Genomic DNA, 115,343 nt, shown 5'->3' on the forward strand with positions numbered 1-115,343 from the left:
AAAAATTGTAGCCACATTAGGCCCTGCATGCAGCACAAGGGAAGTGATCAAAGACATGATCGACGCCGGCGTGAACGTATTCAGGATCAATTTTTCGCATGCCGACTATACCGATGTACAGGAACGAATAGATATCATACGCGCCCTAAACAATGAGTTTGGGTACAATACTTCGATACTTGCCGACCTTCAGGGGCCCAAGCTTCGCGTAGGGGTAATGAAAGAAGATGTTATCGTGAAAAAAGGCGATACCGTAATATTCCAGACATCGGACGACGTGCCCGGCACTGCTGATAACGTTTATATGAACTACAAGGCTTTCCCAAGCGATGTGAATCCGGGGGAAATGGTTTTGCTGGACGACGGTAAACTGATGTTTGAGGTTGTTGAAACCAATAAAAAAGACCGTGTGAGGGCGGTTGTAGTACAGGGCGGCCCGTTAAAATCAAAGAAAGGCGTAAACCTGCCGCATACCAAAGTTTCATTGCCTGCATTGACTGAAAAGGACATCCGCGATGCCCTGTTTGCCATAAAGGCAAGTGTGGACTGGATAGCGCTTTCGTTCGTAAGGACACCAAAAGACCTTGAAGAGCTGCAAGACCTTATTGCAGAGCACTCCGACCATAAAATTCCGATCATTGCCAAAATAGAAAAGCCGGAAGGCGTAGAGAATATCGACAAGATCGTAGCATTTTGCGACGGCCTTATGGTAGCCCGCGGCGACCTTGGTGTGGAAATGCCTGCGCATGAAGTACCGCTTATCCAGAAAAAACTTATCAACCGTGCCAAAACGGCACGTATACCGGTAATTGTGGCCACACAGATGATGGAGACCATGATCACGAGCCTTACACCTACACGCGCCGAGGTGAACGACGTAGCCAACTCGGTTATGGACGGCGCTGACGCGGTTATGCTTTCGGGCGAAACATCGGTGGGTAACTACCCGGTACAGGTTATCGAGAAGATGACCCAGATCATCGAGGCTGTTGAAGATTCGCCGCTTATCCACGTGCCGCAAAACGTACCGCAGGTAAGGACGAAGCGTTTCATTACAAAATCGATATGCTACCACGCTGCCCAGATGGCCAACACCATCAAGGCGAAAGCGATCAGCACGCTTACCAACTCAGGGTACACTGCATTCCAGATCTCTGCATGGAGGCCGGGTGCGCACATACTGGTATTCACATCGAACAAAAGGATACTTACCCAGCTTGGACTACTGTGGGGTGTTAAGGCATTTTATTATGATGCCTTCCTGAGCACGGATGAAACGGTTGAAGATGTGAACAATATTGCCAAAGAAAAAGGCTTTGTTGAGAAAGGCGATATCCTTATCAACCTCGCTGCCATGCCGGTAGCGGATAAAGGGATGGTAAATACACTAAGAGTGTCAGAAATAGACTAAACGGCATATATTTTGCTGTAAGAAAAGCTGCTGTCCTACGTGTCATTTCGACCAACGGGAGAAATCCTTTCAATTTGAGATTCTTCCTTCGTCAGAATGACAGGGATAACAGCTTTTTGTTTTTTATAGCGAAAAAAGTATATTTGGATAAATTTAATTGACGATGAAATCAAGCAACCCGTTCTTAAAGAACAAATCATTTTCCCCTACTACGAATGTCTATGGTGCAAACACCTACCAGGAAGTTATAGATTATAATAACACTATGACCGTTAACGGTGCTATCAACAAAAGCTTCTTATTGCTGGTATTGCTGCTTGGCGGAGCTGCAAGTACATGGGTTATGGCCTATAACGGCATGAACCCGTTCGGACTGATGATCACAGGGGCAATTGCCGGCTTTATAGTGGTGCTGATCGCTGCTTTCAAACCTAAATATTCACCTTATCTGGCTCCTGCCTATGCTGTATTGGAAGGGCTTTTCATTGGCGGACTGTCAGCGTTCATTGAGGTAATGTACCCCGGTGTTGCCATACAGGCTGTAGGTGCGACCTTTGTTACGTTTATCGTATGTTTTGCACTGTACCGCTTTAAAGTGGTTAAAGTTACCGAGCAATTTAAATCTATTGCTATTGCTGCAACAGCTGCGATAGCCACTTTTTATTTGATTTCGTGGATTGTATGGATGTTTACCGGATCGTATCTGATAGGGCATTCATTCAGGGACAATTCCCTAATGAGCATAGGCATCAGCGTATTTGTAATCGTTATCGCTGCAATTAACCTGTTCCTTGATTTTGACATGATCGAACAGGGGGCACAGCGAAAGCTGCCAAAATATATGGAATGGTTCGGCGCTATGGGGCTTATGGTAACCCTGGTATGGCTGTATATCGAATTCCTTAAGCTGTTTGCTAAAATAGCCGGAAGGGATTAATGTCCGATGTCGGGATGTCGGAAGTCCGATGTTTCCAATCAATATAAGTAAGGCTGTCCGGAAGGATGGCCTTTTTTATTTGAAGTTGGAGTTTCTTGTAATGTTGATAAAGTTCAAGGGAATTAAAGAGTCTTAAATCGAAACTAATAGATTCTTCCTTCGTCAAAATGACACACTGTTGAGCAACATCGGACTTCGGACATTGGTCCTAAAAATCAAACTTCAGCTGCACGGCGATAGGCTTATTAGGTTTTCCGGTATCGGTATCGGTGTTCAGGTTGGATAATGAAATGCCCAACAGGCGCACCGAATCTTTCGGCTTTTCCTGATAAAGCAGTTCTTTTACGGTTTCAAGTATCAGGCTTTTGTCGGAAATGAAATAGGGCAACGTCTTGCTGCGGGTCTGTACTGTAAAGTCGCTGTATTTTATTTTGAGGGTTACGGTCTTGCCTGCGATCTTCTTTTTCCCCAGGCGGCGGTCGAGCTCATTGGCAATGTCGTCCAGCTTTTCCATCATGAACACTTCGGAGACAAGGTTTTCAAAAAAAGTATGCTCTGTCCCCACCGATTTTGCAATACGGTCACTCTTAACTTCGCTGTTATGGATGCCGCGTACAACATGGTAATAATACCCGCCCGACTTCCCGAAATGTTCTATAAGGTATTCTTCCGATTTCTCTTTTAAATCCTTTCCGGTAAAGATGCCCAGTTGATACATCTTTTCCTCGGTCACTTTACCTACGCCATAAAATTTACCTATTGGAAGGTTTTCCAAAAAATCGGATATCTCATCGGGGTTGACCGTTTTCTGTCCGTTGGGCTTGTTGTAGTCGCTGGCTACCTTAGCAATGAATTTATTGATGGATATGCCGGCCGAGGCGGTAAGCCCGGTCACATCCAGTATCCGCTTGCGTATTTCGGCGGCAATGAGTGTAGCGCTTGGGTTGCCTTTCTTGTTTACGGTTACATCAAGGTAGGCTTCGTCGAGAGAAAGGGGTTCTACTTTATCAGTATACTCATAGAATATCTCACGAATTTTGCGGGAAATTTCGGTGTAGCGTTCAAAACGCGGCTTCACGAAAATAAGGTGCGGGCATTTCTTTTTCGCTAAAAAGCCGCTCATGGCACTGCGCACTCCAAACTTCCTCGCTTCGTAGCTGGCAGCTGCCACAACGCCCCTGCTCGATCCTCCGCCTACGGCAATGGCTTTGCCGCGTAGCTCCGGATTGTCCAGCATTTCTACCGACGCGTAAAAGGCATCCATATCCACATGGATTATCTTTCGCTGGCGTATTTCGGGCAGTTCGTCTTCCATACTGTAAATTTACGCATTTCGTACAACTGAAACTGTGATCAATCTGAATAGTGTCAAAGCTTTAATTAACCACATAGATACATAGGTTCCATAGCAATCTGTCGTTTAAGGAGACATATTCGCACATAGTGAAGCGAAGCTTCATGCTTTGTGTCCCTTGATCGGGCTTTATAATTTCCTAAAGCTATGTGCCTATGTGGTTAAATATTAATTTCTTTAAAATTAGCTGTGACTGCGGCCTGCCTGTGTCGGCAGGCAGGCAGGAAACTATTTTCCAAAGGCCGGAAAAAAGAACGATCCCGGCTTCTTTTTAAAATGCCTCCATATCGCTGCGGAAATAGGCCGCAATTCGGAAAGCGGGATATTCCTCGAGCGGAAAGCCAATCCCATCGAAAGGCTGAAACTTACCATAAAGTTAATTAGCCCTATAATCCCAATTCCGAAGATGCCCCAGAACAGCAGTTCGTTTGACACATTCCAATTCGCGCCATACAATGCCAGGGCCAGATTGCCACTCGCAAAGGTGATGTGACGCACATCAATATCTAAGCCGAGGAAAATCCCTATGGATGCTGTAGTCCCCATGAATACCCCAAACCAGAAGTTGGAGATAATGCCTGCCCATCTTTTTTCATAGATTTTTGCTAGTTTCTGGGTACGGATACGGCCAAAAGTCTTCTTGAGCAGCGGGTGTTCCTGTATACGGTAATACAGGTGTCGGTGCTTGTCGCGGTTGGCAACGCTGCCCGCAATGATACCCGATAGGAAAAGGAATACGCCCGCTATTGCCGCATGCAGTATCGCCAGCGAATGAATGGGGCTCAGGTCGGTCATCAGGTGGTACCACTTGGTCAGCGCAAGATTGTAGTGGAAGGCATAATCTATTAGCCAGATGCCTCCAAGCGCCACCGGGAATGCCACCAGCACGTTGCCCACAAAAGCGATAAACTGCGACCGGAATACACGGGCAAAAAATTCAGCGAAATCACTATGCCTCTCCTTTTCGTTTACAATACCGGTTTTCTTACGGCCGCTCTCCAAAGCCCTTACCAATGCCGAGGCTGTCATTGCAGGCTGTTTGGTAGCCAGCGTAAAGCCCAGCACATAGATGGCGATAAAACCGAAGGAGTAATTGAGGCTGTAAAAAAAGGCGTGGCCAAAAGCGCTGGTATCCATTTTTGAGAGGAACACCTTGATGATGCACAGCACCCCTACAATGATCCCGCCGCCCGAAGCCGCCCAAAACATTTTCAGATAGTCGCGCCTGTCTTTGGTAATGTAGTGTTCCCCCGTGTTGGCCGTATGCTGCGTAACCTCATAGGAGAGCAGCTGTGTGCTTTCGCCAATGAGTTTGCGTACATTGTTTTTATCGCAGTTGTAGGTAATCAGCTTAAGGCCCAGGGAAATAGTATCCTTAGTGGTTTCTTTCTCTTCCTCTATGGCAAGCAGCGGCAGCAACACGCCGAGCCTTTCCAGCTGTTGGCGGATACGCAGCAGGCTTTGGTTAACCCGTATCGATATGCCGTATTTCTCGCTGTTGCGAAATGCCGTGCGCACATAATCGGCGCACTGGTGGTGCAATACCAAAAGCTGCCGGAAGCCTTCGTCATCAGGGCTGATATAGTTCCGGTTCTCCAGGAACATTTTTTCCGTAACAACCGAAAATTCTTTTTGTATCGCAATAAAAGGGCTTTCGAGGCTTTCATACTCAGGCACCATCAGTATCACTTCGCTCTCAAGGGCGCGGCCGGTAATGCGGTGTATCAGCACTTCCATGGCATACAATAGTTCGGCAAGCGGGCTTTGGGATTCGCCCGATACGTACAGCGACCTGAATTTTATGAGATTGTAGAATTTCTCCAACTGCCCAAACGGTATCCGGTTGATCCAGAGCGGATCGGTTTTCTGGTAAAACACCTGGTTGAGCACATATTCCAGCGTGTCCTTTTGGGGTTGGTCAGGTATCAGTTTTGCAAACAGCCGTTTCCTTACTTCCGAGAAAAAAACAGCTTCGCCCAGTATGCCGGCATCGGTAAGGATCCTGCTGAATTTTTTATGCTTTAAAATGCCTTTCAGGTAGAGCGACAGGCCGTTGCAGTAATTTTCGTTTTCCTCAAGCAATTGCAAAAGGCTGCTGAGGTCGACTACACCCGCTGTCTCCGGTTTTTTCGGACGGAAAATATCCACAAGCTCGGCGAGCAGGTCGGTTTCATCCGCTTTGTATTCCCAAAGGTTATTGCTGTCAAAATTTAATTTGAAGAATTCTTCGATGGTAATGTGCGGCCTGGTTTTCCTGAATTTCATTGGGCAGTAAGGGATATCCGGTAAATTTAATAATCATTCACTACAAATTGCAATCGGCACCTGCTTTTTAAGAAATGTTAACGCTTGGTACAAGCTATCATTAGCCCTATTTTCTTACCTTGCAGTAAGATTTTACAACACCATGATCGAAATAGAACGCAAGTTCCTTGTGCTTTCGGATGCTTTTAAAAAAGAAGCATATACCCACAAACGCATTACACAGGGCTACCTCAGCTCCCATCCTGAACGCACGGTGCGCATACGCATTAAAGGCGACGAAGGCTACCTTACCATAAAGGGGAAGGGAAATGCATCGGGCACCAGCCGGATGGAATGGGAAAAAGAGATTTCTTTGGCGGATGCCGAACAGCTACTGAAAATCTGCGAAAGCGGGGCGATCGACAAGATACGCTACGAAGTGGATTACGGCAGCCATACCTTTGAGGTGGATGAATTTTTTGGCGAAAATGAAGGACTTGTCATTGCCGAAATTGAGCTTGATGATGAAAACGAAGCTTTCGAAAAACCGCATTGGCTGGGCAAAGAAGTGACCGGCGATGAACGTTATTATAACGCTTACCTGAGCAACCATCCGTACACATTATGGCCAAAATAGAATCATACGACCTGATTATCGTTGGCGGCGGCCCTATCGGGATGGCCTGCGGCATTGCGGCACAGCAAAAAGGCCTGAACTACCTGATCCTTGAAAAAGGCGCATTGGTCAACAGCCTGTTCAATTACCCACTGTACATGACGTTCTTTTCCACTGCCGAACGGTTGGAAATAGGCGGTGTACCCTTCAGCTGCATCGCACCCAAACCGGGCAGGCAGGAAGCGCTGGAATACTACCGCAACGTGCACAGGCATTTTAATCTCAACATAAAGCTGTTTGAAGGCGTACAATCGGTCAACAAGCAACGCTCGGGACAGTTTGTCGTCCATTCTTCAAAAGGCTGGTATAATGCCAAAAATGTGGTTATTGCTACAGGGTTCTACGATATCCCTATTACCATTGACGTTCCCGGAGAAAACCTGCCGAACGTAAGCCATTACTACAAAGAGGCACACGAATATGCTTTCCGGAAAGTGGTGGTGATAGGTGCGAATAACTCTTCTGTTGATGCGGCCCTGGAATGCTGGCGCAAAGGTGCCGATGTTACCATGGTTATCCGTAAAGGTGAGATAAACGAACGGGTGAAATACTGGGTAAAGCCTGATGTAGAGAACCGTATTGCCGAAGGCAGCATCAAGGCGTATTTTTATTCCTGGGTAACAGAGATACGTGAAAATGAAGTGGATATTTTTACCCCCAACGGGCTCGTAACCCTTGAAACCGACTTTATACTGGCACTTACCGGCTACCGGCCGGATATTGAGTTCCTGAAAAAGGCCGGTGTCAATATGACCGACAACTTGTATTGCACCCCGCAATACAACCCTGAGACCATGGAGACCAATATCGAAGGCCTTTATCTTGCCGGCGTTGTTTGTGGCGGGATGGAAACGCACAAGTGGTTTATTGAGAATTCAAGGGTGCATGCGGAGTTGATAGTAGGAAATATTATTATGGGTTTATAATTCCTTTCTGAGAAACACACCCCTAACCCCTCTCAAGAGGGGAACACTCAGACGTGCTTACTCAAACCCTATTTACGAATTTTTTGTCGGCATGAGTGAAGCTGTTCCCCTCTTGAGAGGGGTTAGGGGTGTGTAATACGCTGGAATTTGTAATAACACTTGACGTATTGTTATATAAACCCTAAAACAAACGCATCTGCTCCCCTTTTGTACCATCGAAAAGATCGGTCGCCAAGCGGAATACCTCATCTTTATCTTTCGAAAAGTATTTCTGCCTGCCAATACGGAAAGTAGTGTGGATCATCTCAGCGATATTCCCCTCGCCGGTACGCCTTTTGAATACCTGCTTTTCGCCCAGCTTACCGCCATGCATGGAAGCAATCTGGTGCAGCACCTTTTCTTTCCGGTCCGGATAATGCTCTTCCAGCCATTCAATGAATATCGGCTCTACGGTATCGTTCAGCCGAACCAGCGTGTAGCCAAAGCTATCGGCCCCTTTTTCTGAAATGGTTTTCAAAGTTGGCAGTATCTCCATGCTGTTGAGCCCGGGTATTATTGGCGCTACCATGATATTCACCGGGATACCGTTTTTGGAAAGCGTTTCTATGGCCTGCAGCTTCGTATTGACAGATGATGTACGTGGTTCCAACGCCCTTCGCAATTCTTCATTAATGGTGGGGATGCTCAGGGAAACCGTTACCAGGTTCTTCTCGGCCAACTGGGTAAGGATATCCAGATCGCGCGTAACCAATGCATTCTTGGTAAGTATGTTCACCGGATGGCGGTAGTCAAGGAACGTTTGCAATATTCGCCGTGTTATCTGCAGCTTTCGCTCAACGGGCTGATAGCAGTCGGTATTGCCGGAAAGCAGTATCGATTCCGGCTTGTAACCCCTTTTCTTAAAGAACTGCTCCAGGAGTTCCGGTGCATTTTTCTTGACTAGTATCTTACGCTCAAAATCCACACCGGCACTGTAGCCCCAGTATTCATGGGTAGGACGTGCAAAGCAATACGCACAGCCGTGCTCGCATCCCTGATACGGATTCATGGAGTAAGCCATCGACAGGTCTGGGCTTTTTACCGGATTGACAATGGTTTTGGGGAAGACTTCAATGATCTCCGTCTTTGCTATTTCCTCCTCATAATCATCCTGGTATATGCTGGTCTCGTACCTGTTCTTTATAAAATGGTTGTGTACATTGCTTACGGCTCCCTGCCCTTTGATCTTTTCCGGTTTCATAATTGCCTCCCTTTCGGTAAAGATAAAAAGAACTGTTAGATTATTTTCTTATATTATATTAATATTATCAACACCCCGTTTGTAACTATCCTTAAAGACAAACCGCCCACTACAGTTTCCTGTAACGGGCGGTCCTACATAAAACAAACAATTAATCTAAATAATCCGGATACTCCTGATTATGCTGTTAGCGCCAGCCTCCGCCAAGCGCCTTATAAAGGTTGACGATGGCAAGGTATTGCCTGTAGCGATTATCTATCAGCTGAAGCTGGCTGTTAAGCGCATTGTCCTTAGCCGTGAGCACTTCAAGATAGTTGGCAAGGCCGTACGTGAGCAATTCATCCGAATAATCGGCGGCGGTGCTCAGTGCATCTACCTGCTTTTCCCTTATTGTTATTTTTCTCGTTTCATTGTCATAATTTGCCAGGGCATCGCTCACTTCTTTGCTTGACGTTACAAGCGCCTGCTCGAAGCGGACATAAGCCTGCTCCTGCTGCGCTTTGGCAATTTCGTAGCGGGTGCGTATCTGGCGCCCGTTGAATACCGGCTGTACAAGCCCGGTAACAATATTCGCGAAAAGCGAGTTGGCGCTGAACCATTCCTTAAGCTCTATACTCTGCAGGCCACCGGTCCCGGTAATCCTGAGCTGTGGGTAGAAGTTGCTGCGTGCCACGTTGGTAAGCTCAAAAGCATTTACAAAACCGAATTCTGCGGCAACCACGTCCGGGCGGTTCCTTAGCAATTGCGATGACAAGCCCAGCTTAATGTCCGTGTTCAGCTGTTGTGCCTCCAGCGTTGTACGCTCGATCTTATGTGCAGGCTCGCCCAACTGGATGCTCAGGGCATTCTCCAGGAGCACGATGTTATTTTTCAGGTCTTCAATAATAAGCTCGGTAGCATATTTTTGCGCTTCCGTCTGCTTTACGCCCACTTCGGTCACATTGCCCGCATCCTTTAGGGAAATAATGGTTTCAATGCTTTCGTTGCGGTTGGTCAGTGTCGATTGTGCTACTTTTAGCTGTGCGTCCAGCGAAAGCAACTGGTAATACAGTGATGCGATATTGGTTATAACCTGCGTCTTTACTGCCTGGTTGGCAGCAATGGTTTGCAGGTAGGCTGCATTGAACGCGCGCTTGTTGCTGCGTATCTTGCCCCAGATATCGGCCTCCCAGGCAAAAGTGCCGGTAAGCTGGTACTGGTCCACATCGGTCTTACCCCCGCTATTGCTGATCACCCGGCCAAATTGGCTGTTTTTCGACAGTTCCTGGTGCGTCCAGTCGGCGCCAAGGCTCAATGTCGGAAGATAGCCTGCCTTACCCTGCTTCAGGCTGGCTTCGGCTGCAGCAATGTTCTGCATCGCGATCCGGATATCAAAATTATTTTGCAGGCCTCTCTTTATGTGCTGCTGCAATACCGGGTCTGTGAACATATTCTCCCACGACACGTCTGCCATCGAAACGGTATCTGCTGCTATCACTTCGGTGCGGTACAGGTTCTCGGCCCTGATGTCCGGCTTTTTGTATTCTTTCGCCGCAAAGCACGACTGCAAAAGCACTCCAGCGACGGCTATTACTAAAACTCTATATATTGTGTGTTTCATCTTATCAGTTTTATTCTTCAATGGTTTCATGTTCCGCTTCCCTTGCTATTCGCCTTGCTGTCATTTTTTCCTGCAGCCCCTGGAATATCACGAACAATACCGGAATTACAAATACCCCGAATAATGTTCCTATAAGCATGCCCCCTACGGCACCCATACCTATCGAACGGTTACCCACGGCACCTACACCGCTGGCCAGCGCTAACGGAAGGAGTCCGAATATAAAGGCGAAGGATGTCATCAGGATCGGCCTCAAACGTGCCCTGGCCCCTGCAATCGCAGCTTCGGTAAGCCCCATGCCGTGCCGCCTTCGCTGTATGGCGAATTCCACGATAAGGATGGCGTTCTTGGCGAGGAGCCCGATAAGCATGATAAGCGCTACCTGAAAGTAGATGTTGTTCTCCAGACCGGCTAGCTTTACAAAGCCAATAGCACCGGCAATACCCACAGGCAGCGAAAGGAGTACCGCCAACGGCACCACATAACTTTCATACTGCGCGCTCAGCAGGAAGTACACAAATATCAAACTCAAAAGGAATACACCTATTGCCTGGTTGCCCGCTATGATCTCCTCGCGTGTCATACCCGAGAATTCGTAGGTATAGGTTTTCGGCAAATGCTGCGCGGCTACTTCCTGAATGGCTTTGATCGCGTCTCCGGAACTAAAGCCCGGCTTCGCTTTACCATTCACGTTTACCGCTTTCAGCATGTTGAAGCGTGATACTACTTCCGGCCCGTATATCTTCTTGAAGTCGATAAACTGGCTTATGGCAACCATCTGGCCTTTATCATTACGAACATAAATGCCGTTAATGGATTTCTCATCTGCCCTTGCTTCCGGTTTTGCCTGTATCATCACGCGGAACTGCTTACCGAAACGGTTGAAGTCGGTCGTATAAAGCCCGCCATAATAACCCTGCATAGTGTTGAAGATATCGCTTACTGCTACACCGGCATCCTTCGCCCTCTCCACATTGATATCCATTTGGTATTGCGGGAAGCCAGGGTTGAAGTTGGTCATCGCATACTGTATCTCAGGACGCTTCATCAGCTCACCAAGGAACTCGTTGCTCACCTTACTTACGGTTGCCCAGTCATCATCGCCAGTATCTTCTATCTTAAATTCAAAACCATCGGCAGAACCAAAGCCCTGTACACTCGGCGGCGTAAAGAACAGCATCCTGGCATCCTTGAATGATGCCGTTTTGGCAAACAATTCGCCCACAATTGCATCTACCGACTGGCTTGCGTCTTTACGCTCTTTCCAGTCTTTCAGCCTGATAACGCTGAACGCATACGAACCACCGTTCACCCTGTTAAGTAAGCTGAAGCCTACAATGTTCATCCTCGCTTCTACCATTGGCATGGTTTGCAGCAATGAGTCGTATTGTTTTACCGCCTTCTCTGTTTTTTCCAATGTAGTTCCAGGAGGCATGGTAAGGTCGGCCATAATGATACCACGGTCCTCGTTAGGGATAAACCCTGACGGTGTAGTACTGAAAAGCAGCCATGTTATCCCTGCAAATACCAATAACGCAATGGCAGTTATCCATTTTTTACGTGCCAGGAAGCCTAGTGAGCGGGTATATTTATTGTTCATCGAATCGAAACCGGCGTTGAACGCGGTAAAGAAACGGTCTTTAAGGTTCTTTTTATGATGCTCACCTTCTTCGTGCGGTTTCAGGAACAGCGCACAAAGGGCAGGGCTCAGCGTTAATGCATTCACTGCCGATATAAGGATCGCTACTGCCAATGTAATTGCAAACTGCTGGTAGAATACCCCCGACGGCCCTTTAAGGAAAGATACCGGGATGAATACCGCCGCCATAACAAGCGTGATCGATACGATAGCGCCGGTGATCTCGCTCATGGCAGAAAGTGTTGCTTTGCGTGGGGAGCGTTCGCCCTCATCAAGCTTGGCGTGCACCGCCTCGACGACGACAATCGCGTCATCGACCACAATACCGATGGCCAGTACCAAAGCGAATAATGTTAGGAGGTTGATCGAGAAGCCGAATATGTTCAGGAAGAAGAATGTACCCACAATCGCTACCGGAACCGCGATGGCCGGGATAAGCGTGGAACGAAGGTCCTGAAGGAAAAGGAACACCACGATGAATACCAGTATAAAAGCTTCTACAAGAGTCGATATTACTTTTTCGATAGAAGCATCAAGGAACGTTTTGGTGTTGAACGGTATTACATATTCAATGCCTTCAGGGAAGTTCTTTTTGCTTGTCTCCATGATATGCATTACCTCTTCGATAATATCGTTGGCATTGGAACCCGAAGTCTGGAAGATACCTATGGCAACACCATCTTTACCCATACCGTAGTTCTTCTGCCCGTAGTTGAAGGCGCCCAACTCTATTTTGGCTACGTCTTTCAGGTGTATGAAGTTACCACCGCCCGTTGCCTTTACCACGACGTTCTCGTAATCCTCCACTTTAGAGAGGCGGCCTTTGTACTTGATCACATATTCATATACACCTTCTGCATTTTCACCAAATTTACCCGGGGCAGCCTCCACGTTTTGTTCCTGCAGGGCAGCCTGTATGTCTTTTGGCGTAAGGTTAAGCGACGCCATTTTTTCAGGGTCGATCCAAACACGCATGGAGTAATCCTTACCACCGAACACGTTTACCTGCCCAACGCCTTTTACACGCTGCAGCTTAGGTACGATATTAATTTTCGCAAAGTTCTGTACGAAGGTACCGTCATACTCTTTATTGTTGCTGTATAATGACAGGAACATCAGCGCACTTGTCTGGCTTTTCAGCGTAGTAACACCGGTCTGCACTACGGCGGCAGGCAGCTTGCTCGTGGCGCGCGATACCCTGTTCTGCACGTTTACTGCGGCGATATCAGGGTTTACGCCCAATTCAAAAAATACGCTTATTGTAGCCGCACCGTCGTTCGATGCCGTTGAAGTCATGTAGGTCATTCCCTCAACACCGTTGATCTCTTCCTCAAGCGGAACTATAACGCTGTTCAGTACGGTTTCGGCATTCGCACCGGTATAGGTGGCGGTTACCTGTACGGTAGGCGGGGCAATCTCCGGGTACTGCTCTACCGGCAGCGCGAGGAGGCCCAATACGCCCAATATGGTTATCAATATCGAAATTACGGTACTCAGTACCGGCCTTTCTATAAAAGTTTTTAGCATCTGTGTTTAATTACTTTGTAACAGTTGTTGTTTTGGTTTGTGTTTTTGTCACTGCCGTGGTATCGGCAGGTGTAGCGGGTGCTTGCTCTTTCGCCTTCGGCTGTGGTACAATGGCCATGCCGTCTTTCAGCTTGGACGCGCCTTCTACTACTATTACCTCGCCTTCTTCAAGGCCTTCACTCACGATGTAGTTGAGCCCTGAGGTTGTAGCAATAGTCAGGATTTTCGATTTTACGGTGTTGTCTTTAGCAACCACATAAATCATCTGCTTGCCCTGCATATCGAACACAGCATTTTGCGGCACGAGTATAACGCCTTTTTTCGCGATCGGGATACGGATTGTACCTTTGCTGCCACTCCTCAATATTGCCTGCGGGTTCGGGAAATCGGCCCTGAACTGCGTGTTGCCGGTCGCGGCATCGGCCAGCCCGCTTACTGCCTCAAGCTTTCCTTTTTCCTCATATTCGCTGCCATCGGCCAATAAGAGGCTTACCATTGGCGTGTTCTTTAATTTTTCCTGCAATGTGCCGCCTTTAAATTCCCTGCTGAAATCGATAAGCTGCTTTTCATTCATCGAGAAATAAGCCCTCATTCCTTTAGTGTCCGACACCGTGGTGAGCGGCATCTCGCTGGTAGCACTCACAAGGCTGCCTTCCTTATACGGAAGCGTACCGATAACGCCATTTGCCGGCGATGTAATGGTTCCGTAACCGATGTTGGCGGCTATGCTGCTGTATGCCGCTTTCGCCTGGGCCAGTTTTGCCTTGGCTGTTTCCAGCTGAACGTTGGATATGATCTTGCGGTCAACCAATGGTTTCAGCCTGTCTACCTCTACCTGCGCGGCGCTCACATTGGCTTTTGCGGCAGCGGCATCCTGGTTCAGCGTTTGGGTTTCCAGCTTAAAAAGGAGCTGGCCTTTTTTGACCGCCTGCCCTTCGTCCACATAAATTTTCTGGATAAACCCGTTTACTTTCGGGCGTATCTCTACATTTTGCCGGCCTTCAAGGTTGGCTGTATATTCTTCAAATATTACGGCATCCTGCTTAGCAACAGTCTCTACCGGGAATGGCATTGGCGGCGGGGCGGCCATGGCTGCCTGCTCTTCTTTTTTGCCGCAGGAAGTTGCTATAAATAAGGCGGCTAATGCGCCTGCTAAAACTTGCTTTTTCATTTTGTATCTGTTTGTTTTCCGATTGATGATTATTGATTACTGGCTTTACTTTTCTCTATTTCCTTAAATTTATTGATGGTGCTCGTCAGGAGTTCTTCCATTTGCAGTACATGTTCTTTATAGGCCCTTGTTTTTTCGAGGTCGCCTTTTTCGGCAATGCAAACAGCGGTCTTTTCGCGGTAGGCCAGCATCCTGTCGAGAATGATCTTTTCAAACTCAATCATCTTCATGTAGTTGCTGAACCTTTCGCTGAACGGCGATGGCTTAAAATATTTTTTCCGGTCGCCCGGCAGGGTGTAGTAGGTAATTTTTCCAAGCTTTAGCAGCAGGTTCAGGTTTGTAGAAACGGAGCTTTTACTGGCTCCCATGCGCTCTACAAGGTCTTCAAAGGTCATCCCGGTACTGCAACAATCCAATATTACAGTTGCGAAAATCCTCGCGCCAAGCGGCGGCATGTTGTGGAAATTTTCAAAATGAATCCCAAACATCTCTATCAACTCTTCCTTCTCCTTCTTTATGTCTGACATGTTCTTTAAATTTTTGCCAAAGATAAAACTTAGTTCGTTACAAACCGAACTAAACGAACTAAAGTTTGCGTTAAAGATTTGTTAAGGAAAATGGAGGGGTTTCGATGACTAAATATTTAAATCAATAATAGCTAAACTAGATTTCTCCTTCGTCGAAATGGAACAACATACTATTCCATTTCGACGAAGGAGAAATCTCTATATTAATATCCGGAATAAACTACTTCGCTACCTCAATAGACACCTTAATCTCGCCGTGGTTCTTATTGTCGGTGATTTCCATGAAGGCTTTTTTGGTAAGGTCAATGTCTTTTCCGGCTGAGAAGGGGCCGCGATCGTTAACCGTTACTATAACTGATTTGCCATTGGCTAAATTAGTCACCTTTACTTTGGTGCCAAAAGCAAGTTTTTTGTGGGCTGCGGTATATTTGCTGTTGCTAAAGGTATCGCCATTTGCGGTTTTCTTTCCATTAAACTTATCGGCATAGTAACAGGCAATAGCTTTTTTATCATACGATGTAAAAGCACCTTTCGATGAAGAACAGCCTAATGCAATGATTGCGAATAAAAGAAGTGCAACGGCTTTTTTAACCATAGAAGATTATTTTTTGCCGATGATCTCCATTTTTACCTTAAAGCTGCCACTTCCTTTATTGGAAGCAATTTCCATAAAGGCGGCCTTGGTAAGGTCAATCTCAAGTTTTTTGCTGTAAGGGCCACGGTCGTTTACCTTTACATCAACAGATTTGCCGTTGGATTCGTTGGTTACGCGCACCATAGTTCCGAAAGGAAGCTTCATATGGGCCGCAGTATAATTTTTGTTGTGGAAACGCTCGCCGCTGCTTGTTTTTTTACCGTTGAATTTATCGGCATAGTAGGTAGCCAGGGCGCTTTTTTTGTAGAGGGTTAGCTTTGGGGCTTCAGGTTTTTCAGCAATTGGTAGTGCAACCTCTGTAGTATCTGCCTTAGTGATGGCAGCAATTGTTTTTACATTCTCTTTTTTGGCAACGGGGGTAAATGTTGCAAAGCCAGTTATTATTACAAATAATAAAGCGGCACTAAAAATAAGACTACTATTCTTCATAATAATTTATTTAGGTCCTTTCATTAAACAAATAACATGCCATGGATTAAAAAAGCCCCTGAGGGCCTGGAAGTTAGCTTAACCTAACCATTGATCGTACGGTATCCTGCTTAAAAGCAAAATCAATCCTATAGCATATAAATATCCGATATTCTTAAATTTTTTGCCGGCATCACCGGTCCTTTTGTGTTTTGACCATCCTATTGTGATAAGGGTGATGGCTATCAAATTTACAAGCGGGTGCTCTACAAGCAGCAAACGCAGGTGACTGTCTTTCATTACTGCTCCCATGCCTGCGGCCTTAGCGGCTTCCATTGCAGGGGAAACAAAAATCAATACCAATCCCAAAACAAACTGTACGTGCGTAAAGATCAGGGCGATCATAGATATCTGCCTGTCTTTCGGCAGGAAAGCCCTCTTAGAAGCAAGGCCCATAAAGGCATTTAAAACTGCTATGAAAAGCAACCCTAACACTGCAAAAGCCCAATAGGAATGAAGCTCTAAAACACCCTGGTACATAGTTTTTCTGATTTTTAGGAAAGGCAAATATAACACATTACGTACGAAATCCAAGCCAAAAAAACCTGTTAATTAGTTGTTAACGGTAGTTTAGAGGCTGTATAAGAACGAATTATACTTAAAAATTTAATGACCGGGTTCAAACAAAAACCCCACGGTTTACAGTGAACCGCGGGGTTTTTTAAATGGTATGTGGGTGGTAAATTACTTGCCCAAAAAAGTTTTCAACAACAGGGTTGTAGAACCGTCATGCTGCTTTACTTCGCCTGTATTTATTTCGTCAAGAATAGAATTTGCCAGCTGCTTGCCCAGCTCTACACCCCACTGGTCGTAGCTGAAAATATTCCAGATCACGCCCTGCACGAATATCTTGTGCTCGTATAGCGCCACGAGGGAGCCAAGCGTTTCCGGTGTAAGCTTTTTGATCAATAAAGTATTGGTTGGCTTGTTGCCTGCGAATACTTTAAACGGCAGTAAATAATCGGCTTTTTCGCCGGTTACACCCTGCTTGTCGAATTCTGCTTTTACCTGCGCTTCGGTCTTGCCGTTGAGCAAGGCTTCGGTTTGTGCAAAGAAGTTGGACATCAGTTTATCGTGATGGTCTTTATTGCCATGAAGCGGCTCGATAAAGCCAATGAAATCGGTCGGGATAAGCTTCGTTCCCTGGTGGATCAGCTGGAAGAATGCGTGCTGCGAGTTAGTTCCCGGCTCGCCCCAGATGATGGTGCCTGTCTGGTAATTTACCGGGTTGCCATCACGGCCAACGCTTTTGCCGTTGCTTTCCATGATACCCTGCTGCAGGTATGGCGCCAGCTTTTGCAAATATTGCGTATACGGTATCAGCGCCTCGCTTTCGGCACCAAATAAGTTGTTGTACCAGATACTCAGCAAGGCCAGTACAACCGGAATGTTTTTATCGAATTCAGCGGTGCGGAAATGCTCATCCATATCATGCGCGCCTTTCAGGAGGCCGTCGAAATTATCATAGCCTACTGCCAATGCGATGGTAAGACCAACGGCACTCCACAACGAGAAACGTCCGCCAACCCAGTCCCACATTGGGAAAATGTTATTTTCGTCGATGCCAAATTGCGTCACTTTTTGGATATTGGTCGATACGGCCACAAAATGCTTTGCTACATCTTCCTGCTTTGCCGTAGTAAGGAACCATTCCCTTGCAGTTTCGGCATTGGTTAGGGTTTCCTGTGTAGTGAAAGTTTTAGATGCAATGACAAACAGCGTTGTTTCCGGATTAAGACCTTTAAGGCTTTCCATCACGTGGTCGCCGTCTACATTCGATATAAAACGAACATTAAGGTGGTTCTTGTAGAATTTCAATGATTCCACTACCATAGCCGGGCCAAGGTCGGACCCGCCGATACCTATATTAACCACATCGGTAAATGCTTTGCCCGTATAGCCTTTTTTGCTTCCGCTAATGATGGCATCGCAAAACTGCTTTATTTTATTTTTTACCGAATAGATCTCGGGCATTACATTAACGCCATCAACCTTTACGGATGCATTTTCAGGCGCCCTGAGGGCCGTATGCAGTACTGCCCTGCCTTCGGTACGGTTTATGGCATCGCCGCCAAAATAGCTTTCTATAGCGCCTGTCAGGCCAACTTCCTTTGCCAGGGACTGAAGCAGGCTTAAGGTTTTATCGTTTACGATGTTCTTTGAGTAATCTACAAGGAAGTCGTTCCATTTAATGTGGAATTTTTCTGCCCTGCTGTTGTCGGTGGCAAACATTTCCTTCATCGATGCATATTGCATTTCAGAAAAGTGTTCACGCAATCCCTGCCATGCGGCGGTACCGGACGGATTGATATTTTGTAGTGCCATGTGAATTTATTGTTTGAATTTGATGTTCGAAATACTGTCAAGCTCTTTTTTAAGCGGTGTCATGTAGGCGATAAACCGTGGTTTATGCTTTGCCGACATCGGTTCGGAACTTGGAAGCTTTTGCCTTAGCGCGTCTACCTGTACGCCATTTTTCCAGAAACGGTAGCATACGTGCGGGCCGGTTGCCAGGCCGGTACTGCCTACCAGGCCAATAATATCGCCCTGACTTACGCGCTGCCCCTGGCGCACCTTTATTTTAGACATGTGCAGGTATTGGGTAGAATAGGTTCCGTTGTGCCTCACTTTAACAAAATTGCCGTTACCCGATGTATACCCAGTGCGCTCTACAACGCCATTAGCTGTTGTCATGATGGGCGTACCCTGCGGGGCGGCATAGTCGGTACCGTTGTGGGCTTTCCATTGCTGCTGTACGGGGTGGAAACGCCTTGGGGAAAAACGGGAAGTTATATGGCTGAATTTCAATGGCGCTTTCAGGAACATGCTTTTCAGCACTTTGCCTTCTTCGTCATAATAATCGGACCGCTTTGAATTTTCATCCTGCTTAAAAGGGAAGGCGTATATTTTTTTGCCTTTATATTCAAAATAAGAGGCTTCTATGCTTTCGATGCCGGCATATTCGGTTCCGTCGATATATTTTTCGTTTACAGCAACGGCAAACTTATCGCCTTTCTGTATCTTAAAGAAGTCGATGCTCCAGGCATATATCTCAGAGAGTTCGTGTGCCAGCGCGGGGCTTGCGCCTGCTTCAGCGAGCGTTTCGGCCAGTGAGCCCTCAATTTCTGCCGCAATTACCCTTCGTTTTATGGTTACCGGCTTTACCGTTTTGTAGGCTTTGGCAATAGAATCGCGGAGGTCGACCACATAATAGCTCAGGTTATCAGGCTGGTATATAAAAACCTGCAGCTTATTGGGCGCATGTTTTTGCTTAAGCATGGTAAAAGGCTTGCCTACGCGGATATTGCGGAGGTCGAAAGAGTCCTTGATTGCTTCGGTAACCTTGTGCACCTGCGCCGCGTCATACCCCTCATCGCCCAAAAGCTTCCCAAAAGTATCGCCATTCTCAATAGTATCGTGCACTACTTTAAAATCGTTAAGGGTAAAGCCAAATTCTTTCGTAATGACTTCTTTCTTAACAATGGCCGGCTTTGTTTTTTCGGTTTTATCCTCTTCTTTTTTACAGGCAATCAGCGTTAACAGTACCAGTATGGCGCTTAAATACTTCAATGGTCTTCTCCTTTATTCAGTTATACATTTTCCCCCCATGACTTCAGCTCTTCTTCACTCCAAAGCTCAGGGAAAAATATCCTTCTTTGGTATTTGGGATGCATGTACTTCTTCCAGTCGCTCCCGCCCGTAGCCTCCTGCGGCCCGGAAACGCTCTCTATATATTTTTTTGCTGTATTCAGGTGGCCCATTACCCAGGTAACATTTACCGTGTAGTCGTAATGGCGCATCGCTTTTATCAGCATCGAATCTTTTTGTGCATCTTCCGGCAGCTGCCTGAATTTTTTCCAGATGTTGATGGTATTGTATTCTTCCATAAAGCGGAGGAACTCGCCTTTATATTTCCGTTCGAATTCGGCCAGGAGGAAGCTTTTCTCACCGGTCTTATAGTCTTTCCCGGCTGCCTGCCAATACAGGTGCTCGAAAGCATGCTCATAGGGCGTATTACGGTCTATAGTAGCGCGGAAACGGTAATCTATAAGATTAATAAGGTCGGTACTGGCAAATTCGATAAGGCGGTATTGTGCGCTCTGGAATCCGCTGGCCGGTGTGAGGGTATTGCGGAACTTCATGTACTGCTCTACCTGCATGCCATCGCCCATGATATCGAATGAGGTGGTAAGCATATCGAAATAGCGGCTGATGCGCATCAGCTTTTCTGTAAAAAAAGAAGTGGAAGGAGCTTCGTTGTGGCAAAGCTGCTCCACTTCCCATAATATCATTTTAAACAACAGCTCATTGATCTGGTGGTACATGATAAACACCATCTCATCAGGCAGTGTTGTGCGCTGTATCTGCAAATTGAGCAGCGCGTCGGTATTTATATAATCCCAATACGTAATAGGCTTAGACCACAGCAGCCCTTCAAGGTGCGTTTCGGTCTTTTGGTTTATCGCCTGAAATTTTTTATCAATTTCATTCAGTGTGTCCAGTATTGGGGTTGTTAGCTCCATTGCTTATTTTACTTTTTTGCTGTGAACGGGTGGGCAAGCCCTCTGTATGAGTCAAGGTCTGCTTTTAATGACCCCACCGCCAGGCTCGCCTTAATCCTTAACGGCACTTTATTTTCGTCGTCTGAAACCCAGACAGTTAAACTCTCTTCTTCCTTAAATACACGGCCTGCCTGTACAAGTGGCCTGAATATCATTGTGGAAACGGTTCCAAATTTAGTTTTTAAATTTTCCCTGCCAATGAATTTCAGCTTAAATTTTATCACCTCATCGTCAAAAAACATATCAAGCGATATTGATTCGCCTACTTTCAGCTTATCGATATTCGGGTGGTTCCTTAGGTAGTAAAACGCCGATACCACATCCTGCACATTTTCTGTAACCGAATAGGTCTTCTCGTTCTTGGCTTTATAATCCTTTACCGTCACCGTGTTATTTGACTGCTGGAAAAAAGATTCCTGGTGCTTTGTATATCCGCCCTCGTCAATTTTCCTAAGCGCCTGGTAGGGCTTACCGGTAGCTTTATCAAAGTAGCTTTCGTAATTATCCTGTACCTTGAAGAAAAACTTTGTCATCCCGGTGGTGTACCCGTTCCCTACAACGTGGTGGATCTTCTTATTGTTCCTTACTGCCTCCTTAACCTCAAGGGTGGCATACCCGGCATTTACGACACCATAATGTATTCGGAACTTAAAATATTCCCCCGTCGTAAAGGCTCCTTGTGAAAAAGCATTGCAGGCAGAAAGAAGCAAGATCATTGCTATCAATTTTCTCATAGTAATTTTTTTTGTTTTTTGTGGATACACCCATAAATGCAATTTCTGTTCCAAAAATACTAAACAAAAAAACCCAGTCAAAATAATGACCGGGTTTTTATGCTATTAACCAACCAAAAAACTATAAATTATGAAAAATTTACTTTACAAATCCGAAGGCCTATGAACTCCTCCTTTTTGCGAGTGCAAAGGTATGTGTTTTTTGAAGAATTATTTCTTAAAATTCAACTTTAACACGTTTTGTTTAAAAAACAACCTTTTGATTGGTCTAAAATTATATATCTTTCAAAAAAAAGAGATTTTTATAACGTTCCTCTTAATGCCTGTTCGCGTTCTATGCTCTCAAACAGCGCTTTAAAGTTTCCGGCGCCAAATCCGCGGGCACCCATACGCTGAATTATTTCATAAAAAAGCGTTGGCCTGTCCTCTACCGGTTTTGTGAATATCTGCAACAGGTAGCCTTCCTCATCGGCATCGATCATGATACCCAGTTGCTCCAGTACTGCCATGTCTTCCTTCATCATGCCCATGTGCTTTCCAAGGCGTTCCGGTATGGCTTCATAATAAGCATGCGGCGGACGTGAAAGGAACTCTACCCCCCTCGACTTCAGGTCGGATACCGTTGTGATGATATCATCGGTAGCGATAGCTATGTGCTGAACGCCCGGGCCGCCGTAAAAATCAAGGTATTCCTCGATCTGCGACCTTTTCTTTCCTTCAGCCGGCTCGTTGATCGGGAACTTGATCCTTCCGTTGCCATTGGACATCACCTTACTCATCAGCGCAGAATATTCAGTATTGATCTGCTTGTCGTCAAAAGAAAGGAAGTTCACAAAGCCCATAACATCCTCATACCATTTTACCCAGGTATTCATCTCGTTCCAGCCTACGTTGCCCACCATGTGGTCTACATACTTAAGGCCGGTCGGTGCAGGGTTATAGTCGCTCTTCCATTCGCGGTAACCCGGAAGGAAAACGCCATTGTAGTTTTTGCGCTCTACAAACATGTGTACTGTTTCACCATAGGTATAGATACCGGCACGCACCACTTCGCCAAATTCGTCTTTCTCAACAGTCGGCTCCATGAATACCTTTGCTCCGCGTTTCGTGGTCTCTTCAAACGACTGGCGGGCATCTTCCACCCAAAGAGCTACTACCTTCACACCATCACCATGCTTTACAATATGGTCATTTAGCGGAGAATCGGCAGTAAGGGGCGTAGTAAGCACGATGCGGATTTTGTCCTGCACCAGCACATACGAAGCGCGGTCCTTCAGGCCTGTTTCCAAACCGGCATACGCCAGGGACTGGTAGCCAAAGGCTGTTTTATAATAATGCGCTGCCTGTTTTGCATTACCCACAATGAATTCTACATAATCCGTACCCATCAGCGGAAGGAAATCCTGCGCGCCTTCAAATATCTTCTCGAGTCCGTACTCGACACTTTTAACTTCTTTTTCCATTTAGTTTATGTTTTTATTAACTGACAAGGAGTCAGTTATAGCCTCAACCCTACCCTTCTCGGGAATTGGGATGTGAAAATTGTTGTTGTTTATTTTGTTTATTTTCCTCTCCCCTGCCCTCTCCAAAGGAGAGGGAGCTGGGATGGATATTGAGAACGCTATTATAATAACCTATTTATACTGACTGTATGACCAGGTAATTAAGCTTCCGGCAAGAGTGTTACGCTCCGTCACCCTCTCCTTTGGAGAGGGCCGGGGAGAGGACTACTCCACCCAGGATTTATAGTACTGTCCGTCATCAAGGCCCATGGCTTCTTCTGTCACCATCAGCGGTCGGAAGGTATCTACCATTACGGCCAGCTCTTCCGTCACAGTCTTACCGATGCTTCGCTCCATAGCGCCCGGTGCAGGCCCGTGCGGGATGCCTTTAGGGTGCAGCGTGATGTGGCCCTGCTCTATGTTATTGCGGCTCATGAAGTCGCCGTCCACATAGTACAGTACCTCATCGCTGTCGATGTTGCTGTGGTTGTAAGGCGCCGGTATGGCTTTCGGGTGGTAATCGTACAGCCTTGGGCAGAAGGAGCACACTACAAAAGTAGAAGTCTCAAATGTCTGGTGTACCGGAGGCGGCTGGTGTACGCGGCCTGTTATCGGCTCAAAATTATGGATGCTGAAACCATAAGGGAAGTTATAGCCGTCCCATCCTACAACGTCAAACGGGTGCGTAGCATATACTACCTCATGCATCATACCTTCTTTCTTTATCTTAATAAGGAATTCGCCCTTTTCATCGTGCGTTTCCAACTCGGTAGGCAATTTAAAATCCCTTTCGCAGAAAGGTGAATGCTCAAGGTGCTGGCCGCTGCTGTTTTTATAGCGCTTTGGCGTATAAAAAGGTGCAATAGATTCTACATAGAACAGGCGGTTATCCTCGGTTTCGAACTCGATCTGGTAGATCATGCCCCGCGGAATGATCAGGTAGTCACCGTATTCAAAAGGAATGTTGCCCATAAAGGTGCGGAGCGTGCCTTTCCCTTTGTGGATGAAGAGCATTTCGTCGGCATCGGCATTTTTATAAAAGTACTCCCTTAATGATTTGCGTGGCGCCGCCAGCCCGATGATGCAGTCGCGGTTTACCAGCATGGCCTTGCGGCTGTCAAGAAAATCGTCCTGTGGCTTCAGCTCAAAGCCTTTGAAGAGGAGTGACTTAATATTCTTGTCTATGGCAATTTTTGGCTCAACAGAGTATGATTTGAGTATTTCCTTTACCTGTGTCGGCCGGTGCACATGGTACAGCAGCGATGAATGGCCGTGAAAGCCCTCTGTACCGAACAGCTGCTCGTAATAGAGGCCCCCATCCGGCTTCTCAAACTGTACATGGCGTTTTTGGGGAAAGTCCCCCAGTTTATGATATATAGGCATATTTGAAATGTATTAATATTAAACAATAGTCCGATACATAACACTATTGCCTCATTCCGGATTTCTCTTAATGAGGTATTTTAAATATCCTAATAAACCGGCCCATTGCGTGTTCATATTACAAATATCGGAAAAATTTGGTTTTTTGGCTGTTAATTATGAAAAAATGTCGGAGGTCCGAAGTCGGAGGTCGGATGCCTGTGTGTTCAGCACCTTCCGGCAGGACATCTACTATAAAAACGATTTTTTTCGACATCCAACCCATAACTTCGGACATCGGGCTTCGGACATCTTATACAGGACAAAAAAAATCCCGATGAATCTGAATCATCGGGACTTAAGGTGTGTTTGTTTGTTATAAACTTATTCGTTCGGGTTAAACGGGGTTTTTCCCAGCTTACTGTTGCGCTTACCGTAAGAGAAATATACCAGTATCCCGACTACCAGCCATGAAAGAGATAGCAGCTGTGCGTCGATGCTCAGGTTGATCATCAGGTAAGTATTGATTGCGATGCCGCAAATAGCAATTACCGGTAGTGCAGGGACTTTAAAAGTACGTTCCAGCTGTGGCTGTTTTACCCTTAATATCCATACCGCGATACAAACCATGGTAAAGGCGAACAGCGTGCCGAAGCTTGTCATATCGGCCAGCTTGCTTATCGGGGTAAAGGCCGCCACGATAGATATGAAAGTACCTAATATGATAAGGTTCCTCTTAGGTGTACCCGAAATAGGGTGGATCTTAGAGAACACCGGCGGGATCAGCCCGTCTTTAGACATCCCGAGGAAAATCCTCGACTGGCCCATAATCATTACCATCAGTACGGATATAAGGCCGACAGTTGCAGCGATAGTGATAATATAACCTGCCCAGGCCTGCCCTGCGATATCGAATGCGTAAGCTACAGGAGCTTTGATAGCTTCAGGATAAGCGCCTTTAGGATCGAAGTCCTGGTAATTCATCATACCGGTAAGCACCAGCGAAACCATGATGTACAATGCTGTACAAGCAAGGAGTGATACAATGATGGCAAAAGGGATATCTTTCTTAGGGTTGATCGCTTCACCTGCCTGGGTAGAAACTGCATCAAAGCCTACGTATGCAAAAAATATTGCCGCCGCCCCTGAAATCACACCGCCTATACCGTAAGCTTCATGCGGTTTATTATCCACCATAATCGTTTTAGCATCAGGAATAAACGGAGTCCAGTTTTCGGCATTGATAAAGAAAAGACCGGCTACAATTACAAATATTACCGCCGAAACTTTAAGTATTACTATAAAGTTATTGGCTTTTGCAGCGCCTGATGTACCTCTTGTTAGGATACCTATTACAAACAATACTATAAGGAATGCAGGTAGATTCATCGAAAAACCTTCGCCTGTATAGCTTGATGGGTCGGTGGTGAGGTAATCGGGAAGCGTTATGCCAAACATGTGGAGCATCTTATTGAAATAACCGGACCAGGAAACGGCAACGGTCATAGAACCCATGGCGTATTCCAGGATAAGCCCCCAGCCTATGATCCAGGCAAATACTTCGCCGATGGTTCCGTAGGCATACGCATACGCTGACCCTTCAACCGGTAGTATTGAGGAAAATTCGGAATAGCAAAGCGCCGCAAATATACAGGCAATACCCGCAATTACGAATGACAATGCTAATGCCGGGCCTGCATGATTAAAGGCCCCGGTACCGGTGAGCACGAAAATACCGCCCCCGATGATCGCCCCAATACCTATAGCGGTTAAGCTCCATTTACCAAGAACTCGTTTTAACTCACTCTTTTTCATATCTGCCTCAAAGGCAGAAACGGGTTTAACTCTCCACTTAGACATATAGTTTTATTTTATTTAAGTTCCCAAATATAGGGCTTTTAATAAAATTATGAAGTTTTTAACAGAAAAGGTTTCTTTTTAGGGTGGATTTGGTTATTTGGAGATTTGGTTATTTGTTCCTGTGAACTAATCAAAAAATGTCATTCTACAGTGTGTTTTTATTTATTTCACGCAAAGGCGCAAAGCCGCTAAGACTCATGCCAAATTGAGGTGATTAAAAGCCGCAAAACATTGCAATGCAATGTTAGGGATCTCAACTTTGCGTGAAATAAAATTAATCTGCGTGCAAATAAAATTGATTCAACTATAACTCCAGATAACCAAACCTGCCTGCGGTAGGCAGGTCCACAAATAACCAAATAAACAGAAATTAAAACCAAAAGCCAACGCTTACCCACGTAAAGTGCTTGTGGGTATCAGGCGACCAGCTGTGCTTGATCTCGAGCGGGCCGATGATGGTTTCCATGCCATAGCCAGCGGCATAACCACTATATTGCGGCCAGGAGAACAGGTTACCGCCCTCATAAAGGTCTTCGCCTACATTGGCATAATTGGCAGAAATATTGAGGTGGTTTTTCTTTAAAAACTCATAATCGAGCGTTGCGCAGCCTTTTATGTAGCTGTTGCCGGAAATACTGAGAAAGTCATAGCCATAAAACTGGCGGAAGCTGTTGGTCATATAATACCCATAGCCCCCGAGCATGAAATCGAATGTAGGCACGTGGTTTTCGCCCAGCTGAAAACCTGTTTCAGACTGTAATTCCAGTGTCAGCTTGTTGGCAAGTGTTTTAGCCGTACCAATTTCTCCCTTGATAAGGGTAAAGCGGTTAAAATCGCCAGTGTAGTTGGATGAGTATACAAAACCTTTGGCTTCTCCCGAAAAGAACCATCCTTCGTTGGGAAAAAAGCGGTTATCATAAGAATCGAACTTCAGGTAGCCGTACAGCGAAAGATAGTCGCTGTTGTCGAAAACCGGCTCAATGCCCTGTATCGTCTCCGATTTTATCTTGACATGCTTATATTCAGCGCCCCCGCCCAGCATGAACCGCTGCGCGAATATTGTTTGCAGGTACACCTGGTTGGTCCAGTCGGAATAATCCACATTGACCGAGTGCGCCCCGAGTAGGTCAAAAAGGTTACCCACAGCATAATCCGGCGTTATATTGCGGTTGAAACCGTAAAAATGCGAATGCAGGCCGTAACTTATATAAAAGCCGTTGTCGATATAGTAGTCGAGGTTGTAGCGGAAATTGTCCCCCAGGATGACATCGAGCGAAGCCACATCGTTGCGCCGTATCAGGTTCTTTTGTGTAATGTTTACGAGGATGGCGCTCTTGTACAGCCCGTCATAATGTAGCCCGAACTTCAGGTATCGGTCAACAGGGTTTTCGGTCAGTTTCAGGTTAAGTACTTCGCCTTTGCTGCCCTTGTCAAAACAATAGGATATCCCGGTAAAGTTCTGCGTAGCGTTAAGGTTGCTGATGCCGTTGTTGAAAATGTCGTATGTTATTTTGTTCCCCGGCTTAAAGCTCAGCTTGCCTATCACATAGGAACGGGTGTAGTTATTAAGCCCGGCTATCCGTATCTGCTCTACGTATAAGGAATCCTGTATCGGTACCCTGGGCTTTTCAATGTGATGGCCCACGCCCAGCGCCTGTAGTGTGGTGAGTATTTTTTCGCCTGCTTCTTCCCCTTTTTTAATAATATCAATACCATCTTCGAACGATACTACTGAGAAACCCGAAATGTCCGGTTTTATATAAATATCGGTCAGCTTTCGCTTGCCCTCCATCTTCTGGATCATCTGGTAGTTGTTTATCTGTACCAGCACACCCGTCGCGCCCTTGATCTGGTCGCGGGTTTTCAGCGGGTCCTGCACATCGACGCCAATAATAATATCGGCGCCCATCCGCCTGACTTCTTCAACAGGATAATTATTGCTAACACCGCCATCAATAAGCAGCCTTCCCTTTATCTCTACCGGGGCATATAAGGACGGGAACGCACCGCTGGCCAGCATGGCATCGGGCAGCACGCCATGACGCAGCACGACCTCTTCACCCGTTTCTATATCAGTTGCTATGCAAACGAAAGGTATCGGGAGGCTGTCGAAATCGCGGATGTGGCGCACATGGTCCGTGAGCCTGTTGACTGTGGTATAGTTATAAAGCCCTTTGGACAATGCTGTGGGGAAACCAATATGAAATTTCTGGAAAGGTAAGCTCAGGGCATAAAGCTCGTCGTTGCGCTTTTCGAAAAAGTTCTTGGATCCCCGGGGGGTATAGTCGCGCAACAGTGCATCGGGATCCAGGTTCCTGAAGATTGAATCGAGCTCATTAGCCGAATAGCCTGCTGCATACAGCCCGCCTACTATAGCGCCCATGCTCGTGCCGCCAATATAGGATACCTCCACGCCTGCTTCTTCGAGCACCTTTAGCACACCAATGTGGGCAAGCCCTTTCGCACCGCCGCCGCTAAGCACCACGCCTATTTTGGGTTTGTCCTTCTTCTTCTCCTGCCCCATAACGGAGCCGAAAACAAGCGTGCATAACAGCAGGAGAAAAAATTTATTCATTAGTAAAAAATTGTTTAACCACATAGGCACATAGCATTACTACATCTGTAAAGGCAACATAATTCCGCATAGCTGAAGCGTAGCTTCAGTCTTTGTGGACTACATTAAAAATCTTTCCATCCTAAAAATCTATGTATCTATGTTGTTAAAATAATTGTTATTTTGTATTTGCCTTATAAAACTCCGTAATCTTTTTGGCCTTACTCGGGCCTACCACTTTGGCGATCTCTTCTTCGGGTGCTGCCGTAAGCCGCTTTACCGACTTGAAATGCTGTATCAGCGTTACCATGGTCTTCTCGCCTATCCCGGGAATAGTTTCCATTGAGGTTTTCAGCGCGCCTTTGCTGCGCTTATCGCGGTGGAAGGTGATCCCGAAACGGTGCGCCTCGTTGCGCAGGTGCTGTATGATCTTGAGCGTCTCGCTTTTTTTGTCCAGATAGAGCGGTACCGAGTCGCCGGGATAGAAAATCTCTTCCAGCCTTTTTGCAATGCCTAATATAGTAATTTTCCCACGCAGCCCCAACTCATCCAGGCTTTTTAACGCGGATGACAGCTGCCCTTTGCCTCCATCAATGATGATGAGCTGCGGCAACGGCTCATTCTCGTCTAAAAGCCTCCTGTAACGACGGAATACCACCTCTTCCATCGAGGCAAAGTCGTTAGGCCCCTCCACCGTTTTTATATTGAAATGGCGATAGTCTTTTTTGCTTGGCTTGCCGTCTTTAAAAACAACGCATGCCGCAACCGGATTAGTGCCCTGTATGTTGGAGTTATCGAAACACTCGATATGGCGCGGCTCTTCGGGCAGGCGCAGGTCTTTCTTCATCTGGGCCATGATGCGGGTGGTATGCCTGTCAGGGTCGACTATCTTTATCTGCTTCAGCTGGTCAAGGCGGAAATAGCGTGCATTACGCTCGCTCATGTCGAGTATCATTTTTTTGTCGCCCAATTTTGGAACTGTTACATTTACACCTTCGCCCAGTTCAAGCGGGAACGGCGCCAGTATTTCTTTCGAGCGAAGGTGGAAACGCTCGCGGAGTTCCACAACGGCCAGTTCGAGCAGCTCTTCATCCGGCTCGTCCAGCTTTTTCTTTATTTCCATGGTATGCGAACGAATGATCGCGCCATGTGATACCTGTATAAAGTTCACATAGGCCATGCTTTCATCGGAAATAATGGAAAACACATCGAGGTTCGATATTTTCGGGTTGAAAACCGTACTCCGTGCCTGGTAATTTTCCAGAATATCCATTTTGTCCTTTATGCGCTGTGCCTCTTCAAAACGCATTTCAATTGCAAATTCCTGCATCCGCTTTTTGAAGTCCTTCAGGCTTTCCTTGAAGTTTCCTTTCAATATTTCGCGGATGGCATCTACGTGGTGCTGGTATACATTAAACGGCTCATGCCCTTCGCACGGGCCTTTGCAGTTGCCCAAATGGTATTCAAGGCAGACTTTATATTTGCCTGATTTTATGTTGTGTTCGCTAAGGTCGTAGTTGCAGGTGCGAAGTGGATATAGCTCCTTGATAAGATCGAGCAATGTATGTACCACCTTAAACGTAGTGTAGGGCCCAAAATATTCCGAACCGTCCTTGATTATCTTACGTGTTGAGAATATCCTTGGGAACGGCTCTTTTTTGATACAGATCCATGGGTAGGTCTTGTCGTCCTTCAGCAATACATTATAGCGTGGCTGCAGTTTTTTTATAAAGTTATTTTCCAGCAGCAGGGCCTCGCTCTCGGTAAGGACCACAATGTGCTTAATGTTGACGATCTTGCGCACCATCACATTGATCCTGCCGGTGTCGTGGGTCTTATTGAAGTAGGACATCACCCTTTTTTTCAGGTTCTTTGCCTTGCCCACATACAGCAGCTTATCGTCTTTATCAAAATACTGGTACACCCCGGGGCTGTCGGGTAACGTTTGTATTTGTAATTCTAAAGGGGTATGCATACTACAAAGGTAAAAACAAATTCATCATCCTGACGACAAAAACGAATTGTTGTTACCTGAATATTAATCGAAATACTTATTTTTATCCTTTCCGACAACCTATGCCACAACATCGTACTATCACCATACTGGACGAAGAGATAAAGCCGGGCGAAAGCAAGACCATCAATATGGAAATTGCCCGCCTCTATACCATGACCAAGCTAAAGATTCCCATAATTGTGGAACGCTCTAAAATTGACGGCCCGGTAGTGCTTTTTTCGGCGGGGATGCATGGCGATGAGATCAATGGGATGGAGATCGTGCGGCAGCTTATCGTGCGGCACATCAACAAACCAAAGATCGGCACCATCATCTGTATACCGGTCATCAATGTGTTCGGGTTCGTGAACAAAAGCCGCGAATTTCCCGATGGGCGCGACCTCAACCGCGTATTCCCCGGAAGCAGGAACGGGTCGCTGGCCAGCCGCTTTGCCTACTACATTTTAAAAGAAGTTATACCCAATGTAGATTACTGCATCGATTTCCACGCCGGGGGAGCAAGCCGCTTCAATGCCCCGCAGATACGCATTGTACCAGGCAATGAGGAACTTAAAAAATTATCAGATGTGTTCAATGCGCCATTTACACTGTATTCCAAAAACATAAATGGCTCCTTCCGGAATTCCTGCGACAGGCTTGGCGTAAAAATGCTACTGTTCGAAGGCGGGAAATCGCTGGATATTAATGACGATATTACCCAGCATGGCGTGCGTGGCGCCAAGCGTTTCCTGGCCCACTTCGGGATGCTTGATGATTCTAAGAAAGTACCTGTGGCAGAGAGGCCTTCCATCTATATTAACGATTCAACATGGATACGCGCGCGGCATTCCGGCCTGTTCCAAAATAAGACCATGGCTGGGGAATTTGTAAAAAAAGGTGAAGTCATTGCCTGTATTACCGATCCCTTCGGGAAATTCGAAAAGAAAGTAAAAGCACCCAATACGGGATACATTATCAATTCCAATGACTCTCCGATAGTGTACCAGGGCGATGCAATATTTCATATCTCGCAGCGGATGGTTTAATCGGTTTCGGGTTTGGAGTTCAGGGTTTCGGGTTGCCAAGTGGGACGTGTTATCTGTGTTGAGACGTTGCGGTGCAACGCCTCTACAGCGTAAGATTTCGTGCTTTCTATTTCGACGGAAGAAGAAATCTCTTTTGTTCTAAAGCCTTAACCTTCGCGCCTCCTTTGCGTATCTTTGTGAAATAGTTCAATCTCATGACAAAAAAAGACCTCCGCCTCAAATACAAAAACCTTCGCCAAGCGATGCTTTCGGAAGAAGCCGAGGACAAAAGCCTTGCTATTGCCAACCAGCTGCTGCAGCTTGACATTTGGGATAAAACTTATTTCCACCTCTTCCTTACCATGGAAAACCAAAAGGAGGTGCATACCGACTATATCCTGAATATTCTTGCCGGAAAAGATAAGGAAGTAATCGTGTCACGGTCGGATTTTGAACGTTATACGATGGTGCATTACCTGCTGACAGATAACACCAAACTTGTAGTAAACCAGTACGGCATCCCTGAACCCTTAGACGGTATCGAGGTGCCCTCCAATAAAATGGACGTGGTATTTGTGCCGCTATTGGCTTTTGATAACCACGGTCACCGTGTAGGCTATGGCAAAGGCTTTTACGACCGCTTCCTTAACGAATGCAAACCTGATGTTATAAAGATAGGATTGTCCTTTTTTGAAGCGGAAGAAGAAGCTATTGAAGCGAATGATACAGATGTGCGACTGGATTATTGTGTAACGCCCTCGAAAATCTATCGATTTTAGTTTTTCAGTCACATTCGCAGTCACAGTTTTCAGTGCCAGGGTTGCTTTTTACCTTTGGTGTTCTTATGAATTACAGTAGAGACGTTGCAATGCAACGTCTCTACATCGTATATAAGGATCATCGGACACAATGACTGAAAACTGCGACTGCGACCTGCCTATGCCGGCAGGCAGGCTGAAAACTACTGTTTCGCGAATGCCTTTTTATTAAACACAATAAGTATGCCCACACCTACGGATATAGCCGCATCGGCAATATTAAAAATAGCGTTGAAGAAAGAAAACTCCTGACCCCCTATAACAGGAAACCACGACGGCCAGTGCGCATTTGTTATTATTGGGAAGTAAAGCATATCTACTACCTTTCCGTGGAAAAGCGTGCCATACGGCTTATCTGAAAAAAGAGTGGCTACCTGCCCCTGGCTGTGGTCGAACATAACGCCGTAAAAAACCGAGTCGATAATATTGCCAAAAGCGCCTGCCAGTATCAGGGCGATGGATACGATAAGGTATTTTGAGTGGTGCTTTCTAACCGAGTCCCAAAGCCACCAGCCTATACCGCCTACCGCAAGTATCCTGAAAAGGGTTAGCGTAAGCTTGCCGCCCAGCCAGGTTGGGATCTTTGCGCCCCATGCCATACCTTCGTTTTCTATGAAATTGATCCTGAACCAGCTGAAAACATCTACACTTTCCCGCTCCATAAAGTGGGTCTTGATGTATATTTTCGATATTTGGTCGATCAGCAATACAAGAATAACAATAAGGTAAGCTTTCTTTAAGGACATTTTTTTGATTTTACGCGCAAAAGTAACGGAAAATATTGTAATAATTAAGTTTTTTGTCGGAAGTCCGAAGTCGGAGGCTGCTTAGGTACGCGTTGATAGCTTCGGACTTCGGACTTCCGACAAAAAAACGCCCTAAAGGCGTTTTGATTATCGTTGCATATTCTTGGCTTCGATGCTCATGGTAGCATGCGGAACCAGTTTAAGGCGTTCTTTACTTATAAGCTTGCCGGTAACTTTGCAGATGCCGTAGGTTTTGTTCTCGATACGGATAAGGGCATTCTTCAGGTCGCGGATAAACTTCTCCTGGCGGATAGCCAGCTGTGAGTTCGCTTCCTTCGACATGGTTTCGCTTCCTTCCTCAAATGCTTTGAACGTTGGTGAAGTATCGTCGGTGCCGTTATTAAGGTCGTTCATATAAGCGCTTCGTATCAGCTCCAGGTCTGCTTTGGCTTTCTCTATTTTTTTTGTAATTAATTCCCTAAACTCTGCAAGGTCTGCGTCAGAGTATCTTATTTGCTCATCTACCATTTCTCTATCTATTTTGAAATTAATAATAAGGTTGTTATTTCGTCAAATTCAATTTGGGTTCCATTTTCAATAGTTGCCATAAATATTAGCTCATCTGTAAGCGTTTCGCTCATGATATAAGCCTCATTGGCTTTTACTGCGCCTTCAAGTTCCGCATTATCCTGAAGGTACACTTTTATCCTGTCGGTTACTTCAAATCCGCTGTCTTTCCTGATGTTCTGTATCCTGTTCACCAGCTCGCGGGCAATGCCTTCCTTCTTTAATTCATCGGTAATCGTGATATCCAGTGCAACTGTTATGCCATTTGCGTTAGCCACCAGCCAGCCCGGGATATCCTGCGATGAGATCTCGACGTCAGCAGAGGTTAAAGTAATACTTTTTCCTGATACCACAATATCAAGGCTGCCCTCTTTATCAATAGTGTTGATCTGCTCCTGTGAGAAACTTTGTATCTCTTTGGCTATCAAACCCATATCCTTGCCAAACTGCGGGCCCAATGCCTTGAAATTAGGCTTAACCTGCTTCACCAACACACCCGATGCATCATCCATCAGCACTATTTCCTTCACGTTCACTTCGGCTTTTATCAGCTCTGCAACGGCTTCAATTTCAGCCTTCTGTTTTGCGTCAAGCACCGGAATCATTACCTTTTGCAGCGGCTGGCGTACCTTTATCATCTCCTTCTTCCTTAGTGAAAGGACAAGCGACGAAATGGTCTGCGCCTTCTGCATCCTGCTTTCCAGCGATTTATCAACAAAGTTATCAGCATAAGCAGGAAAATCGGCTAAATGTACGCTTTCGAACTTCTCTTGTTGTGAAGCCTTTGTTAAATCTTTATAAAGCCTGTCCATAAAGAACGGCGCTATCGGCGCGCTTAGCTTTGCCACGGCCACAAGACAGGTGTACAAGGTCTGGTAGGCCGCTATCTTGTCCTGCGCATATTCGCCTTTCCAGAAGCGCCTCCTGCACAGGCGAACGTACCAGTTGCTCAGGTTTTCCTGAACGAAATCAGATATTGCACGTGCGGCTTTGGTAGGCTCATAATCGGCATAGAAGCCGTCCACGTCTTTTATCAGTGTATTCAGCTCGCTCAAAATCCAGCGGTCGATCTCCGGCCTTTCGTTGAGCGGCACTTCCGGCTCTTCGTAAGAAAAACCGTCGATATTAGCATATAACGCAAAGAATGAGTACGTATTATATAAGGTACCGAAGAACTTACGGCGGACTTCAGCCACACCTTCAATGTCGAATTTCAGGTTGTCCCACGGGTTGGCATTGCTTATCATGTACCAGCGCGTAGCATCGGGGCCGTATTCGGCAAGTGTGGTAAACGGGTCTACCGCATTGCCAAGGCGCTTACTCATCTTCTGGCCGTTCTTGTCGAGCACCAATCCGTTGGATACTACATTCTTATAAGCCACCTCATCGAATACCAAAGTAGCTATCGCATGCAGCGTATAGAACCAGCCACGGGTCTGGTCTACCCCTTCGGCAATAAAGTCGGCCGGGAACGCCTTGTGGTTGTCTATCAGCTCTTTATTTTCGAACGGATAATGCCATTGTGCATACGGCATGGCGCCGCTGTCGAACCAAACGTCTATAAGGTCGGCTTCGCGGTGCATTGGCTTGCCCGACGGCGAAACCAGCACTATCTTATCTACCACATTCTTGTGGAGGTCAACTAAATCGTAATTCTCCTCGCTCATGTTGCCCGGCTCAAACCCTTTGAACGGGTTCTCTGCCATCAGTCCGGCTTCAACTGCTTTTTCGATGCCGTTGAATAATTCTTCAACCGAACCGATTATCATTTCTTCAGTCTTGTCTTCTGTCCTCCATATCGGGAGTGGGATACCCCAGTAGCGGGAGCGCGACAGGTTCCAGTCGTTGGCGCTTTTCAGCCAGTTGCCAAAACGCCCTTCGCCGGTAGCCTTGGGCTTCCAGTTGATGGTATCGTTCAGGTCGAACATGCGCTCCTTAACATCGGTCATTTTTATGAACCAGCTATCGAGCGGGTAGTACAGCAGCGGCTCGTCCGTCCTCCAGGAGTGCGGGTAGCTGTGCACGTATTTTTCTACCTTAAAGGCTTTGTTATTTTCCTTCAGGTAGATAGATATCTCTACGTCGGCCGACCTTTCCGGTGCGGTTCCGGCGTCGTAGTATTCGTTCTTTACATATTTGCCTGCCAGTTCCAGCGGCTTGCCATTCGGGTTAGCCAGGCTGCCGGAATGCGAGGTGAACCTGCCCTGCATATCTACGAGCGGAACCGGGTTACCATTATCATCCAATACAAGCATTGGCGGCACCTCCGGTTTGGCTTCTTTGGCTACCTTGGCATCATCGGCACCAAAAGTAGGCGCGGTATGCACGATACCTGTACCGTCTTCGGTGGTAACAAAGTCGCCCGATATTACGCGGAAAGCATTTTCAGGATTTTGGTATGGCAGCACGAAAGGAAGCAATTGCTCGTAACGGATGCCAACCAGGTCTTTGCCTTTGGCTTCTGCCAATATTTTATATGGTATATTTTTATCTCCTTCTTTAAAATCGTTGAAGGCAGCATCATCGGCACTTTCAAAATAATTTTTGCCGAACTGCTTGCCTACAAGGTTCTTTGCCAATACAACATTTATCGGCTGGAAAGTATATTGGTTGAATGTCTGTACCAAAACATAATCGATGTTCGGGCCGACAGTCAAAGCCGTATTTGATGGAAGTGTCCATGGTGTTGTCGTCCAGGCCATGATATCCACATCCCCAAATCCTTTCAGGAAATCAGGAAGTGTGTCGGCAATCGTTTTAAACTGTGCCACGATAGTCGTATCGGTTACATCCCTGTACGCACCCGGCTGGTTTACCTCGTGTGAAGATAATCCGGTACCCGCTTTTGGCGAATACGGTTGTATGGTGTAGCCTTTGTATAGCAGGCCTTTGTCGTATATCTGCTTCAGGAGCCACCAAACGGTCTCCATGTATTTCGGCTTGTAGGTTACATACGGGTCTTCCATATCTACCCAGTAGCCCATTTTTTCGGTAAGGTCGTTCCACACGTCGGTGTAGCGCATTACCGTACGCTTACAGGCTTCGTTGTATTCTTCTATAGATATGGTTTTGCCGATGTCTTCTTTGGTGATACCAAGCTCTTTTTCCGTGCCAAGCTCTACCGGAAGGCCGTGGGTATCCCAGCCTGCCTTACGCTTTACCTGGTGGCCCTTCTGCGTTTGGTAACGGCAGAAAATATCCTTGATGGCACGCGCCATAACATGGTGAATTCCCGGAAGGCCGTTCGCGCTTGGCGGGCCTTCGTAAAATACATATTGCGGCTTCCCTTCGCGGGTTGTTACGCTTTTTTCAAATATTTGCTCCTTCTTCCAGAAATCAAGCACTTCGCCTGCTAGTCCGGCAAGGTCAAGTCCTTTATATTCAGTAAACTTCTTACTCATTGGTAGTACCTTCTAAAAATCAATTTGCGAAAGTAACGATTTTTTTTATGCAAAGGGGAAATTGGGAAAATATGTGGGAATGATAACGTTTGAGTTGCACGAATGACCAAATTATTTATATTTGTCCCATAACTTTAAATATTTATAAGCCATGAAAAAAATTTATTTATCTGCCGTTATGCTTCTTGTAATGATCATCGGCAATGCACAAGACAGAGTAGATGTTGCTTTGCCAAAAATCAACAAAACGACTATTGGCAAATTAATTGCCGCAAAAGGATGGACCCAGGGTTCTACAGGGCAGTGGGACTACAGAACCAACAAGTTAGATGGGGATAACTTTTTGTATTATGAATTGCACGATGTAATGATTGGTGATTCAAGCTATTCGATATTTATACAAAAATACACCTCCGGATACTATGACTATCCTAACATACAAGAAGGATGGCATCAGACCATGGCGATTAAATATTTTGTGTTTGATACGAAAGAACTGGAAAAACTGAAAAATCCTGAAGCTGACAAAACGACATCCACATCTATACCAGTACTATACAGAGGCGATATGCCTATAAGTGCAACAGAATTTTCTGTGGCCAAAAGGATTGAGGAAGATCTGGCGAAAGAGATCTTGAAAAATGAAAAGCCAATTTATGATCATTTAATTATAAAAATAAGGCCATATAAAGACACTATCCGCTTTGTCTTTAAGGAGGCTTCAGCATATGAAGTTGATAAGGTGCAGGCAACTGATATTACGAATGCCTACTACGAGGTTCCAAGAGAAAAATTTTCAAAATTATTCAAAATATAAGTTTAACAAACTCCCCTGCGGGAGTTTTTTTATGCCCCATACACAACCTTTACCCCCTCTTTTACATCTATATGTAAAAGACCATTGCTATGGAAACCCATTTCTCCCTTACCGATGCCGAATTTGAGCGCCTGTTCGGGACAGGCTCGCTCGACCCTGACCTCTTCACCCACGAGGCTCACATCCGCCTGGCATGGATACATATACGCCGTTACGGATTGGATAAAGCATGTTATAATATCGTGAACCAACTACAGGACTATGTAAAGATTCTTGGCGTGACAGATAAATTCAACCTCACACTGACCATCGCTTCCCTTAAGCTCATTGATTATTTTGTGGAGAACAGCAAGCAGGGTTCGTTCGCGGAATTTATCACCGAGTTCCCACAGCTGAACACTAATTTCAGCGAACTGCTGACGCAATATTATACGAGTGGCACTCTTCATGAAACAAGGCAAAGCCATATGGAACCGGACATTATGAATTTTTAACAACTGTTTAACGCAGACAATTGCTGCCAGCATAAGTAAAGTCGTAATTTTATCGATTAATCCTTACTTATGAGCAACAAGCGTACCTGTTTCCTGATAGATGATGATGAAGATGACCGCGAGATTTTTTCGCTGGCACTGGGATCTGCCGATAATTGCTGTTCCTGTATTACGGTCAAAAACGGGCTTGAGGCATTGAACTTCATTAACGAAAATCCGGATTTTCTGCCGGACTTTATTTTCATTGACCTTAATATGCCTTATATGACCGGCAAGGAATGCCTCGAGGCCATAAAGCAAATACCCCGCTTCGCGAATGTCCCTGCCATTATATACACCACCTCATCCTATACACGGGATGCAGAGGATGCCCGCGAACTCGGCGCTGCCCATTTTTTGGTAAAGCCATCAAGCATTGGTGCCCTCACCTCGGCCCTTACCCTGATACTGGCCGGTACGCCTGCCGTTTATTATCTCAATACCGCCACGGTGTAGGCATGTTTATGGCAATTAGCTAATTGATTATATTTACCCTTATCAATATCGTTTTATGGAAAATGCAGATAATAGCCCCGTTTCTTCGTTTCCCGGACTGACACCGCATTCACACCCTGCGAACTATATTTCTTTGCTGGAAGCCATGCCTACGCCCATATACATTTGCGATATGGACGGAAGGATTACTTTTTTTAATCCTGCTGCCACAAAATTTTGGGGAATAGCTCCCGAAAAAGGCGTGCTATGGCATATGTTCATGAAAATATTTAATCCCGATGGCTCGCTGCTCACGGCAAACGACTGCCCAGTGAACGAAGTACTACGCGAAAACCATCCTGTAAGGCATAAAGAGCTTATAATCGAAAGGCATAACGGGGTACGGCATGATATAAAACTGGATGTACAACCGTTGCTGGACACAGCCGGATCCCTGACAGGAATCCTATGCATCATCACTGACATTACCCATAAAAAGCTGGAGGATGCCCTGCAAATCGAAGATGAGGGCCGCTATAGGTCGCTTTCGCAGGTGCTGGAAAAAATGGTGGCCGAGAGGACGCTCAACCTTAAAAAAAGCGAGGAACGTTACCATAAGATGATTGAGGAAGTACAGGATTATGCGATTATCCTCCTTGACCATGACGGATACATCCTTAACTGGAACCTTGGCGCCCAAAAGATAAAGGGCTACACCGAAGAAGAGATCATCGGGAAGAATTTCAGGATATTCTATCAAAAGCATGACCAGGAAGGAAAACTGCCCGAAAAGCTTATTACCCGTGCCCTGTATACCGGCAGGGCCACACATGAGGGCTGGCGCGTACGGAAAGACGGCAGCACCTTTTGGGGATCTGTCGTAATAACAGCGCTGCATGACGATGAGAACAATATCATCGGTTTCACTAAAGTAACGCGCGACCTTACTGAAAGGAAACTGGCCGATGACAGGATGCAGAACTATGCGCTGGAAATAGAGTTCCGCAACAAGCAACTGGAAGAATATGCCTATATCGCCTCGCACGACCTGCAGGAGCCATTGAGGAAGATACAGATCTTTGCCGAAATGCTGGAAACCAATATCAGCGATCCGGAAAAAGCGAAGAAGCAGCTTGAAAAAATAAATTTGGCCGCAAAGCGTATGTCGAGCCTTATAAAGGACGTACTGAAATACTCGCAGCTTTCCCGTGCCGACGAACTTTTTGAAGATGTATCGCTCAATACCGTCATTGCGTCCATCAAAGACGATTTTGAGCTGCTGATCGAACAAAAGCAGGTAGTTATCGTACAGAATGACCTCCCGGTACTGAAGGGCATTCCAATACAGCTCAATCAATTATTTGCCAACCTGATAAACAATTCAATAAAATTCAGCTCTGATAATCCGGTAATCGAAATTTACAGCGAAAATGCAGGTATTGATGAGATTAGTAATTATCCCGGGCTGAACCACTCGCAAGGCCATGTAAAAATAAGCGTGAAGGATAACGGCGTGGGCTTTGAGCAGCAGTATGGCGAACAGGTGTTCAGGATGTTCAAACGCCTTACCGATAACAGCGGGACCGGTATCGGCCTGGCACTCTGCAAGAAGATAGTAGAAAACCATAATGGCCATATCAGCGTCAGCAGCGAGCCGGGCAAAGGCACGGAGTTTACAATATTGCTGCCTGTAGGATAGCTGATGTAAATCTTATATATTGCATCAATCTGCTTTCTGATATGGCACCTCGCCAATAACACACAACCGCAGGCTTTTCTAATGAGAATCTCTAAAAATACTCAGGAAAACCTATCTGTTACGGTTCTGCAAAAACGTGCAGAAAACGAATTAAGGAAAATTTTACATTTTTAGCTTTTAAACAAAAATAGAATTTCTATATTTGCACCTCGAAAATAACGGCCTCGTAGTTCAACGGATAGAATGGGAGTTTCCTAAACTTTTGATCCAAGTTCGATTCTTGGCGAGGCTACTAAAAAGCAGTACAGCAATGTGCTGCTTTTTTTTGTTTTATGCTATATTTGAAATTCCCAATAATTAAAGGAAAAACAATCCTGGATAAACATAAAATATAAACCAATGAGTGACTTTAAATCTGAACTTGAAAACTACCTTAAAATATTAGCCGATTATGGTTCTGCTGGGCCAATGGTAATAAAAGGAGCTGACAGCATTGAATCGGTATTAAAATTAAACGAGTTGAAAAATGTGGAGTTGCCCGCCGACCTCATTACCTATTTCATGATGATCGATGGCTATGATTACAGTAAAGAGCGCCAGTTTGAGGATATGCCAACAGAAATTGCGGCAGGCATGGCCGCAATGAACCTGAAAGAATCTTATGATGCGGTTAAAGACTTTGCCGGATTTAATGGGGATGACGACACTATGTGGCCTCATGGCTTTGTGCCTATATTATTTAATTACGGCGCCAACTATATCGTGGTAAATTGTATCAGGGAATCGCCCACCTATGGGGCAGTATATGATTTAACCGAAGGCGTGGGAATAAACATGATGGCCCGCGACCTGAGCCATTTTATAGCATGCTCAGCACAGGAGCTTACTAACGGATTCAGGGTATTTAAACACGATGATGAAGATTATGAATTCCAGTCCATCACGGTAAAAAGCTTTGCCGAACAAGCGGAAATTTATGGTAACACACCCTACTTCAGCAAAGACAGAAAACGTAATGAACAAATTATTGACTGGATGTAAGGTTATTAATCTAATACATCCCAGAATTTAGGGAATACCTTAATTTGATGCGATAGAATCACTGCACTATAAAATTACATTACCTTGAACATTATATAAAAACTGAAATATCTATTTGAAAATAACCATCAAAAGCATTAAATTATTATAACTTTATGAAATGATACCAGAACAATGCTGTCTCCGAAATAATGAAGAAGATTTTACAAACTTTATTTTGTACTTTGAGCAATCCAATGTAAATGAAAATATTAAGCGAGAAGTTCTTGATATTCTGCCATTACTTAAAAACTTAAATTACGATCTAATAAATGTATTATATGAAGATTTAGAAATAGAATTTGAACTGATTTTTTTTGAGCCCACTGCTGATGATTCAGGCAAAGTCATTATTACATTTAGAGATTTATCCTTTAAAATTTACATAAACGGTTGTAAATTCAGGTCAGAAGACTTTTTAGACAAAACTGTTAATGATATTTTATATTTAATTTTATCAGGGGAATATTTTGTTACCGAAACATTTTATAATGATGAGTTATTATCATTTGAAGTTCAGTTTATGGATATGAAAAAGAAATCTGAATACGGATTATTTAATTTTTATAAAAAGAATATCAAAACAAGTTTAAAGGAAAAAATTATTTGAATAAGCTTTAGCCATTATGTTTACTAATCATTTAAATATAGCATACTTAATAGAGCTATGGAGTTCGAAGAATATGCGATCCTGGAATTCAAAGTGGCTAACTCAAAGTTTATTGATATGTTGGTAATGGGCTGGTAGTGGGTGGCAAATGATATGATAGCGTAGTGATTTATACCGTGGGTATCGCTATAACTGGTAATCTTAAGCAGCTACAGTTTTAGCAAAAACGCCTAAGAAGAGCTTTACAATAGTAAAGGGCCGCAATTATGCAGCCCTTTTACAGAAAGTTTAGAAAATCTATTATATAAAAGCGTTTACCACCGCGATAAGGCTGTTGCCAATTACGCTTAGTAATAGCAGGTCGAAAACCAATTTTGGCTTTTGCTGTGACAGTACCGCGCCATTGAAGCCGCTGGCAAGTATCACCACAAAAAATAATTGTATCATTTGGGCGGGGCTGGCTCCGTTTTCAAGCACCATCATTGCAGCGATGCCACCAATACAGCTTTGCACCATTACGGCAAGTGCGTTAAACCCCATAAACCCTTTTAAGTATCCCTCTAAATTTTTTTGATAATAGCTCATGACCTAAAGTATTTGAATTATAGTACAAAGATCAGGCGCTATAGCGGGGTGTAACATGACGTTAGTCACCTGTTAAAAAATTTACACTGCTGAAAGTCAATAAAAAAGCCTCAAAAATATGAGGCTTATCACTTTTTACCTTTCCCAGAAGGCCGGTGGCTCGATACCCAAAGCACGCAGGTACACATAGCCCTGCCCACGGTGGTGTATCTCGTTATCCACAAAATAGAGCAGTGTGCCGTATACCGGGCCGGGCCATTGGCCGAATGCCACCGTTTGCTCCTGGAAGCGCTGCGGGTCCAGCTGGCCCCAAAGCCTGTCTATCTTGGCAGTAGTTTCGTCCCAAAGGGCCAGCAGCTCTTCTTTGGTTTCCGGCATGCCTTCGCCTGTCTGGTGGGACATGTTGTACTTTTCCCTCCATTCCCCGGTCACGATGCCGTCTATGCCGGGATTGGCAAGGTCGGTCATTTCCATAGCCAGTACGGCAAAGGTGCGCATCCCCCCGATGGAGAATGTGAAGAGTTCTTTTTCGGGGAATGCCTCGATAATCCTGCGGGTGAGACCCCTGTGGCCCTGCCAGTGTGCCAAAAATGCTTCGGGTGTAATTACGGTAGCTGTTGCAATGTTCGTTTCCATGATCTTTACTTTTATTTGGTTTATGAAGCAAAGATATTTGTGTCTTGTGACAGCCCTATGTCAGCAGGTTTTTGGGAAATGAAATTTTTTTATTCTGAGTCCGGAACAACCTAATTATGAAAATGTGAATTATGCGTAGTACAAAGTATTACCATAATCATGCTTCCCGACTGCGCTCGAAGTGACAACGTCAATCAAGCCAAATTCACATTAACAAAGAAGCTTTAACCGGACACAGTAGCCTCTATTTCTACAAGAAGCTGCGGGAACGCCAATGCCTTTATTTCTATAAGCGTGCTTGCGGGCTGTATGCCGTGCTGCAGCACCCAGCTGGTTATGATATCGTAAGCGGCAAAGAATTCGGGGATAGATGTCGTGTAATAATTAAGCCGCACAATACCTTTTGGGGTATATCCCGCTTTTTCAATTACCTGTTCCAGGTTTTGCAGCGCTAATTTTATCTGCGCCCGCATCCCTTCGCCGGAAGGCTGCCCGTTGGCATCCACAGCGGCCTGCCCTGCACAGTAAAGTGTCCTGGTATTATTTTTTACTTCTACGGCCTGTGAATAGCCAAGGGAGTCCTGCCACTGCCAGGGGTTTGTCAATGTAATGTCCATTTATTTGATTTATGATGATTGATGATGTATTGTTTTTTTGAAGGAACACACCCCGACCCCTCTCAAGCGGGGAACACTCGGGGTATGCTTACTCAAACCCTTAATACGGGCTTATTTTCGGCATGAGTGAAGCTCTTCCCCTCTTGAGAGGGGCCAGGGTGTGTTTAAGAAAACAAGTAGGATTAAATTGCAATTCCCGTTTTGCGGAAAACCATGCCTTCGTCGTGCAGCATCAGGTTGGGGATGACGCCGGAGAATTCCTTGAATTCCCTGATGAAATGCGCCTGGTCCGAGTAGCCCAAGAGATAGGATAACCCTGCCCAGCCGCCGGCTTCTTCCAGGTTTTGCATTTCCTTAAAGGCATTGCTGAAGCGGATGATGCGGCCAAATGTTTTCGGGCTTGTACCCACCTGGTCCCTGAACACGCGCTGCAGCTGCCTCGGGCTGACTGCAAGCCTGCTGCTCACTTCTTCCACGCTGATGCCGCCTTTTGCCTTGCGCATCAGGTTGGCCGCCTCTATAAAATAATTGCTTTCCCGTTGGTTTTTCAGCAGCTGCTCCTTAAGGTAGGCCTCTACCCTTGCGACGATCTGGTCAGGGGTTGCGAGCCCTATGAGGGTGTCGGTAAAGGATACTGCCTGGCGCAAACCGATATTGTCTATAGAAGTATAGTCATTATACAACGCGGATGCAGGCATTTTAAAAAGCGAGTATAGCGCTTCGGGCTTCAGGCGTATGCCGAATTTCCTGCTGTCGCCCGGCGAGCGCCACAATACCGTGTCGCGGTACAGGCCTGCCAGGAACACTTGTGGCAGTTTGTGCCAGATACCGTCAAAAAGCACCTCGCAACGGTTATCATCCAGATGGGCTATAAGCTCTACGGTGCCGAAAGGAAGGCAGCGCTGTATGGGCGACAGCTCTCCTGCCGTTTCGGTAAAGGTTTGCATCCAGTAGCAATCCACATAGGACTGCAATTCGGGTGACGGCTGTATTTCGCGATAGGAAATATTCATAGTGCAAATGTATGAAAACTAATAATTTAACGCGAATTTTTCTTCAACCTGCGCCATACGTTCGGCCGATAGCTCTTCCCTTGCCATCCCTAGGTACATTTGGTACACCGCTTCCGGCGCACCCATGCGGATGCCTTCCAGCCAACCCGATATTTCGGGTACGCTCAGGCTACGCATCATCCAGCGGCTTTCGGCCATAAGCACTTCCGGATCTATCGCGGCGATTATCTGCTGCTCCATGCTGTGTATTTCTTCATCGGTAAAGTGTTTCCAAAGCAGCAACAGCAACTGGTTCTCCTCTTTGTTCATGTGGTAGAGGTTGAAGGCAATAAATTCATTCATGGCGAAAAATAGCTGTTTCCCCGCCATTTCTTTTTCATTATCTGTAACCGCATTTTTCCATTGTGTAATACTCCCACGAAGGGCTTCGCTAAGATTGTGGTCGATAACATGGTCGTTTTCCAGCTCCTGTACAATGGAGGGTTCCAGTGCGGCAATATTCGCCAGGATAAAACGGTCTTCATGGTCGGCATGCTCATCGAAATACCGCAATGCCTTTTCCATCTCCGCAATAACTGCCCCGGCTTCAGGATGGGTAAAATCGGTTTGTTGTATGGTTATCTGCAGGTGGAACAACATTCCCCTTAATCCCTTGTGGATGTTGTTGAATACATTGTAGCGTTGGTAACTGTTCATTTGATTTGATTTTAATGATTGACGGGGCAAAAGTAGGCACAGCATAAACACCGGTATTGAACAAATGCGACATTTTGGCCTCACCTGGCCCCCTAACCCCCGAAGGGGAACTCCACTCAGTCCCGATAACCAATGAGTAAGCACGCCCGAGTAGAATTCCCCTTCGGGGGCTAGGAGGCCCTCTGTCAACACACATGTCAACACTGTTAACGCTTATTTAATGAGGGATATAAATAAATTTACGATACTATTAATCAAAATCATTGGCTATGAAATTTATTACCCCACTGGTTTCGGCTGTTTTCGCTTTTGTACTGCTGCCCGTAACGGCGAGTGCACAAAGCGCAAACGGATTTGAGAACCAAAAAGGCTTTGAGGTGTCGCAGCAAAGCGGTGTGCTCTCAAAGCTGTCGAAATGGCAAAAGCAACTGCCCAAACCTAAAATAATAAACGACCCGCAGAAAAGGATGCTGTCGCAGCTGGGTGTGCGCCCCGCTACCAATATGGCAACACTGGATACGGAATACGAATTTTACGGTGGGCTGGCAGCCAAAGGCAACAGCGTACCCTTAGCCTCGATAACCGATGCGGCAGGCAATACTTATATTACTGGCGGAAGCGGAAGCGAAGACTATGCGGGCGGCAATTATTTTACAATAAAAGTAAGCCCTACAGGAACCATACTTTGGGAAGCCCGGGAAGAATCGCCGCAATATGCCGTGGAAACCGGGATGAAATTGTTGCTTGATAACGATGGGAATCTTATCACTACAGGCATTCACTGGAACGGTAATGATATGGACATTAAGACCATTAAATACAACCCTTCCACAGGTGCAAAATTGTGGACCGGCATTTACAACGGTCCCGGCGAAGGTGTCGATATCCCTGCGGCAATAGTTAATGATTCCAACGGGAATATCTTTGTTACCGGCATGAGCTATTCAGGGACTTCGATAGATTATATTACGGTGAAATACAATGCTGACGGCTCTGAAGCGTGGAATGTTCGCGATAGCGGCCCCGGCGAAGGCAGCTGGAACGAGGCGACCGCCATTGCGCTCGACGGAAACGGCAATGTAGTAGTGGCAGGCTACAGCCCCAATGCGGAAGGCTGGCTGAACTACCACACCGTTAAATACAGCCCGGCAGGCGCCGAAGTATGGGCACAGGATTATAATTATGAAAGCACCGACCCTGATAATATTGCCGATGTTACTAACTCGGTACCGTGGGCAATTACTACAGATGCCAACGGGAATGTATATGTAACTGGTGTGTTCGATACCTTCCTCGGGCGTTTCGGTACTATAAAATACAACGCGGCAGGTGTGCAGCAATGGGTTGAAACCTATAAAAGCGACACCCAAAAAACACAGGCTTTTGCGATAGCGGTGCACGACAACACGCTGTATGTTGCAGGAACGCACAATGGCGGGTTTGCCGAAAATGGCAATACATTCGTGTCTTACGGACTTGACGGTACCCAAAACTGGATCCGGGAAACTACCGACCTGATAGATGCCGGCAATACCCAACTGCTGTTTGATGGTGATGATATTGTGGTTGCCGCCAAGGGCATGACACCCGGTGCGGAAGAATGGCAGCAGGATGTTGCCGCAAGGGCTAAGAAATATTCGCCGGATGGCACGTTGCTGGGTGAGGCAGCGTTCGTAATCGTAACAACGGATGGTACTGCAAGCATGGGCGATATGGCCGGTGCAGGCCTGGATGCCGATGGCAATGTGTACTTTGCTGTCAACTCCTACTACAGCGCGCAGGGTGCGGTGATAGAAACGGTAAAGTCGGGTTTTGCAGCTACCGCGCCGGCAACCGACTGGAATACGGTTTACACCAATTTGGGCAACCCGAGCGCTACCATGCTGTATTCGTTTCCGGATAACCACAACGGAACGATATCTACCGGGCAATTTTATGTTTTTGCCGATAACATGCTTATTACCAATTACTTTTTGGTAAAGCACAATGCCGATGGGACAATTGCCTGGCAGAAAGTATTTAATGCAGATAATGGCAATGCCGCCAATGGCATCATAGGCCGTGCGGATGCCGATGGCAACCTGTTCGTTTGCCTGCTGCCGGATTTTGACCAGACGGCGCTTACTATCAAGAAATTCTCACCGGCAGGCGACCAGCTTTGGGAAACCGAGGTAGAGCTTACCAACGCAGCAGTATTTGTGATGGAAGCCGGGCAGGACGGCTCGCTTTACCTGGGCGGTACGGCTTTTGAAAATGAAGCGGCAGAACACGCGTCGTTCGTAGCCATGAAACTGAACGCATCGGGTGCGCCGCAATGGACAACCTATACCGGCACAGGGAATGAAAGCGACAATATCTACCTGGTAAATGCAGGGAAAGTGAGCCAGGGTGGCGAGCTTATCCTTACCGGCCACTCCGGCTCAGGCGATTTTATGGCGCAGGAAGTGAATGCTACCGTGGTAAAATTCAACGCCGATGGCAGTGCCGGATGGGTTGCCGAAGTGCCTTATGACGGTTCTAACTCTTCGGGTTCTAACCTGCTTATCGATAGCGGTGGTGACGTATACTTAAACGGGTATGATGAAAACAGTGATACGTTCTATACCAATATAATAGTTGCCAAAGTGGATGCCGATGGTAACGTGCTGTGGAGTCACGAATATGATGAAGCCGACAGGAATGAGCGTTCCTATACGGTTAAGCAATTTTCTGACGGTGCGATTGCGGTTGTCGGCTATAGCATTGATCCCCTTGCCGGTGACATCCACAATGTATTGCTGAAATATGATGCCGATGGCAACCAGCTGTGGGAGTTTTCGTCGGAGGACATGCGTTATTATAATGACTTCCATATTGACGGCTCAGACAATTGCTTTATCATGGACCAGGAGATCATTGACCCGTTCCCGCATAAGATATACCAGGCCCCCTTCCCTATCGCAACGCTTATTACGGTAGATGCTGAAGGTAATGGCGACGAGCAGTTCTTCGTAGGGCCTGAATATGCCGAGTTCTATGGTGAAAACCTTATACCGCATCCTGACAACAGGCTGCTGTTGGGCGGAAGCGCAGGCAACCAGGCATTTTATGAAGGGCTTTACTTTTTTGAGACCGAACATGACGGATCACTTGGAGTGGACGGCCATGAAATTGTAAAAGACGGTAATTCATTGGGCCAGAACTACCCCAACCCGATTGCGGGCGTTACCCAGATCCCGCTTTACCTGATGAATGGCGGAAAGGCCAGTATAAAGCTATACAACAACCAGGGCAGGCTTGTAAAAGAAATTGCCAACGACACTTTTGCCCCCGGCAAAAACACAATAGAATTTGACGGTTCAGGATTATCCGAAGGTATTTATTACTATCAGATCACGGCAGGCAAATTTAAGCAGGCACGGAAGATGGTGGTGGGAAGGAAGTAGGTTTATTTGGTGATTTAGTTATCCATAACACTGAAACAAATCCGGAATAACCTGCGAGGTTTTTTAATACAGGTGTTCGGAAGACTATGCCGAAGTCAAAAGATTAGTATCCGTGTCATTCTGACGAAGGAAGAATCTCTTTAGCATTCGATAATTCGAGATTCTTCACTCCGCAAGCTGCGTTCAGAATGACAAAACGTGCTACTTCCGTCTACGGTTTGATAATACCTGCTAAGGAAATACCATCAAAAATGAAATCCCTTAAGTTTTAGGCTTAAGGGATTTTTTATGTTGTGATATTATGGCTGCGTGTGATGTAAATAAGATTACAACTCTACTTATGACGCGTACCTTCCGCGTGACGGATAGAAGCGGCATCCCCGCCTTTTCGGCGGGATATAGCGGATAGCCGGACGGCGCAGGCACGTAGCCGGCACGCCCAAACTATCCTTACAGCTGAATCAAAATTAATTTATACCGCGATGCTGTCAATCGCTTTTTGGAGCGCGATATCTTTAAGGTTGGGCATGTTAACGCCCTCTGCGCGTACGGTTGTAATATCTGTCACGCCGATAAAGTTGAATACTTTCTCAAGATAAGGTGCGGCAAAGTCGTACTCCTTCAGTGGGCCTTCGGAATAAATGCCGCCCGATGCCACCGCAAGATACACCTGTTTGCCGGTGATGAGCCCCTGCACGCCTTTTTCGCTATAGGTAAAGGCAACGCCCGGGCGCACTACATTGTCCAGCCAGCTTTTCAGGGTCGAAGGAATACCGAAATTGAACAGCGGCACACCAATTACTATGATATCGGCTTCTTTTACCTGTTGCACTGCATTGTTGGAACGTTTCAGTCCTTCATCATCCACAGGCCCGGGAGCCGAGCGTGTTACCCTTATAAGGTTTTCCTCAAGGTGAGGGAACGGGTCTTTTGCTACATTGATTTCGGTAACGGAACTGCCTGGATATTCGGATATAAGCTTTTCCACAATAGCATTTCCCAACTTTATGCTTACTGAATTCTCACCGCTCGGGCTTGATATTACATGCAATATATTTTTCATGGTTTTATGTTTAGAATTTATTGGACAAAATTACATACCTTTGATAACCAAAAGTAAGTACTATACAAAAAGTAACCACTTACCTTTTAGTAACCGCAATAAATTATGGAAACACATCTTGAACCGGAACCGCTCACCACGGCACAATGCCAAAGCCGCCTAACTGCTGTAGGCGATGCCTTATATGTTATCGGGGGTAAATGGAAATTGCGCATCATCATCGCGCTGAAAGAAGGGCACAGCCGCTTTAACGAACTACAGCGCGTTATCCACGGGATATCGGCCAAGGTGCTTTCGCAGGAACTAAAAGACCTGGAGATCAATGGCTTTGTGGAACGCAGGGTGCATGCGGATATTCCCGTTGTTGTAGAATACCTGCCTACGCCTTATACTGCTTCACTAAAAAATGTACTCGAAGCGCTTAGCGAATGGGGAATGCAGCACAGGGAGAAACTGCGGGAGGAGGCGAAGTGATCTTGAAAAGTTTTCAGTCGCAGCCTGCCTGCCGGCATACGCAGGTCGCAGCTTTCAATTAGCGGAAACAGTTACGGTTTCGGCTCTTTGCGCATCTTTTCTAATAAAGCATCTTCGTATTTGCCTTTGAGGGGAATAACGTCATTGGTGGCATCATTGGGGACGGTCATCGAGAGGACGTAGTGTTTTATTTTCCATTCTTTTCCTTCCTTTTCAAGTACGCCCGAACCACGGCAGGCTTTCATCCAGGTGTCGAGTAGTTCGTCGAACCACGCGGTCTTACCGTCTTTGCTAAAGTAGATGTGGCGCTCCACAGATTTGAAGTCCCATGCTTTGCCGCGGTCGAAATACGGCTTTGAGAAAGCGGCAAATGCTTTTTTATCCCAGTTTTCGGTGGCATCAGTTCCGATGTAGCGGCCATCTTCGGCAATTTTCCCGAAATAGCCATTGTAGTCGCCTTTTGCGGCGGCGGCATGCCAGTCGTTGAGGAAGGTGTTGATGGCTTTGGTTTCTTTTGCAGGGTCGAATGTATCGTTTTTCATGGCGAAGTAGCTTGCCGAACTGGTTATTGATAGGAATAACAGTAAGTATATCTTTTTCATGGGAAGTTTTTTATAAAGATATAACTATCTGTATAATACGCAAAAAACATTTAACCACATAGATACATAGGCTTCGATAATGGAAAGAAAGCCTGCGAAAGAAAGCATAGTGAAGCTATGCTTCAAAGCGATAGTATATCAGAGTAAACTATGTGCCTATGTGGTTAAAAAATCTTGAACTACTACCCAATCATTTCATTATGCTGCGAGAGGTCAAGCCCCTGCTCTTCGGCTTCTTCGGAAACGCGGAGTGGGATGAAAAAGTTGGTGACCTTGTACAGCAACATCGCCCCGAAGAAGGAGAATACCGCAACCAGTACCAACGCCATCATGTGGTGCCCGAAAACATTCCACCCGCCGTGAAGGAGACTGGCATTCTCGCCTTCGGCAAATATCGCGGTGAGTATCATTCCCATGATGCCGCCTACGCCGTGGCAAGCAAAAACATCGAGGGTATCGTCTATCTTTTTCAGGGACTTCCAGTTGACCATGAGGTTAGATACTATAGCGGCAGCAAACCCGAAGAAAATACTTTTAGGCACCGATACGTAACCCGCAGCTGGCGTTATAGCCACAAGTCCAACCACCGCACCGATGCAGCAACCTAATGCCGACACCCTACGCCCGTTGATCCTGTCGAAAAATGCCCAGGTAAGCATGGACGACGCCGAAGCAATTGTAGTGGTGGCAAAAGCCATTGCAGCAGTATGGTTGGCTGCGAGCGCCGATCCTGCATTGAACCCAAACCACCCGAACCAAAGCATCCCTGTGCCTAATAGGACAAACGGTATATTGGTAGGGATGTATTCGAGGTTTTTGCGTTTACCCAACACGAGTACGCCAGCTATCGCGGCAAACCCTGCGCTCATGTGCACTACCGTTCCACCGGCGAAATCTTTCACGCCGAAATAGCTGCCGAGGAGTCCGTTGGGATGCCATACCATATGGCAAAGCGGTGCATAGATGCATATCGAGAACAGGCAGATGAATAGTAAAAAGGAGATAAACCGTATGCGCTCAGCCAGTGCGCCCGTGATGATAGCGGGGGTGATGATGGCAAACTTCATCTGGAAAAGGGCAAAAAGTATGAACGGTATGGTAGTGGCCATCTTGGTGTGCGGATGCTCATCGACATAGTCGAAGAAGGCGAAATCCGATGGGGAGCCTATGAGACCGTAGTGCGTACCGTTAATAGTAATGCCTATAGGGTCGCCAAAGGAAAGGCTGAAACCCACCGCCACCCATAGCAGGCTGATCACGCCAAGGCAGATGAAGCTTTTAAGCATGGTGGAAATGACGTTCTTTTTGCCTACCATGCCCCCATAGAAGAACGACAGCCCCGGTGTCATGAGCAAAACGAGGCAAGAGGCCGTGAGCAGCCAGGCAACATCGGCGGGGACAATAGCATCAGTGGAATTGAATCGTGAATCGGGTTCCGTCATTTCAGCATGATCCCAGAACAAACCGGTAATTGCAATTGCAGTAGTAATAATAAAGGCGGCTATCCATCTTTTTTCTAACTTCTTTTCCATTGTACCTTATAAATTTATAGGTATAAAAATAAAAATTTGTTTTCAGGGAATTTACATCCCCCTCATTTTTACGGTTAATGTAAAAACATAGTGGATTTTCACGCCGCAATTTGAAATTGTGATTTGTTTTTTGGAATTTTTTCGTTTTATGCTTCAATTTCAAGCCTGTAGGAAAGCCTGCATGCATAAGTAGGTTGATAAGTTAATGCCATGTTAACGGATCGTATCGAAAATTTTTCTAAAATTGTAGTAATCAATCAAAATCCAAAATCGTTATGAACACATTACAGCACACCGTAGAAGACTACAAGCTATTTGAGGCCATTGCCGATATCGCTTTTATTGCCGGCCAAAAGGGCTTTTTCTCAGGCGACTCCCGGGAAGATATTGCAGAGATCATCCGTTGGGGCAAAGAGTTTGAAGCCATCCATGAGGACACTGACTGGGACGAAGTGGATTACACTGCCGCTGTAGAGGCTTTCGCAGCGAATAAATTGAGGATTGATTTGCATTAGGAACCGCTCCTTAATTTATTTTAATAAAATCCTTATTAGAAAGTCTTCTATAAGGCAAGAACCCAAATTTTCATTTGTAGCTTCTATACTTTCGAACTCATGCCATATATGGTCATCTGAATTTTTAACTTCAAAGAATAAATCTGGCAACTGCCAATCTTCTGAAGAGAAAAATTCTCCATCTATTAGATTTCCCCTAACAGCATTCTCAATCAGAATTAGTGGAATGCTGTTAGGATTCGAAAATATTACACTTCCATAGTTTTTATAATTGCTGGCATCACGGTAAAGGTAGTTGAATTTTAGATTCATATTTATTTACATTAATATCAATCAAATATACTAAAACCCCCGACTATACTCCGTTGTTTTATAGTCTACATTTTACAACTTTTGTTACATGGGCATTAAACAAAAGTTCGGACTAAAAATAAAAGAACTACGAAAACTTAGAGGGCTTTCACAGGAAAAGCTCGCCAATCTTGCAGAGATTGACAGAACCTATTTACCAACAATAGAAAAGGGCGAGCGCAATGTTTCTATTGAAGTCGTAGAAAAATTGGCAAATGCATTGGAAGTAAAAATTAAAGACTTATTTGATGAATAGGGCTTACTACTCTTCTTCCATTTCAAATTTTATAACGGAGGATATTGACAGTATTTATGGCAAGATCACAGGACAATATGATTTGAACAATTTAGTCAAACAGCAGTCAAATGCTTGGAAAAATCAAATTTCCATTCTGAAAAATCAACTTAAAGGCTTTGCTGGGAAAATTTATTTTGAGTTTACCATCCCGAGAATGGGTAAACGTGTTGACAATATTATCATTATTGATAATTGTATTTTCATCGTAGAATTTAAAATCGGTTCGACAACATATGATAATCATGCAAAAGAGCAGACTTTTAATTATGCCCTGGATATGAATAATTTTCATGAAGGGAGTCATAATAAAATTATTATACCGATTTTAGTAGCTGATCTCGCATTAGCAACAAATAATAACTATATCCTGAGCATTGATAATTTGTATGAAACAATTTATGCAAATGGAAATTCGCTTCAACTATTAATCAAAGAAAGTTTAGATCAGTTTAAAACTGTAGAAAAAATCGATGTTGAGTATTGGGAGAATTCTATTTATAAACCAACCCCAACAATTATCGAAGCAGCAACAGCATTGTATAAAAACCATAATGTTGAAGAAATTTCAAGAAGTGATGCAGGTGCTGAAAACTTATCAGTAACCTCTAAATGCATTTCTGAAATTATTGATTATTCGAAAGTAAACAATAAAAAATCCATCTGTTTTGTAACAGGTGTTCCTGGAGCAGGCAAAACTTTAGCAGGGCTAAATATTGCAAACTTACGCTCCAATTATAAAGAAGAAGAACATGCGGTATTTCTGTCCGGAAACGGCCCTTTGGTTGATGTTTTACGTGAAGCTTTGTGCAGAGATAAGGTAAGCACTGCTAAAGAAAACAATCTCACGATAACAAAATATGCTGCTTCTTCAGAAGTAAAGTCTTTCATCCAAAATATTCACCATTTCAGAGATGCATCCATTAGAGACAACAAAGCTCCTATAGAGAAAGTCACAATTTTTGATGAGGCACAAAGGGCATGGACAAAAGAACAAGCTTCGAGTTTCATGAAAAGAAATAAAGGAATTTCTGATTTCGATAAGTCAGAACCTGAATTTCTTATCGAAGTCATGGACCGACATCAAGACTGGTGCACAATTGTTTGTCTTATTGGTGGTGGACAGGAAATTAATACTGGCGAGGCAGGATTAGAAGAATGGATAATGCCGTTTGGTAATGGATATGAGGGTTGGCAGATTTATTATTCTTCTAAAATAGTTGATGATTCAAATTACATAAAAAATAAAAATGCTTTAACAACACTAAAAGATAGAAAAGCAACCGCGAAAGAAGAATTGCATCTGTCGGTTTCTTTGAGATCATTTCGAAGTGCGCAACTATCAAATTTTGTACAGGAAATTATCAATAATAATGCTCGAGAAGCCAAAAACATTTATAATAATTTCATTCAAAAAAATTATCCTATCCGAATCACTCGTGATTTAGAGACTGCCAAACAATGGCTTAAAGATAATGCTAAAGGTTCCGAAAGAACGGGTATTGTAGCTTCTTCAGGAGGAATTCGCTTAAGACCATTTGGAATAAATGTGAAGGCAAAAATAGACGCACCTATTTGGTTTCTTAATGACAAACATGATATTCGTTCCTCTTTTTTCCTTGAAGAAGTAGCAACCGAATTTGACATCCAAGGTTTAGAATTAGACTGGACTTGTGTCGCTTGGGACGGTGATTTGTTTTATGACAGTAACCAATGGAACTACAGAAAGTTTAAAGGAACAAAATGGCAAAACATTGCAGATCCAAACATTGTTAATTATTTAATCAATTCTTATCGTGTTTTACTTACCAGAGCACGGCAAGGAATGATAATTTATATTCCTTTTGGAAACCATGAAGACATAACCCGTCCTCCTCAAATCTACGACGGGACTTTTACTTTCTTTAAAAGTTTAGGAATCAAAGAAATTTAGCAATGCTTTTCGCTATTTACCCATAGCCACTCATAAAACAAAACCATTACATTATTTCAACTATGTAACCTTAAAAAAATGCAGAATATAATTTTCATGGTGAAAAAATTAAAAAAATCCCCACTTTATATTCATTATAAATTAGGTCGCAAAGGTTGTAGTTGTTGAGTTTTCCCCTTAAATTTGTTTGATTTTTTAAAACATTACTTTTTAAACAAATACTATGGCAAAATCTGCATTTTTGAAGTCATCCATCGCCAAGAAATACTGGATGGCTTTAACAGGTTTATTTCTCTGCCTGTTCCTTGTCGGGCACTTGCTGGGTAACCTCCAGCTGATATTTTCAGACGCACTGCATTTCAACCAGTACGCATTGTTCATGACCACCAACCCTGCCGTTAAGGTGCTTTCGTACCTTACCTACGCCTCGATCATCTTCCACGCGATTGACGGGATCGTGCTTACGGTTCAAAACCAAAAGGCCAGGCCGGTGAAGTATGTGATGAACAGGCCCGGAAAAAACACCATTTGGGCTTCGCGCAACATGGCAGTTTTAGGGACGGTTATACTTGTTTTCATCGTTTCGCACATGGTTACTTTCTGGGCTGTAATGCATTTTGACGAAAAGATGCCGCTGCAAACCATAATGATAAATTCCAACGGCCCGGGGTTGCCGCCTCAGGAATTCTACCTTACCACAGATGGAGGGTACCTTCCGAAAGCACAGGTAGACCAGGGACTTATCAAGATAGAGCACCGCACGGAGTTTCATGATGCCGGCGCTAAAGTAAAGCTGAAAGAAGGTTACAAAGACCTTCATAAAATCACTGTCGACTTCTTTAAGCAGCCAAAATACGGCCTTATCTACACGATACTTTATGTACTGTCTATGGTAGTGCTTGGGTTCCACCTGTACCACGGCTTTGGCAGCGCCTTCCAGTCGATGGGCGCTAACAATCCGAAATACAACGGGCTTATCAGGAACTTTGGCTATGCATTCGCGATCATCGTGCCGCTGCTGTTTGCCATTATTCCGCTGTACATTTACTTTTTACTAAAATAATCAAACATCAACAACTATGTTAGATTCTAAGATACCCGCAGGGGAACTATCCCAGAAATGGACCAAATATAAAGACCAACTTAAGCTTGTTGCCCCAAACAACAGGCCTAAGATCGATATCATCGTGGTAGGTACCGGCCTTGCAGGCGCTTCGGCTGCCGCATCGCTTGGAGAAATGGGCTACAATGTAAAGGCTTTCTGCTTCCAGGATTCACCACGCCGTGCGCACTCTATTGCTGCACAGGGTGGTATCAATGCTGCTAAGAATTACCAAAACGACGGGGACAGCGTTTACAGGCTGTTTTACGACACTATAAAAGGAGGCGACTACCGTGCGCGTGAGGCAAACGTACACCGCCTTGCGGAGGTTTCCGGAAACATTATCGACCAGTGTGTGGCGCAGGGGGTTCCTTTTGCGCGCGACTACGGCGGGATGCTGGACAACCGCTCTTTCGGAGGTACACAGGTACAGCGCACATTCTACGCCGCAGGGCAAACGGGACAGCAGCTGCTGCTTGGAGCCTACTCGGCATTGTCAAGGCAAATCGGCCAGGGCAACGTACAGATGTACAACCGCCACGAAATGCTCGACATCGTAAAAGTGGGGGGCAAGGCACGCGGCATCATTGCGCGTAACCTTATCACCGGCGAACTGGAAAGGCATTCGGCGCATGCCGTGATCATTGCATCGGGCGGCTACGGAAACGTTTATTTCCTTTCTACCAATGCGATGGGCTCTAACGTAACTGCCGCATGGAAAATCCACAAAAAAGGCGCTTACTTTGCCAACCCATGCTTCGTACAGATCCACCCTACCTGTATCCCGGTACACGGCACCAACCAATCGAAACTGACACTGATGTCGGAATCGCTGCGTAACTCGGGCCGTATATGGGTGCCTAAAAAGAAAGAAGATGCTGAGGCTATCCGTGCAGGAAAGCTGAAGCCAACACAAATAGCAGAAGAGGACAGGGATTACTTCCTTGAAAGAAGGTACCCTGCCTTTGGTAACCTGGTACCGCGCGATGTGGCTTCGAGGGCCGCAAAAGAGCGTTGTGATGCCGGTTTCGGTATTGAAAACAACGACACGCAGGAAGGTGTTTACCTTGATTTCTCTTCGGAGATCATCAGCAAAGGGAAACAATCGGCCTATGCTGCCGGTAACCACAATCCGACCGATGAAGAAGTTATTAAATTAGGTAAAGCATGGATCGAGGAGAAATACGGCAACCTTTTCCAGATGTACCAAAAGATCACCGATGAGAATCCGTATGAAACCCCGATGAAGATCTATCCTGCGGTACATTATACCATGGGTGGCGTTTGGGTTGATTACAACCTTCAGAGCACCATACCGGGCTGCTTCGTGGCAGGTGAGGCCAACTTCTCCGACCACGGCGCGAACCGCCTGGGCGCATCTGCGCTGATGCAGGGCCTTGCGGACGGCTATTTCGTATTGCCTTATACCGTTTCCGATTACCTTGCTGGCGATATCCGTACCGGTAAGATCCCGACGAATACACCGGAATTTGACGAGGCAGAGAATAGCGTAAGGAGCAGCATAGAGAAATTCCTCAACAACAACGGAACGAAGACGGTTGACCATTTCCATAAAAAGCTGGGCCACATTATGTGGAACAAAGTGGGCATGGCGCGCAATGGACAGGGACTTACAGAAGCCGTTCGCGAAATTGACGAGCTAAGGAAAGAATTCTACAGGGATGTATATGTACCTGGTGGCGCTTACGAGCTGAACCCTGAGCTGGAAAAGGCGCTTCGTGTAGCCGACTTTATGGAACTTGGCCAGCTAATGGCTATGGATGCCCTGCAGCGTAGGGAATCGGCAGGAGGGCACTTCCGTGAGGAATACCAGGATGCAGAGGGCGAAACGCTTCGTGACGACGTGAACTTTAATTTTGTTGGCGCGTGGGAATACGGCGGAAGCGATATTAATGCCGAAACCCTTCACAAAGAAGTGCTGAACTACGAATACATCAAGATCGCCGCAAGGAACTACAAATAAAATACAAGATCATGGCTTCTAATAAAAATATAAACATCAACCTGAAAATATGGCGCCAGAAGGATGCCAAAACAAAAGGTAAAATAGAAACATACAAACTGGACAATGTTTCGACTGACAGCTCTTTCCTTGAAATGCTGGACCAGTTGAATGAACAGTTGGTGAACAACAGGCAGGAGCCTGTGGCTTTCGACCACGATTGCCGCGAAGGTATCTGCGGTATGTGCTCGCTGTACATTAACGGACGCGCACACGGGCCGGATACTGCTATTACTACCTGCCAGCTGCACATGCGCTCATTTAAGGACGGTGACACGATTTATGTAGAGCCGTGGAGGTCTAAGGCCTTCCCGGTAATAAAAGACCTTGTTGTAGACCGCAGCGCATTTGACAGGATACAGCAGGCGGGCGGATTCGTTTCGGTAAATACTTCCGGCCGTACTATTGATGCTAACGCCACACCGGTGCCTAAGCATGATGCGGACAGGTCGTTTGAAGCCGCCGCTTGTATTGGCTGCGGAGCATGCGTTGCCAGCTGCAAGAACGGTTCGGCTATGCTTTTTGCTGGCGCTATCGTTTCTAAATTTGCATTGCTTCCCCAAGGTAAAGTTGAAGCTACCCAAAGGGTAATGAATATTGTAAGGCAGATGGACGAAGAAGGATTTGGTAACTGTACCAATACCGGTGCCTGCGAGGTAGAATGCCCTAAGGGTATCTCACTGGAGAACATTGCCAGAATGAACAGGGAGTACCTTTTTGCAACACTGAAATAAGAATCCAATTATTCTATATAAAGGCATCCTTCGGGATGCTTTTTTGTTTTTATGAAGATGCATATTTTTCCTACCTTTATATCCCTCAACAGCAAAACTATGGAAACTAAGCGCGAACTCACCGAAAAAATATTGAAGATCACCATACTGATCCAGGAAAAATATCCCGAACTGTCCAAATATTTATCCGAAGTGCAGGAAACACTGCCGGCACTGGAACATCCGGAAGTTGAGGCAGAAGACCTCGCCAAATATTACCAGACCCTCGACGAGATGCTAAGGGATTACTTATTGGAGCATCCGGAGCTTTAAGCCGAAAAAGTTCCGAGTTTCGGGTTCTGGGCTAAGGGTTGCATCAAAATTCAGCCAGTGGAATTTAGGCGCGAGAAAAGTGCGGCGCTTTTGTCATTCTTACGAAGGAAGAATCTCTTAACTGTTAATCGGGATTTTTCACTTCATTGCATTCTGTTCAGAATGACACTTTGATGCATTCCTCATGTGGGGGAGCTAACCTATCATGATACCCTCCTTAAACAGCACAGGCACTTCCTCTGTATTTTCTTCGCTTATCGTATTCGCCCTGAACACATAAGTCTTGTCGTATAGTGTATTGCCAATAAAGAATGTTACCATAAACTGGTTGTCCAGCACCAGTACGCTATCCTCCATCAATTCGATCTTAACGGCCGATACGGGCGGTATCTCCTTAAATGCATGGCGCAGCATCGATGTCTTGCGTGGTTCGCCATCTATCATGCCTGAAGCGCCCGAGACCACGATACCATTTTCAAGGGTGAAATCGCTGTCGTTTATAAGGTAGGCATACCATGTTTTCTGCATGAAATCGTCGTTCCATTCCTGCACAGCTGCCATATATACGTTTTCCACTTGTGGGATGATGATGTCTTTTTTCATATTTCATTAAGATAGTAACACAAAGGCATTTAGTACCTTTAAATAAAAATTAGATGAAAAGCATACAATTACTATGCCTGATCGCTGCCCTGGCAATGATCGGGTGCAAAGATGGTGAAAAACCCACAGCTACACAAGATATTGCACCAACCGGAGCCACCGAGCCTGCCATGTCGCCGCAAATGCCTCCTGAAAAGACAAGTGCTGCCTGGATGGGCAAATATGCCGGCGTACTCCCCTGTTGGAACGAATGCAAAGGCCTGAAAACAGAGATCGAGGTACGTAATGACAGTACTTATACACTTTCGTCACAGGCACTGGGGCAGGAAGACAAACCGCGGATATTTAAGGGCACCTTCAATTTTAATACGGCTAAAAAAACCATTACGCTTGACGCGGAAGGCGACCATCTGAAATTCCTTGTCAATGATGGTATGCTGAAAAAGCTTGATAAGTTTGGTGATCCGGAACAGGGAGCCCCGCAGGAGAAGTATTTATTGAAAAAAGTACAGTAATTGTCTACGTTTTTGTCATTTCGAGCGAAACGCAGTGGAGTCGAGAAATCTCGCAATTCATACTAATGTAAGTTGAGATTTCTCACTCCGTGCCTTCGTTCGAAATGACAGAACGATATATCATTGAATTATATACTCGATTTAAACTGCTCCAAAAACCTTACATCATTCTCGTAGAACATACGGATGTCGCTTATCTGGTACAAGAGCATGGCGATGCGCTCGATACCCATACCGAAAGCGAACCCATTGTATTTTGCAGCATCGATGCCACAGTTCTTAAGCACGTTAGGATCAACCATACCGCAGCCCATGATCTCGAGCCATCCGGTACCTTTTGTTATCCTGTAGTCAATTTCGGTCTTCAGTCCCCAGTAGATGTCCACCTCAGCGCTTGGCTCTGTGAACGGGAAGTACGACGGGCGAAGGCGTATCTTGCTTTTGCCGAACATCTCTTTGGTAAAGTATAACAGCGTCTGCTTAAGGTCGGCAAACGAAACGTCTTTGTCAATATAAAGCCCTTCTACCTGGTGGAAGATGCAGTGCGAACGCGACGATATGGCCTCGTTACGGAACACCCTGCCCGGGGAAATGGTACGGATGGGCGGCTTATTGTTCTCCATATAACGCACCTGTACTGATGATGTATGCGTACGCAGCAGCACATCCGGATTGGTCTGGATGAAGAAAGTGTCCTGCATATCCCGTGCCGGATGGTATTCCGGAAGGTTAAGTGCGGTAAAGTTATGCCAGTCGTCCTCTATTTCCGGTCCTTCGGAAACATTGAAACCTATATTGGAAAAAATATCGATAATCTGGTTCTTAACGATAGATATCGGGTGGCGCGAACCTACCTGGAACGGCTCACCGGGACGGGTAAGGTCGCCGTAAAGGTTTTTGCTCTCTACTTTGCTTTCAAGTTCGTCCTGTATGGCATTCACCTTATGCTGTGCAGCATTCTTCAGGTTATTGATTACCTGGCCGAATTCCTTCTTCATGTCATTCGGCACATTTTTGAACTCCGCAAGGAAGTCGTTAAGAACGCCCTTCTTGCCCAGGAACTTGATCCTGAATGCTTCAAGGTCTTCTTTGGTATGTGCTCTAAACGCTTCGGCTTCGGCTATGTAGCCCTTGATCTTGTCTATCATCGTTACTCAGTAAAAGTGTGCAAATTTAGGCATTTTACAAACGAATTGCACGAATTTATCTGCTATAATTAACTTAAAATTAAACCTCCCAAAAACATTAATAAAGCCGGTAATACCTGCTTGTAAAATTCGCCGCACATATAAGACGGTTCACCTCAATTTATAAATAATACAAGGCTATTGCCGTTATAGTATAGACGCAAGGCTTAAAACAGCTTTGCCTTAGTTAATAAATTGGTTGGTTTGATTTGTTGAAACCTGTGCGGCCCCCTGCACAGGTTTTACTTTATAAGGCCTTTTTCCAAAAAATAGTCTACTATCGCCCCCTTCATCAGTACGCTCTGCTCGCCGGCCTTCAATGGCGGAAGCTCTTCCTTTACAGTATAATGTGGCCATCCGTCGGCATCAAACATTTCGAATTCATAATAACCGTAAGGTTCCAGCAGGCGGCAGATGGCAATATGCATCAGGTTCAGCTTTTCATCTTTCTTGAATTTACGGTTGAATTGCCCCAGTTCCTGCACGCCTATCAGGTAAATGATGGCATCGAGGTCTAGTTTTTCACCGTCGGCAAAACGGTCGGATAATATAGTGACAAGCTGTTCCCAGCGTTCTTTCAGTTGTTCGTCTCTTGACATGTTCATGATTTAAGCCGCAAAGATAGTAACTTGGAAATTAATGGTGCCAAAGGACTTTTTGGGTTCGACGGGAGGGTTTCACAAAGATTCGCAAAGAAGACGCCAAGGGACACAAAATTTAAACATCAGTAAATGTCCTTGTGCATCTTTGCGTCTCCTTGGTGGTTCTTTGCGGTATAGCTTTTAAATTTTACCTTTGCCTTATGACAGGAATTGACATCATATTAGGCGGGCTACTCCTATACGGACTTGGAAAAGGCGCATACAAAGGGCTTTTTGTAGAACTGGCGTCACTGGTATCGCTTATTGCCGGGCTTTTTATCGCGGTAAAATTCTCGCAGCTTACGGCAAATGTACTCGAAGGCAATTTAACTGACGACCCGGCTACAGCAGGTGTTATTGCGTTTGCAATTACTTTTATTGCTGTGGTGGTGGGGATTATGCTCCTTGCCAAGGTATTTACCAAGCTGGCTGACTATTCAGGTTTGGGGCTGACGAACCGGTTACTGGGAGGAATATTTGGTTTTTTCAGGATGGTATTGGTGCTGAGCGTACTGCTGAACTTCTTTATGAAGGTCAACCTAAACAATGCCCTGACCGAAAAGAAAACCCTTGATGAGTCGCTTTTCTTTTACCCAATACTGGAGGTTTCGGCTTATATTTTTCCTGTATTTGAGGATTGGTTCCGTTAAGGATTTCAGATTTCAGATTGTAGATTTTAGATTGAGTTTCACTCGGCTGACAAATGTTTATATGAAGAATTTTGCTTGCTTGCAAGACTTCAAAATTCCCTGCATCTGACTTCGGACTTCAGACTTACATTTAAAGCTCTTTTATCGCCGCGGAAGGGACCCAGCCTACGGTATCGTCCGGCATTTGTACCTTCTGCCATTGCCCTTTTGAGCCAATGATATACACCTTAATCCCGGCATGAAGGATAAAGGCATCCTGTGCGCCCTGCGATGCATCTGTCTTTACCTGCACCATATCGCTGAAAACAATTGCGGGATGCCTGCTCTCCGCTTCTGACCTGGCATGAAATGCCGTTATAAGGGCGAAGATCAGTACTACCACCATTACACACATTCCTGCAAAAAAACTGCGTTTAAGCGCTGTTTTGCGTGTCATATAATATCCTGAGAACAATAGCAATGAGAGAAAGGCGGCTACTACCGCGATCCATGCGAGGGTATCAAAATGCCATGTTCCGGAAAGGCTGTCCATTATTCCTGCGAAACCCGGTTGCGCAACAGGCTGGATATTATCGGTGATCAGCTGATGCGCATAGCCAAGATTGATCTCAATATCGCTGTTGCCCGGATCGAGCTGCAATGCCTTTTCGTAGTTGTAAACCGCGGGCGCGACCTTTTCGAGCTTATAATACGCATTGCCAAGATTGAAATACAACTCCGCCGACTCCTTATTTTCCTTAAGGACGCTTTCATAACTCGCCGCGGCCTGGCTGTATTGGCCCTGCCTGTACTGCTCATTGCCTTTTTCGAAAGCCGACTGCGCAAACAATGCCTGTGATAAGAATATAAGTATGTATAGTATGTTTTTCATATTCATTAGTATCAATACAACTCATCTGCCATCTTCAGCAGACCGCTCTCCCTAATCTCCATTAATGAGCCTTCAATAGTATTTTTATTGCCTATTATCTTATATTCCTTATTAGTCTTTGTATTGGTCACTAAAACCCCAACACTAATTTGATCATCTTCTGCAGAATAATCGTAATAAATTATATACTCATATCCATCATTTTCAAAGATGATATTTTGGATTTCCAGACCTGCATTTGCTTTCCCTCCGCCTCTGAAATAATAGGCATATTTAAACTGTGACCAGCTGTCTTTCAAATCTCCCGGATACTCTAATTCAATTTTGCTTTTCGTCCCAAAACGATAAACTAAATATTTATCGGCCTTACTCTTAGCAAGCACTACGTTTTTGCCATTATTCGTCTTAAATGAAAAAACTAATTCTTCATTGTCCTTTACATAATCCGCCTGGGCAAACACCGCCTGCGATAAGAATAAAAGTATGTATAGTAGTCTCATGTCTTAATACTTTGTACTCATTACTTTCTTTATATCTGCTTCTCCAATGCCGTTACAACCGCCACAGCATTATCATAATCCTGCTGCATGGCTGAACCTGATGAGGGAGCGTAGCGTGCGAATTCGCAGCTGTCCATTATCTTTATGAAATCATTAACCGTGTCGGCTGGCACTTTGCGCGAAAGCAACAGCTCCCTCACGTTCTGCCTGCTCATATCGACGGTCTCTATGTTCAGTTTAGCTTTTAATACATTATGCAGCGCTTTTTCAAGGTGCATGTAAAATGGTTCTTTGTCGCCTAAGTGGTTTTTGGCCTCAGCCAGGTATTTTTTCGCCAGCTTATTGGTCTCCCTTATTTTGCTTCCGGTAACATCGCTGTCATAGGCTTCTTTTTTCTTTCTTGCCAGCACGACCACCGGCATCAGCAGGAATGGCAGCACCAGAAGTATCCAGAACAATACCGACCCCAAAAAGTGGCTGCTCCCTTTGGCCTGCAGTGTGGTTGCCGAAGCTATAAAACGGAATGGCTCCCTTGCTTCCGGCGCTCCCTTCCTGCCTGAGGAAGCGGTTTCTGCATCATATGCCGATGCCGCCGGTACATTAAGCACATCGACCATTATATTATCGAAAGCCATGGTCCTGTAGGTCTGTAATTTCGGGTCGAACCAGGAAAACGACAAACCTTTTATCGCAAATTTGCCCTTTTTATGAGGAACAACCGTATAGCTGTCAGACATGCTTCCTTCCATACCGCTTAACGTGACAGAAATATTTTCTTTATGCTCCGGGTCAAACATTTCAAGTTCTGGTGCAACTGAAGGCTTTGGCAGCTTAAAGAGCTTCAGGTTGCCTTTGCCTGTAACTGACACATCCAGCTTCAGCGATTCGCCATTTGCCAATGTTGTTTTGGAAGATGTGGCTTTAAATACAAAGCTTCCCACTGCCCCGTTGAAATTAGCGGGACGGCCATTTTCCGGCAGTGGCTTCACATTGATGGCCGTTTTACCCGTAGAGACCATCTTATTCTCAACGGTATAACCATCATTGCCAAATGCATCCGGGCGCCCTGTCGGGATCTCAAGCACAATAGATGTCGACATCGGCTCCAGTTCCAGCCTGCCGCTTTTCTGAGGGTAAAGCACTGCCTTCCGTACTACGACATAATTGTACATTTCCCCTTTATGCGTCCCCTGCAAAACCTGCTGCCTGTCTTTTGGCACGCTTTCCGTCTGGCTCCAGAAGTCGGGATACTGCGGGTTATCGGCTGTATCCCACGACCGCACCCCTGTACCCACCCGCACATACAGCTTATACACAACATTCACAGGCTCGTTGACATAAGGGTTCGGATTACTCACCTCAGCCACAAGCTCCACGCCGCTTAAGGCTTTCTGAAGTTGCTTCGCATTATTGACAACCGGGTTGCCCGACGTATTGCCATTTTGTACAGCGGCAGTTACGGTTACCTGGAAAGGTATCGTTTTGTATATCTTGCCATCAATCTCTATCGAGGCCTGGCCAATTGTAAATTTGCCCCTTGCGGTTGGGGTAAGGTAGTAGGTATATATTTTGCGGTAGGTCTGCTTTTTAAAAACCCCGGTGATCGCCTGCGTAGGGCCCGATACATTAAAGCCTTTAAACGATGGCGGGTTAAAATTATCGCCGTCGTCATTCATGCTGAAATCAAGCTTAATGGTTTCATTGATCCCTATTGTGGTCTTTTCAGGAATAGCCTTAAATTCCACCTGGGCATAGATCCCGTGGATGCAGAAAAACAACAGTAATAGTAAGCTATGTCTTTTCATTATTCAAAAATACGAACCTCAGCCTTTTTAGCTACGCATTACACAAATTAAACAAATTATTTACAGAATTTTCTTTACCAGTCCTTCTCCTGTTTCTTAGGCTGTGCCTGTACCCTTACGCCTTTTACCCTGTCCTGCACCTTTTTCTCTTCGTTGTTCATAGCATCCAGCAGGTTTTCCATGCGTTGTTTGGACGGGTCGTCGCTGGCCGGCTGCGGGTTGCCCTGGTTATCGGCACCGCCTTTGCTCTGCTGCGCCCCTGCACCCCCGCCGCCCTTTTGCGGTTTATCTTTACTTCCGCCACCATCAGCTTTTTCGCCGCTGTCGCCACGGTTTTTTGCGACATTGCTTTTGTTATCCTGCTTATCGTCTTTCGGTGGGTCTTTCCTGTCGTCCTTTTTAGGAGGAGGCGGTGGCGGGTTGTCTTTCAGCATTTTTTTTGCCAATGCATAGTTGTATCGCGTCTGCTCATCATACGGGTTGTTGCGCAACGCATTTTTATAGGCATCTACCGCGTTTTGGTATTCCTTTGCATCCATGAACACATTGCCCATATTATGGTAGGCCATGTGCTTTTGCTGTTTGGTATGCGCATTCTCGAGCGCCCGTGAATAGGCTAAAAACGCTTCTGCCTTCTGCCCCTGGCGATATATCGAATTGCCAAGGTTATAATCTGCAGATGCTTTGGCAGGCGACTTAGATTTCGATACCCTGTAATCGGCCTCAGCATCGCGGTATTGCTTTTGTTTGAATTCCTCGTTCCCTTTTGCCATGTCGTTATCGGGCTTTTGCGCAAAAGCAAAAACCGGCACCAAAAGCAGCAGGTATGCCATCAGTCCCTTCATTGTACTTTTTCGTTAAAGAGGTTCAGTTTCATTATCCAGGCCGTTTTGCGCTCCAGCAGGAACATATCGATAATCAGCAAAAGAAGCGCCGCGGCCAAAAACCACTGGTACTGGGAGTCATAATCCGATACCTGCCTTGTTGCAAAGCCTTTTTTGTCGATATTTTCCAATGCCTTAGCCACATAATCTGCTACTTCGCGGCTGTCATTCCCGGTAATATAGCCGCCCCCGGTAATTTTGGCAAGCTCTTTAAGCGGCCCGGGATATAATTTTGTCGTCACGATCTGCCCTTCATTATCGCGCTTATAACTTTCGGTCACGCCATTGCGCTTTAGGGGGATGGTAGTTCCTTTTTCGGTACCAATGCCCACCGTTACCATCTTTATGCCGCGCTTGGCCAGTTCTTCTGCCGCGTTGTTGCTGTCCTGCCCGTGGTCTTCACCATCCGAAAGCAGTACGACCATCTTGCCGGCTTTTGGGTCGTCAAAATACGATGCCGACATCAGCAACGCTTCATTGATAGCAGTGCCCTGTGACGATACCATGTCAGTGTCCATTCCTTCAAGCAGCATTTTGGCCACACCATAATCAGTTGTTATGGGCAATACCGGGAAAGCGCTGCCGGCATAACCAATGATGCCTACCCTGTCGGCTCCCAGTCGCTTCATTACCTGCGACACGATCTGCTTGCTTTTCTCAAGCCTGTTCGGCGCTATGTCTTCGGCCAGCATACTTTTCGAGACATCTATGGCAAAAACAATATCGGCGCCTTGGGTCTTAACCACCTCTTTGCGTATTCCGGCTCTTGGGTTCACCAGTGCCAGGATGAGCCCTGTAAGCACCAGCAGGACGATAATGAATTTTAACCCTGCCTTAAAAGGCGAATTTTCCGGTGAGAGCCTGCCCACCATTTCGGGGCTGCCAAACTCACGCTGTTTTTTCTTTTTCCAATACATGTCGTACAGGTACAGCCCGGCCAGCACCGGAATGATGGCCAAAAGGTAAAAATATATGGGTTTGTCGAATACGTACATATCAGATAAAGCTTCTGTAAAGGGTTCGTTTTGCTACCGCTTCAAGCAACAGCAACAGCAATGCGGCCCACACAAAAATGCGGAATTTTTCGTCGTAATTAAAATATTTCAGTTCGGGCATCTCGCTTTTTTCAAGCTTGTCGATCTCGGTATAAATTTCTTTCAGCTTGCTGTTGCTGGTTGCGCGAAAGTATTTTCCGCCGGTTTGCTTAGCAATATCCTGAAGCAGCTGCTCATCTATCTTTACAGGGGCCATGCGGTAAATAATATCGCCTGTAAAGGGGTCCTGCATCCAGGGGAACTCGGCATTGCCGTTGGTCCCAATGCCTATAGTATACACTTTAAGCCCGTATTCTTTAGCAATCGTGGCAGCGGTTTTCGGGTCGATAAAACCGGCATTGTTCACGCCATCGGTCATCAGGATAATCACACGACTTTTGGCCTTGCTTTCCTTCAGGCGGTTGATGGCCGTGGCCAGCCCCGTGCCGATTGCTGTACCGTCTTTAATCATTATATTGTCATAATTAACCGACAGCACTGCCTGCTTTACCAGCGCCTTATCGCTGGTAACCGGTATTTTGGTATAGGCCTCAGCAGCATAAAGCACCAGCCCTATGCGGTCGTTTACCCGGGCATCTACAAATTCCGCGGCTGTTTTCTTTAATGCCTCAAAGCGGTTAGGTTTCAGGTCGCGGGCCAGCATACTTGTTGATACGTCGATTGCCATTACGATATCAATGCCATTTACAGAGCCTGCCTTGCTGCTCACATCGGCAGTGCGCGGCCTTGCAAGCGCAATGATCATGCATAATAATGCTAAAAGGCGCAGGCCAAAGAGGGCCGGCCTGAGTTTTGTCTTCCATGAGGGCGCGGCTTTAAACCCTGCTACCGAGCTGATGCGGAGCGTGGCCGACTGCTGTTTCCTTTTCAGGAAATACCAGCCTGCCGCCGCGGGAAGCAACAGCAGCAGCCAGAAGAAACCGGGATGTAAAAAAGTTATCTCGCTCATTTCTTCTTCTTTTCTTTAAACTCTATGGAGTCTTTTATCCTGTCGGCTATTTTTTTGGCATATTTGTCGCCGTCCTCATGAAGTATTATTACCTGCTGTACGCCCTGGTCCTGCTTGAAGTATATTATTTCATAGGACACTTTCTTGCGTTCTTTTGTTATCGGGTCGGGCAGGAACATCGTGCCAAAAGCCCGCAGCCCCTCTGTGCCGTGTTCGGTCTTAAAGCCTTCCATCTTTACCAAGATAGTACTAGCGCCCTGCGCTTCCCAGCTTTTCTCGGTGGCATCAAATGCTGTTTCCAGGTTAATGTCCACTTTCTGCTTAAACACGGTAGTAGCCACCGCTATATGGAAGTTATCGAACAGTGAGCCGTACTGGAACATCTGCATCTGGCTGATGTTCTTTGCCGCCTCTTTGGTAACATATTTGCTGATATCCGCGCGTTTAAGCACTTTTGGTGTTTCAATGGTAATGCCCGGCACGCCATATTCGCTTTTTACCCATTCGCTGTCCAGCAGCTCTTTGGTCGGGTGTCCAAGGATATTGTCTTTCAGGTAATCGAACCCTTTAGTAATCCCGATATATGCGCCTGTGCCCAACACCAGTAAAAAGCAGGATGCCGCAATGATAACCGTGCGCTGCCTTTTTTTCTTTTTTTGCGCAAGCGCCAGCATCCTGGCCTTCTCTTCTTCGGTAGGCTCTCTTTCCTCCACCTCTTCCGGAAGGCTTTTATCGATAACATTTATCGCCTGTTCAATACGTTCACGGTCCTGCATTACCACATTGTCCGATGGCCGTGAGAGGGCAAATTTTGCCATATCGGCATTGCGCAGCACTTTTTCGAGTTCCTCATACACGGTTTCGTCAAGGCCCATCTTCTTACGTGCCGCTGCCTCATGCATGGCTGCAATCAGCTGGCTTGTGGTGCTTTCCATAGCCGGGATGTGCAATGTCTCTTCGAGGTAGGCTCGTGCAATATCCACCAGCCCGCTGTAGTATTCTTTTACCTCTCCTTTTTGAAGCAGTTTTTCCTGCTCAAGCCTGGTGAGGCTTATTCGTACCCTTTCGATAGGCGTGGTATTGTCTGCCGGGATTTCTTTAGGTTCCAGCCTGCGTTTTTGGCGGTATTTGTAAATATAGTAGCCCACAACGCCCCAAAACAGGATGCCAAGCACGATATACAGCCACAGCCAGCTCCGCGATGTCGCGCCCATAACCGGCTTAATGTCATACATTTTCTGCTTGAGGGTATCCACAACAATGTTGTTTACCTCGATAGTAAGCGGATTGGTCTGGTATGTCTTATTATTGATGATTACTGGAAGCTTCGGTATCTCATACCTGCCGGAATCGAACTGGGTGAGCCCGTATTTTTTTACCAACTCATACATCGCATCTTTTTCGATGGTATCGGTAGGGAAGGCTTCGAGCACTTCGAGCTGGCCGAAATTCTTACCTTCGGGGAAGCTGATTTTCTCGCCTTTATTGGCTGTTGCCTTTAAAATAAGGTGGAACTGCGAGCCGATCCTTATTTTGGTGGAATCGATACTTGCCTGTACCGGCCTGTGCTGCCCGAATGTTGCAGCGGCAGTGAGCAGTAAAAGCAATGTATAATATAATCTGGTCATTTGTATCATTTCTGTATTAACCCCTGCTTTTAAAATAGCCCAGCAGTTTGGTTACATAAGATTCCCCAACCTGCGCGCTTACCGTTCCGGCACCGCATCGGCTGAAAGTCTCCTTAAAATATTTCACCCTTTCGGCATAATGCGTTTCATACTGCAGCCTTACCGCTTTAGAGCCGGTATCTACCGATATGACTTCGCCTGTTTCGGCATCGGCCATATCCACAAAGCCGATGTCGGGCATTTTTTCCTCGCGGATGTCGTGCACGCGAACGCCTGTAATGTCGTGTTTCTTAGACGCTATTTTCAGGTTATGCTCATATCCGGCATCCATGAAATCGGATATCAGGAATACAATAGCCTTTTTCTTTTGTACGCCCGAGAGGAACTTCAGCGCCTGCGAAAGGCCGGTCCTTCTGCTTTGCGGCTCAAATTCTATCAGCTCGCGGATGATGCGCAGCACATGCGACTTGCCTTTTTTTGGCGGCACATACAGCTCTATTTTGTCGGAAAAGAGTATCAATCCTATCTTATCGTTATTTTGCGTAGCCGAGAATGCCATTGTGGCGGCGATCTCGGTCACCATGTCTTTCTTAAACTGGCTTTGCGACCCGAAATTCTCCGACCCGCTCACGTCTACCATCAGCATCATGGTAAGTTCGCGCTCCTCCTCGAATACCTTTACATAGGGCTCGTTGTAGCGGGCGGTCACGTTCCAGTCGATAGCCCGTACATCGTCCCCGAACTGGTACTGGCGCACTTCGCTAAAGGTCATACCCCGCCCTTTGAAGGACGTATGGTATTCCCCCGAGAAGATGTGATCGCTCAGCCTCCGGGTCTTTATCTCAATCTTGCGGACTTTTTTAAATATTTCTTTAGTATCCAATTTTTCGCAGTTATGGGTTCAGGGTTTCGGGTTCAGGGTTTTGAGCATCCGCCTGAATACTTGTGCCTGCTTTAGTAAATTTAGATCCTTTATAATTAGAAGCATTTAAATAGGAAATAAAAGAACCTAATAATTTGTTTTCCTGTTCCGTTTTATCGGCAACAAGTCTGAACTGTTCTTCACTAATATGTTTCCTGTCGAGAGCACGGTATAATTGGGAACGAAGTTCACCGCATGAACCTTTTGAAATACTAAGGAACTGAATGAATTCACGATTTCCGTTACGTTCAAAGCCTTCTGAAATATTGTCCATAATAGAACCTGATGACTTATTCATTTGGTTGCGAAGTTCAAAATCTTTTCCAAGAGTTGTAGTTTCAAATAAATACCAGACATCCTGGCATATCTCTCTTGCCAGCTGCCAAACTTTTAAATCTTCAAATTTCTCAATTTTCGCCATATAGCTAATTTACTACAAAAACCCGCAATTGTTTTTTACGTTTCTACAAGCAACCCGGAACTCTAAACCCAAAACCCAGAACGGTTTTACGGCACCTCAACTTCGTTGATGATCTTATTGATGATATCCACCGAGGTGATGTTCTCGGCTTCGGCTTCGTAGGTAATACCGATACGGTGGCGCAGTACATCATATACTACAGCACGTACATCTTCGGGGATTACGAAACCGCGGCGCTTGATGAAGGCATAGCACTTGGCCGCCACGGCAAGGTTGATGCTTCCCCTTGGTGAAGAACCGAAACTGATCCACGGCTTGATTTTTTCTAATTTATATTTTTCGGGGTAGCGGGTAGCGAACACGATGTCGAGGATATATTTCTCGATCTTTTCGTCCATGTAAACCTCGCGGACGGTTTGCTGGGCGCGGAGTATCTGTTCTATGGAAACGACCTGGTTCACTTTGTCGTAAGCCCCTTTCAGGTTTTGGCGGATCACCATGCGCTCCTCGTCCATTTTCGGGTAATCGATAACGGCTTTCAGCATAAAACGGTCTACCTGTGCTTCCGGCAGCGGATAGGTACCTTCCTGCTCCACGGGGTTTTGCGTTGCCATTACCAGGAACGGCTGCTGCAGTTTAAAGGTTTCTTCACCAATGGTCACCTGCTTTTCCTGCATCGCCTCGAGCAACGCACTCTGCACTTTGGCAGGGGCACGGTTGATCTCATCCGCAAGGACGAAGTTGGCGAATATCGGGCCTTTCTTTATGGTAAATTCGTTTTGCTTTACGTTGTAGATCATGGTTCCCACCACGTCGGCAGGAAGCAGGTCGGGCGTAAACTGGATACGGCTGAAGCTGCCGTGCACCGCCTGCGACAGTGTGTTGATGGCAAGGGTTTTCGCAAGCCCGGGAACGCCTTCGAGAAGGATATGCCCCTGCCCGAGTAGCCCTATCAGCAGGCGCTCAATCATATATTTCTGGCCTACGATGACCTTGTTCATTTCCATGGTGAGCAGGTCGACAAAGGCACTTTCGCGTTCTATCTTTTCGTTGATCGCCCTTATATCGAGGGACGATGTAGTATCTTCCATATCCTAAAAGTTTTGGAGTGTGAATTTAGTGATGTAAAGCTAACGAAACAAATAGACTTTTAATATATTCCGTGTATGTTAACGACTTGTTAAGAATTAACGCCTAAATATGGTATTGCCATTTTGCCAATCCTATTTTTCCTATTTTTATGGCACCAAAAAAATAAAATCCATTCTGATGAACTTAAAACTGTCCCCGGTAATAGCGGGAACGATGAACTGGGGCGTGTGGCAGGCCAACTTCACCACCGCCCAGATGATACAGCTGATGCACGAATGCATATCGTATGGCATTACTACTTTTGACCATGCCGATATTTACGGCGGCTATACTACTGAAGAGGAATTTGGCAGGGCATTCGCCGAAAGCGGGATCAACCGTGAAGATATACAACTTATATCCAAGTGCGGCATCCAACACACATTGGGAAGCCGTCCTACCAAAGTAAAGCATTACGACTACTCGAAGGAATATATTATCTGGTCAGCAGAGAACTCCCTGAAGTTTTTGCAGACTGACTATCTCGACATCCTCTTATTACACCGCCCGAGCCCGCTTATGCAGCCCGATGAGATCGCCGAAGCGGTGGAAAAGCTGAAAAGCGAAGGCAAGATAAAGGAGTTTGGCGTATCAAATTTTACCAACAGCCAGACCGACCTAATCCGTTCCCGTACCGAAGTGGCCTGCAACCAGATCGAATTTTCGGCTACGCATTTTGAGCCAATGCTTGACGGCAGCATGGATTATATGACCGTGAACGGCATAAAGCCACTGGCATGGAGCCCTATAGGATCTGTATTTAAAGCGGACACGGAACAATCGCAACGCCTGAAAATGTTGTTGCTGGAATTTGTTGAAAAATATGAGGCTTCGGCCGATGTTATCCTCCTGGCGTGGATCATGCAGCACCCCGCAGGCATTATCCCGGTAACCGGATCGTGCAGCACCGACAGGCTAAAGAACCAGATGAAAGCTACTCAGCTCCAACTCGAACTCGAAGACTGGTTCGCTATATGGACGGAAAGCATGGGGGCGAAGGTTCCTTAATTTTGTCCGAAGTCCGGGGTCGGAAGTCGGAAGCCGGAGGTCGTGAGGACAAGACGTATAGGCATCGGACATCGGACTTCCGACCCCGGACAAAAATCTAATAATCTAACTATTCAACAATCTAAATGAAGACAGCATTAATAACAGGGGCAACAAGCGGTATCGGCAGGGAAACGGCCAGGCTGTTTGCCAAAAACCATTTCAGGATCATCCTTTGCGGGCGCAGGGAAGACCGGCTCGCCGAGTTACAGGACGAATTCTCGGCACTTACGAAAGTACACACGCTGAACTTTGACGTGCGCGACAGGAAGGATGTAGAGGCGGCCATAGCAGCTATTCCAGAGGAATTTGCCAACATCGATATACTTATCAACAATGCAGGCAATGCCCATGGCCTCGATCCTATCCAGAATGGTGATGTGGACGACTGGGATGCCATGATCGACATTAATGTAAAAGGGCTTTTGTATGTTTCCAAAGAAGTGATACCGGGCATGGTGGAGCGGAAACACGGGCACATCATCAATATTGGGTCGATCGCAGGGAAAGAGGTTTATCCCAACGGCAATGTTTACGCGGCTACCAAACATGCTGTTGATGCATTGAACCAGGGGATGCGCATGGATCTTAACCAGTACGGCATCCGCGTAGGCGCTATCAACCCGGGCATGGTAAATACCGAATTTTCCGAAGTACGCTTTAAAGGCGACACCCAGCGTGCAGAGAACGTGTATAAAGGTATGGAGCCACTAAAGCCGGAGGATATCGCGGACATAATTTTGTTTGTTGTAACAATGCCTTACCATGTCAATATTGCGGATTTGATGGTGTTACCTACTGCACAGGCTTCAGCTACAATGGTGAATAGGTTATGAGTTCCGGGTTGCGAGTTCCGGGTTACTCGGAGGTGACGTAGAGAAGTTGGGGGTTTAGAATTGCTTGTTGGCATAAAAACATTATATGGCAAGAATCGAGAAATTTGAAGATTTAAAAGTTTGGCAACTGTCCAGAGAAATCTGCCGTGATATTTGGCATTTATTTGAAATGACCCCGTTAGGGAGAGATTTTGAACTTCGAAATCAAATGAATAGATCATCGGGTTCAATTATGGACAACATTTCGGAAGGTTTTGAACGTAACGGTACCAGAGAGTTCATTCAGTTTCTAAGTATTTCAAAAGGCTCGTGCGGAGAACTCCGTTCACAACTTTACAGAGCTCTTGACAGAAAACATATCAGTCAGGAACAGTTTGATATGATTGTCGTAAAAACAGATTCTGAAAGTAAGCTAATAGGTTCATTCATGTCATATCTTAATTCCGCTAATTATAAAGGAAGTAAATTTACCAAACCAACTTCAACATCTAATCACGCAGATGCTCAAAACCCGGAACCCGAAACCCAAAACCCGGAACTATAACCATGATCAACAAACGCCTCCTCATAAAAAACCTGCTGGCTCACAATGATGAGAGCAGCTTTTATGACAAGAAGCGCCAACTAAATTTGCATACCAAGGAAGGCAAAGGGAAATTCGTAAAGCATATCTGTGCGCTGTCGAATTCCAATCCTTCCAACAATTCTTATATCGTGGTGGGTGTGGAAGACCATGACAATGAGATAACTGGTACCGATTTTTACGACGACAGCCGCATACAGAACCTCGTGAATGCCTATCTGGAAAACCCGCCAACGATACAGTATGAAAATGTACCGTTTCCGAGCCTTTCGAAGGATAAAGTAATTGGATTGGTGACCATCCACCCGAAGCAAAACCATAAACCTTCCTATTTTAAGAAGGCAGTTTATACCATACCTGCAGGGGCGGTCTTTGTACGCAGGGGCAGCAATTCCATGCCGGCTGAAATAGAAAATGTATTTGATGAAAGCCCTGCCAATGCTGATGTTGTAGCCCAGATCGAGAACGGTTCGCGCAACAGCATCGAGCACACGCTGGAGGGCGTGATGGACTTTATCACCAACCGCCACAAGGACATGACCGCCAAATACAAGGTCTTCCAGGAGCTGTTCATCGTCTGCTGGGCCGGAAATAAAAAAGTAGTAAAGGGAAAAACCTATTTTTCGAGGGTGGATATCGAGCTGATCAACGAGCAGGTGAAGCTGTTCTATTCGGCGCTGGACGAAGTGAGCATCGACTATACTGACGATAGCTTTTCCATTACCGAATATGTGGCCCTCGGTCTTAACGACAAGACAAGCTACTACCCGCTGGAAGAAGTGAGCATCCGTTTTAAGGAGAACGGCTATTACAATATCGAGTCGACACTTTTGTTTGAGCCGCCGCAGTTTAACCGGAATGTGATGCACCATATTTACAACTCTACCCTCGTGCTGCTGGACAAGCTCCAGAAAGGGGTGCCGTTATCAGAAAGGGAGGAGAAGGATATTTACAACCTGCCTTCTACCCTGATGATCTGCTATCTCAACGATTTTACCGATGCCAAGCGCAGGCTGATCGATGCCAAGCCGCTGCTAAAGGCGTATCCTGACGCAAGTGTATATGTGTCGTTCAAGGAAGCGATGCGCATCTTACGAAAAATGAAATACGACCGCATCGATTAATTTTTGTATCTTGAATAATATTTCAATGTAATGGGCAGAGAACTTGTAATTGGCGACATACACGGAAGCTACAAAGCGGTAAAACAGATTTTGGAACGGGCAGCGGTTACTGCAACCGACCGCCTGATATTTTTGGGCGATTATGTAGACGGCTGGGGGCAGTCGCCGGAAGTAATTGATTACCTGCTTCAATTGAAATCACAGTTCGATTGCGTTTTCATTCGTGGCAATCACGACGATCTGCTGCTGCGCTGGCTGAAGACCGGCGAATATACCGAGGAATGGTTCAATCACGGCGGGAGGCTGACCATGGAACATTATGAAAGGCTTCCCGCTGACAAGCGCCAATTGCACATCCTTTTTCTGGAAAGTTTGCAGGACTATTATCTTGACGATGACAACCGACTCTTCGTACATGCAGGCTTCACCAGCCTTAACGGGGTAAAGCACGAATTTTTTACGCGAATGTTCTTTTGGGACAGGACGCTTTGGGAAACAGCGCTATGCCTGGATAAAAGCATCGGCCATAACGACCCGTTGTATCCGAAGCGCTTCACACATTACAAAGAAATATTCATTGGCCACACGCCGGTAACACGCATCGGGGAAACGGTGCCCGTGCAAAAAGCCAATATCTGGAATGTGGATACCGGTGCGGCTTTTAAAGGCCCGCTGACTATTATGGATACCGGAACTAAGGAATACTGGCAGAGCGACCCCGTACATGAACTGTATCCGGACGAGAAAGGGAGAAACTAAACGCACTATTATTACAGCATGTAAGCCTTGACAGATGTTATCTTTTAGTTAAAAAGAAAAACATAAAATACAGCAGCGACTGGTAAATCATTAACTTAGTATAAATACTGATTAATGATTTCTTTCGAGCACTATACTACCATCCGGAAACATACAGAATACATTTGCAGTTTTCTGCAGACGGAAGACTATGTGCCGCAGCCTGTCCCTTTTGTGAGCCCGCCCAAGTGGCACCTTGCCCACAGCACCTGGTTTTTTGAAGAATTCATACTAAAAAAGTACTTCGACGGCTATGCGGAATTTGATAGTGACTTTGGCTTCCTGTTCAACAGTTACTACAATACGATAGGCAAAAGAGTGTTGCGTGCCCAACGGGGCAATATTACCCGTCCCGGTATCGACAGAATATATGAGTACCGGCAGTATATAGACAGCCACATGGAAATTATCATCCAGCTTAAAAGCGGCGACCCCGAATTTCGAAATACGCTTGCGCTCGGCCTTAACCATGAACAGCAGCACCAGGAATTGCTTGTAACCGACATCAAATATATCCTTGGCCACAACCCAATATTCCCTGTATATAATGAAGCAATTGACTGGGAATCGGTGCGGGAAGAAAACACCGGCTTTATCTCTGTTCCGGAAGGGATGTATGACATTGGCCACACGGGCGAAGGGTTCAGCTTTGACAATGAACATGGTACGCACAGGGTTTTCCTTGATGCCTTTGAAATTTCTGCACAGCTCGTCACCAACAGTGAATATATGGAGTTTATGGAAGCCGGCGGCTATGCCAACTTTAACTACTGGCTGGACGAAGGCTGGAGCTGGGTTTTACAAAATGATATCCACGCGCCGTTATACTGGCACAGCATCGACGGGGAGTGGCATCACTATACCCTCCGTGGGCTTGAAAAAGTAGACCCAGATGCAATGCTTACGCATATCAGCTTTTATGAAGCTGCGGCTTATGCCGAATGGAAACGAATGCGCCTGCCTACCGAGTTTGAATGGGAAGCCGCATCTTCTCAATTCAATTGGGGGAAGCGTTGGGAATGGACCCACAGCGCCTACCTGCCTTATCCACGGTTCCGGAAGCCTGAAGGCGCCATAGGCGAGTACAATGGCAAGTTCATGATCAACCAGATGGTGCTTCGGGGATCATCCTGCGCCACCCCGCAGGGCCACAGCCGCAACACCTACCGTAATTTTTTTCATCCTGACGAACGCTGGCAGTTTACCGGCATCCGTCTCGTAAAACTGTAGCATTATTATGAAAACCAAAACATTAGTAGATCCATTTGCCGAAGATGTAACAAAAGGGCTTACCGAAAACCCGAAATCCCTGCCGTCAAAGTATTTTTATGATGACAGGGGAAGCCGCATTTTCATGGAGATAATGGCAATGCCTGAATACTACCCTACCGGGTGCGAATTTGAGATACTGCTACAGCAATCTCCTGCGATCGTAAACAAACTGCCTTTTACGGTCCCTTTCAATATCATTGAATTCGGTTCCGGCGATGGTATGAAAACAAAACATTTGCTCAAAGCCTTTACAGAACAGGGTGCGCCATTTACGTATATCCCTATAGATATTTCACAGGAAGCCATCGATGCGCTCGAAGCCAATATCAACCAGGCTTTGCCGGGAATAGACATGCAGCCGCAAACAGGTGACTATTTTGAGGCGCTAACCGGTATTGACAGCGAAAAACCCGCACTGTTCCTGTTTTTGGGTGGCAACATTGGCAATTATAAAGATGCCGATGCTATAGCGCTACTGGAAAGATTTCACGCGCAAATGAAGACAGGCGATATGCTGCTGATGGGAATGGACCTTCAAAAAAACCCGAGGATTATACAGAAAGCGTATGACGATCCGCATGGCGTGACACGTGCATTCAATATGAACCTACTAACGCGGATAAACAGGGAGCTTGATGCCGATATCAACCTGGACCAGTTTGATTTTTACTGTGACTACAATCCGCAAAGCGGGGAAGTGAACAGTTATCTTGTGAGCCTGAAAAAACAGCATGTGCACAGCGCTTTACTCAACACTACTTTTTATTTTGAGAAGGACGAGCTGGTATGGACAGAGCTTTCCAAAAAATATACTTTAGCCGGTATTAGCGCCCTTGCACAATCTGCAGGTTTTGCTGTAGCCCATAACTTTATGGATTGCAGGCATTATTTTACTGACAGCTTGTGGATAAAATAAAAGGCTGCCCTTGCGGACAGCCTCTTACTTATGAAGCATTCTTTTCTTTTTTGCTTTTGGCTTCCTTCTTTTTGGACTTTTTTTCCAGGTTTTTCTTGTCCTTTACCCTTTTGATGTGGCCGTCCATCGCTTCCATGAAATAAGTATTCATGGCCGATCTCTTTGCATCGGTGTAATAGTCGATGGCAGTGCTGTACATTTCGTACTTCTCATACAATACACCGGACAGGTACGCAAGCCTCGCCCTATCGGCTCCCGGCACTTTTTTACCAAGGTCGATGATCTTTAGGGCTTCGTCGATCCTGTTCCTGTTGATGAGCATAGAAGCATACTGATAGTAAGCAGGAAGGTACTCGTTATCGAGGTACAGCGTCATCCTGTAATAGAATTCCGCCTGCTTATAATCCTCCAGCTGCTCTTCGTATATTTTGCCCATAAGGAACTGCGCGCCGGTATGCTCGCTGTCGGCAGCGATGACGTATTGCAGCTTCTCGATGCATTCTTCCACATTGTAAGGGTAATTGTCCCTTGCCTGGATGTACATCACTTCGTAGGTGTTAATTCCCATTGTTATTGTTTTTTATAACCTGCAAGGTTTTTTCCAACCCTGTAGGTTTGATTATTTTAATTCATTTCTCCAGCATGAGTGAAGCTCTTCCCCTCCTCTGGAGGGGTGGCGGAGCCGGGGGTGGTTTATACATAATTTAACCACCCCTCCCTTCGGGCACCCCTCCAAAGGAGGGGAAGCGAGGACAATCACCCCCTGTCCATCCTCACGATCTTTGGCAGGAAAGTGCCCACAACATCCACGAGTTCCGTTTGGTGTGCCATTACCTTCTTAATGTCCTTGTAGGCCATAGGCGCTTCATCCAGGCCTGCGCCAAGAAGTGTCACGCCGTGATCCTTTAACACTTTTTTGAGCTCGCTTTGTGTGACGGATCGTTTGGCATCGGTGCGCGACATTTGCCTTCCTGCTCCATGTGAAGCCGAATTTAGTGATAACGGGTTGCCTTTTCCCTTTACAATGTAACCCGGTGCGGTCATCGATCCCGGGATAATGCCCAGCACGTTCTTTTGTGCCGGGGTAGCGCCTTTGCGGTGCACGATGAGTTCCTGCCCGTTCACGATCTCCTTCCACGCAAAGTTGTGATGGTTCTCTACCATAGCCAGCGGCCTTTCGCCCAACGCCTTCGCTATCCGTCTGTGGATGTCGTGGTGGCATGCAGAGGCATAATCACCGGCAAGGTTCATCGCGATCCAGTATTCCTGTCCATCGTGCGAGTCGAGATCGAGCCAGGCAAGGTGCTGCGCCATTTTTGGCAGCGGCGTTTGCTTCGTGGCGAGGTAGGTGTACTCTTTGGCCACATTGGCACCAAGCCCGCGCGACCCGCTGTGCGATAATACACCTACATACTTACCCGGCGGCACTTTAAATTCATTATCATCTCCCAGCACTTCTACGATGCCAAACTCCACGAAGTGATTGCCGCCGCCGGAACTGCCTAACTGTTGGTAGGCTTTGTTCTTAAGCTTTTTCAGCAATGGTATTTCCCTGAAGGCATCACGTTCAAAGATCTCATGGTCCCCACGGCTTTTGTGTACTTCATTAGTGCCGAACTTGGTGTGCGTTTCGAGTATGCCCACATATTTGTCCTTATGCCCTTCGATGAACGACGGGTTGATGTCGAATATGCTCAGGCACATCCGGCACCCGATATCTACACCTACTCCATAGGGTATCACCGCATTTTCTGTCGCCAGCACCCCGCCAATGGGCAGGCCGTAACCTGAGTGGCCGTCGGGCATCAGTGCACCTGCTTTAGAAACCGGCAGTTTCAGCGCAGTGAACAATTGCTCTTTGGCACTTGCCCCGATCTCGTTCTCACCAAAAATGGTGAACGATGCGCGGGTGTTGTTCAGCTGCCGTGATTCGGTTTTTTTGGCCTCGAGCAGCGCTTCGGAAATTTTACCAAAGATGCCGTTGCCTTTAAATTTTGCAGGATCATCCAGCACTTCCTTCAGTATCGCGAGCGCCCTGGGCTTTGTTTCCCTTTTGTAGTGGCGCAGCATGATCTCCATTGCTATGCTGATGGATTTGTTTTGCGGATATCCTATATCGATGAGGTCTTTGCCTCTTAATCTTAATTTTGCCATAATTTTAAATTTTTGAATCAGGTAAAGCAGCATTCATGCTGCCTTACCGTAGTTTTGATAAGATCCAAAGGATCTTGATAATGATCAATACGATCCGTACAACCTCTGTTGCGCTTAGTTCGTTTGTAGGCCTGTATGCCCTGTAGTAGTCTACGGGCTGCTGTACCGGCTCGCCTCCCTGGTAATGCACGGCGGCAGGTGGCGGCGGGACATATTCCTCTTCGTAAAAAGTGCCATCGGTCAATTTCTCTGTTGCTGCCCACTCTGCCATTATTGCCCTCGCTTCATCAGAAGGTATTTCGTTGAACTTCGCTTTCGCCTGAACAATCTCCATCGTTTCAACTGCCACTTCGATGGTTGCAAGAGTGATATAGCCTTTATCACCGGGTATGAACCTCCTCAAAGAGAAGATCGCGCAGGTTCCAATGGTGCAATCATAGGCATAATCGGCCACGCAGTGTGACTGTTCGGCGCCTTCTTCATACAATTCCTGTGAGGTGCCCAATTGCACTATCCTAAAGATCGCGTCCTCTTTTTGCACTTCGTAGTTCTTAACACTGCATAGTTCCCAGTCGCTAAACTGCGCCGCTGCCAGCCTTTTGGCCATCTCCGCATGGTATTCTGCTGCCCTTTTTGCAACCGATGCCCATGTACGGCCTTTAAGGCTGTAAGCATTATCAACCTCATACATAGCGTCAAGGTATAGTAGTACACGCTGCAACTGGTCGAAAGCGACAGGCTCCTCCACTCTGGCAACGAACCGTATCACAACAAGCGTAAACGCCGCATCCCGGAATCTTTCGAATTCATGCGCCCACGCCACAGCTTCGGCCCTTGCTATTGTAGCGCCACAGCCCAATGCCTGTGCCCGCCGTATGGCCTGCACCAGGGTGAACTGTCTTGGCGTGTTGCGGAACTCGTGGGCCATCCTTGCCGTAAAGCCCTTGGGGATGATATTCAACGCCTGAACACTATCGCCGCGGCCAAGCTTTATATAGTAGTACATGGGTATCCTGCTGCTTTCGGCGAAGGCGTACTCCATGAACTCTGGCACCTCGTACTTTGCAAAACAATGCCTAATCAACGATGCGAGCTGGCCTTCGGCAGTAAGGGCATCTTTAACCCATTCATTTACAGGCCGCACCATTTTGTCTTCAAAATATGCAATGTTCACCAACACATTGATGAAAGCCGGGTTACGCAGCACACCGTAGCATTTCTTGGTATGAATTAGCAGCAATAGCATGCGGAAAGCAGCCTTCTTTGGCTTGTGGTTCTCTCCCATAAGATCCATAAGGGCAAACTGGCGCCTGATGACACCTTCGAGCGTGGTCTCGCCATATTGCAGCTCATGCTTTTCGGTATACAGCCTTTCTACCATGTCCGGAAAACCGGGCCTGGTGGCTATTCGTATTGCTGTGCTTTGTGTTTCCATTGCCTTTGATGTTGCGGCAACACCGTTGCCTGGTTACGTTTTGGTCATTTGTTGTTTTAAATGTTATCTTGCTTTGCTGTGCCGAATACATACTCTTAATTCCTAATACAACCACCCCGCCCTTCGGGCACCCCTCCAAGGGAGGGGAAGAGCTTCACTCATACCCAATACCTGTTTAGGTATAAAAAAAAGCCCGGTACCATTATCGGACCGGGCTTTACCTACGAATAGGCAGTATTCCTCCTTTCACAAGGGAATATGCGGTCCTGCGTGACGGCCATAAGTGGCTGCCATCAGCGAATTGTCCTGTATGTTATGCGAACTGTATTTCATAAGCATAAAAAAACCCGGAGCCTTTGGAGATCCGGGTTGCTATATTGTATAATTAGATTTTACTTCTAAGAATTCGGCACGCACAACCCGGGCCATAATGCAGGGATACTTCCTACATTGTTAAGCTCATATTTAGATTGTGTAAAACGCATGGTGCTGAATTTTAATTTTTGTTGTTATTAATCGGATGCAAATGTAGGCTAATTTCCTTACAAACAAAATTTTGAAGGTAATTTGAATTTAGAATAAATCTAAGGTTCAGTTTTCAGTCACAGTTCTCAAAAGTCCTCTCCCCCGACCCCTCTCCCAAGGAGAGGGGAGCGAGATGTGCCGACAGAACGTTATCTGGCCTGTAATGGAACGTTTAAAAAGTGCCTGTAGTTTGGTAATAGCCCTGGCGGAACCTGCCTGCCGGCAAAGGCAGGGCGGCATCCCCGACGCAGGAGGGATATAGCGGACGACAGGAAAATGGCGTAAAAGATGCAGGAAGTTTGGCTTCAAATAATCGGTATGTGAGAAAACAGAAAGGAGGACATCTTTCGACGTCCTTCTTTCAGGGGGAAATAAACACTACTGATTTGTTTTTTGATCTCTTATCAGATGCAGGAAATATCTTAGGGTTGCGTGGCAGGATAAATTTTGCCAAATGGCAAAAAGCAAAACATGATCTATGCTTACCTTTATGGCATGGAAGAACTTATAAACAAGCTACTGCAATTCGGCAGTCTGAACCCGCAGCAAATCGAGCTGATTAAACAGCATGCATCGGAGCTGCATGTAAAAAAAGGCGATTATTTTCATGAGGCAGGCAAGATCGCGAAGCAGGTGGGGTTTTTAACCAACGGGGCTATCAGGCTGTGCTATTACGGAAAAGGCGGCGAGGATTTTACCCGTTATTTTATGGTTGAGGGATCTTTTATTGTTGATCTTGACAGTTTTTATAATGAGATACCTTCGTCAGTCTACACGGAAGCTGTGACCGATTGCAGCCTGATCGTTTTTGAGAAGGAGGATTTTCAGCACCTTGCCGGAACGATCATCGCCTGGAATGAGATATTCACCAAAATTGCCACACAAGCCCTTTCTTTTAAAGCGAGTGCCAGTTCGGTCATGCTTACCCAGGATGCTACCGAACGCTACGAAGCATTCCTGAAGCGCTGGCCCGGACTGGCGAACAGGATATCGTTATCGTCGCTGGCTTCCTATTTAGGGATCACGCAGTCATCTTTGAGCAGGATACGGAAGAATATTTAGGCCTCACCCCCCACCCCCCTCTCCAGGGGAGAGGGGGCAGCTTCACTCAGGCGGGCCCACTCCTATGGAATAACAATTTATGGTAAACGAATGCTTTTTGCCAAATGGCAAAATTTAATCCTTTGGGCTGTTGCAATTTTGTGGTGTAATTAAAAAACAACATAAAATGAAAAAAACAGCATTAATCACCGGGGCTAATAAAAGCATCGGTTTTGAGACGGCAAAGCAATTGCTTCAGCAAGGATATAAAGTATTCATCGGAAGCAGGGATGCCGGGCGCGGTGAAAAAGCCGTAAACGAACTAAAAGCAGCAGGATTTGAGGATGTTGAGGCAATTGCACTGGAAGTAACCGATGCGGTATCCATCAGCCGTGCAGCGGACTTACTTTCTTCAAAGGTTCCACACCTCGATGTTCTTATCAATAATGCAGGCATCCCGGGGACTTATCCACAAGAGGCGGGCAGCGTTTCGCAGGAAAACCTTCGCACCGTATTCGATACGAACTTTTTCGGATTGATAGAAGTGACCCAGGCATTCCTGCCCTTATTAAAACAATCGGATGCCCCGCGTATCGTAAATGTGTCAAGCGACCTTGGTTCGCTGGGCTTTAATACCGATCCCGGATCACGGCATTATGAGGTTAAGCCTGTTGCCTACAATTCTTCTAAAGCTGCGCTTAATATGTATACTGTTATACTTGCTTATGAGCTTAGGGACACCACCTTTAAAGTAAACAGCGTGAATCCCGGCTATACAGCAACTGATTTCAATAACCACACCGGTTACAAAACAGTAGAAGAGGCTGCGGCTCCTATTGTGAAGTATGCTACCATTGGAGAGGATGGGCCAACGGGTAAATTCTTTAGTGATTATGGTGATACGCCGTGGTAATTTACGATTTGCGATGAAGAGATTTCTCCCTGCGGTCGAAATGGAATAACGAAAATTTTAATTGGAAATGATGTTCCATTTCGAACGCAGCGCAGCGGAGAGAGAAATCTCATATAATAAATATAGTAAAGAAGAGAATTCTCATATCGTCGAAATGGAAGAACGGAAATAAAAAGTCCCGCCTTAAAGCTAAGACGGGACTTTCTATATAAGATCAATTGTTATATTACAAATCGAAACGGATGCCTTGTGCCAATGGCAATTGCGTACCATAGTTGATGGTGTTGGTCTGCCTCCTCATGTAAGCTTTCCATGCATCGGAGCCACTCTCGCGGCCACCGCCTGTTTCTTTTTCACCACCAAATGCACCGCCGATCTCAGCACCCGAAGTACCGATGTTCACGTTGGCAATACCACAGTCTGACCCTGCCTGAGAAAGGAACAATTCCATCTCGCGCATGTTGTTGGTGAATATCGATGAAGATAGCCCTTGCGGCACGCCATTCTGCAGTTCGATAGCCTGCTCGATGGTGCTGTATTTCATGATGTACAGTATCGGTGCGAATGTTTCTTCCTGAACGATGTTGAAGTGGTTTTCAGCCTCGATAATGCACGGCTTCACGTAGCAGCCGCTTTCGTAGCCTTCGCCTTCCATTACGCCGCCTTCCACGATAATCTTGCCACCTTCCTGTTTTGCTTTCTCGATAGCATTCAGGTAGTCCTGCACCGACCCTTTGTCGATAAGCGGGCCTACGTGGTTGTTGCTGTCCAATGGGTTGCCTATTTTCAGCTGGCCGTAAGCATTTTTCAGTACTTCAACTGTTTTGTCGTACACACTTTCGTGGATGATCAACCTGCGTGTAGTAGTACACCTTTGTCCGGCTGTACCTACAGCGCCGAATACCGCACCTACCAATACCATAGAGATATCGGCATGCTCTGATACGATGATCGCATTGTTACCGCCTAACTCAAGGATGGTGTTACCAAAACGCTCAGCCACCGTTTTCGACACGTGGCGGCCTATCCTTGTAGAGCCTGTGAATGATACCAATGGAATACGCTTGTCGTTGTTTATAAGGTCGCCCGACTCGTTACCTACCACAAGGCAGCTAACGCCTTCCGGCACGTTGTTTCTTTCTAATACAGTCTTGATGATGTTCTGACAGGCTACGGCACAAAGAGGAGTCTTCGAGCTTGGCTTCCAGATACAAACGTCGCCGCAAACCCATGCAAGCATCGAGTTCCAGCTCCATACCGCTACCGGGAAATTGAATGCCGAGATGATGCCTACTACACCAAAAGGGTGCCATTGCTCATACATACGGTGCATTGGCCTTTCGCTGTGCATGGTAAGTCCGTAAAGCTGGCGTGAAAGACCCACTGCAAAGTCGCAGATATCGATCATTTCCTGAACCTCGCCAAGGCCTTCCTGAAGGCTCTTGCCCATTTCGTAAGAAACAAGCTGCCCAAGAGCGTCTTTGTGCTTGCGAAGCTCATCGCCCATCTGGCGAACGATCTCCCCACGCTTAGGCGCAGGTACCAGCCTCCATGTTTTGAATGCCTCTTCGGCTTTGGCCATAGCAGCCTGGTAATCGTCGGCAGTAGATGCTTTTACTTTCGCGATAAGCGTGCCGTCTACCGGTGAATAGGATTCTATTATTTTACCGTTTGCAAAGCTGTTGCTCCCGGTTGATGTTCCTTCATTTATTTCTTTTATTCCCAGTGAAGCCAGTGCTTCCTGAATACCAAACTGGTCTGTAAGTGTTGCCATTGTAACTTTTTTGTAGTTTAATGTTATTTTGCACAAAGATATGGTTTTTTTGTGTTTTTGATAAATTGTACAGCATTAAGTGAATGTATTGTAATTATTATGCAATGGTGTGTGGGCTATACCGCAAAGATGCGCGTAGCGACGAGAAGATGCACAAAAGGTTTTTCTGCTTCACAGAATGGGGTTACTATGTGAGACGTAGCAGTGCTACGCCTCTACGCCGTATTTGGCGGCAACCCCGAACCCGCGACCCGAAACCCGGAACTTAATTTTTAAAACAGCTTTTTCCTCTTGAACATGAAAACGCTGATTCCGGATATTATAAGCGAAATAAACAGGATTATCCACAGGCCATAAGGATTATTTTCCAATGCATTAGGAACGTTCATTCCGTACATACTGGCAATGAAGGTAGGAATCATCAGGATTATGGATATCGATGTCAGTTTCTTCATAATGATATTCAGGTTATTGGATATTACCGAAGCATAGGCATCCATCATCCCTGAAAGGATATTGCTGTAGATATTGGCACTATCCTGCGCCTGCTTGAGTTCAATATCAACATCTTCAAGCAAATCCGGGTCGAAAGTGCTGTTGTAGTTTCGCAAATTCCTTATCCTGTAAAAAAGGGTATCGTTTCCCTTTAATGAAGTAATGAAATATACAAGGCACTTTTCTAATTGCAGGAGCGCCTGGAGGTCTTCATTACGAATGGATTGCTCAAGGCTGTTCTCTGCCACCTTGATACGGTGGTTGATCTGCTTCAGGTATTTTTGGTACCATACACTCGCGGAAAGAAGCAGCTTTAGTACCAGGTCAAAATCATTAGTAATTGTCACCTGCTTGCGCTGCGTATAAGTAATAAAATCGGTGACCATGTGGTTTTTCACAAAGCAGAGCGAGATAAATTTCCCATGGCCGAACACAAGGCCGAGCGGTGCGGTGCTGTACGGCAGCTTTTCGTCGTTGGTGTGATAGGGAATACGAAGAATTATAAGCGTCCAACCGTCCTCAGTTTCGATGCGGGGGCGCTCGTCCATATCTTCAATATCGTTATAGAAAGCCTGCGGTATCTGGAGTTCTTCAAGCAGGTAGGCGGTTTCAGAAAGTGTAGGCTCTATAGCGTTTATCCAAATGCTTTTTGAGGCATTTTCAGCAACTTCAAGCCCGTTGCCGTTTTTGTAGAATGTGATCATTAGAATGCAGTTCTTTTGGATAAAGAACTGCGCGGCAATTCCTTATCCGGTGATTAAATGTTCTTTACTATCGGGATGCGAATCGTCCATAAATGAATTTTTTTGCGGTGCAAAGTTAGGAATTAAAACTGTAATTGTAATGTGTTTATGTGGAATAAGAAGTTTAGAATAAGCATCATGATGCGTGAGACATAGCAGTGCTACGCCCGTACATCGTTGCGAATGGCAACCCCGAACCCTAAGCCCCGAACTAAACCGTATATCGCGGGTCGGCTTCCATCACATACCCGCATTTATCGCAGGTACGCAATTCTTCAGAATTATAAAAGTGGTTAAAGTGCGGCAGGAAATCTTTTTCGATATCCTTAAGCTCAAAATATACTTCATATAGCTTATGGTTGCAGTTTTCACAGAACCATAAAAGGCCATCGGTAAAGCCCCTGCCTGCGCGGACACGTTCGATAACCAGTCCGATAGAGCCTTCGCTGCGTACGGGGGAGTGCGGCACCTTTCCGGGATGCAGGTACATATCGCCGGCATTCAGTTCCATTTCCTTGCGCTCTCCTTCGTGCTGTACGATTACCTTAATACTGCCTTCGAGCTGGTAGAATAATTCCTCGGTTTCATTATAATGATAGTCCTTGCGGGCATTTGGCCCTGCTACGACCATGACAATATAGTCATCCGATAGCGGATAGATATTCTTGTTGCCTACCGGCGGCTTGAGGAGGTGGCGGTTATCATCTATCCATTTATTAAGGTTGAAGGGTTTTAGCAAAGACATAGCGTAAAGTTTTAGTGGTACTAAGGTACGGAGATAATGATTTAAAAGAATGATAAAAATCATGGAGGACAAAAATCCCTACTATTTGCCACCTCACCCCCAGCCCTGCCTACCGGCAGCAGGCCCTCTCCTAAGGAGAGGAAAGCAGCTTCACTCAGGCTGAACAGTCCTCTCCCCCTACCCCTCTCCCAAGGAGAGGGGAGCGAGACGTGCCGACAGTACGTGTCAGTCTTCTGTATAGTTGCCCACACAATCAGAACAATTAGCGAAGTAAATGAATTCCGGCAACAAAAAAGCCAGCTATTCGCTGGCCTGTTTTGTATTATTTTACTTCCTGTATCAGGTAGACGTACACCGGGAAGTGGTCACTGAAACCGGGTTCCCCGTTCGAGTTTCGCAGCGGGTAGCCTTTGTACTGGCCGGAAGACTGCGTGAGGTAGGTCTTATTATATACCCCTGCTTTCCAGAAACGGAAGGAAGTGTAGTCTTTGCGGATAAGCGGCTCTGTCATGATCATCTGGTCGAAAAGGTCCCAGGCGTCACGGTAACCGATAGTTCCGATACCTTTATGAGCCATCTCTTCCATCGGGTTGAACAATCCGCCCTGCTTTACTTCGTCTTTTTTTCCTTTGGCTCCTAAAACTTTTTTAACGCTGTTGTTGTATGGACCGTCGTTAAGGTCGCCCATCGTGATCACTTTGGCATTCGGGTTGATCTTGTACAGAGAATCGATTATCTTTCTGTTAAGTGCGGCAGCGGCCTCACGGTTCGGGCTGCTCTTCTTTTCGCCTCCCGAGCGCGATGGCCAGTGGTTCACAATGAAGCTCACCTCTTCGCCATCAAGCAAACCTGTTACGAGTAACTGGTCGCGGGTAAAGATCCTTCCGGTATATTCGGCAGTTACCTTTCCATCACCGCTTTCTTTGGTAGCATCATTCTGCTCCACTTCGGCAATGTAACCGTTCCTTATAATAAGCGGTATATTGATATAGCTTGTCGGCTTAAAATGTTTTTTGTTGTAAAAAAGCCCAACATCAATACCCCTTTTATCGGGCGAATCGAAATGGATGATGCCGTAGTCCTTATTTACAAGAGCCGGCTGTTTCAGCAGGTCTTCAAGCACGCCACGGTTCTCTATCTCTGCAATACCTATTATAGTAGGCGATTCCGGGTTTTCTCCCGTGCCTATTTCGGCAAGGACCCTGGAAAGGTTAGCCAGTTTCTTCTTGTATTTTTTGGTGGTCCACTTTTGCCTTCCATCCCTCAGCCACTCTTCATCATTAATGGTAGGGTCGTTTATCGTATCAAACAGGTTCTCAATATTATAAAATGCAATGGTGTGCACTTTAAATTTTTTATCCTGCGCAGACGCGTTGAATACGGCCAACATTCCCAGCACCAACCAAACAAATCTTTTTATCATATGTAACAAATATTAATTTTATGTCAACTTTTATAACAATTGCGATGCCAAAAGTAAATAATATTTCTAAATGATGTACATTTGCGCCCGTTAAGAAATTTTTAACTTAGCAAAAAAGAGAACTAATCTAAATTTATTTATGAAAAAACTAGTAATCAGTCTTTTATTTGTAATGCAGGTTTTCTGTGCCTGGGCGCAGGATACAGCGACAGTACAAGGTAAAGTAGTCGATTCTAAATCGCAGAAGCCTCTGGAAAATGTGGTTGCCACACTGCAAAGCACAACCCAGACGGCCCTAACTAATGCAGAAGGTGTCTTTATTTTTGAAAACGCTCCCGCAGGTAGTGAAGTTATCGTGGTAAGCAGCGCGGGGTATGTTTCGCAAACATTCAGCCTTGAAATCGTTGCAGGACAGCCGCTTGACCTTGGCGTTGTATCGCTTGATGAGGACATTACCTCTGAGCAGCAGCTGAGCTTAATTACCATTACCGATAATGACCTTGGTGATGATAACAGCGGATCGGAAAATACCGCAGGCCTGTTACAGGCATCAAGGGATACTTACCAGCAGGCGGCCGCTTTCAACTGGGGGCAGGCACGTTTCAGGATAAGGGGACTTGATAATGAATACGGTACAACCATGATAAATGGTGTTATTATGAACAAGCTTTATGACGGAAGGCCACAATGGAGCAACTGGGGCGGCCTTAACGATGCTACCCGTAACCAGGAATTTACTATGGGCTCTGCACCATCAGATTATACTTTCGGAAGTATCTTAGGTACACAGGAAATAAACACCAGGGCCTCTATTTTCAGGCCGGGCGCAAGGATATCATTCTCAGGAACAAACACCAACTACAACTGGAGGGCTATGGCCACTTATGCTTCCGGCATGAACGCTAACGGCTGGGCCTATGTGGTTTCGGGCTCAAGAAGGTGGGCTGTGGAAGGTAACTTTGAAGGTACCGATTACAGCGCAAACTCATTATTCATGAGTATCGAAAAGAAAATAAACGATGCCCACAGCATCAACTTTACCGGTATCTATGCGCAGAACAGCAGGGGTAAAAACTCTCCGAACACAAAAGAAGTGAATGATATCGCCGGTGAAAAATACAACTCGTACTGGGGTTGGCAGGATGGTAAAAAAAGGAACTCCCGCGACAAGGATGTTGAAGAGCCGATCCTTATGCTAAGCCACTTTTGGGAAATAAACGAAAAAAACAACCTGAACACTAACGTAGCTTACCAGTTTGGTAAAATAGGAAACAGCAGGCTGGATTACCAGAATGCACCAAATCCTGACCCAACATACTACAGGAACCTGCCAAGCTTCTTTACTTCTACGTATGATGATGCAGGCAACTATGTAGGCGACCAGGAACCTTATGTTACCAATGCTGCCAATGCAAATTTCCTGAACAACAGGCAGATCGACTGGAATGCGCTTTATACTGCTAACAAAAATACTGCTAACGGCCGTAGCGCTTATGTACTATATGAAGACAGGACAGATGACAATACGCTGACTGCCAATTCAATACTTCATTCACAGTTATCGGACAACATTACGCTTAACGCGGGTGCTACGTACAAACATGTAAAATCGCATAACTTCCAGAACCTTCTGGACCTTTTGGGCGGTAAATTCTTTGAGGATTTTGACAATTTCTATACTGGTGATTTCTCACAATCGGATCTTAACCACCCGAACAGGACTGTGGGCGTGGGCGATACCTATGGCTACAACTACAACTTGTTTGCTAATACAATCAATGCATTTACACAGTTTAAATTCTCTTACAAGAAGATAGATTTCTACCTTGGACAGGAATTCTCACGTTCCCAGTACCAAAGGGAAGGGCTTTACAGGAATGGCCTTTATGCCAACAACTCTTATGGAAAAAGCGCGAAGGCTAATTTTGAGAACTACGGCTTTAAAGGCGGCCTGACTTACAAGATTGACGGAAGGAACATGCTTGTATTCAACGGTGTGCGCATGACTAAAGCCCCTACGTTAAGGAACACTTTCCCTAATGCAAGGCTAAATAACAATATTGTTGACGGATTGGGCAGCGAAACCCTGTCAAGTGTTGACGCAAGCTACGTTATCAGGACACCAAAGCTTAAAGCAAGGCTTACAGGTTTCTATACAACAATACAAAATTCTACCGAAACATCATTCTTCTTTGGAGAAGGTATCTTTGACGGGTCAGATTCTGCCGATTCAAATGCATTCGTAGCAGAAACCGTAACAGGTATTGACAAGAGGATGATGGGTGGTGAGCTTGGTATAGAGTACCAGGTTACATCTACCATCAAAGTTATGGGATCTGCCTCTATAGGCCAGTATACCTACACTAACAATCCTCACGTAAGCATCAATAATGATGCCCTTGCTGCACTTAGCACAAACGGCGACGGTACTGAGGTTTCTCTCAACCCGAACACTACTGTAGATTTTGGCCCTGCCTACCTTAAAAACTACAAGCTTCCGGGCACGCCACAACAGGCTTTCTCTATAGGTGCTGAATACCGCGACCCTAAATTCTGGTGGGTAGGCGCTAACGCTAACTACCTTGCAAACAATTATATGGACATTTCTGCGTTGTTAAGGACTTCTAACTTCTTTGACAATCCAGCAGCGCCGGGCACAACTTTTGATGATGCTACAACTGCAAGGGCAAGGCAATTGCTAAAACAGGAGAAATTCGATAGCTTTACACTGATCAACCTTTCGGGAGGTAAGTCATGGAGGATAGGACAAAATACTGTGGGTATCTTTGCAAACGTAAACAACGTATTTGACGTAACTTATAAAACAGGCGGTTTCGAACAGGCACGTAATGCAAACTTCCAGCAGCTGAACCAGGATGTATCAAGCGGTACACCTTCTTTTGGACCTAAATATTTCTACGGTTACGGAAGGACTTATTTCGTTAACCTGTACATCAACTTTTAATTAAAGAAACTATGAAAAATATAAAAATATTACTTTTCGGCACCTTTGCAGCGGTACTTGCTACAGGCTGTGTGAGCGATGACGATTTCCGTACACCACCGCTTAATGAAGTGATCTTTTCGCAAAACTTTAATGAAGCGGTTGACAACACACCTCTTGACATTACAGGATGGACGAACTTCGCCTCGCAGGGTACTACAAAATGGACAGAGCAGGTATTTAGCGGTAACGGTTATGCAGAGTTCAGCAGTTTCAGCTCAGGCAATGCTGTCAATGTAGGCTGGCTTATTACCCCTGCCATCAATATTGATGGTTCTGCCAAAAAACTTACTTTTGTTGCTGCACAACACCATTTGGACTCTCCTGCAAACAAGCTTGAGGTATTGGTATCTACCAATTTTGACGGTACCGATGTTATGGCAGCTACATGGACACCCGTAACCGCTACACTGCCAACGCAGGCTAACGACTGGTATGAGTTCGTACCTTCTGGCCAGGTTGACCTTTCTGCCTTTTCAGGCAATGTTTACATCGCTTTCAGAGTAACCGGATCAGGGACAGATACTACCCTGGACGGCGCTTACCAGATTGACAACGTTAAACTATTTTAATAAAAAGAAACTATGAAATTTTCCAAATACTTATTGATAGGCGCACTTTCGGCAGGTTTTCTTACCGGATGTGCCAATGACGATGATTATGATGCGCCGGTAATGGAATGCATTAACCCGGGACTGACGGTAACAAAATCTGTCTCTGATATTTTAGCCACAGCTACCGCTACACCAACGCAATATACGCAGGATGACATTATCGAAGCTTATGTTACATCAAGTGATGAGCGCGGTGCTTTCTTTAAAATTGTTTCCCTCCAGACACACCCGACGGACGGATCTGCGCCAATCGGTTTCAGTATCAATATTGACGGGGCGGGATTATTTACACAGGGTTTTGTACCGGGTACAAAAGTAATGATCAAGCTTAAAGATCTTTACTATGGTATCGATTTCGGTTCCCTTGAAATTGGTGCTCTATTTGAAGGACAGGTTGGCAGGATTTCTGAGCAAACCTACAAAGACCATATTTTTGTTAACACTTGCGAGAAACTTGAAGAGGCAGACCTGGTAACGCACATGACGGTAGCCCAGGCGCTAAATGATGCTAACATCAACAGGCTTATCGAGCTTGATAATGTAGAGTTCCTCGAGGCTTCTTTCGGATACAAATTATATGACGAAAGCGCACCTACTGCTAATGGTAATAACCCGCAAACCATTGGTGGGGCTACGAACCATCAGCTGATCGACCAGGAAGGCAACAAGATCGTTTTCAGGACAAGCAGCTTTGCTAACTTCTCAGGAATGAAGATCCCTGAAGGTTCAGGAAAAGTAAGGGGTGTACTGACTAAATTCCTGGATACGTACCAGTTTGTAGCACGTTATGACACGGATATCAAATTGGATCAGCCAAGGTTTACACCGGTAGAGAACAGCGCTTCTGCACTGGGCGGTACTGCAATAGCCTATTCCGGATCATTTACCGAGGATTTCGAAAGCTATACGGCAGGCCTTACCACTTTCCCTAAATATGTAAATGACTACACTACCGGCGGAAGGTATTGGCAATTGAAATCATTCTCGAACAATGAATATATCGAGATGTCCTCATTCAACGGTGCGGGCAATCAGGGCGTAACTGCTAAAACGTATTTCTTCGTGCCCGTAAACTTCGATGCTGCCAGCACCTTCTCATTTGATAAGGAAATCCGTTATATGGCAGGCCAGTGCCTTAAAGTTTACCGTGCCGATGCAGGTACTTATATCCCAAGAACAGCTTTCAATGTAGCAAACTTTGTAGATATTACGTCGCAGTTCACCGGGCTTACATACCCTGCGACAGGCCAGTCTCAGAATACTTTCTCAACAGCCGGCACTTACAACATTCCTGCTTCTGTTACAGGAAACGGCTTCATTGTATTTGAATATTCCGGAGGCGGAACAGTTACAACCACTGTACAGATAGATAATATTTCAGCGAACTAATACTGAGATTCAGATAGACAAAACGGGGCGAAATGGCCCCGTTTTTTTATAGATGATTGTTTTCATAACCCGTTTTTGAAAATGTAATACTGTAAAGGCTGTAGTATTATAACCCGCCGGGCTGATTTTGTTAATGCGAATATTTTTTCCTGATCTCTTTAGCGATTTCCTTGTAGCAGCTCATGATAAGGTTGCGCTTAGGTTTTACGCTTAACCCTGTAGCCTCGTGAAGTTTTCCATATACAGATTGGCTGTAAACCATTTCACCCCGGTTCAGGTCATACACTTCTAATGTCACTTTAGCGTATCGTATAAGTTCGATATAATAGGTTTGATAGATTGCCTCAAAATTAACCTGATTTTTCCTTGTGCTTTCACACTTTACATTAATAAAATAATCGGATCCTGTACCCGTCTTTAGATCCAATATTATGGCCCTGTCAGGATTTAAAGGAATTTCTTTAGGCAAAATGATTGATCTTTCATTTACAGAATATTTCAAATTCCCTTTTAAATGTTTTGAAAAATCACTTACAATTTTTGCAGCTATTTCATCTTTCACATCGGGATCGGCCTTTACAGGCCCAAGCAGCCATTTCCCTTGCGAGAAATCCAGTCCTGCCGGCTGTACAAATTTTTCTTTGTTGTAAAATTTCAGGGCGCAGGACGAAAGGGACAATAATACCATGCCAATTAGTACAATCCTAAATTTCATGTAATGTTCTTAAATTAAAAAACCGCAACATTATCTGCTGCGGTTTTGTTGTGGAGAAGATGGGAGTCGAACCCACGACCTCTTGCATGCCATGCAAGCGCTCTAGCCAGCTGAGCTACATCCCCAATAATTGACGGCAAATATACTGCATTTAAATTCCAAAATCCAAATATCAAATTACAAACTTTCAAAAAATCATTACTGCTCCCCTATAATATATTAATTTTGCAAAAAAACAGCACAATGAGCATTACAACAAGGCCACAGGGCTCACTCTACACTTCAATCCAAAACAAGATAGCAACGGTTGAATTCGGCCACCCGGCCAGCAATTCATTCCCATCAGAATTATTACAGCGGCTTACCGACGAACTGAATACCCTGAGCCATAATACTGATGTAAATATTATCGTTCTGAAAAGCGAGGGCGAGAAAGCGTTTTGCGCCGGTGCGTCGTTTGATGAGCTGCTTGAAGTTTCCAATCTTGAAGAGGGTGCCGTATTCTTTTCCGGATTTGCCAATGTGATCAATGCGATGCGCAATTGCTCCAAGCTCATTATAGGCCGTATACAGGGCAAAGCTGTAGGCGGAGGTGTTGGGCTTGTCGCGGCGTGCGATTATGCCTTAGCGACCGTAGAAAGCGCTGTGAAGCTATCTGAATTTACCATTGGCATAGGCCCGTTCGTTATTGCACCTGCTGTAGAACGTAAAATGGGAAAAGCCGCCCTTGCCGAAATGACACTTGCTGCCGACGAATGGAAAAATGCCTATTGGGCTAAAGAGAAAGGATTGTACGCCAAAGTATTTGAAACCATATCCGATCTTGACAGGGAACTCGATATTTTTACTGCAAAGTTTGCCGCCTATAATCCCGAAGCGCTTACCGCAATGAAACATGTGCTTTGGCAGGGCACAGAACACTGGGATACATTGCTTACTGATAATGCAAAAATCTCGGGGAAGCTTGTGCTCTCTGATTTTACAAGGGAGGCCCTGAACAAATTTAAAAATAAATAAAAAAGCGCTCTGTTTTTTAGTTCTGTTGTAGAGGCGTAGCATTGCTACGTCTCCCATAAATAATACAAAACTTATAAATTCACCCGCGGGTTTTTAGCCATCCTGTAATGCTCATCCGTTCCTTTTTTACGGGCTTTACCTCGTGTTCCAGCACCTGGCTTTCAAATACCACCATGCGCCCCTGTACCGGGTAGATGTCGATGGCTTTTTCGCTGCCAGCCTCTTCGGTATAAATGGTCAGCTCACCGCCATATTCGGGTTTCCAGTCCTCGTCGTTCAGGTAACACACTATAGAGAGCTTCCTGCGGCTGTCATTCTGGAACGTATCCAGGTGGCGTTTGTAAAAAGTCCCTTCGGGATATACTGCATAATGAAATTCCTTTTCATTTATTCCCATAAAGCAGGTGCGGTTCAGGTACGCTGTAAAATCGTTTAGTTTTGCGAAAAAGCGGCTTTCGGCGGCATCGGCATTACTCTCGTCCAGCCACAGGATAAAATCGCCGCGTATAGCCCCTATGACCTTTTCATTGGCCTGGTTCCCTATCGCCGATTTCTTAAATCGGTCTGCCTCATATTTTGCCTGCAGGGAGGCACGCAACGCAAGCACTTCTTCTTTCGAAAAGAAATTGTCTGCAATGCAGTATTTCTGCTCCATCAGGCCATCTATGACCTTTTCATACAATGGGTTTAACACCTGTTCATCCATAACGGGAAATTTGTCCAAAGATACCACGAAAAGCCATAGTGCGCAATAAATGGCACCGCACCATATTATTTAGTAAATTTGCAGCCTTAATACAAGTACCATGAGCAGGATAAGGATTACGAAACAGTTCACATTTGAAACGGGCCACGCACTTTATGGCTATGATGGCAAATGCAAAAACGTGCACGGCCACAGCTACAAGCTTTCGGTGACTGTTATAGGCACACCTATCACTGACTCCGGCAATGTAAAATTCGGGATGGTAATCGACTTCGGCGACCTCAAAAAGATCGTGAAAGAAGAGATCGTAGATGTTTTTGATCACGCCACGGTATTCAACCAAAACACCCCGCACATCGAGCTTGCAAACGAGCTGAAAGACCGCGGGCACCATGTAATACTTGTAGACTATCAGCCTACCAGCGAAAACATGGTTATCGACTTTGCCGATAAGATAAAAAAACGCCTTCCCTCCTCCATCGCCCTCCATTCCTTAAAGCTCCAGGAAACCGAAACTTCGTTCGCCGAATGGTACCAGAGCGATAACCAGTAGTTTTTATTTGGGCGTGTCCCCCTTTCCGCGGCCAACGCAGGGCCGCGCTGTCCGCTATATCCCTCCGCAAGCTTCGGGGATGGCGCTTCCATCGCTCACGCAGCTACATAAGTATCTTCACTTCATATTTATCATATACATCGTCAGTGTCTTTACATCCGGGTGAAGCTGCCTCTCTCCCGGGGAGGGAGCCTGCCTGCCGGTAGTATGGGTTGGTAATGAAGCAAAAAAAGCGGTTCCTTCCGGAACCGCTTTTAAGGTATTGATTGGTTTGTTGAGTACTATTTCTTTACGATAATGAACTCTGAACGGCGGTTTTGTGCGTGCTGCTCTTCTGTGCAGTTCGCGCCGCAGTCCACCTTAGGCTGGCTCTCGCCATAGCCTTCGCCAGAGATGCGCGCCTTGGCTATGCCTTTGGAGATCACATACTGTACCGTAGATTTCGCCCTGCGGTTAGACAGCGCCATGTTGTATTTGTCACTGCCGCGGTTATCGGTATGCGATTTTACCATGATTACAAGCTCAGGGTATTTTTTCATTGTCTCTACTAAGTTATCCAGTACAAAAGCGCCTTCTTTGGTGATGTTGCTCTTGTTGAATTCAAAGAAGACATCGTCAAGCACGATCACCGGCTGGTCCGGAACTACAACGATCGGATCAAGGTCAAGGTTTACGTTAGCCTGCGGCCCTTTGCCTGCAGGTACCTTGGCTGTGCCGTTGCTGTATTTTTCCATGCTGCCCTGAAGCCCGTAAGCCCTGTTGCAATCTACAGTGTAGGTTACCATACCTTTGGCATCGGCTGTCCTGGTCTCGATCACGTTGTTCTTCTCGTCAAGTATCGCCACTTTGGCTCCCGGAAGCGCCTGAAGCGTCTTTTTGTCCCTTACCTGTACGATGGCTTCTACCGCGCATAATGGTGTCGCGCTGTAGATCTTGTCAAAGCCGTCACGGTTTGAGGAGAAGAAACCAATATTGTTCTTGGTGTTGAAGGTAAAGGCGAAGTCATCTTTAGGGCCGTTTACAGGGGCTCCTACGTTGATGGCATCGGTGCCTTTGTTAAGGTCGATCATGAACACGTCTAATGATCCGAAGCCTTTGTGGCCATCGGAGGAGAAGTACAGCTTGTTGTCATCGGTGATGAACGGGAAGCTTTCCCTTCCTGTGGTGTTCACTTTTGGCCCAAGGTTTACCGGCTCGCCGTAGCTGTCGCCGTTCACTTCTACTTTCCAGATGTCGTTGCCTCCCATAGTGCCTTCCCTGTCGGAAGAAAAGTACAATGTCTTACCGTCCTTGCTGATGGCAGGGTTGCCTGTCGACCACATTTTATTGTTGAACGGTACCGGCTCGATATCGCCCCATTTGCCGTTTACTTTCTTTGCCCTGAAAAGCCATACCTGGCCAAGCTTCAGGTTGTTCTCCCTGTCCCTTTCGTACTCTTTGCGCTCCTTGAAGCTTTCGCTCGAGAAATACATCGTGTTGCCGTCGGCTGTTACCGAGGCCGGGCCGTCATGGTAGCGGCTGTTCACCTCAGGGAGCAATGCCGGCTCGCTGTAGGTACCGTTGGCATTGTAGGTTGCCGTGTACATATCAAGGAATGGCTCTTCGCTCCATCCGTAGTTCCTGCGTGAGGTATTCCTCGCGCTGGTAAAGTACAGCGTGTTGTCATCCGAAAGCACTGCCCCGAAGGAGCCGTATTTCTTATCGTTGATGTCAAGCACTTTCTCATCGAACAGCTTGGCCTGGTTCCTTAATTTAGGAAGGTAGTTCGGGTCTTTCTTAAATTCTACTGCCCTTGTATCACCAGGGGCCATCGATGCAAATTTCTGCATCTGTGCGTTGGCCTCTTCGTACTTGCCTTCTGCCTTGAGCATCTGGGCATAGCGCCAGTAGATCTCGGCATCGGTGCTGCCTTCTATGGCTTTAGGGTACCATTTTACCGCTTCCTTGCTGTTGAATACATTGTAGTAGCTGTCGGCTATCTGGGCGTATACGTAAGGGTCTTTCTTGTCCAGCTTTTCGTAAGCTTTTGCCGCGTCCACGTACTCATAGCGTGCGTAGAGCTTGTCGGCTGCCTCAAGGTCCTTGTTATCCTGTGCCGTTACTGCCATGGTGGCGAGCATAAAACTAAGTGTAATATATATTTTCTTCATTTTTCTTATGTCGCTTTTAGGTTAGAAATAACGTGGGGAACGGGATACTTTCTTCGGGAAGTTCACATCAAACAACAGCATGATCTCGTGCGAGGCAGGAGTCGATACTTTAAGGTCTGATACGATGTGGTCGTAGGCATAGCCGATCCTGAGGTTAGGGGTAATGGCATAGTTCACCATCCCGCCGTAAGAATCGTCAAGGCGGTAGGTTGCGCCTATCTCAAATTTGTTGAAGAACAAAAAGTTCAGTGAGCCGTCGATCGATGGGTCTACCCCAAAGGCCGACTTGATCATAAACGTTGGCTTCATCTTCAAATTGTCGGTAAGGTCAAATACATAACCTCCCGTTAAGAAGTAATGCGATACTTCCGATCCGAACTGGTAGGCAGTACCCTGGCCGTTTGGCCTCACTTCAAGGTGCTTGCTCTTGAGCATGTTCGGCACCGAGAAGGCAAGGTAGTATTTCTGGGTATAGTAGAAAACACCTGTACCGATGTTCAGGTAGGTATTGTTAACGTTCTCCTGGAAGGCAGGGTCACCCGGGTCCGGCACATAGCCGTTGCCGATATCGTCATAAAGGCCTACATTGTGCATGGTGGCACCGGCTTTTAAGCCCAGGGCAAGCCTGTGCTCGCCGCCTAATTTAAGGGTGTAGGAGAAGTCGGCATAAACGTTGGTTTCCTGCACAGGGCCAATCTGGTCGACGATGGCCGATAAGCCAAGGCCCACATTCTTGCCAACAGGGCTGTGGCCCGAAAAGGTGCCCGTGCTCGGGGAGTCCTGGATATCTACCCACTGCTTGCGGTACAATAACCCAAAGGCAAGGTTTTCCTTCGAGCCCGCATAAGCAGGGTTGATCACGTTCATGTTGTACATGTACTGCGTGTAGTGCGGATCCTGCTGGGCGCTCGCATCCAGCAGTCCTCCAAGAGCTAATAATGCTGCAAGGTAAAATTTCTTCATGTGTGTGGTTTTCTAATTAACCTATTTACTTTCTAATTAATTAATCAACTTCAAAGCAAATAAATTTTTTTGAATTTAATATGAATTTTATGAAATGTTTATGCTAAGATACAGTATTTACTGAATAACAAAAGTATCCCCCCGTTTTTTACGGGGGAAATACCTGTTAAAATTTAGTTTACCTGCCTGTTTATATAAACCCAGCCGGTTCTGCTCTCACCATTGGTACGCTCAATCATGTAGAAGTACGTTCCTGTAGGAAGCTCATCGCCACCGCTGGTTTGTCCTTCCCACTGGTTGGTGTATCCATTTCCACGGCTATAAACTTCCTGTCCGTAACGGTTGAAGATGCTCAGTTTTTTCACATCAAGTGCCGTAAGGTCAAAGTTGTCATTCAAACCGTCGTGGTTTGGAGAAATACCCCTTGGAACATCACATGCTGTGTCGTTAACAACAACATCGGTGTCCATAGAACATTCATTATTATTCCTAGGAATTACAGTAAGGTGGTAGGTACCCGGTTCGGTTACCTGTACTTTGGACGCTGTGCTTATTTGTGTTCCTGCACTGTTAGTCCAAATGAAATCTACTGTATCCTCTGTATAAACGTCATCATTATCAAAAGATACTTCGAGCATAAATGAGCCACCTTCACATCCTTGTAGTACTGCTACAACCGGCAGAGAAGTAACCGTAACTGTTGTAGACGCCGAAACAGAAGGGCATTCCGAAGTACCAGGGATTGTATTGGTTACCGTATAGGTACCCGGTGTACTTGCCGCAAGGTCGATCACACCGGTAATGCTGTTAACAACCAATCCTGCTGTAGCGCTGAACGTGCCTGCAGCACCCACCAAAATCGGTGACGGGTTGGTAGCATCCTGGCAGTATCCGGCAGCTCCATAGCTAAATGTTGCCAATGGCGCAGGGTTGATGATGATAGTAACACTGCTTGCTACCTGTCCGCATCCGTTAGCTGCTGCTATCGTGTTGGTAACAATGTATGTACCTTCTGCACTTGTAGCTGGAGTTATTACACCCGTTGCAGGGTCGATAGTCAGTCCCGCCACATCCGTAGTAAAGGTTCCTGCAGAAGCGCCTGTATTAAATGTAGGGGCCTGTGTACCGCCTGCATTCTGGCAAACCGAAGCAACTTCATATGTAAATGACGCTGAAGGCAGTTTTGTAATTACAACGGTTGCAGTAGCAGTAACTTCAGAACATCCGTTGGCTGCAGGAATAGTATAAGTCACTGTGTGCGTACCTGCAGTGCTCGCAGCAAGGTCGATATCACCCGTTGCAGCATTAACAGAAATTCCTGCATCGCCTGAATAAGTACCGCCCATATCGCCTGTAAACGTTACAGAAGCTGTACCGGCATCAGAACAGTATGGTGATGCATTATAAGCAATTGCAGCTACAGGGAGCCTGTTTATTACCACCTCAGTTGTTACCGAAAGCGGGCCGCATGCTGCGGTTGCAGCAACAGTATAGGTAACTGTATATGTTCCTACAGTGCTGGCAGCAAGGTCAATCGCACCTGTTGCAGCATCGATAACAAGTCCTGCAGTAGATGTATAAACGCCACCTGTAGATCCTGTTTGCGTAACAGTAGCTGTGCCACCATTAGAACAGTAAGGCGTATTTGCATAAGCAATTGTTGCCTCAGGAGCCGCTTCAATCGTTACCTGCGCTGTAGTTGTAAACTCAGGGCATGATGAAGTAGCCGCTATAGTATACGTTACCGTATATGTACCTGCTGAACTTGTAGCCAATGTGATTTCACCTGTAACTGGATCAATAGTAAGGCCTGCAGTAGATGAATAAGTACCTCCTGCATCTCCAGTCTGTGTTACTGTAGCTGTTCCGCCATTAGTACAGTACGGAACTGTATTATAGCTTATAGTAGCATTTGCCAGTAAGTTGATGGTTATCTCCGTAGTAACTGCAAGTGAAGCACACGCTGTAGTTGCCGGAACCGTATAAGTAACCGTATAAGTACCTGCTGTGCTAGACGCAAGATCAATCTCTCCTGTAACCGGATCTATAGTAAGACCTGCAGTAGAAGTATAAGTACCACCTGCTGCACCTGTCCGGGTAACAGTTGCTACCGTGCCGCTTGTACAATATGGCGAATCGGTATAAGCAATTGTTGCTTCAGGAGCCGCTTCAACAACTACGTTTGTAGTAGTAGTAAATTCAGGGCATGTTGCTGTAGCAGCTATGGTATACGTTACGGTATAAGTACCTGCTGTACTGGTAGCCAAGGTGATATCACCTGTAGCAGGATCTATAGTAAGCCCTGCAGTAGATGAATAAGTACCTCCTGTATCGCCTGTATGGGTAACCGTAGCTGTTCCGCCATTGGTACAGTATGGAACTGAACCGTAGCTTATGGTCGCGCTTGCCTGCTCACTGATAGTGATCACAGTAGTAACCGCAAGAGCCGCACATGCTGTTGTCGCAGGAACAGTGTAAGTCACCGTATAAGTACCCGCTGTGCTTGATGAAAGATTTACCTCTCCCGTAACAGGGTCTATAGTAAGCCCTGCAGTAGAAGAATAAGTACCTCCTGCAGCACCTGTCTGCGTAACGGCTGCTACCGTGCCTGTCGTACAATAAGGCGAGCTGGTATAAGCAATTGTTGCCTCAGGAGCCGCAACGATAACTACGCTGGTAGTAGTGCTAAACTCAGGGCATAATGCAGTAGCTGCCAGAGTGTATGTTACTGTATAGGTACCTGCTGTGCTGGTGCCCAATGTGATATCACCTGTAACAGGATCTATAGTAAGCCCTGTAGTAGATGTATATACACCGCCTGCATCTCCCGTACGTGTAACGGTAGCTGTACCTCCGTTTGTACAATATGGGCTATTTGCATAGCTTATTGTAGCCGATGGCGTTGTATTTACTGTAATTGTAATTGCAACAACATCAAAACAAGTATCAACAGCAATACTGTTAACTCTTGCGTAAATAACTGTTGAAGATGTTACGAATGGAATAGCTGTATTGATTGCACTCACGCCATTTGTTGCGTCTGCCTGTGTAAGGTAGTACGTTACATTGTAGTCAGCAGGGGCAAGAGTACCCAATACATCATCATTTAGCGTTGTCAGGTCAAGAGAGCTTGAGCCTCCGTTACCACAAATTGTTATTGCAACATCCGGCTGGTTAATGTTTGGCCCAAGGGCAACGATAACCTCATCGGTAATAGGATCTGTGTTAGCAGCATTAGGTACAGTAACCACAACTTTGTAAGTGTGGTATCCCGGTGTTGTTACCTGGATAGTCTGTGTCAATGCCGTTGTTGAAACGATTGTTGGGGTAAATGGCGTTGTAGATCCATCCATAAACCACTCATACGTTGGCCCCTGGCCATTGCCCGGTGTAGTAACTGTTGCTGTTATAGTAGCATTTGGCTGGCCGCAAAGTATTTGGTCAGGGCCTAAAGCTACGTTATAAAGGATATTACAATCAGTACTACCCACACTTGAATCAAGCTGCTGCAGCTGTATTTGCCCCGGATCACCATCAAAATTGGTTATAAGGACCGCGTAAATCTCACCTTGTTGTGCATTTGTTATCGTAAAGTTCTCAATCGGCGCCGCAGAGTAGCTACAGTCAACGATGTTTCCAAAAGGATAGAAATTAGGGTTCCCTGTATTGTTAGGACATGTAGGGCAGTCGATAAGGTCGATCTGTGAACAAGCCTGTGTAAGTGATGTAAACGGACCGAAAGCCGCAAAGTCAACATCAAGCCCTGTACCAATTGGGGTACCATCATTACTAAACTGTGTATTCTGCACAATCTGGAAGTCAATCTGGCCGCCTTCATCTACCTGAAGATAATACCAAACCGGGTTTGGCGTAGAGCCCAAACATGCTACTTCACCATAACCTGAGGCAGCGCCCTGCCCATTAGTGTTATCAAAGATTATCGATCCGTTGCTTGTTGAACCACAGAATGGTTCTGCGTCAGCAATAGAAACGCTGGTTGTTGTAAAGCTACCCTGAGCCCAAGAGCTCAATTCATTAGGATCGCTACATAGTGCCCTTACATAAAATGTATAGTTTGTATTATTTGCAAGGCCTTCTGCTATATAAGACGATTCATCTGTAGTTGTTCCGCTGGTAGGCGCAGGCGAACCAGCAGGCAGCAATGCGTATTCCCATTCTGTTTCATCACTACCCGGTTCCCAGTCTATGCTTGCACCATTTGATGAAACGCAGTTAACATTAAGGTCAAACGGTGGAGGGCAGGTAATGATAGTGATGTGTACGTTATCAATCGCACCCGGTTGCTGTGTACCGCCGCTGCCATCATTTCTCCATTCGAATATGATCCTTCTTATGGCTGTAGGGCCCGGTGTCGGAAGGTTGTAGTTTGATGTTGTCCAAGTATTGGACAGCTGATGGTTGCCTCCAAGCTGGATACCGCCACTGTTAGCTGCTGTAATCTGCGTTCCAGGTGTAGGCACGAAAGTAATCGGCACAACCCATACCCTTATATAGTCAAAATTGTTTTCTCCCTGGTTTCTCCAGTCAAATGCTACATTGATCATACCTACTTCAGCAGGCACTATAACATCCCTGTAAGCATGGACTACAGAGTTGGATGAAGTTGAGTAATTATGTGTTGTACCGTTAGTATTACTTATATATAGCGAGTGCGTAGGCGAGTTGCTTACAGCAGTACCATATACCCACTTATTGGTTTGCGTACCATTGCTAAGTGTCCACTGATGGTTTGGATCTTCAAAATCCTGGGTATACTCCAGCTGTGCTGGAATTTGAGGTGTAATAAAGCTCAATGGCCCAACCCATATGCTGTTGCCGTCTGTAGAGCCACAGTTGCTTCTTACCCAGAAATAATATTGGGTAGAAGGTGTAAGCCCTGTAAGGCCAACTGCTGCAGGTGTTACGTTGCCGTTTGGCACAGTAGACGCTGTTGGTGCAGTACTAGAAGTAGAATAATAATAGTCGAAAGTAGGGCTAACTGATGTAGGGCCTGTCCATGTAATAGAGGCGCTGTTCTCTGTCAATGGGCCTAACGCAAGGTTGGTAGGCGATGGACATGTAATAACGCTAATATTAATATTATCGATTGCTCCCGGCTGTTGTGTGCCGGCGCTGGTATCGCTAGTCCATTCGAATACAAGCCTTACCGTTGTACCTGCATAAGAAGCAGCATTGATTATACGTGTCTCAGTTGTCCAGTTATTGTTAAGTTGGTGGTTACCGCCAAGCTGGATACGATCGGTAGCAGCAGTGATCTGCGTTCCCGGTGTAGGCACGAAGGTAACCGGAACTACCCATACCCTGATAAAGTCGAAGTTGCTTTCACCCTGGTTTCTCCAGTCATATTGTAATAGTATCTGGTCAAGAGGTGTTGGCATGGTAATATCACGGTAAGCATGTACTACAGATGCTGTACTTGTATTGTAATGGTGCGTTGTACCATTGGTATCGCTTATGTATAGCGAGTGTGTAGGAGAGTTGCTCACAGCAGTTCCATAGAACCATTTGTTGGTTTGTGTTCCGTTGCTAAGCGTCCATTGGTGGTTCGGATCCTCAAAGTCCTGAGTGTAATTGAGGGTAGCCGGTATTTGCGGCGTAGTAAAGCTCAACGGCCCTACCCATGCACTTGTAGTACCGCCACCGCAATTACTCCTTACCCAGAAATAATAAGTAGTAGACGGCGTAAGTCCTGTAAAAGGAACTGTAGGCGCTGAAACGTTTCCTGTAGGTACTGTTCCGGCTACAGGCGCCGTATTTGTTGTACTGAACACATAGTCAAATGTAGGGCTTACCGATGTAGGTCCTGTCCAGTTAACAATAGCAGAGTTATTTGTAAGCGGCGTACCAAGCACAAGGTTGATAGGCGATGGGCACGGTACCATTGATATGTTGATATTATCAATAGCTCCCGGCTGTTGCGTACCTGCACTTGTGTCGCTTGTCCATTCGAATACGAGCCTCATAACAGTGCCCGCATATGCAGCAGCGTTAATAATGCGGGTATCTGTTGTCCAGGTATTATTAAGCTGGAAGTTGCCTCCCAACTGAACGCGTCCCGGAGCTGCTGCTATCTGTGTTCCCGGTGTCGGGGTAAAAGTAGCAGGTACGAGCCATACCCTGATAAAGTCGAAGTTGCTTTCACCCTGGTTCCTCCAGTCAAACTGAAGCTGGATCTGGTCAACAGGTGTTGGAATAGCAATATCACGGTATGCGTGTACTACAGATGATGTACTCGTATTATAATGGTGTGTTGTACCATTGGTATCACTAATATATAATGAGTGCGTTGGTGAATTGCTCACCGCTGTGCCAATAAACCATTTATTGGTCTGCGTGCCGTTCAGTATGGCAAAACCACTGGTTCCTTCAAAATCCTGTATATAAGGAATCGTTACCGGTATTTGTGTTGTTGTAAACAAATACGGCCCGGCCCATGCGCTAAAAGTACCATCGCCACAAGCTGCCCTTACATAATATTCATAGTTGGTAGACTCTGTTAGTCCTGTAGCAGGCCAGTTAACATTTGTGTTTGCGGTTGTACCTGCGCCTGCCGGTAAACCTGTACCTGCCGGTTGTACTACTACCTGCCATGATGTTGCGCCAGACGGGTTAGTCCAGGACAGGTTAGCCGTGTTCGATCCAATACCTGTAGTTGGCTGCCCAACAGGAGGCGCACAGTTTACGCGTTGTATTGTTAATGTATAAGGAGTAGACTGTGTAGTACCCGAAGTAGAGATCACTACATAATAGGTCTGCCCTGCAGTTACGTTCAAATTTATATTTACAGGAGTAGTAGCATTTCCTACACCACCTGCAGCACAGCCTACGCCTATATCGGCACAGTTGTTATAAATAAACATACCTGAGTTAGGCCCATTGTTGGTCATGCTGAAACCTGCAGTACCTGTATATGTTGGTGTATATGCATATACAACCTCATCACCATTAAGGTAATTGGCTGTTGTGCTACACCCGGTAGACCCTACGGTACCTTCAATATCATCACCATAAAGATTGGTGTTTGACGTATGCGTATATGTATCGGTAGGTATAACAATAGGTGCTGTACAGTTTGTACCCGGTATTACGGTAGTAAAATTAAAAGGCCCTGCCCATCCGCTGTTAATGCCTCCGGTACATGTGCCCCTTACATAATATTTATAGGCAGTTGCCGGCTGAAGCGGGTTTCCTGCACTGTCTGTCGTAGCTGTGTACGGCGGAAGTCCTGAGTAAGGAATACCTACCTGCGTAGGAGCTCCTGCTGCCGGTACGATATCAATAGTCCACTGGGTAGCGCCACTTGGGTTGGTCCAGTTAAGCGTAGCAGTATTAGTCCCGATATTTGTCGTTGGCAACCCAACAGGATCAAAGCACTGCCCGGCAACTACTACGTTGTCAACCAGCCAGCGGTCGCCATTATCGCCATTCATTACAAAAGCAAGATATACCGTCTGCCCTATAGAGGATGCCGGCATATTCACAATTTTCTCAAGATAATCAGTCTGGAAAGGATCCGGGTTAAGGGTAAGCTCCGTCCATGACTGTATCTGGGTATAAGATGCTGTAACAGTAGGCGTGGTGCCTGTGTGGAGCATAATACGATATGTATTGCCATCGTCACCCAACTGCGTAAGCCTAGACATGAAGTGTAATTGTCCGCTAGGCGGCACAACAAATGGTTTTGTAACCAACCAGTCTTCAGTCGTGCCTGTCGCAACGTTCTCCTTTTGGATGTAGGCTGCGTGGCCCGCCCCTAAATAGGCTGGCGTAATTACGCTGTGGGTTGCGACCGTCCACGCTTGTGAAGGCCCGGCAACGTTTATCTGCTGCCACCCTACCGGCAAAGCATTGCCGTTGTTTTCAAACGTTTCCAGGTCGAGCTGCGAATAACCGCACCAGGATACCAGAAACATGAAAACAATGAAAGTAATTTTTTTCATAGTTATTTTAGGTTTAGGTAAAATTTAATCCCCAAATTTAAAAAAATATAACTCGTGGTTAACATATACGTAAAATTTAACAAAAAAAATGTGATCTGGGATTTTTTTACGAAAATCTGCAAAAATTAAACAATTCGTTTACGTAATTTTGTATTCTTTAAAAAAATGGTCAAATGCTGGAGAAAGAAACAATTAATTTTGAAAAAACCGTTATTGCCGGGATTGTCACCCAAAACCAAAGTGAGGAAAAATTATCCGAATACCTGGATGAACTTGAATTCCTTACGTATACAGCGGGTGGCGAAGTAATAAAGCGCTTTTCCCAGAAGATGGAGCGCCCCAACCCGAAAACTTTTTTAGGGACCGGAAAGATCGATGAGATACACCTATATATTAAGGAGAACGATGTTAAGACCATTATCTTTGACGATGAGCTCTCCCCTGCACAGCAAAAAAACATAACCAAAATACTGGATATCAAGGTGCTCGACAGGACTAACCTTATCCTTGATATTTTTGCGCAGCGCGCCGAAACATCGTATGCCCGGACACAGGTAGAACTGGCGCAATATCAGTACCTGCTACCAAGGCTTACCGGTATGTGGACGCACCTTGAACGCCAGCGCGGAGGTATCGGTATGCGCGGGCCGGGTGAAACGGAGATCGAGACCGACAGGCGTATCGTTCGCGACCGCATTGCCTTACTTAAGGAAAAAATCCGCACCATCGACAGGCAGATGTCGATACAGCGCGGCAACCGCGGCGCCCTGGTGCGTGTGGCGCTGGTGGGCTATACCAATGTTGGCAAGTCTACCCTTATGAACGTTATCAGCAAAAGCGAGGTGTTTGTAGAGAATAAGCTTTTTGCCACACTCGATACTACCGTACGGAAAGTGGTGATAAAAAACCTGCCTTTCCTGCTGTCGGACACCGTTGGATTCATACGGAAATTGCCTACACAGCTCGTAGACTCTTTTAAAAGTACGCTCGATGAAGTGCGCGAGGCCGACCTGCTGCTGCATGTGGTAGATATTTCCCATCCCGAGTTTGAAGACCATATTGCATCGGTAAACCAGATATTGAAGGACATCAAAAGTGATGACAAGGCTACCATTATGGTTTTCAACAAAATTGATGCCTACAAGCCGCTTACCATTGACAGCGACGACCTGATGACCGAAAAAACCACCCGCCACAATACCCTTGAGGAATGGAAAGCGACCTGGATGGGCAATGTAGGTGAAAAGAATGCGCTGTTCATCTCGGCTGTCAATAAGGAGAATTTTGAGGAATTCAGGGAAAAAGTATATGAAGCCGTAAGGGCCATACATATTTCGCGTTTTCCTTATAACAATTTCCTTTATCCCGATTACAAAGAAAATACCGCCGAAGAGAAAGAGGAATAGCCACAAAAAACAGCCATATTATTTTAGTGTAAATTTTCAGCAAAATTTTATAACTAAACGAACATTCATTTATATTTGCAGTATAGATGAAGCAGTATGCGCACACGTAATGCAGATAAAGAAGAACTGGTAAAGCAAAAGGCTATTGAACTTTTGGTAAAAGAAGGCTTTCAGGGTTTTAGCATGAACAAGCTCGCGAAGGCAAGCGGTATATCTGTAGCTACATTATATATCTATTACCAGGACAAGGACGACCTTATAAAACAGATCGGGATAGAGATCGGGAAGACTTTTTTGAAACAGCACTGAAAGATTTCGATCCCGAAATGCCTTTTGCCGAAGGGCTGAGGATGCAATGGGATAACCGCATTGCTTTCTCGATGCACCATCGGCTGGAAGCAGCGTGCTATGATGTTATCCGCCATTCGCCGCATGGTGAGTATGTGCTGGAGCAAAGCTTTGGCCTCTTTGGCGAGGTAATGGGGCGGTTTTGCCAAAACGCCATAAACAAAGGACAACTAATCCCTTTAAGGCTGGAAGTTTTCTGGAGCATTGCCTATGGCCCGCTGTACAACATGCTCCGCTTTGATGCCGAAGGGAAAAGCTTTGGCAACAGGCCCTTCAAATTTAATAACGATATGAAAGAAGAAGCCTTTGCCATAGTTATCAAGGCGCTTACACCATAGTTCATTCATCAATCAATCAATTTTAATCATCAATTCAAAAACGGACCGTTATGGAACAGACCACCGCCTCCCCGTTTTCGGGCTACCAAAAATTTGTGATCTTTATCCTTGCCATTACCCAGTTTACGGTAATACTTGATTTTATGGTGATGTCTCCACTGGGCGATATCCTTATGAAGTCATTAAAAATACAGCCAGGCCAGTTTGGCATCGCGGTTTCGGCCTATGCTTTCAGTGCGGGTATCTCCGGCCTGCTCACAGCCGGCTTTGCCGATAAGTATGACCGTAAGAAACTGTTGCTTTTCTTTTACCTTGGCTTTACCATCGGCACACTGCTGTGCGGACTGGCAACTACTTATGAATTCCTCGTGGCAGCACGTGTCTTTACAGGGATATTCGGAGGTGTTATCGGGTCGATATCCATGGCCATCGTAGCCGACATTTTCCCGATCCAACAGCGTGGCCGCGTTATCGGCTTCCTCCAGATGGGTTTCGGCGCCAGCCAGGTTCTTGGCATTCCTATCGGGCTATACCTGGCCGACCTGTGGAACTGGCACATGCCATTTTTGTGGATCGTGGCAATGGCAGTTATTATAATCGCACTCATCTTGACCAAAATGCAGCCGGTAACACAGCATTTGGCCGTAAAAAAAGACAAAACACCGCTTACGCACCTGTTCCATACGCTTATTAATAAGGAATACCGTATCGGCTTTGCAGCCACCGCGCTGCTATCTATAGGGGGCTTTATGATGATGCCTTTCGGGAGCGCCTTTGCCATCAACAACCTGCATATAACTAATAAGGAGCTGCCCATAGTGTTCATGGTTGCCGGTATCAGTACACTCGTATTTATGCCGCTGATAGGGAAACTGAGCGACAAGGTAGACAAGCTGAGGCTTTTTGCCTTTGGCTGTTTCTGGACAATGACCGTAATACTCTTCTATACGCAATTGGGCCCAACACCGCTTTGGCTTGTTATAGCCTTTAATATACTTATGATGATGGGCATTATGGGGCGTATGGTACCTTCTACAGCTATTGTGACCGGTGTGCCCGAAATGCAGGACCGCGGGGCGTTTATGAGCATCAATACCTCGCTCCAGCAGATAGCAGGGGGTATTGCTGCCTTTGTCGCCGGGCAGATTGTAGTGCAGAAAACGCAATTCAGCCCGCTGGAGCATTATGATACACTGGGGTATATCGTATCGGCCATTACCATACTAAGCATCTTCCTGATGTACCGACTGACACTAATGATAAAAAGGCGGCCTGTACAAGCTCCTGTTGCACAGGTAAAAACCGATACTGAAATATCACCGGAGAACGCATAAATAGTTTTCTTTTAGACTAAAAAAGAGACATAAAGCCATTAAAAGCTTTATGTCCCTTTTGTTTTTATTGATACTTTCTATTTAAAAACCGTAGTTCGCGGCAACGCCAAATACCTGCCTTAACTGGAAGCCCTGGAAGGCATTATCGTCATAGATGGTCTGGAACGAAAGGTTGGTGGTCAGGTAGCGGTTGATGCGCATCACGATATTCAGCTGGTAGTCGATATCCACATTTTGGGGATCTTCGAGGTAGTTGGAATACAGGTTGAGTATATTTTCAAACGTTACATTGGCAACAATATCCAGTTTATAGTACATGGAAGCATTGAAACCGAGTTCGTAACGCATGGACTCGCCTTCCTTTACGCCGAAATAACCTTCATCCGGCACAGTGTAGGCTTTATCTACAAAAATAAATTTTGAAGTGGCGGGCGACAGGTTGATTTTCAGGTTATCATCCTTTTTGTACAGCATACCGGGGCCTACGAACAGGAAGGCAGGCGAAAGGAAATTGGTATACTCCTGCCGCGTTTCCACACCTTCTGTAGTCCTGTCATACACATAACCCTTTGCAAACTGGGTCTTGAAACGTGCAAATGCAGAATACGACCAGTGCTCACTTGCCTTTTTTCCAACAACAGAGTTGAATTCGAAGCGGTCGTCGGTCTTTTTTGC

98 protein-coding genes and 2 tRNA genes (2 of these 100 cut by a window edge) are annotated in these 115,343 nt (G+C 45.9%); 42 read left to right on the forward strand and 58 right to left on the reverse strand.

Annotated features, from left to right (window positions below):
- Nucleotides 1-1,411, forward strand: partial view of a pyruvate kinase gene (gene pyk, locus HYN59_RS03740; RefSeq protein ID WP_108776988.1) — the 3' portion only. It extends 23 nt beyond the left edge of the window; the window shows 1,411 of its 1,434 coding nt (coding positions 24-1,434); its start codon lies off the left edge, out of view; it ends in the stop codon at nucleotides 1,409-1,411.
- A 157-nt stretch (nucleotides 1,412-1,568) separates the two neighbouring features.
- Nucleotides 1,569-2,348, forward strand: a complete 780-nt coding sequence (locus HYN59_RS03745; RefSeq protein ID WP_181369504.1) for a Bax inhibitor-1/YccA family protein — start codon at nucleotides 1,569-1,571, stop codon at nucleotides 2,346-2,348.
- Between the two features lie 208 nt (nucleotides 2,349-2,556).
- On the opposite strand, the gene dinB is transcribed toward HYN59_RS03745, so the two are convergent.
- Nucleotides 2,557-3,663, reverse strand: coding sequence for a DNA polymerase IV (gene dinB, locus HYN59_RS03750; protein ID WP_108776990.1), 1,107 nt, complete (start codon nucleotides 3,661-3,663; stop codon nucleotides 2,557-2,559).
- A 267-nt stretch (nucleotides 3,664-3,930) separates the two neighbouring features.
- Entirely contained in the window at nucleotides 3,931-5,967 is a 2,037-nt protein-coding gene (locus HYN59_RS03755; protein WP_108776991.1) for a recombinase, read from the reverse strand.
- A 142-nt stretch (nucleotides 5,968-6,109) separates the two neighbouring features.
- On the opposite strand from HYN59_RS03755, the gene HYN59_RS03760 reads away from it, so the two are divergent.
- Both HYN59_RS03760 and HYN59_RS03765 read left to right on the forward strand, forming a co-directional pair.
- Complete coding sequence (locus tag HYN59_RS03760) at nucleotides 6,110-6,583, forward strand: CYTH domain-containing protein (RefSeq protein WP_108776992.1); 474 nt, start codon at nucleotides 6,110-6,112, stop codon at nucleotides 6,581-6,583.
- Entirely contained in the window at nucleotides 6,571-7,548 is a 978-nt protein-coding gene (locus HYN59_RS03765; protein WP_108776993.1) for a YpdA family putative bacillithiol disulfide reductase, read from the forward strand. The genes HYN59_RS03760 and HYN59_RS03765 overlap by 13 nt, the downstream gene beginning before the upstream one ends.
- A 181-nt stretch (nucleotides 7,549-7,729) precedes the next feature.
- Here HYN59_RS03765 and HYN59_RS03770 read toward each other — a convergent pair whose 3' ends face one another.
- From HYN59_RS03770 to uvrC, 17 genes are all read right to left on the reverse strand, one after another.
- Nucleotides 7,730-8,788: a PA0069 family radical SAM protein gene (locus tag HYN59_RS03770; RefSeq protein WP_108776994.1), complete on the reverse strand. Its 1,059-nt coding sequence runs from the start codon at nucleotides 8,786-8,788 to the stop codon at nucleotides 7,730-7,732.
- Nucleotides 8,789-8,975: 187 nt separating this feature from the next.
- Nucleotides 8,976-10,388, reverse strand: coding sequence for an efflux transporter outer membrane subunit (locus HYN59_RS03775; RefSeq protein WP_108779632.1), 1,413 nt, complete (start codon nucleotides 10,386-10,388; stop codon nucleotides 8,976-8,978).
- 10 nt (nucleotides 10,389-10,398) lie between these two features.
- A complete protein-coding gene (locus HYN59_RS03780) occupies nucleotides 10,399-13,554 on the reverse strand; it encodes an efflux RND transporter permease subunit (protein ID WP_108776995.1) in 3,156 nt (1,051 codons plus the stop codon).
- 10 nt (nucleotides 13,555-13,564) lie between these two features.
- Nucleotides 13,565-14,725: an efflux RND transporter periplasmic adaptor subunit gene (locus HYN59_RS03785; protein ID WP_108776996.1), complete on the reverse strand. Its 1,161-nt coding sequence runs from the start codon at nucleotides 14,723-14,725 to the stop codon at nucleotides 13,565-13,567.
- Nucleotides 14,726-14,754: 29 nt separating this feature from the next.
- Complete coding sequence (locus HYN59_RS03790; RefSeq protein ID WP_108776997.1) at nucleotides 14,755-15,252, reverse strand: GbsR/MarR family transcriptional regulator; 498 nt, start codon at nucleotides 15,250-15,252, stop codon at nucleotides 14,755-14,757.
- Nucleotides 15,253-15,472: 220 nt separating this feature from the next.
- Complete coding sequence (locus HYN59_RS03795) at nucleotides 15,473-15,847, reverse strand: septal ring lytic transglycosylase RlpA family protein (RefSeq protein ID WP_108776998.1); 375 nt, start codon at nucleotides 15,845-15,847, stop codon at nucleotides 15,473-15,475.
- A gap of 6 nt (nucleotides 15,848-15,853) precedes the next feature.
- On the reverse strand, nucleotides 15,854-16,336 hold the full coding sequence (locus tag HYN59_RS03800; protein ID WP_108776999.1) for a septal ring lytic transglycosylase RlpA family protein: 483 nt from the start codon (nucleotides 16,334-16,336) through the stop codon (nucleotides 15,854-15,856).
- Nucleotides 16,337-16,414: 78 nt separating this feature from the next.
- Entirely contained in the window at nucleotides 16,415-16,855 is a 441-nt protein-coding gene (locus HYN59_RS03805; RefSeq protein WP_108777000.1) for a hypothetical protein, read from the reverse strand.
- A 204-nt stretch (nucleotides 16,856-17,059) separates the two neighbouring features.
- Nucleotides 17,060-18,700, reverse strand: coding sequence for a glucose-6-phosphate isomerase (gene pgi / locus HYN59_RS03810; RefSeq protein ID WP_108777001.1), 1,641 nt, complete (start codon nucleotides 18,698-18,700; stop codon nucleotides 17,060-17,062).
- A 6-nt stretch (nucleotides 18,701-18,706) separates the two neighbouring features.
- Complete coding sequence (locus HYN59_RS03815) at nucleotides 18,707-19,945, reverse strand: peptidoglycan DD-metalloendopeptidase family protein (RefSeq protein WP_108777002.1); 1,239 nt, start codon at nucleotides 19,943-19,945, stop codon at nucleotides 18,707-18,709.
- A gap of 20 nt (nucleotides 19,946-19,965) precedes the next feature.
- Nucleotides 19,966-20,898, reverse strand: coding sequence for a tryptophan 2,3-dioxygenase family protein (locus HYN59_RS03820; RefSeq protein WP_108777003.1), 933 nt, complete (start codon nucleotides 20,896-20,898; stop codon nucleotides 19,966-19,968).
- Between the two features lie 8 nt (nucleotides 20,899-20,906).
- A complete protein-coding gene (locus tag HYN59_RS03825; protein WP_108779633.1) occupies nucleotides 20,907-21,671 on the reverse strand; it encodes a DUF3108 domain-containing protein in 765 nt (254 codons plus the stop codon).
- Between the two features lie 302 nt (nucleotides 21,672-21,973).
- Complete coding sequence (gene hppD, locus HYN59_RS03830; RefSeq protein WP_108777004.1) at nucleotides 21,974-23,134, reverse strand: 4-hydroxyphenylpyruvate dioxygenase; 1,161 nt, start codon at nucleotides 23,132-23,134, stop codon at nucleotides 21,974-21,976.
- Nucleotides 23,135-23,398: 264 nt separating this feature from the next.
- Nucleotides 23,399-24,556, reverse strand: a complete 1,158-nt coding sequence (locus tag HYN59_RS03835; protein ID WP_108777005.1) for a homogentisate 1,2-dioxygenase — start codon at nucleotides 24,554-24,556, stop codon at nucleotides 23,399-23,401.
- A gap of 363 nt (nucleotides 24,557-24,919) precedes the next feature.
- On the reverse strand, nucleotides 24,920-26,395 hold the full coding sequence (locus HYN59_RS03840; protein WP_108777006.1) for an APC family permease: 1,476 nt from the start codon (nucleotides 26,393-26,395) through the stop codon (nucleotides 24,920-24,922).
- A 370-nt stretch (nucleotides 26,396-26,765) separates the two neighbouring features.
- Nucleotides 26,766-28,970, reverse strand: a complete 2,205-nt coding sequence (locus HYN59_RS03845; protein ID WP_108777007.1) for a patatin-like phospholipase family protein — start codon at nucleotides 28,968-28,970, stop codon at nucleotides 26,766-26,768.
- 157 nt (nucleotides 28,971-29,127) lie between these two features.
- The gene (gene uvrC, locus HYN59_RS03850; protein ID WP_108777008.1) at nucleotides 29,128-30,924 is read right to left on the reverse strand and encodes an excinuclease ABC subunit UvrC; all 1,797 of its coding nucleotides are present in this window, start codon (nucleotides 30,922-30,924) and stop codon (nucleotides 29,128-29,130) included.
- 101 nt (nucleotides 30,925-31,025) lie between these two features.
- Here uvrC and HYN59_RS03855 point away from each other — a divergent pair, with 101 nt between their 5' ends.
- Complete coding sequence (locus tag HYN59_RS03855; protein WP_108777009.1) at nucleotides 31,026-31,991, forward strand: succinylglutamate desuccinylase/aspartoacylase family protein; 966 nt, start codon at nucleotides 31,026-31,028, stop codon at nucleotides 31,989-31,991.
- A 194-nt stretch (nucleotides 31,992-32,185) separates the two neighbouring features.
- Complete coding sequence (locus tag HYN59_RS03860; RefSeq protein ID WP_108777010.1) at nucleotides 32,186-32,749, forward strand: 5-formyltetrahydrofolate cyclo-ligase; 564 nt, start codon at nucleotides 32,186-32,188, stop codon at nucleotides 32,747-32,749.
- 182 nt (nucleotides 32,750-32,931) lie between these two features.
- Here HYN59_RS03860 and HYN59_RS03865 read toward each other — a convergent pair whose 3' ends face one another.
- The 3 genes from HYN59_RS03865 to ileS all read right to left on the reverse strand — a co-directional run bounded on the left by HYN59_RS03865 (nucleotide 32,932) and on the right by ileS (nucleotide 37,502).
- On the reverse strand, nucleotides 32,932-33,534 hold the full coding sequence (locus HYN59_RS03865; RefSeq protein WP_108777011.1) for a lipoprotein signal peptidase: 603 nt from the start codon (nucleotides 33,532-33,534) through the stop codon (nucleotides 32,932-32,934).
- A 147-nt stretch (nucleotides 33,535-33,681) separates the two neighbouring features.
- A complete protein-coding gene (locus HYN59_RS03870) occupies nucleotides 33,682-34,062 on the reverse strand; it encodes a TraR/DksA family transcriptional regulator (protein ID WP_108777012.1) in 381 nt (126 codons plus the stop codon).
- Between the two features lie 8 nt (nucleotides 34,063-34,070).
- Nucleotides 34,071-37,502, reverse strand: a complete 3,432-nt coding sequence (gene ileS, locus HYN59_RS03875; protein ID WP_108777013.1) for an isoleucine--tRNA ligase — start codon at nucleotides 37,500-37,502, stop codon at nucleotides 34,071-34,073.
- A 151-nt stretch (nucleotides 37,503-37,653) separates the two neighbouring features.
- Between ileS and HYN59_RS03880 the strand changes: the two genes are divergently transcribed.
- From HYN59_RS03880 to HYN59_RS03910, 7 genes are all read left to right on the forward strand, one after another.
- Nucleotides 37,654-38,319 (forward strand): hypothetical protein, encoded by a 666-nt coding sequence (locus HYN59_RS03880; protein ID WP_108777014.1) that lies wholly within the window; start codon nucleotides 37,654-37,656, stop codon nucleotides 38,317-38,319.
- An 89-nt stretch (nucleotides 38,320-38,408) separates the two neighbouring features.
- Nucleotides 38,409-38,813 (forward strand): hypothetical protein, encoded by a 405-nt coding sequence (locus HYN59_RS03885; protein WP_108777015.1) that lies wholly within the window; start codon nucleotides 38,409-38,411, stop codon nucleotides 38,811-38,813.
- A 69-nt stretch (nucleotides 38,814-38,882) separates the two neighbouring features.
- Complete coding sequence (locus HYN59_RS03890) at nucleotides 38,883-39,308, forward strand: response regulator (RefSeq protein WP_108777016.1); 426 nt, start codon at nucleotides 38,883-38,885, stop codon at nucleotides 39,306-39,308.
- A 55-nt stretch (nucleotides 39,309-39,363) separates the two neighbouring features.
- Nucleotides 39,364-40,986, forward strand: coding sequence for a PAS domain S-box protein (locus HYN59_RS03895; protein ID WP_108777017.1), 1,623 nt, complete (start codon nucleotides 39,364-39,366; stop codon nucleotides 40,984-40,986).
- Nucleotides 40,987-41,206: 220 nt separating this feature from the next.
- Nucleotides 41,207-41,278, forward strand: a tRNA-Arg gene (locus HYN59_RS03900).
- A gap of 107 nt (nucleotides 41,279-41,385) precedes the next feature.
- Nucleotides 41,386-42,027 (forward strand): hypothetical protein, encoded by a 642-nt coding sequence (locus HYN59_RS03905; protein ID WP_108777018.1) that lies wholly within the window; start codon nucleotides 41,386-41,388, stop codon nucleotides 42,025-42,027.
- A 160-nt stretch (nucleotides 42,028-42,187) separates the two neighbouring features.
- Nucleotides 42,188-42,676 (forward strand): hypothetical protein, encoded by a 489-nt coding sequence (locus tag HYN59_RS03910; RefSeq protein WP_108777019.1) that lies wholly within the window; start codon nucleotides 42,188-42,190, stop codon nucleotides 42,674-42,676.
- A gap of 300 nt (nucleotides 42,677-42,976) precedes the next feature.
- Here HYN59_RS03910 and HYN59_RS03915 read toward each other — a convergent pair whose 3' ends face one another.
- The 5 genes from HYN59_RS03915 to HYN59_RS03935 form a co-directional block, all read right to left on the reverse strand.
- A complete protein-coding gene (locus HYN59_RS03915; RefSeq protein ID WP_146185854.1) occupies nucleotides 42,977-43,216 on the reverse strand; it encodes a hypothetical protein in 240 nt (79 codons plus the stop codon).
- Between the two features lie 180 nt (nucleotides 43,217-43,396).
- On the reverse strand, nucleotides 43,397-43,897 hold the full coding sequence (locus tag HYN59_RS03920) for a DinB family protein (protein ID WP_108777021.1): 501 nt from the start codon (nucleotides 43,895-43,897) through the stop codon (nucleotides 43,397-43,399).
- A 224-nt stretch (nucleotides 43,898-44,121) separates the two neighbouring features.
- Nucleotides 44,122-44,514 carry a RidA family protein gene (locus HYN59_RS03925; RefSeq protein WP_108777022.1) on the reverse strand — a complete coding sequence of 131 codons (393 nt, stop codon included), beginning with the start codon at nucleotides 44,512-44,514 and terminating at the stop codon, nucleotides 44,122-44,124.
- 182 nt (nucleotides 44,515-44,696) lie between these two features.
- Entirely contained in the window at nucleotides 44,697-45,527 is an 831-nt protein-coding gene (locus HYN59_RS03930; RefSeq protein WP_108777023.1) for a helix-turn-helix domain-containing protein, read from the reverse strand.
- An 18-nt stretch (nucleotides 45,528-45,545) separates the two neighbouring features.
- A complete protein-coding gene (locus tag HYN59_RS03935) occupies nucleotides 45,546-46,223 on the reverse strand; it encodes a hemerythrin domain-containing protein (RefSeq protein ID WP_181369505.1) in 678 nt (225 codons plus the stop codon).
- Nucleotides 46,224-46,492: 269 nt separating this feature from the next.
- On the opposite strand from HYN59_RS03935, the gene HYN59_RS03940 reads away from it, so the two are divergent.
- Complete coding sequence (locus HYN59_RS03940) at nucleotides 46,493-49,648, forward strand: T9SS type A sorting domain-containing protein (protein ID WP_108777025.1); 3,156 nt, start codon at nucleotides 46,493-46,495, stop codon at nucleotides 49,646-49,648.
- 472 nt (nucleotides 49,649-50,120) lie between these two features.
- On the opposite strand, the gene HYN59_RS03945 is transcribed toward HYN59_RS03940, so the two are convergent.
- Nucleotides 50,121-50,711 carry an FMN-dependent NADH-azoreductase gene (locus tag HYN59_RS03945; protein ID WP_108777026.1) on the reverse strand — a complete coding sequence of 197 codons (591 nt, stop codon included), beginning with the start codon at nucleotides 50,709-50,711 and terminating at the stop codon, nucleotides 50,121-50,123.
- A gap of 105 nt (nucleotides 50,712-50,816) precedes the next feature.
- Between HYN59_RS03945 and HYN59_RS03950 the strand changes: the two genes are divergently transcribed.
- Nucleotides 50,817-51,185, forward strand: a complete 369-nt coding sequence (locus HYN59_RS03950; protein WP_108777027.1) for a winged helix-turn-helix transcriptional regulator — start codon at nucleotides 50,817-50,819, stop codon at nucleotides 51,183-51,185.
- Nucleotides 51,186-51,256: 71 nt separating this feature from the next.
- Here HYN59_RS03950 and HYN59_RS03955 read toward each other — a convergent pair whose 3' ends face one another.
- Both HYN59_RS03955 and HYN59_RS03960 read right to left on the reverse strand, forming a co-directional pair.
- Nucleotides 51,257-51,787: a nuclear transport factor 2 family protein gene (locus HYN59_RS03955; RefSeq protein WP_108777028.1), complete on the reverse strand. Its 531-nt coding sequence runs from the start codon at nucleotides 51,785-51,787 to the stop codon at nucleotides 51,257-51,259.
- A gap of 182 nt (nucleotides 51,788-51,969) precedes the next feature.
- Entirely contained in the window at nucleotides 51,970-53,319 is a 1,350-nt protein-coding gene (locus HYN59_RS03960) for an ammonium transporter (protein WP_108777029.1), read from the reverse strand.
- A 275-nt stretch (nucleotides 53,320-53,594) separates the two neighbouring features.
- Here HYN59_RS03960 and HYN59_RS03965 point away from each other — a divergent pair, with 275 nt between their 5' ends.
- The gene (locus HYN59_RS03965) at nucleotides 53,595-53,834 is read left to right on the forward strand and encodes a hypothetical protein (protein WP_108777030.1); all 240 of its coding nucleotides are present in this window, start codon (nucleotides 53,595-53,597) and stop codon (nucleotides 53,832-53,834) included.
- 15 nt (nucleotides 53,835-53,849) lie between these two features.
- On the opposite strand, the gene HYN59_RS03970 is transcribed toward HYN59_RS03965, so the two are convergent.
- The gene (locus tag HYN59_RS03970) at nucleotides 53,850-54,146 is read right to left on the reverse strand and encodes a hypothetical protein (protein ID WP_108777031.1); all 297 of its coding nucleotides are present in this window, start codon (nucleotides 54,144-54,146) and stop codon (nucleotides 53,850-53,852) included.
- Between the two features lie 88 nt (nucleotides 54,147-54,234).
- Here HYN59_RS03970 and HYN59_RS03975 point away from each other — a divergent pair, with 88 nt between their 5' ends.
- The 6 genes from HYN59_RS03975 (at nucleotide 54,235) to HYN59_RS04000 (ending at nucleotide 60,584) form a co-directional block, all read left to right on the forward strand.
- Complete coding sequence (locus tag HYN59_RS03975; RefSeq protein WP_108777032.1) at nucleotides 54,235-54,441, forward strand: helix-turn-helix domain-containing protein; 207 nt, start codon at nucleotides 54,235-54,237, stop codon at nucleotides 54,439-54,441.
- Nucleotides 54,434-56,413: a DUF2075 domain-containing protein gene (locus HYN59_RS03980; protein WP_108777033.1), complete on the forward strand. Its 1,980-nt coding sequence runs from the start codon at nucleotides 54,434-54,436 to the stop codon at nucleotides 56,411-56,413. Before HYN59_RS03975 ends, HYN59_RS03980 begins: the two co-directional genes overlap by 8 nt.
- Nucleotides 56,414-56,636: 223 nt before the next feature.
- Complete coding sequence (locus HYN59_RS03985; RefSeq protein WP_108777034.1) at nucleotides 56,637-57,476, forward strand: succinate dehydrogenase cytochrome b subunit; 840 nt, start codon at nucleotides 56,637-56,639, stop codon at nucleotides 57,474-57,476.
- A 16-nt stretch (nucleotides 57,477-57,492) separates the two neighbouring features.
- A complete protein-coding gene (locus HYN59_RS03990; RefSeq protein WP_108777035.1) occupies nucleotides 57,493-59,499 on the forward strand; it encodes a fumarate reductase/succinate dehydrogenase flavoprotein subunit in 2,007 nt (668 codons plus the stop codon).
- A gap of 11 nt (nucleotides 59,500-59,510) precedes the next feature.
- Nucleotides 59,511-60,272 carry a succinate dehydrogenase/fumarate reductase iron-sulfur subunit gene (locus tag HYN59_RS03995; RefSeq protein ID WP_108777036.1) on the forward strand — a complete coding sequence of 254 codons (762 nt, stop codon included), beginning with the start codon at nucleotides 59,511-59,513 and terminating at the stop codon, nucleotides 60,270-60,272.
- Between the two features lie 99 nt (nucleotides 60,273-60,371).
- Nucleotides 60,372-60,584, forward strand: a complete 213-nt coding sequence (locus HYN59_RS04000; RefSeq protein WP_146185855.1) for a hypothetical protein — start codon at nucleotides 60,372-60,374, stop codon at nucleotides 60,582-60,584.
- Between the two features lie 195 nt (nucleotides 60,585-60,779).
- Here the strand turns inward: HYN59_RS04000 and HYN59_RS04005 are convergent, their stop codons facing one another.
- The gene (locus HYN59_RS04005; protein ID WP_108777038.1) at nucleotides 60,780-61,187 is read right to left on the reverse strand and encodes a hypothetical protein; all 408 of its coding nucleotides are present in this window, start codon (nucleotides 61,185-61,187) and stop codon (nucleotides 60,780-60,782) included.
- A gap of 53 nt (nucleotides 61,188-61,240) precedes the next feature.
- Between HYN59_RS04005 and HYN59_RS04010 the strand changes: the two genes are divergently transcribed.
- On the forward strand, nucleotides 61,241-61,702 hold the full coding sequence (locus HYN59_RS04010) for a copper resistance protein NlpE (RefSeq protein WP_108777039.1): 462 nt from the start codon (nucleotides 61,241-61,243) through the stop codon (nucleotides 61,700-61,702).
- Between the two features lie 128 nt (nucleotides 61,703-61,830).
- On the opposite strand, the gene pheS is transcribed toward HYN59_RS04010, so the two are convergent.
- The gene (gene pheS, locus HYN59_RS04015) at nucleotides 61,831-62,850 is read right to left on the reverse strand and encodes a phenylalanine--tRNA ligase subunit alpha (RefSeq protein ID WP_108777040.1); all 1,020 of its coding nucleotides are present in this window, start codon (nucleotides 62,848-62,850) and stop codon (nucleotides 61,831-61,833) included.
- Nucleotides 62,851-63,131: 281 nt separating this feature from the next.
- A complete protein-coding gene (locus tag HYN59_RS04020) occupies nucleotides 63,132-63,488 on the reverse strand; it encodes a hypothetical protein (protein WP_108777041.1) in 357 nt (118 codons plus the stop codon).
- 203 nt (nucleotides 63,489-63,691) lie between these two features.
- Here HYN59_RS04020 and HYN59_RS04025 point away from each other — a divergent pair, with 203 nt between their 5' ends.
- Entirely contained in the window at nucleotides 63,692-64,180 is a 489-nt protein-coding gene (locus tag HYN59_RS04025; protein ID WP_108777042.1) for a CvpA family protein, read from the forward strand.
- 130 nt (nucleotides 64,181-64,310) lie between these two features.
- Here the strand turns inward: HYN59_RS04025 and HYN59_RS04030 are convergent, their stop codons facing one another.
- From HYN59_RS04030 to HYN59_RS04075, 10 genes are all read right to left on the reverse strand, one after another.
- Nucleotides 64,311-65,051, reverse strand: coding sequence for a tetratricopeptide repeat protein (locus tag HYN59_RS04030; protein WP_108779634.1), 741 nt, complete (start codon nucleotides 65,049-65,051; stop codon nucleotides 64,311-64,313).
- Nucleotides 65,052-65,062: 11 nt separating this feature from the next.
- Nucleotides 65,063-65,551 (reverse strand): hypothetical protein, encoded by a 489-nt coding sequence (locus HYN59_RS04035; protein ID WP_108777043.1) that lies wholly within the window; start codon nucleotides 65,549-65,551, stop codon nucleotides 65,063-65,065.
- 29 nt (nucleotides 65,552-65,580) lie between these two features.
- Nucleotides 65,581-67,356 carry a BatD family protein gene (locus HYN59_RS04040; RefSeq protein WP_108777044.1) on the reverse strand — a complete coding sequence of 592 codons (1,776 nt, stop codon included), beginning with the start codon at nucleotides 67,354-67,356 and terminating at the stop codon, nucleotides 65,581-65,583.
- Between the two features lie 74 nt (nucleotides 67,357-67,430).
- Nucleotides 67,431-68,201, reverse strand: a complete 771-nt coding sequence (locus tag HYN59_RS04045; protein WP_108777045.1) for a tetratricopeptide repeat protein — start codon at nucleotides 68,199-68,201, stop codon at nucleotides 67,431-67,433.
- Nucleotides 68,198-69,235: a VWA domain-containing protein gene (locus tag HYN59_RS04050; protein ID WP_108777046.1), complete on the reverse strand. Its 1,038-nt coding sequence runs from the start codon at nucleotides 69,233-69,235 to the stop codon at nucleotides 68,198-68,200. The genes HYN59_RS04045 and HYN59_RS04050 overlap by 4 nt, the downstream gene beginning before the upstream one ends.
- A gap of 1 nt (nucleotide 69,236) precedes the next feature.
- Entirely contained in the window at nucleotides 69,237-70,244 is a 1,008-nt protein-coding gene (locus HYN59_RS04055; protein WP_108777047.1) for a vWA domain-containing protein, read from the reverse strand.
- Nucleotides 70,241-71,872: a BatD family protein gene (locus tag HYN59_RS04060; RefSeq protein WP_108777048.1), complete on the reverse strand. Its 1,632-nt coding sequence runs from the start codon at nucleotides 71,870-71,872 to the stop codon at nucleotides 70,241-70,243. The genes HYN59_RS04055 and HYN59_RS04060 overlap by 4 nt, the downstream gene beginning before the upstream one ends.
- Before the next feature lie 16 nt (nucleotides 71,873-71,888).
- Nucleotides 71,889-72,755: a DUF58 domain-containing protein gene (locus HYN59_RS04065; protein ID WP_108777049.1), complete on the reverse strand. Its 867-nt coding sequence runs from the start codon at nucleotides 72,753-72,755 to the stop codon at nucleotides 71,889-71,891.
- A gap of 10 nt (nucleotides 72,756-72,765) precedes the next feature.
- The gene (locus tag HYN59_RS04070) at nucleotides 72,766-73,215 is read right to left on the reverse strand and encodes a four helix bundle protein (RefSeq protein ID WP_108777050.1); all 450 of its coding nucleotides are present in this window, start codon (nucleotides 73,213-73,215) and stop codon (nucleotides 72,766-72,768) included.
- 86 nt (nucleotides 73,216-73,301) lie between these two features.
- Complete coding sequence (locus HYN59_RS04075) at nucleotides 73,302-74,306, reverse strand: AAA family ATPase (protein ID WP_108777051.1); 1,005 nt, start codon at nucleotides 74,304-74,306, stop codon at nucleotides 73,302-73,304.
- 175 nt (nucleotides 74,307-74,481) lie between these two features.
- Here HYN59_RS04075 and HYN59_RS04080 point away from each other — a divergent pair, with 175 nt between their 5' ends.
- From HYN59_RS04080 to egtD, 7 genes are all read left to right on the forward strand, one after another.
- Nucleotides 74,482-75,354 carry an aldo/keto reductase gene (locus tag HYN59_RS04080; protein ID WP_425433077.1) on the forward strand — a complete coding sequence of 291 codons (873 nt, stop codon included), beginning with the start codon at nucleotides 74,482-74,484 and terminating at the stop codon, nucleotides 75,352-75,354.
- A 125-nt stretch (nucleotides 75,355-75,479) separates the two neighbouring features.
- Nucleotides 75,480-76,229 carry an SDR family NAD(P)-dependent oxidoreductase gene (locus HYN59_RS04085; protein WP_108777052.1) on the forward strand — a complete coding sequence of 250 codons (750 nt, stop codon included), beginning with the start codon at nucleotides 75,480-75,482 and terminating at the stop codon, nucleotides 76,227-76,229.
- Nucleotides 76,230-76,314: 85 nt separating this feature from the next.
- Nucleotides 76,315-76,773, forward strand: coding sequence for a four helix bundle protein (locus HYN59_RS04090; RefSeq protein ID WP_108777053.1), 459 nt, complete (start codon nucleotides 76,315-76,317; stop codon nucleotides 76,771-76,773).
- 2 nt (nucleotides 76,774-76,775) lie between these two features.
- Entirely contained in the window at nucleotides 76,776-77,936 is a 1,161-nt protein-coding gene (locus HYN59_RS04095) for an ATP-binding protein (protein WP_108777054.1), read from the forward strand.
- Nucleotides 77,937-77,966: 30 nt separating this feature from the next.
- Entirely contained in the window at nucleotides 77,967-78,695 is a 729-nt protein-coding gene (locus tag HYN59_RS04100; protein ID WP_108777055.1) for a metallophosphoesterase family protein, read from the forward strand.
- Between the two features lie 114 nt (nucleotides 78,696-78,809).
- Nucleotides 78,810-79,964 carry an ergothioneine biosynthesis protein EgtB gene (gene egtB, locus HYN59_RS04105; RefSeq protein WP_108777056.1) on the forward strand — a complete coding sequence of 385 codons (1,155 nt, stop codon included), beginning with the start codon at nucleotides 78,810-78,812 and terminating at the stop codon, nucleotides 79,962-79,964.
- A 7-nt stretch (nucleotides 79,965-79,971) separates the two neighbouring features.
- Nucleotides 79,972-80,922 (forward strand): L-histidine N(alpha)-methyltransferase, encoded by a 951-nt coding sequence (egtD, locus tag HYN59_RS04110; protein ID WP_108777057.1) that lies wholly within the window; start codon nucleotides 79,972-79,974, stop codon nucleotides 80,920-80,922.
- A 28-nt stretch (nucleotides 80,923-80,950) separates the two neighbouring features.
- Here the strand turns inward: egtD and HYN59_RS04115 are convergent, their stop codons facing one another.
- The 3 genes from HYN59_RS04115 to HYN59_RS04125 form a co-directional block, all read right to left on the reverse strand.
- Complete coding sequence (locus tag HYN59_RS04115) at nucleotides 80,951-81,490, reverse strand: hypothetical protein (protein ID WP_108777058.1); 540 nt, start codon at nucleotides 81,488-81,490, stop codon at nucleotides 80,951-80,953.
- A gap of 188 nt (nucleotides 81,491-81,678) precedes the next feature.
- On the reverse strand, nucleotides 81,679-83,076 hold the full coding sequence (locus tag HYN59_RS04120; protein WP_108779636.1) for an RtcB family protein: 1,398 nt from the start codon (nucleotides 83,074-83,076) through the stop codon (nucleotides 81,679-81,681).
- Nucleotides 83,077-83,119: 43 nt separating this feature from the next.
- Nucleotides 83,120-84,511 carry a PcfJ domain-containing protein gene (locus HYN59_RS04125; protein ID WP_108777059.1) on the reverse strand — a complete coding sequence of 464 codons (1,392 nt, stop codon included), beginning with the start codon at nucleotides 84,509-84,511 and terminating at the stop codon, nucleotides 83,120-83,122.
- A gap of 996 nt (nucleotides 84,512-85,507) precedes the next feature.
- On the opposite strand from HYN59_RS04125, the gene HYN59_RS04130 reads away from it, so the two are divergent.
- Both HYN59_RS04130 and HYN59_RS04135 read left to right on the forward strand, forming a co-directional pair.
- Complete coding sequence (locus HYN59_RS04130; protein WP_245895659.1) at nucleotides 85,508-86,098, forward strand: Crp/Fnr family transcriptional regulator; 591 nt, start codon at nucleotides 85,508-85,510, stop codon at nucleotides 86,096-86,098.
- Between the two features lie 166 nt (nucleotides 86,099-86,264).
- Complete coding sequence (locus HYN59_RS04135; protein WP_108777060.1) at nucleotides 86,265-86,990, forward strand: SDR family oxidoreductase; 726 nt, start codon at nucleotides 86,265-86,267, stop codon at nucleotides 86,988-86,990.
- Nucleotides 86,991-87,216: 226 nt separating this feature from the next.
- On the opposite strand, the gene amaB is transcribed toward HYN59_RS04135, so the two are convergent.
- The 4 genes from amaB to HYN59_RS04155 form a co-directional block, all read right to left on the reverse strand.
- On the reverse strand, nucleotides 87,217-88,764 hold the full coding sequence (gene amaB, locus HYN59_RS04140; RefSeq protein ID WP_108777061.1) for an L-piperidine-6-carboxylate dehydrogenase: 1,548 nt from the start codon (nucleotides 88,762-88,764) through the stop codon (nucleotides 87,217-87,219).
- 272 nt (nucleotides 88,765-89,036) lie between these two features.
- Nucleotides 89,037-89,963 carry a magnesium transporter CorA family protein gene (locus tag HYN59_RS04145; RefSeq protein WP_108777062.1) on the reverse strand — a complete coding sequence of 309 codons (927 nt, stop codon included), beginning with the start codon at nucleotides 89,961-89,963 and terminating at the stop codon, nucleotides 89,037-89,039.
- Between the two features lie 250 nt (nucleotides 89,964-90,213).
- A complete protein-coding gene (locus HYN59_RS04150; protein ID WP_108777063.1) occupies nucleotides 90,214-90,747 on the reverse strand; it encodes a 3-hydroxyanthranilate 3,4-dioxygenase in 534 nt (177 codons plus the stop codon).
- 322 nt (nucleotides 90,748-91,069) lie between these two features.
- Nucleotides 91,070-92,170 carry an endonuclease/exonuclease/phosphatase family protein gene (locus HYN59_RS04155; RefSeq protein WP_108777064.1) on the reverse strand — a complete coding sequence of 367 codons (1,101 nt, stop codon included), beginning with the start codon at nucleotides 92,168-92,170 and terminating at the stop codon, nucleotides 91,070-91,072.
- Between the two features lie 139 nt (nucleotides 92,171-92,309).
- Between HYN59_RS04155 and HYN59_RS04160 the strand changes: the two genes are divergently transcribed.
- From HYN59_RS04160 to HYN59_RS04170, 3 genes are read left to right on the forward strand one after another with little or no spacing between them, the layout of a single operon-like run.
- The gene (locus HYN59_RS04160) at nucleotides 92,310-95,135 is read left to right on the forward strand and encodes a TonB-dependent receptor (RefSeq protein ID WP_181369506.1); all 2,826 of its coding nucleotides are present in this window, start codon (nucleotides 92,310-92,312) and stop codon (nucleotides 95,133-95,135) included.
- Nucleotides 95,136-95,146: 11 nt separating this feature from the next.
- Nucleotides 95,147-95,746 carry a choice-of-anchor J domain-containing protein gene (locus HYN59_RS04165; RefSeq protein WP_108777066.1) on the forward strand — a complete coding sequence of 200 codons (600 nt, stop codon included), beginning with the start codon at nucleotides 95,147-95,149 and terminating at the stop codon, nucleotides 95,744-95,746.
- Between the two features lie 12 nt (nucleotides 95,747-95,758).
- Complete coding sequence (locus HYN59_RS04170) at nucleotides 95,759-97,177, forward strand: DUF5689 domain-containing protein (RefSeq protein WP_108777067.1); 1,419 nt, start codon at nucleotides 95,759-95,761, stop codon at nucleotides 97,175-97,177.
- 130 nt (nucleotides 97,178-97,307) lie between these two features.
- On the opposite strand, the gene HYN59_RS04175 is transcribed toward HYN59_RS04170, so the two are convergent.
- Together HYN59_RS04175 and HYN59_RS04180 are read right to left on the reverse strand one after the other, a co-directional pair.
- Nucleotides 97,308-97,892 (reverse strand): hypothetical protein, encoded by a 585-nt coding sequence (locus HYN59_RS04175; RefSeq protein ID WP_108777068.1) that lies wholly within the window; start codon nucleotides 97,890-97,892, stop codon nucleotides 97,308-97,310.
- Nucleotides 97,893-97,943: 51 nt separating this feature from the next.
- Nucleotides 97,944-98,017 (reverse strand) — tRNA-Ala (locus HYN59_RS04180).
- A gap of 118 nt (nucleotides 98,018-98,135) precedes the next feature.
- Here HYN59_RS04180 and HYN59_RS04185 point away from each other — a divergent pair.
- Nucleotides 98,136-98,909 (forward strand): enoyl-CoA hydratase/isomerase family protein, encoded by a 774-nt coding sequence (locus tag HYN59_RS04185; protein ID WP_108777069.1) that lies wholly within the window; start codon nucleotides 98,136-98,138, stop codon nucleotides 98,907-98,909.
- Between the two features lie 79 nt (nucleotides 98,910-98,988).
- Here HYN59_RS04185 and HYN59_RS04190 read toward each other — a convergent pair whose 3' ends face one another.
- Complete coding sequence (locus HYN59_RS04190) at nucleotides 98,989-99,615, reverse strand: 2OG-Fe(II) oxygenase (RefSeq protein WP_108777070.1); 627 nt, start codon at nucleotides 99,613-99,615, stop codon at nucleotides 98,989-98,991.
- Between the two features lie 100 nt (nucleotides 99,616-99,715).
- Between HYN59_RS04190 and HYN59_RS04195 the strand changes: the two genes are divergently transcribed.
- A complete protein-coding gene (locus HYN59_RS04195) occupies nucleotides 99,716-100,168 on the forward strand; it encodes a 6-pyruvoyl trahydropterin synthase family protein (protein WP_108777071.1) in 453 nt (150 codons plus the stop codon).
- Between the two features lie 281 nt (nucleotides 100,169-100,449).
- Here the strand turns inward: HYN59_RS04195 and HYN59_RS04200 are convergent, their stop codons facing one another.
- From HYN59_RS04200 to HYN59_RS04210, 3 genes are all read right to left on the reverse strand, one after another.
- Nucleotides 100,450-102,318, reverse strand: coding sequence for an OmpA family protein (locus HYN59_RS04200; protein ID WP_108776882.1), 1,869 nt, complete (start codon nucleotides 102,316-102,318; stop codon nucleotides 100,450-100,452).
- A gap of 21 nt (nucleotides 102,319-102,339) precedes the next feature.
- The gene (locus tag HYN59_RS04205) at nucleotides 102,340-103,281 is read right to left on the reverse strand and encodes a PorP/SprF family type IX secretion system membrane protein (protein ID WP_108776883.1); all 942 of its coding nucleotides are present in this window, start codon (nucleotides 103,279-103,281) and stop codon (nucleotides 102,340-102,342) included.
- Nucleotides 103,282-103,454: 173 nt separating this feature from the next.
- Nucleotides 103,455-111,242, reverse strand: a complete 7,788-nt coding sequence (locus HYN59_RS04210) for a fibronectin type III domain-containing protein (RefSeq protein WP_108777072.1) — start codon at nucleotides 111,240-111,242, stop codon at nucleotides 103,455-103,457.
- A 173-nt stretch (nucleotides 111,243-111,415) separates the two neighbouring features.
- Between HYN59_RS04210 and hflX the strand changes: the two genes are divergently transcribed.
- The 4 genes from hflX to HYN59_RS04225 all read left to right on the forward strand — a co-directional run bounded on the left by hflX (nucleotide 111,416) and on the right by HYN59_RS04225 (nucleotide 114,668).
- Nucleotides 111,416-112,648 (forward strand): GTPase HflX, encoded by a 1,233-nt coding sequence (hflX, locus tag HYN59_RS04215; RefSeq protein WP_108777073.1) that lies wholly within the window; start codon nucleotides 111,416-111,418, stop codon nucleotides 112,646-112,648.
- A gap of 96 nt (nucleotides 112,649-112,744) precedes the next feature.
- Nucleotides 112,745-112,957, forward strand: a complete 213-nt coding sequence (locus tag HYN59_RS18240) for a TetR/AcrR family transcriptional regulator (protein ID WP_245895661.1) — start codon at nucleotides 112,745-112,747, stop codon at nucleotides 112,955-112,957.
- A 17-nt stretch (nucleotides 112,958-112,974) separates the two neighbouring features.
- A complete protein-coding gene (locus HYN59_RS18245) occupies nucleotides 112,975-113,334 on the forward strand; it encodes a TetR/AcrR family transcriptional regulator (RefSeq protein ID WP_245895663.1) in 360 nt (119 codons plus the stop codon).
- Between the two features lie 50 nt (nucleotides 113,335-113,384).
- Complete coding sequence (locus HYN59_RS04225; RefSeq protein ID WP_108777074.1) at nucleotides 113,385-114,668, forward strand: MFS transporter; 1,284 nt, start codon at nucleotides 113,385-113,387, stop codon at nucleotides 114,666-114,668.
- A gap of 81 nt (nucleotides 114,669-114,749) precedes the next feature.
- Here the strand turns inward: HYN59_RS04225 and HYN59_RS04230 are convergent, their stop codons facing one another.
- Nucleotides 114,750-115,343, reverse strand: the 3' portion of a protein-coding gene (locus tag HYN59_RS04230; protein WP_108777075.1) for a DUF3078 domain-containing protein. The gene runs 297 nt beyond the window's last position; the window shows 594 of its 891 coding nt (coding positions 298-891); its start codon lies off the right edge, out of view — the gene reads right to left on this strand; the stop codon is at nucleotides 114,750-114,752.

Origin of the sequence: Flavobacterium album, from assembly GCF_003096035.1 — a bacterium.
Taxonomy (GTDB): domain Bacteria; phylum Bacteroidota; class Bacteroidia; order Flavobacteriales; family Flavobacteriaceae; genus Flavobacterium; species Flavobacterium album.

What these genes read in the sequence shown, in the direction of transcription:
- dinB (WP_108776990.1), bottom strand. Translation starts at nt 3,663, where the DNA reads ATGGAAGACGAACTGCCCGAAATACGCCAGCGAAAGATAATCCATGTG.
- HYN59_RS03755 (WP_108776991.1), bottom strand. Translation starts at nt 5,967, where the DNA reads ATGAAATTCAGGAAAACCAGGCCGCACATTACCATCGAAGAATTCTTC.
- HYN59_RS03760 (WP_108776992.1), top strand. Translation starts at nt 6,110, where the DNA reads ATGATCGAAATAGAACGCAAGTTCCTTGTGCTTTCGGATGCTTTTAAA.
- HYN59_RS03765 (WP_108776993.1), top strand. Translation starts at nt 6,571, where the DNA reads ATGGCCAAAATAGAATCATACGACCTGATTATCGTTGGCGGCGGCCCT.
- HYN59_RS03770 (WP_108776994.1), bottom strand. Translation starts at nt 8,788, where the DNA reads ATGAAACCGGAAAAGATCAAAGGGCAGGGAGCCGTAAGCAATGTACAC.
- HYN59_RS03775 (WP_108779632.1), bottom strand. Translation starts at nt 10,388, where the DNA reads ATGAAACACACAATATATAGAGTTTTAGTAATAGCCGTCGCTGGAGTG.
- HYN59_RS03780 (WP_108776995.1), bottom strand. Translation starts at nt 13,554, where the DNA reads ATGCTAAAAACTTTTATAGAAAGGCCGGTACTGAGTACCGTAATTTCG.
- HYN59_RS03785 (WP_108776996.1), bottom strand. Translation starts at nt 14,725, where the DNA reads ATGAAAAAGCAAGTTTTAGCAGGCGCATTAGCCGCCTTATTTATAGCA.
- HYN59_RS03790 (WP_108776997.1), bottom strand. Translation starts at nt 15,252, where the DNA reads ATGTCAGACATAAAGAAGGAGAAGGAAGAGTTGATAGAGATGTTTGGG.
- HYN59_RS03795 (WP_108776998.1), bottom strand. Translation starts at nt 15,847, where the DNA reads ATGGTTAAAAAAGCCGTTGCACTTCTTTTATTCGCAATCATTGCATTA.
- HYN59_RS03800 (WP_108776999.1), bottom strand. Translation starts at nt 16,336, where the DNA reads ATGAAGAATAGTAGTCTTATTTTTAGTGCCGCTTTATTATTTGTAATA.
- HYN59_RS03805 (WP_108777000.1), bottom strand. Translation starts at nt 16,855, where the DNA reads ATGTACCAGGGTGTTTTAGAGCTTCATTCCTATTGGGCTTTTGCAGTG.
- pgi (WP_108777001.1), bottom strand. Translation starts at nt 18,700, where the DNA reads ATGGCACTACAAAATATCAATCCGTCCGGTACCGCCGCATGGCAGGGA.
- HYN59_RS03820 (WP_108777003.1), bottom strand. Translation starts at nt 20,898, where the DNA reads ATGGAGCTAACAACCCCAATACTGGACACACTGAATGAAATTGATAAA.
- HYN59_RS03825 (WP_108779633.1), bottom strand. Translation starts at nt 21,671, where the DNA reads ATGAGAAAATTGATAGCAATGATCTTGCTTCTTTCTGCCTGCAATGCT.
- hppD (WP_108777004.1), bottom strand. Translation starts at nt 23,134, where the DNA reads ATGGAAAAAGAAGTTAAAAGTGTCGAGTACGGACTCGAGAAGATATTT.
- HYN59_RS03835 (WP_108777005.1), bottom strand. Translation starts at nt 24,556, where the DNA reads ATGCCTATATATCATAAACTGGGGGACTTTCCCCAAAAACGCCATGTA.
- HYN59_RS03840 (WP_108777006.1), bottom strand. Translation starts at nt 26,395, where the DNA reads ATGTCTAAGTGGAGAGTTAAACCCGTTTCTGCCTTTGAGGCAGATATG.
- HYN59_RS03845 (WP_108777007.1), bottom strand. Translation starts at nt 28,970, where the DNA reads ATGAATAAATTTTTTCTCCTGCTGTTATGCACGCTTGTTTTCGGCTCC.
- uvrC (WP_108777008.1), bottom strand. Translation starts at nt 30,924, where the DNA reads ATGCATACCCCTTTAGAATTACAAATACAAACGTTACCCGACAGCCCC.
- HYN59_RS03855 (WP_108777009.1), top strand. Translation starts at nt 31,026, where the DNA reads ATGCCACAACATCGTACTATCACCATACTGGACGAAGAGATAAAGCCG.
- HYN59_RS03860 (WP_108777010.1), top strand. Translation starts at nt 32,186, where the DNA reads ATGACAAAAAAAGACCTCCGCCTCAAATACAAAAACCTTCGCCAAGCG.
- HYN59_RS03865 (WP_108777011.1), bottom strand. Translation starts at nt 33,534, where the DNA reads ATGTCCTTAAAGAAAGCTTACCTTATTGTTATTCTTGTATTGCTGATC.
- HYN59_RS03870 (WP_108777012.1), bottom strand. Translation starts at nt 34,062, where the DNA reads ATGGTAGATGAGCAAATAAGATACTCTGACGCAGACCTTGCAGAGTTT.
- ileS (WP_108777013.1), bottom strand. Translation starts at nt 37,502, where the DNA reads ATGAGTAAGAAGTTTACTGAATATAAAGGACTTGACCTTGCCGGACTA.
- HYN59_RS03880 (WP_108777014.1), top strand. Translation starts at nt 37,654, where the DNA reads ATGAAAAAAATTTATTTATCTGCCGTTATGCTTCTTGTAATGATCATC.
- HYN59_RS03885 (WP_108777015.1), top strand. Translation starts at nt 38,409, where the DNA reads ATGGAAACCCATTTCTCCCTTACCGATGCCGAATTTGAGCGCCTGTTC.
- HYN59_RS03890 (WP_108777016.1), top strand. Translation starts at nt 38,883, where the DNA reads ATGAGCAACAAGCGTACCTGTTTCCTGATAGATGATGATGAAGATGAC.
- HYN59_RS03895 (WP_108777017.1), top strand. Translation starts at nt 39,364, where the DNA reads ATGGAAAATGCAGATAATAGCCCCGTTTCTTCGTTTCCCGGACTGACA.
- HYN59_RS03905 (WP_108777018.1), top strand. Translation starts at nt 41,386, where the DNA reads ATGAGTGACTTTAAATCTGAACTTGAAAACTACCTTAAAATATTAGCC.
- HYN59_RS03910 (WP_108777019.1), top strand. Translation starts at nt 42,188, where the DNA reads ATGATACCAGAACAATGCTGTCTCCGAAATAATGAAGAAGATTTTACA.
- HYN59_RS03915 (WP_146185854.1), bottom strand. Translation starts at nt 43,216, where the DNA reads ATGGGGTTTAACGCACTTGCCGTAATGGTGCAAAGCTGTATTGGTGGC.
- HYN59_RS03920 (WP_108777021.1), bottom strand. Translation starts at nt 43,897, where the DNA reads ATGGAAACGAACATTGCAACAGCTACCGTAATTACACCCGAAGCATTT.
- HYN59_RS03925 (WP_108777022.1), bottom strand. Translation starts at nt 44,514, where the DNA reads ATGGACATTACATTGACAAACCCCTGGCAGTGGCAGGACTCCCTTGGC.
- HYN59_RS03930 (WP_108777023.1), bottom strand. Translation starts at nt 45,527, where the DNA reads ATGAATATTTCCTATCGCGAAATACAGCCGTCACCCGAATTGCAGTCC.
- HYN59_RS03935 (WP_181369505.1), bottom strand. Translation starts at nt 46,223, where the DNA reads ATGAACAGTTACCAACGCTACAATGTATTCAACAACATCCACAAGGGA.
- HYN59_RS03940 (WP_108777025.1), top strand. Translation starts at nt 46,493, where the DNA reads ATGAAATTTATTACCCCACTGGTTTCGGCTGTTTTCGCTTTTGTACTG.
- HYN59_RS03945 (WP_108777026.1), bottom strand. Translation starts at nt 50,711, where the DNA reads ATGAAAAATATATTGCATGTAATATCAAGCCCGAGCGGTGAGAATTCA.
- HYN59_RS03950 (WP_108777027.1), top strand. Translation starts at nt 50,817, where the DNA reads ATGGAAACACATCTTGAACCGGAACCGCTCACCACGGCACAATGCCAA.
- HYN59_RS03955 (WP_108777028.1), bottom strand. Translation starts at nt 51,787, where the DNA reads ATGAAAAAGATATACTTACTGTTATTCCTATCAATAACCAGTTCGGCA.
- HYN59_RS03960 (WP_108777029.1), bottom strand. Translation starts at nt 53,319, where the DNA reads ATGGAAAAGAAGTTAGAAAAAAGATGGATAGCCGCCTTTATTATTACT.
- HYN59_RS03965 (WP_108777030.1), top strand. Translation starts at nt 53,595, where the DNA reads ATGAACACATTACAGCACACCGTAGAAGACTACAAGCTATTTGAGGCC.
- HYN59_RS03970 (WP_108777031.1), bottom strand. Translation starts at nt 54,146, where the DNA reads ATGAATCTAAAATTCAACTACCTTTACCGTGATGCCAGCAATTATAAA.
- HYN59_RS03975 (WP_108777032.1), top strand. Translation starts at nt 54,235, where the DNA reads ATGGGCATTAAACAAAAGTTCGGACTAAAAATAAAAGAACTACGAAAA.
- HYN59_RS03980 (WP_108777033.1), top strand. Translation starts at nt 54,434, where the DNA reads ATGAATAGGGCTTACTACTCTTCTTCCATTTCAAATTTTATAACGGAG.
- HYN59_RS03985 (WP_108777034.1), top strand. Translation starts at nt 56,637, where the DNA reads ATGGCAAAATCTGCATTTTTGAAGTCATCCATCGCCAAGAAATACTGG.
- HYN59_RS03990 (WP_108777035.1), top strand. Translation starts at nt 57,493, where the DNA reads ATGTTAGATTCTAAGATACCCGCAGGGGAACTATCCCAGAAATGGACC.
- HYN59_RS03995 (WP_108777036.1), top strand. Translation starts at nt 59,511, where the DNA reads ATGGCTTCTAATAAAAATATAAACATCAACCTGAAAATATGGCGCCAG.
- HYN59_RS04000 (WP_146185855.1), top strand. Translation starts at nt 60,372, where the DNA reads ATGGAAACTAAGCGCGAACTCACCGAAAAAATATTGAAGATCACCATA.
- HYN59_RS04005 (WP_108777038.1), bottom strand. Translation starts at nt 61,187, where the DNA reads ATGAAAAAAGACATCATCATCCCACAAGTGGAAAACGTATATATGGCA.
- HYN59_RS04010 (WP_108777039.1), top strand. Translation starts at nt 61,241, where the DNA reads ATGAAAAGCATACAATTACTATGCCTGATCGCTGCCCTGGCAATGATC.
- pheS (WP_108777040.1), bottom strand. Translation starts at nt 62,850, where the DNA reads ATGATAGACAAGATCAAGGGCTACATAGCCGAAGCCGAAGCGTTTAGA.
- HYN59_RS04020 (WP_108777041.1), bottom strand. Translation starts at nt 63,488, where the DNA reads ATGTCAAGAGACGAACAACTGAAAGAACGCTGGGAACAGCTTGTCACT.
- HYN59_RS04025 (WP_108777042.1), top strand. Translation starts at nt 63,692, where the DNA reads ATGACAGGAATTGACATCATATTAGGCGGGCTACTCCTATACGGACTT.
- HYN59_RS04030 (WP_108779634.1), bottom strand. Translation starts at nt 65,051, where the DNA reads ATGAAAAACATACTATACATACTTATATTCTTATCACAGGCATTGTTT.
- HYN59_RS04035 (WP_108777043.1), bottom strand. Translation starts at nt 65,551, where the DNA reads ATGAGACTACTATACATACTTTTATTCTTATCGCAGGCGGTGTTTGCC.
- HYN59_RS04040 (WP_108777044.1), bottom strand. Translation starts at nt 67,356, where the DNA reads ATGAAAAGACATAGCTTACTATTACTGTTGTTTTTCTGCATCCACGGG.
- HYN59_RS04045 (WP_108777045.1), bottom strand. Translation starts at nt 68,201, where the DNA reads ATGAAGGGACTGATGGCATACCTGCTGCTTTTGGTGCCGGTTTTTGCT.
- HYN59_RS04050 (WP_108777046.1), bottom strand. Translation starts at nt 69,235, where the DNA reads ATGTACGTATTCGACAAACCCATATATTTTTACCTTTTGGCCATCATT.
- HYN59_RS04055 (WP_108777047.1), bottom strand. Translation starts at nt 70,244, where the DNA reads ATGAGCGAGATAACTTTTTTACATCCCGGTTTCTTCTGGCTGCTGCTG.
- HYN59_RS04060 (WP_108777048.1), bottom strand. Translation starts at nt 71,872, where the DNA reads ATGACCAGATTATATTATACATTGCTTTTACTGCTCACTGCCGCTGCA.
- HYN59_RS04070 (WP_108777050.1), bottom strand. Translation starts at nt 73,215, where the DNA reads ATGGCGAAAATTGAGAAATTTGAAGATTTAAAAGTTTGGCAGCTGGCA.
- HYN59_RS04075 (WP_108777051.1), bottom strand. Translation starts at nt 74,306, where the DNA reads ATGGAAGATACTACATCGTCCCTCGATATAAGGGCGATCAACGAAAAG.
- HYN59_RS04085 (WP_108777052.1), top strand. Translation starts at nt 75,480, where the DNA reads ATGAAGACAGCATTAATAACAGGGGCAACAAGCGGTATCGGCAGGGAA.
- HYN59_RS04090 (WP_108777053.1), top strand. Translation starts at nt 76,315, where the DNA reads ATGGCAAGAATCGAGAAATTTGAAGATTTAAAAGTTTGGCAACTGTCC.
- HYN59_RS04095 (WP_108777054.1), top strand. Translation starts at nt 76,776, where the DNA reads ATGATCAACAAACGCCTCCTCATAAAAAACCTGCTGGCTCACAATGAT.
- HYN59_RS04100 (WP_108777055.1), top strand. Translation starts at nt 77,967, where the DNA reads ATGGGCAGAGAACTTGTAATTGGCGACATACACGGAAGCTACAAAGCG.
- egtB (WP_108777056.1), top strand. Translation starts at nt 78,810, where the DNA reads ATGATTTCTTTCGAGCACTATACTACCATCCGGAAACATACAGAATAC.
- egtD (WP_108777057.1), top strand. Translation starts at nt 79,972, where the DNA reads ATGAAAACCAAAACATTAGTAGATCCATTTGCCGAAGATGTAACAAAA.
- HYN59_RS04115 (WP_108777058.1), bottom strand. Translation starts at nt 81,490, where the DNA reads ATGGGAATTAACACCTACGAAGTGATGTACATCCAGGCAAGGGACAAT.
- HYN59_RS04120 (WP_108779636.1), bottom strand. Translation starts at nt 83,076, where the DNA reads ATGGCAAAATTAAGATTAAGAGGCAAAGACCTCATCGATATAGGATAT.
- HYN59_RS04125 (WP_108777059.1), bottom strand. Translation starts at nt 84,511, where the DNA reads ATGGAAACACAAAGCACAGCAATACGAATAGCCACCAGGCCCGGTTTT.
- HYN59_RS04130 (WP_245895659.1), top strand. Translation starts at nt 85,508, where the DNA reads ATGATCTATGCTTACCTTTATGGCATGGAAGAACTTATAAACAAGCTA.
- HYN59_RS04135 (WP_108777060.1), top strand. Translation starts at nt 86,265, where the DNA reads ATGAAAAAAACAGCATTAATCACCGGGGCTAATAAAAGCATCGGTTTT.
- amaB (WP_108777061.1), bottom strand. Translation starts at nt 88,764, where the DNA reads ATGGCAACACTTACAGACCAGTTTGGTATTCAGGAAGCACTGGCTTCA.
- HYN59_RS04145 (WP_108777062.1), bottom strand. Translation starts at nt 89,963, where the DNA reads ATGATCACATTCTACAAAAACGGCAACGGGCTTGAAGTTGCTGAAAAT.
- HYN59_RS04150 (WP_108777063.1), bottom strand. Translation starts at nt 90,747, where the DNA reads ATGTCTTTGCTAAAACCCTTCAACCTTAATAAATGGATAGATGATAAC.
- HYN59_RS04155 (WP_108777064.1), bottom strand. Translation starts at nt 92,170, where the DNA reads ATGATAAAAAGATTTGTTTGGTTGGTGCTGGGAATGTTGGCCGTATTC.
- HYN59_RS04160 (WP_181369506.1), top strand. Translation starts at nt 92,310, where the DNA reads ATGAAAAAACTAGTAATCAGTCTTTTATTTGTAATGCAGGTTTTCTGT.
- HYN59_RS04165 (WP_108777066.1), top strand. Translation starts at nt 95,147, where the DNA reads ATGAAAAATATAAAAATATTACTTTTCGGCACCTTTGCAGCGGTACTT.
- HYN59_RS04170 (WP_108777067.1), top strand. Translation starts at nt 95,759, where the DNA reads ATGAAATTTTCCAAATACTTATTGATAGGCGCACTTTCGGCAGGTTTT.
- HYN59_RS04175 (WP_108777068.1), bottom strand. Translation starts at nt 97,892, where the DNA reads ATGAAATTTAGGATTGTACTAATTGGCATGGTATTATTGTCCCTTTCG.
- HYN59_RS04185 (WP_108777069.1), top strand. Translation starts at nt 98,136, where the DNA reads ATGAGCATTACAACAAGGCCACAGGGCTCACTCTACACTTCAATCCAA.
- HYN59_RS04190 (WP_108777070.1), bottom strand. Translation starts at nt 99,615, where the DNA reads ATGGATGAACAGGTGTTAAACCCATTGTATGAAAAGGTCATAGATGGC.
- HYN59_RS04195 (WP_108777071.1), top strand. Translation starts at nt 99,716, where the DNA reads ATGAGCAGGATAAGGATTACGAAACAGTTCACATTTGAAACGGGCCAC.
- HYN59_RS04200 (WP_108776882.1), bottom strand. Translation starts at nt 102,318, where the DNA reads ATGAAGAAAATATATATTACACTTAGTTTTATGCTCGCCACCATGGCA.
- HYN59_RS04205 (WP_108776883.1), bottom strand. Translation starts at nt 103,281, where the DNA reads ATGAAGAAATTTTACCTTGCAGCATTATTAGCTCTTGGAGGACTGCTG.
- HYN59_RS04210 (WP_108777072.1), bottom strand. Translation starts at nt 111,242, where the DNA reads ATGAAAAAAATTACTTTCATTGTTTTCATGTTTCTGGTATCCTGGTGC.
- hflX (WP_108777073.1), top strand. Translation starts at nt 111,416, where the DNA reads ATGCTGGAGAAAGAAACAATTAATTTTGAAAAAACCGTTATTGCCGGG.
- HYN59_RS18240 (WP_245895661.1), top strand. Translation starts at nt 112,745, where the DNA reads ATGCGCACACGTAATGCAGATAAAGAAGAACTGGTAAAGCAAAAGGCT.
- HYN59_RS18245 (WP_245895663.1), top strand. Translation starts at nt 112,975, where the DNA reads ATGCCTTTTGCCGAAGGGCTGAGGATGCAATGGGATAACCGCATTGCT.
- HYN59_RS04225 (WP_108777074.1), top strand. Translation starts at nt 113,385, where the DNA reads ATGGAACAGACCACCGCCTCCCCGTTTTCGGGCTACCAAAAATTTGTG.